107 protein-coding genes and 2 pseudogenes (2 of these 109 only partly in view) are annotated in these 113,739 nt (G+C 70.8%); 45 read left to right on the forward strand and 64 right to left on the reverse strand.

Annotated elements, in window-relative coordinates; genetic code table 11:
- Positions 1–634: the 5' portion of a dimethylargininase gene (gene ddaH / locus ITJ59_RS02855; protein WP_194649614.1), read on the reverse strand. Its footprint begins 260 nt before the window's first position; the window shows 634 of its 894 coding nt (coding positions 1–634); its start codon is at positions 632–634; the stop codon falls past the left edge of the window.
- Between the two features lie 247 nt (positions 635–881).
- Here ddaH and ITJ59_RS02860 point away from each other — a divergent pair, with 247 nt between their 5' ends.
- From ITJ59_RS02860 to ITJ59_RS02885, 6 genes are all read left to right on the forward strand, one after another.
- Positions 882–1,319, forward strand: coding sequence for an Lrp/AsnC family transcriptional regulator (locus ITJ59_RS02860; RefSeq protein WP_111083794.1), 438 nt, complete (start codon positions 882–884; stop codon positions 1,317–1,319).
- A 27-nt stretch (positions 1,320–1,346) separates the two neighbouring features.
- Entirely contained in the window at positions 1,347–2,120 is a 774-nt protein-coding gene (locus ITJ59_RS02865) for a DUF2071 domain-containing protein (protein ID WP_323749380.1), read from the forward strand.
- Positions 2,121–2,201: 81 nt separating this feature from the next.
- Positions 2,202–3,197 (forward strand): SDR family oxidoreductase, encoded by a 996-nt coding sequence (locus tag ITJ59_RS02870; RefSeq protein ID WP_194649615.1) that lies wholly within the window; start codon positions 2,202–2,204, stop codon positions 3,195–3,197.
- Positions 3,194–3,544, forward strand: coding sequence for a hypothetical protein (locus tag ITJ59_RS02875; protein WP_194649616.1), 351 nt, complete (start codon positions 3,194–3,196; stop codon positions 3,542–3,544). The genes ITJ59_RS02870 and ITJ59_RS02875 overlap by 4 nt, the downstream gene beginning before the upstream one ends.
- A gap of 83 nt (positions 3,545–3,627) precedes the next feature.
- Entirely contained in the window at positions 3,628–4,167 is a 540-nt protein-coding gene (locus tag ITJ59_RS02880) for a dihydrofolate reductase family protein (RefSeq protein WP_194649617.1), read from the forward strand.
- A 148-nt stretch (positions 4,168–4,315) separates the two neighbouring features.
- Positions 4,316–4,513 (forward strand): hypothetical protein, encoded by a 198-nt coding sequence (locus ITJ59_RS02885; RefSeq protein WP_194649618.1) that lies wholly within the window; start codon positions 4,316–4,318, stop codon positions 4,511–4,513.
- Positions 4,514–4,607: 94 nt separating this feature from the next.
- On the opposite strand, the gene ITJ59_RS02890 is transcribed toward ITJ59_RS02885, so the two are convergent.
- Positions 4,608–8,180, reverse strand: a complete 3,573-nt coding sequence (locus tag ITJ59_RS02890; protein ID WP_194649619.1) for a proline dehydrogenase family protein — start codon at positions 8,178–8,180, stop codon at positions 4,608–4,610.
- Between the two features lie 127 nt (positions 8,181–8,307).
- Between ITJ59_RS02890 and ITJ59_RS02895 the strand changes: the two genes are divergently transcribed.
- Positions 8,308–8,784 carry a MarR family winged helix-turn-helix transcriptional regulator gene (locus tag ITJ59_RS02895; protein ID WP_194649620.1) on the forward strand — a complete coding sequence of 159 codons (477 nt, stop codon included), beginning with the start codon at positions 8,308–8,310 and terminating at the stop codon, positions 8,782–8,784.
- A gap of 152 nt (positions 8,785–8,936) precedes the next feature.
- Here ITJ59_RS02895 and ITJ59_RS02900 read toward each other — a convergent pair whose 3' ends face one another.
- The 4 genes from ITJ59_RS02900 to ITJ59_RS02915 form a co-directional block, all read right to left on the reverse strand.
- Positions 8,937–9,644: a zf-HC2 domain-containing protein gene (locus tag ITJ59_RS02900; RefSeq protein WP_194649621.1), complete on the reverse strand. Its 708-nt coding sequence runs from the start codon at positions 9,642–9,644 to the stop codon at positions 8,937–8,939.
- A complete protein-coding gene (locus tag ITJ59_RS02905; RefSeq protein WP_194649622.1) occupies positions 9,641–10,156 on the reverse strand; it encodes a sigma-70 family RNA polymerase sigma factor in 516 nt (171 codons plus the stop codon). Before ITJ59_RS02905 ends, ITJ59_RS02900 begins: the two co-directional genes overlap by 4 nt.
- Positions 10,153–10,842, reverse strand: a complete 690-nt coding sequence (locus tag ITJ59_RS02910; protein WP_194649623.1) for a YceI family protein — start codon at positions 10,840–10,842, stop codon at positions 10,153–10,155. Before ITJ59_RS02910 ends, ITJ59_RS02905 begins: the two co-directional genes overlap by 4 nt.
- Before the next feature lie 86 nt (positions 10,843–10,928).
- The gene (locus ITJ59_RS02915) at positions 10,929–12,293 is read right to left on the reverse strand and encodes a hypothetical protein (RefSeq protein ID WP_194649624.1); all 1,365 of its coding nucleotides are present in this window, start codon (positions 12,291–12,293) and stop codon (positions 10,929–10,931) included.
- Positions 12,294–12,423: 130 nt separating this feature from the next.
- Between ITJ59_RS02915 and ITJ59_RS02920 the strand changes: the two genes are divergently transcribed.
- Positions 12,424–13,281: an NAD-dependent epimerase/dehydratase family protein gene (locus tag ITJ59_RS02920; protein ID WP_194649625.1), complete on the forward strand. Its 858-nt coding sequence runs from the start codon at positions 12,424–12,426 to the stop codon at positions 13,279–13,281.
- 98 nt (positions 13,282–13,379) lie between these two features.
- Here ITJ59_RS02920 and ITJ59_RS02925 read toward each other — a convergent pair whose 3' ends face one another.
- Entirely contained in the window at positions 13,380–14,378 is a 999-nt protein-coding gene (locus tag ITJ59_RS02925; protein ID WP_194649626.1) for a DNA-3-methyladenine glycosylase family protein, read from the reverse strand.
- Between the two features lie 87 nt (positions 14,379–14,465).
- Between ITJ59_RS02925 and ITJ59_RS02930 the strand changes: the two genes are divergently transcribed.
- The 4 genes from ITJ59_RS02930 (at position 14,466) to ITJ59_RS02945 (ending at position 18,168) form a co-directional block, all read left to right on the forward strand.
- Complete coding sequence (locus tag ITJ59_RS02930) at positions 14,466–15,494, forward strand: 6-phosphofructokinase (RefSeq protein ID WP_123311084.1); 1,029 nt, start codon at positions 14,466–14,468, stop codon at positions 15,492–15,494.
- A 136-nt stretch (positions 15,495–15,630) separates the two neighbouring features.
- The gene (locus ITJ59_RS02935) at positions 15,631–16,608 is read left to right on the forward strand and encodes an MDR family oxidoreductase (RefSeq protein WP_194649627.1); all 978 of its coding nucleotides are present in this window, start codon (positions 15,631–15,633) and stop codon (positions 16,606–16,608) included.
- Positions 16,609–16,696: 88 nt separating this feature from the next.
- Positions 16,697–17,365, forward strand: coding sequence for a GntR family transcriptional regulator (locus ITJ59_RS02940; protein ID WP_194649628.1), 669 nt, complete (start codon positions 16,697–16,699; stop codon positions 17,363–17,365).
- A 17-nt stretch (positions 17,366–17,382) separates the two neighbouring features.
- Positions 17,383–18,168 carry an ABC transporter ATP-binding protein gene (locus ITJ59_RS02945; protein WP_194649629.1) on the forward strand — a complete coding sequence of 262 codons (786 nt, stop codon included), beginning with the start codon at positions 17,383–17,385 and terminating at the stop codon, positions 18,166–18,168.
- A 380-nt stretch (positions 18,169–18,548) separates the two neighbouring features.
- On the opposite strand, the gene ITJ59_RS02950 is transcribed toward ITJ59_RS02945, so the two are convergent.
- From ITJ59_RS02950 to hemE, 12 genes are all read right to left on the reverse strand, one after another.
- Positions 18,549–19,013 carry a DIP1984 family protein gene (locus tag ITJ59_RS02950; RefSeq protein WP_194649630.1) on the reverse strand — a complete coding sequence of 155 codons (465 nt, stop codon included), beginning with the start codon at positions 19,011–19,013 and terminating at the stop codon, positions 18,549–18,551.
- Positions 19,014–19,113: 100 nt separating this feature from the next.
- Positions 19,114–20,445 carry a glutamate-1-semialdehyde 2,1-aminomutase gene (gene hemL, locus ITJ59_RS02955; RefSeq protein WP_194649631.1) on the reverse strand — a complete coding sequence of 444 codons (1,332 nt, stop codon included), beginning with the start codon at positions 20,443–20,445 and terminating at the stop codon, positions 19,114–19,116.
- Entirely contained in the window at positions 20,442–21,497 is a 1,056-nt protein-coding gene (hemB, locus tag ITJ59_RS02960; RefSeq protein ID WP_323749381.1) for a porphobilinogen synthase, read from the reverse strand. Before hemB ends, hemL begins: the two co-directional genes overlap by 4 nt.
- Positions 21,494–22,390, reverse strand: coding sequence for a uroporphyrinogen-III synthase (locus ITJ59_RS02965; protein WP_323749390.1), 897 nt, complete (start codon positions 22,388–22,390; stop codon positions 21,494–21,496). The genes hemB and ITJ59_RS02965 overlap by 4 nt, the downstream gene beginning before the upstream one ends.
- A gap of 35 nt (positions 22,391–22,425) precedes the next feature.
- Positions 22,426–23,424 carry a hydroxymethylbilane synthase gene (hemC, locus tag ITJ59_RS02970; protein ID WP_194649633.1) on the reverse strand — a complete coding sequence of 333 codons (999 nt, stop codon included), beginning with the start codon at positions 23,422–23,424 and terminating at the stop codon, positions 22,426–22,428.
- Positions 23,421–24,653: a ferrochelatase gene (locus ITJ59_RS02975; protein ID WP_194649634.1), complete on the reverse strand. Its 1,233-nt coding sequence runs from the start codon at positions 24,651–24,653 to the stop codon at positions 23,421–23,423. Before ITJ59_RS02975 ends, hemC begins: the two co-directional genes overlap by 4 nt.
- Positions 24,650–25,393, reverse strand: coding sequence for a hydrogen peroxide-dependent heme synthase (gene hemQ, locus ITJ59_RS02980; RefSeq protein ID WP_194649635.1), 744 nt, complete (start codon positions 25,391–25,393; stop codon positions 24,650–24,652). Before hemQ ends, ITJ59_RS02975 begins: the two co-directional genes overlap by 4 nt.
- A 67-nt stretch (positions 25,394–25,460) precedes the next feature.
- Positions 25,461–25,691 carry a DUF3618 domain-containing protein gene (locus tag ITJ59_RS02985; protein WP_111083767.1) on the reverse strand — a complete coding sequence of 77 codons (231 nt, stop codon included), beginning with the start codon at positions 25,689–25,691 and terminating at the stop codon, positions 25,461–25,463.
- A 32-nt stretch (positions 25,692–25,723) separates the two neighbouring features.
- Positions 25,724–26,182, reverse strand: a complete 459-nt coding sequence (locus ITJ59_RS02990) for a phage holin family protein (protein WP_194649636.1) — start codon at positions 26,180–26,182, stop codon at positions 25,724–25,726.
- Positions 26,179–26,433 carry a hypothetical protein gene (locus ITJ59_RS02995; protein WP_017887727.1) on the reverse strand — a complete coding sequence of 85 codons (255 nt, stop codon included), beginning with the start codon at positions 26,431–26,433 and terminating at the stop codon, positions 26,179–26,181. The genes ITJ59_RS02990 and ITJ59_RS02995 overlap by 4 nt, the downstream gene beginning before the upstream one ends.
- A gap of 100 nt (positions 26,434–26,533) precedes the next feature.
- On the reverse strand, positions 26,534–27,850 hold the full coding sequence (locus ITJ59_RS03000) for a protoporphyrinogen/coproporphyrinogen oxidase (RefSeq protein WP_194649637.1): 1,317 nt from the start codon (positions 27,848–27,850) through the stop codon (positions 26,534–26,536).
- Entirely contained in the window at positions 27,847–28,962 is a 1,116-nt protein-coding gene (gene hemE, locus ITJ59_RS03005; RefSeq protein ID WP_194649638.1) for a uroporphyrinogen decarboxylase, read from the reverse strand. Before hemE ends, ITJ59_RS03000 begins: the two co-directional genes overlap by 4 nt.
- 38 nt (positions 28,963–29,000) lie before the next feature.
- Here hemE and ITJ59_RS03010 point away from each other — a divergent pair, with 38 nt between their 5' ends.
- Together ITJ59_RS03010 and ITJ59_RS03015 are read left to right on the forward strand one after the other, a co-directional pair.
- Positions 29,001–30,323 (forward strand): glutamyl-tRNA reductase, encoded by a 1,323-nt coding sequence (locus tag ITJ59_RS03010; protein ID WP_194649639.1) that lies wholly within the window; start codon positions 29,001–29,003, stop codon positions 30,321–30,323.
- 29 nt (positions 30,324–30,352) lie between these two features.
- Positions 30,353–30,757, forward strand: coding sequence for an NUDIX hydrolase (locus tag ITJ59_RS03015; protein WP_267238349.1), 405 nt, complete (start codon positions 30,353–30,355; stop codon positions 30,755–30,757).
- A 3-nt stretch (positions 30,758–30,760) separates the two neighbouring features.
- On the opposite strand, the gene ITJ59_RS03020 is transcribed toward ITJ59_RS03015, so the two are convergent.
- Positions 30,761–31,036, reverse strand: coding sequence for a hypothetical protein (locus tag ITJ59_RS03020; protein WP_194649641.1), 276 nt, complete (start codon positions 31,034–31,036; stop codon positions 30,761–30,763).
- A 99-nt stretch (positions 31,037–31,135) separates the two neighbouring features.
- Between ITJ59_RS03020 and ITJ59_RS03025 the strand changes: the two genes are divergently transcribed.
- Positions 31,136–31,828: a DUF4232 domain-containing protein gene (locus ITJ59_RS03025; RefSeq protein ID WP_194649642.1), complete on the forward strand. Its 693-nt coding sequence runs from the start codon at positions 31,136–31,138 to the stop codon at positions 31,826–31,828.
- 363 nt (positions 31,829–32,191) lie between these two features.
- Here ITJ59_RS03025 and ITJ59_RS03030 read toward each other — a convergent pair whose 3' ends face one another.
- The 3 genes from ITJ59_RS03030 to ITJ59_RS03040 are packed head-to-tail and all read right to left on the reverse strand — an operon-like array spanning position 32,192 to position 36,570.
- The gene (locus tag ITJ59_RS03030; RefSeq protein ID WP_194649643.1) at positions 32,192–33,130 is read right to left on the reverse strand and encodes a serine hydrolase; all 939 of its coding nucleotides are present in this window, start codon (positions 33,128–33,130) and stop codon (positions 32,192–32,194) included.
- On the reverse strand, positions 33,130–35,094 hold the full coding sequence (locus ITJ59_RS03035) for a M13 family metallopeptidase (RefSeq protein ID WP_194649644.1): 1,965 nt from the start codon (positions 35,092–35,094) through the stop codon (positions 33,130–33,132). The genes ITJ59_RS03030 and ITJ59_RS03035 overlap by 1 nt, the downstream gene beginning before the upstream one ends.
- A 39-nt stretch (positions 35,095–35,133) precedes the next feature.
- The gene (locus ITJ59_RS03040; protein ID WP_194649645.1) at positions 35,134–36,570 is read right to left on the reverse strand and encodes a hypothetical protein; all 1,437 of its coding nucleotides are present in this window, start codon (positions 36,568–36,570) and stop codon (positions 35,134–35,136) included.
- 98 nt (positions 36,571–36,668) lie between these two features.
- Here ITJ59_RS03040 and ITJ59_RS03045 point away from each other — a divergent pair, with 98 nt between their 5' ends.
- From ITJ59_RS03045 to ITJ59_RS03065, 5 genes are all read left to right on the forward strand, one after another.
- The gene (locus tag ITJ59_RS03045; protein ID WP_194649646.1) at positions 36,669–38,006 is read left to right on the forward strand and encodes a uracil-xanthine permease family protein; all 1,338 of its coding nucleotides are present in this window, start codon (positions 36,669–36,671) and stop codon (positions 38,004–38,006) included.
- Between the two features lie 140 nt (positions 38,007–38,146).
- Positions 38,147–38,959: an isocitrate lyase/PEP mutase family protein gene (locus tag ITJ59_RS03050; protein WP_194649647.1), complete on the forward strand. Its 813-nt coding sequence runs from the start codon at positions 38,147–38,149 to the stop codon at positions 38,957–38,959.
- A gap of 176 nt (positions 38,960–39,135) precedes the next feature.
- Entirely contained in the window at positions 39,136–39,939 is an 804-nt protein-coding gene (locus tag ITJ59_RS03055) for a hypothetical protein (RefSeq protein WP_194649648.1), read from the forward strand.
- On the forward strand, positions 39,939–41,117 hold the full coding sequence (locus ITJ59_RS03060; protein ID WP_194649649.1) for a sensor histidine kinase: 1,179 nt from the start codon (positions 39,939–39,941) through the stop codon (positions 41,115–41,117). Before ITJ59_RS03055 ends, ITJ59_RS03060 begins: the two co-directional genes overlap by 1 nt.
- Positions 41,114–41,770, forward strand: coding sequence for a response regulator (locus ITJ59_RS03065; protein ID WP_194649650.1), 657 nt, complete (start codon positions 41,114–41,116; stop codon positions 41,768–41,770). Before ITJ59_RS03060 ends, ITJ59_RS03065 begins: the two co-directional genes overlap by 4 nt.
- Positions 41,771–41,832: 62 nt before the next feature.
- Here the strand turns inward: ITJ59_RS03065 and ITJ59_RS03070 are convergent, their stop codons facing one another.
- Positions 41,833–42,654 carry an ornithine carbamoyltransferase gene (locus ITJ59_RS03070; RefSeq protein ID WP_194649651.1) on the reverse strand — a complete coding sequence of 274 codons (822 nt, stop codon included), beginning with the start codon at positions 42,652–42,654 and terminating at the stop codon, positions 41,833–41,835.
- Between the two features lie 142 nt (positions 42,655–42,796).
- On the opposite strand from ITJ59_RS03070, the gene ITJ59_RS03075 reads away from it, so the two are divergent.
- From ITJ59_RS03075 to ITJ59_RS03090, 4 genes are all read left to right on the forward strand, one after another.
- The gene (locus ITJ59_RS03075) at positions 42,797–44,107 is read left to right on the forward strand and encodes an MATE family efflux transporter (protein ID WP_416354849.1); all 1,311 of its coding nucleotides are present in this window, start codon (positions 42,797–42,799) and stop codon (positions 44,105–44,107) included.
- A gap of 174 nt (positions 44,108–44,281) precedes the next feature.
- A complete protein-coding gene (locus ITJ59_RS03080; protein WP_228510770.1) occupies positions 44,282–45,349 on the forward strand; it encodes a hypothetical protein in 1,068 nt (355 codons plus the stop codon).
- Positions 45,350–45,352: 3 nt separating this feature from the next.
- Positions 45,353–47,080 carry a glycosyltransferase gene (locus ITJ59_RS03085; RefSeq protein ID WP_194649653.1) on the forward strand — a complete coding sequence of 576 codons (1,728 nt, stop codon included), beginning with the start codon at positions 45,353–45,355 and terminating at the stop codon, positions 47,078–47,080.
- An 11-nt stretch (positions 47,081–47,091) separates the two neighbouring features.
- Entirely contained in the window at positions 47,092–48,357 is a 1,266-nt protein-coding gene (locus tag ITJ59_RS03090; protein ID WP_194649654.1) for a lipopolysaccharide biosynthesis protein, read from the forward strand.
- 19 nt (positions 48,358–48,376) lie between these two features.
- On the opposite strand, the gene ITJ59_RS03095 is transcribed toward ITJ59_RS03090, so the two are convergent.
- The gene (locus ITJ59_RS03095; RefSeq protein WP_194649655.1) at positions 48,377–48,790 is read right to left on the reverse strand and encodes a MarR family winged helix-turn-helix transcriptional regulator; all 414 of its coding nucleotides are present in this window, start codon (positions 48,788–48,790) and stop codon (positions 48,377–48,379) included.
- A 126-nt stretch (positions 48,791–48,916) separates the two neighbouring features.
- On the opposite strand from ITJ59_RS03095, the gene ITJ59_RS03100 reads away from it, so the two are divergent.
- Positions 48,917–49,852 carry an alpha/beta hydrolase gene (locus ITJ59_RS03100; protein ID WP_194649656.1) on the forward strand — a complete coding sequence of 312 codons (936 nt, stop codon included), beginning with the start codon at positions 48,917–48,919 and terminating at the stop codon, positions 49,850–49,852.
- Positions 49,853–49,901: 49 nt separating this feature from the next.
- Here the strand turns inward: ITJ59_RS03100 and ITJ59_RS03105 are convergent, their stop codons facing one another.
- Positions 49,902–50,297, reverse strand: coding sequence for a winged helix-turn-helix transcriptional regulator (locus ITJ59_RS03105; protein ID WP_194649657.1), 396 nt, complete (start codon positions 50,295–50,297; stop codon positions 49,902–49,904).
- A gap of 91 nt (positions 50,298–50,388) precedes the next feature.
- Here ITJ59_RS03105 and ITJ59_RS03110 point away from each other — a divergent pair, with 91 nt between their 5' ends.
- Positions 50,389–51,249, forward strand: coding sequence for an NmrA family NAD(P)-binding protein (locus tag ITJ59_RS03110; protein WP_194649658.1), 861 nt, complete (start codon positions 50,389–50,391; stop codon positions 51,247–51,249).
- A gap of 44 nt (positions 51,250–51,293) precedes the next feature.
- A complete protein-coding gene (locus ITJ59_RS03115; protein WP_194649659.1) occupies positions 51,294–52,247 on the forward strand; it encodes a nuclear transport factor 2 family protein in 954 nt (317 codons plus the stop codon).
- A 46-nt stretch (positions 52,248–52,293) separates the two neighbouring features.
- Here ITJ59_RS03115 and ITJ59_RS03120 read toward each other — a convergent pair whose 3' ends face one another.
- From ITJ59_RS03120 to ITJ59_RS03135, 4 genes are all read right to left on the reverse strand, one after another.
- On the reverse strand, positions 52,294–53,346 hold the full coding sequence (locus tag ITJ59_RS03120; RefSeq protein ID WP_194649660.1) for a BLUF domain-containing protein: 1,053 nt from the start codon (positions 53,344–53,346) through the stop codon (positions 52,294–52,296).
- Between the two features lie 67 nt (positions 53,347–53,413).
- Positions 53,414–54,664, reverse strand: a complete 1,251-nt coding sequence (locus tag ITJ59_RS03125) for a PP2C family protein-serine/threonine phosphatase (RefSeq protein ID WP_194649661.1) — start codon at positions 54,662–54,664, stop codon at positions 53,414–53,416.
- Positions 54,665–54,873: 209 nt separating this feature from the next.
- Positions 54,874–55,683 carry an isocitrate lyase/PEP mutase family protein gene (locus ITJ59_RS03130; RefSeq protein WP_194649662.1) on the reverse strand — a complete coding sequence of 270 codons (810 nt, stop codon included), beginning with the start codon at positions 55,681–55,683 and terminating at the stop codon, positions 54,874–54,876.
- Between the two features lie 57 nt (positions 55,684–55,740).
- Entirely contained in the window at positions 55,741–55,974 is a 234-nt protein-coding gene (locus ITJ59_RS03135; RefSeq protein WP_323749382.1) for a substrate-binding domain-containing protein, read from the reverse strand.
- A gap of 104 nt (positions 55,975–56,078) precedes the next feature.
- On the opposite strand from ITJ59_RS03135, the pseudogene ITJ59_RS03140 reads away from it, so the two are divergent.
- Positions 56,079–56,600, forward strand: a pseudogene (locus ITJ59_RS03140) (MATE family efflux transporter); the annotation flags it as partial.
- Positions 56,601–56,799: 199 nt separating this feature from the next.
- Here the strand turns inward: ITJ59_RS03140 and ITJ59_RS03145 are convergent.
- Positions 56,800–57,309 carry a Pycsar system effector family protein gene (locus ITJ59_RS03145; RefSeq protein WP_194649663.1) on the reverse strand — a complete coding sequence of 170 codons (510 nt, stop codon included), beginning with the start codon at positions 57,307–57,309 and terminating at the stop codon, positions 56,800–56,802.
- Positions 57,306–58,370 carry a hypothetical protein gene (locus ITJ59_RS03150; protein WP_194649664.1) on the reverse strand — a complete coding sequence of 355 codons (1,065 nt, stop codon included), beginning with the start codon at positions 58,368–58,370 and terminating at the stop codon, positions 57,306–57,308. The genes ITJ59_RS03145 and ITJ59_RS03150 overlap by 4 nt, the downstream gene beginning before the upstream one ends.
- Positions 58,371–58,519: 149 nt before the next feature.
- Between ITJ59_RS03150 and ITJ59_RS03155 the strand changes: the two genes are divergently transcribed.
- Together ITJ59_RS03155 and ITJ59_RS03160 are read left to right on the forward strand one after the other, a co-directional pair.
- Positions 58,520–58,804 carry a hypothetical protein gene (locus ITJ59_RS03155; protein ID WP_194649665.1) on the forward strand — a complete coding sequence of 95 codons (285 nt, stop codon included), beginning with the start codon at positions 58,520–58,522 and terminating at the stop codon, positions 58,802–58,804.
- Between the two features lie 46 nt (positions 58,805–58,850).
- Positions 58,851–59,705, forward strand: coding sequence for a PIN domain-containing protein (locus ITJ59_RS03160; RefSeq protein ID WP_194649666.1), 855 nt, complete (start codon positions 58,851–58,853; stop codon positions 59,703–59,705).
- A gap of 459 nt (positions 59,706–60,164) precedes the next feature.
- On the opposite strand, the gene ITJ59_RS03165 is transcribed toward ITJ59_RS03160, so the two are convergent.
- Positions 60,165–60,869 (reverse strand): hypothetical protein, encoded by a 705-nt coding sequence (locus ITJ59_RS03165; RefSeq protein ID WP_194649667.1) that lies wholly within the window; start codon positions 60,867–60,869, stop codon positions 60,165–60,167.
- A 264-nt stretch (positions 60,870–61,133) separates the two neighbouring features.
- Between ITJ59_RS03165 and ITJ59_RS03170 the strand changes: the two genes are divergently transcribed.
- Both ITJ59_RS03170 and ITJ59_RS03175 read left to right on the forward strand, forming a co-directional pair.
- Positions 61,134–62,303: a hypothetical protein gene (locus ITJ59_RS03170; RefSeq protein WP_194649668.1), complete on the forward strand. Its 1,170-nt coding sequence runs from the start codon at positions 61,134–61,136 to the stop codon at positions 62,301–62,303.
- Between the two features lie 419 nt (positions 62,304–62,722).
- Positions 62,723–62,863 (forward strand): hypothetical protein, encoded by a 141-nt coding sequence (locus ITJ59_RS03175; RefSeq protein WP_194649669.1) that lies wholly within the window; start codon positions 62,723–62,725, stop codon positions 62,861–62,863.
- A 67-nt stretch (positions 62,864–62,930) separates the two neighbouring features.
- On the opposite strand, the gene ITJ59_RS03180 is transcribed toward ITJ59_RS03175, so the two are convergent.
- The gene (locus ITJ59_RS03180) at positions 62,931–64,058 is read right to left on the reverse strand and encodes a substrate-binding domain-containing protein (protein WP_194649670.1); all 1,128 of its coding nucleotides are present in this window, start codon (positions 64,056–64,058) and stop codon (positions 62,931–62,933) included.
- A gap of 105 nt (positions 64,059–64,163) precedes the next feature.
- On the opposite strand from ITJ59_RS03180, the gene ITJ59_RS03185 reads away from it, so the two are divergent.
- Complete coding sequence (locus ITJ59_RS03185) at positions 64,164–65,477, forward strand: MFS transporter (RefSeq protein ID WP_228510771.1); 1,314 nt, start codon at positions 64,164–64,166, stop codon at positions 65,475–65,477.
- A 12-nt stretch (positions 65,478–65,489) separates the two neighbouring features.
- Here ITJ59_RS03185 and ITJ59_RS19540 read toward each other — a convergent pair whose 3' ends face one another.
- The 6 genes from ITJ59_RS19540 to ITJ59_RS03215 form a co-directional block, all read right to left on the reverse strand.
- The gene (locus ITJ59_RS19540) at positions 65,490–67,013 is read right to left on the reverse strand and encodes a helix-turn-helix domain-containing protein (protein ID WP_194649671.1); all 1,524 of its coding nucleotides are present in this window, start codon (positions 67,011–67,013) and stop codon (positions 65,490–65,492) included.
- A complete protein-coding gene (locus ITJ59_RS03195) occupies positions 67,010–68,104 on the reverse strand; it encodes a DUF917 domain-containing protein (protein WP_194649672.1) in 1,095 nt (364 codons plus the stop codon). Before ITJ59_RS03195 ends, ITJ59_RS19540 begins: the two co-directional genes overlap by 4 nt.
- 52 nt (positions 68,105–68,156) lie before the next feature.
- Positions 68,157–69,281, reverse strand: a complete 1,125-nt coding sequence (locus ITJ59_RS03200) for a DUF917 domain-containing protein (protein WP_194649673.1) — start codon at positions 69,279–69,281, stop codon at positions 68,157–68,159.
- Complete coding sequence (locus ITJ59_RS03205) at positions 69,278–70,432, reverse strand: DUF917 domain-containing protein (protein ID WP_228510772.1); 1,155 nt, start codon at positions 70,430–70,432, stop codon at positions 69,278–69,280. The genes ITJ59_RS03200 and ITJ59_RS03205 overlap by 4 nt, the downstream gene beginning before the upstream one ends.
- Positions 70,429–71,985, reverse strand: coding sequence for a hydantoinase/oxoprolinase N-terminal domain-containing protein (locus ITJ59_RS03210; protein WP_194649674.1), 1,557 nt, complete (start codon positions 71,983–71,985; stop codon positions 70,429–70,431). The genes ITJ59_RS03205 and ITJ59_RS03210 overlap by 4 nt, the downstream gene beginning before the upstream one ends.
- 149 nt (positions 71,986–72,134) lie before the next feature.
- Positions 72,135–73,526 (reverse strand): purine-cytosine permease family protein, encoded by a 1,392-nt coding sequence (locus ITJ59_RS03215; RefSeq protein WP_194649675.1) that lies wholly within the window; start codon positions 73,524–73,526, stop codon positions 72,135–72,137.
- A gap of 175 nt (positions 73,527–73,701) precedes the next feature.
- On the opposite strand from ITJ59_RS03215, the gene nucS reads away from it, so the two are divergent.
- The 4 genes and pseudogenes from nucS to ITJ59_RS18965 all read left to right on the forward strand — a co-directional run.
- Positions 73,702–74,397 carry an endonuclease NucS gene (nucS, locus tag ITJ59_RS03220; RefSeq protein ID WP_194649676.1) on the forward strand — a complete coding sequence of 232 codons (696 nt, stop codon included), beginning with the start codon at positions 73,702–73,704 and terminating at the stop codon, positions 74,395–74,397.
- A 112-nt stretch (positions 74,398–74,509) separates the two neighbouring features.
- Positions 74,510–75,166 carry an HAD hydrolase-like protein gene (locus tag ITJ59_RS03225; protein WP_194649677.1) on the forward strand — a complete coding sequence of 219 codons (657 nt, stop codon included), beginning with the start codon at positions 74,510–74,512 and terminating at the stop codon, positions 75,164–75,166.
- Positions 75,163–76,470: a CynX/NimT family MFS transporter gene (locus tag ITJ59_RS03230; RefSeq protein WP_194649678.1), complete on the forward strand. Its 1,308-nt coding sequence runs from the start codon at positions 75,163–75,165 to the stop codon at positions 76,468–76,470. The genes ITJ59_RS03225 and ITJ59_RS03230 overlap by 4 nt, the downstream gene beginning before the upstream one ends.
- Positions 76,471–76,784: 314 nt before the next feature.
- A pseudogene (locus ITJ59_RS18965) lies at positions 76,785–77,330 on the forward strand (ArnT family glycosyltransferase); the annotation flags it as partial.
- Between the two features lie 1,383 nt (positions 77,331–78,713).
- On the opposite strand, the gene ITJ59_RS03235 reads toward ITJ59_RS18965, so the two are convergent.
- Together ITJ59_RS03235 and ITJ59_RS03240 are read right to left on the reverse strand one after the other, a co-directional pair.
- Positions 78,714–79,547, reverse strand: a complete 834-nt coding sequence (locus tag ITJ59_RS03235; RefSeq protein WP_194649679.1) for an SDR family oxidoreductase — start codon at positions 79,545–79,547, stop codon at positions 78,714–78,716.
- 43 nt (positions 79,548–79,590) lie between these two features.
- Positions 79,591–80,232 carry a nucleoside/nucleotide kinase family protein gene (locus tag ITJ59_RS03240; RefSeq protein WP_194649680.1) on the reverse strand — a complete coding sequence of 214 codons (642 nt, stop codon included), beginning with the start codon at positions 80,230–80,232 and terminating at the stop codon, positions 79,591–79,593.
- A 54-nt stretch (positions 80,233–80,286) separates the two neighbouring features.
- On the opposite strand from ITJ59_RS03240, the gene ITJ59_RS03245 reads away from it, so the two are divergent.
- Complete coding sequence (locus ITJ59_RS03245) at positions 80,287–80,655, forward strand: VOC family protein (RefSeq protein WP_194649681.1); 369 nt, start codon at positions 80,287–80,289, stop codon at positions 80,653–80,655.
- A gap of 9 nt (positions 80,656–80,664) precedes the next feature.
- On the opposite strand, the gene ITJ59_RS03250 is transcribed toward ITJ59_RS03245, so the two are convergent.
- The 4 genes from ITJ59_RS03250 to ITJ59_RS03265 all read right to left on the reverse strand — a co-directional run bounded on the left by ITJ59_RS03250 (position 80,665) and on the right by ITJ59_RS03265 (position 84,391).
- Entirely contained in the window at positions 80,665–81,105 is a 441-nt protein-coding gene (locus ITJ59_RS03250; RefSeq protein WP_194649682.1) for an NUDIX hydrolase, read from the reverse strand.
- 67 nt (positions 81,106–81,172) lie between these two features.
- Positions 81,173–81,763 (reverse strand): TetR/AcrR family transcriptional regulator, encoded by a 591-nt coding sequence (locus tag ITJ59_RS03255; protein ID WP_194649683.1) that lies wholly within the window; start codon positions 81,761–81,763, stop codon positions 81,173–81,175.
- Between the two features lie 62 nt (positions 81,764–81,825).
- Positions 81,826–83,148, reverse strand: a complete 1,323-nt coding sequence (locus ITJ59_RS03260) for a carboxylesterase family protein (protein ID WP_194649684.1) — start codon at positions 83,146–83,148, stop codon at positions 81,826–81,828.
- A 10-nt stretch (positions 83,149–83,158) separates the two neighbouring features.
- A complete protein-coding gene (locus ITJ59_RS03265; protein WP_194649685.1) occupies positions 83,159–84,391 on the reverse strand; it encodes an MFS transporter in 1,233 nt (410 codons plus the stop codon).
- Between the two features lie 200 nt (positions 84,392–84,591).
- Between ITJ59_RS03265 and ITJ59_RS03270 the strand changes: the two genes are divergently transcribed.
- On the forward strand, positions 84,592–85,392 hold the full coding sequence (locus ITJ59_RS03270) for a sugar phosphate isomerase/epimerase family protein (protein WP_194649686.1): 801 nt from the start codon (positions 84,592–84,594) through the stop codon (positions 85,390–85,392).
- The gene (locus tag ITJ59_RS03275; RefSeq protein ID WP_194649687.1) at positions 85,389–86,492 is read left to right on the forward strand and encodes a Gfo/Idh/MocA family protein; all 1,104 of its coding nucleotides are present in this window, start codon (positions 85,389–85,391) and stop codon (positions 86,490–86,492) included. The genes ITJ59_RS03270 and ITJ59_RS03275 overlap by 4 nt, the downstream gene beginning before the upstream one ends.
- 83 nt (positions 86,493–86,575) lie before the next feature.
- Here the strand turns inward: ITJ59_RS03275 and ITJ59_RS03280 are convergent, their stop codons facing one another.
- From ITJ59_RS03280 to ITJ59_RS03315, 8 genes are all read right to left on the reverse strand, one after another.
- Positions 86,576–87,049 (reverse strand): hypothetical protein, encoded by a 474-nt coding sequence (locus tag ITJ59_RS03280; RefSeq protein ID WP_194649688.1) that lies wholly within the window; start codon positions 87,047–87,049, stop codon positions 86,576–86,578.
- Between the two features lie 11 nt (positions 87,050–87,060).
- Positions 87,061–88,239 carry a hypothetical protein gene (locus ITJ59_RS03285; protein WP_194649689.1) on the reverse strand — a complete coding sequence of 393 codons (1,179 nt, stop codon included), beginning with the start codon at positions 88,237–88,239 and terminating at the stop codon, positions 87,061–87,063.
- A 121-nt stretch (positions 88,240–88,360) separates the two neighbouring features.
- Complete coding sequence (locus ITJ59_RS03290; RefSeq protein WP_194649690.1) at positions 88,361–88,975, reverse strand: TetR/AcrR family transcriptional regulator; 615 nt, start codon at positions 88,973–88,975, stop codon at positions 88,361–88,363.
- A gap of 127 nt (positions 88,976–89,102) precedes the next feature.
- Positions 89,103–89,639, reverse strand: a complete 537-nt coding sequence (locus ITJ59_RS03295) for a MarR family winged helix-turn-helix transcriptional regulator (protein ID WP_194649691.1) — start codon at positions 89,637–89,639, stop codon at positions 89,103–89,105.
- An 18-nt stretch (positions 89,640–89,657) separates the two neighbouring features.
- Positions 89,658–89,840: a hypothetical protein gene (locus ITJ59_RS03300; RefSeq protein ID WP_194649692.1), complete on the reverse strand. Its 183-nt coding sequence runs from the start codon at positions 89,838–89,840 to the stop codon at positions 89,658–89,660.
- Between the two features lie 151 nt (positions 89,841–89,991).
- Positions 89,992–90,591: a hypothetical protein gene (locus ITJ59_RS03305; RefSeq protein ID WP_194649693.1), complete on the reverse strand. Its 600-nt coding sequence runs from the start codon at positions 90,589–90,591 to the stop codon at positions 89,992–89,994.
- A gap of 1 nt (position 90,592) precedes the next feature.
- Positions 90,593–92,626 (reverse strand): primary-amine oxidase, encoded by a 2,034-nt coding sequence (locus ITJ59_RS03310; RefSeq protein WP_194649694.1) that lies wholly within the window; start codon positions 92,624–92,626, stop codon positions 90,593–90,595.
- 80 nt (positions 92,627–92,706) lie between these two features.
- A complete protein-coding gene (locus ITJ59_RS03315) occupies positions 92,707–94,200 on the reverse strand; it encodes an APC family permease (RefSeq protein ID WP_194649695.1) in 1,494 nt (497 codons plus the stop codon).
- Between the two features lie 220 nt (positions 94,201–94,420).
- Between ITJ59_RS03315 and ITJ59_RS03320 the strand changes: the two genes are divergently transcribed.
- Together ITJ59_RS03320 and ITJ59_RS03325 are read left to right on the forward strand one after the other, a co-directional pair.
- On the forward strand, positions 94,421–95,938 hold the full coding sequence (locus ITJ59_RS03320; RefSeq protein WP_194649696.1) for an APC family permease: 1,518 nt from the start codon (positions 94,421–94,423) through the stop codon (positions 95,936–95,938).
- Positions 95,935–96,585, forward strand: coding sequence for a helix-turn-helix domain-containing protein (locus ITJ59_RS03325; protein WP_323749383.1), 651 nt, complete (start codon positions 95,935–95,937; stop codon positions 96,583–96,585). The genes ITJ59_RS03320 and ITJ59_RS03325 overlap by 4 nt, the downstream gene beginning before the upstream one ends.
- A gap of 13 nt (positions 96,586–96,598) precedes the next feature.
- On the opposite strand, the gene ITJ59_RS03330 is transcribed toward ITJ59_RS03325, so the two are convergent.
- Positions 96,599–97,441 carry a hypothetical protein gene (locus ITJ59_RS03330; RefSeq protein WP_228510774.1) on the reverse strand — a complete coding sequence of 281 codons (843 nt, stop codon included), beginning with the start codon at positions 97,439–97,441 and terminating at the stop codon, positions 96,599–96,601.
- The gene (locus ITJ59_RS03335) at positions 97,438–98,190 is read right to left on the reverse strand and encodes a hypothetical protein (RefSeq protein WP_194649698.1); all 753 of its coding nucleotides are present in this window, start codon (positions 98,188–98,190) and stop codon (positions 97,438–97,440) included. Before ITJ59_RS03335 ends, ITJ59_RS03330 begins: the two co-directional genes overlap by 4 nt.
- A 108-nt stretch (positions 98,191–98,298) precedes the next feature.
- Between ITJ59_RS03335 and ITJ59_RS03340 the strand changes: the two genes are divergently transcribed.
- The 3 genes from ITJ59_RS03340 (at position 98,299) to ITJ59_RS03350 (ending at position 101,067) form a co-directional block, all read left to right on the forward strand.
- Positions 98,299–98,985, forward strand: coding sequence for an SDR family NAD(P)-dependent oxidoreductase (locus ITJ59_RS03340; protein WP_194649699.1), 687 nt, complete (start codon positions 98,299–98,301; stop codon positions 98,983–98,985).
- A 202-nt stretch (positions 98,986–99,187) separates the two neighbouring features.
- Positions 99,188–100,399, forward strand: coding sequence for a sensor histidine kinase (locus ITJ59_RS19545; protein ID WP_194649700.1), 1,212 nt, complete (start codon positions 99,188–99,190; stop codon positions 100,397–100,399).
- Complete coding sequence (locus tag ITJ59_RS03350; protein ID WP_194649701.1) at positions 100,396–101,067, forward strand: response regulator; 672 nt, start codon at positions 100,396–100,398, stop codon at positions 101,065–101,067. Before ITJ59_RS19545 ends, ITJ59_RS03350 begins: the two co-directional genes overlap by 4 nt.
- 9 nt (positions 101,068–101,076) lie before the next feature.
- Here the strand turns inward: ITJ59_RS03350 and ITJ59_RS03355 are convergent, their stop codons facing one another.
- The 8 genes from ITJ59_RS03355 to ITJ59_RS03390 form a co-directional block, all read right to left on the reverse strand.
- Complete coding sequence (locus ITJ59_RS03355) at positions 101,077–101,928, reverse strand: triose-phosphate isomerase family protein (RefSeq protein WP_194649702.1); 852 nt, start codon at positions 101,926–101,928, stop codon at positions 101,077–101,079.
- Positions 101,925–103,640: a dihydroxyacetone kinase family protein gene (locus ITJ59_RS03360; RefSeq protein ID WP_194649703.1), complete on the reverse strand. Its 1,716-nt coding sequence runs from the start codon at positions 103,638–103,640 to the stop codon at positions 101,925–101,927. The genes ITJ59_RS03355 and ITJ59_RS03360 overlap by 4 nt, the downstream gene beginning before the upstream one ends.
- A complete protein-coding gene (locus ITJ59_RS03365; protein WP_194649704.1) occupies positions 103,637–105,028 on the reverse strand; it encodes an MFS transporter in 1,392 nt (463 codons plus the stop codon). Before ITJ59_RS03365 ends, ITJ59_RS03360 begins: the two co-directional genes overlap by 4 nt.
- A 120-nt stretch (positions 105,029–105,148) precedes the next feature.
- Positions 105,149–105,910 carry an SDR family NAD(P)-dependent oxidoreductase gene (locus ITJ59_RS03370; protein WP_194649705.1) on the reverse strand — a complete coding sequence of 254 codons (762 nt, stop codon included), beginning with the start codon at positions 105,908–105,910 and terminating at the stop codon, positions 105,149–105,151.
- An 11-nt stretch (positions 105,911–105,921) separates the two neighbouring features.
- Positions 105,922–106,875 carry a 3-hydroxyacyl-CoA dehydrogenase family protein gene (locus ITJ59_RS03375; protein ID WP_131878002.1) on the reverse strand — a complete coding sequence of 318 codons (954 nt, stop codon included), beginning with the start codon at positions 106,873–106,875 and terminating at the stop codon, positions 105,922–105,924.
- Positions 106,872–107,894: a sugar phosphate isomerase/epimerase family protein gene (locus ITJ59_RS03380; RefSeq protein ID WP_194649706.1), complete on the reverse strand. Its 1,023-nt coding sequence runs from the start codon at positions 107,892–107,894 to the stop codon at positions 106,872–106,874. The genes ITJ59_RS03375 and ITJ59_RS03380 overlap by 4 nt, the downstream gene beginning before the upstream one ends.
- Positions 107,895–107,985: 91 nt before the next feature.
- Complete coding sequence (locus ITJ59_RS03385; protein ID WP_194649707.1) at positions 107,986–108,702, reverse strand: GntR family transcriptional regulator; 717 nt, start codon at positions 108,700–108,702, stop codon at positions 107,986–107,988.
- 1,122 nt (positions 108,703–109,824) lie between these two features.
- Positions 109,825–113,739, reverse strand: the 3' portion of a protein-coding gene (locus ITJ59_RS03390) for an RHS repeat-associated core domain-containing protein (RefSeq protein ID WP_194649708.1). The gene runs 522 nt beyond the window's last position; the window shows 3,915 of its 4,437 coding nt (coding positions 523–4,437); its start codon lies beyond the right edge, outside the window; its stop codon occupies positions 109,825–109,827.

Consider the following 113,739-nt stretch of genomic DNA (forward strand, 5'->3'; position numbering starts at 1 on the left):
TCGCCAGCGACGGTTCGTCGAAGGCGCTCTCGAGGTACGCGATGTTCGACCGGCCGGAAGCGTCGGGCTCGGGGTCGAGCACGGCGATGGCGGTGTCCAGGTGGTAGAAGCTCGGGTTGATGAGCTTCAGGGTGACGACCTCGCGGCCGTAGATCGCCGCGAGCTCGTCGTGCGAGGTGCTGTCCGAGCGGAAGCCGGTGCCGGCGAAGATCGTGTTCCCGATGAGCAGGAAGTCGCCCTCGCCCTCGTTCGTCTGCTCGGGCTCCGCGACGGTCAGACCGGCCTGGCGGAACCAGTCCATGTACGCCGGGCCCTCGGGCTGGCGCTCCGGGTACTGGAACTTCGCGCCGTAGGCGATGCCGTCGAGGACGAACCCGCCGTTGGCCGCGTAGACCATGTCCGGCAGGCCGTCGATGGGGTCGATGTACGAGATGTCGAAGCCGAGCTGCTCGTACACGTCGACGAGCGTCTGCCACTGGGCGACGGCCTTCGACGTGTCGGTCGGCTCCTCCGGGTGCATCCACGGGTTGATCCGGTAGCTCACCGTGTAGAAGTCCGGCTTGCACATCAGGATCGTCCGCTTGGTGGCGGTACGGGCCGGTGCATCGGTGGTCGAGGGTGCGGTGTTCGACATCAGTCCTCCTGAGAAGGGACCGGGGCCCGAGCCTGCCAGGAACCGAAACGGAACGAAGGAGAGGTGCTCCGGCGAGATGCAGGCTCACTCGCCGTAGCGGACCAGGTCGACGCCAGTCGAAAGTCTGGCATGAACCGTCCGAAGAGTGCAGTCCCCCATGCGCCCGACCGTGACACCCGTTCGGGTGACGCACGTTTCGTGCGTCCGACCCGCCGGTCTCGCAACAAGTCCGCGTACGATGGGTGCAATGGATTCGCTCGACCACCGCATCCTGGATCAACTCCGGGACAACGCCCGCGCCGGCTACGGCGACATCGGGTCGGTGGTCGGACTCTCGGCATCGGCTGTCAAGCGCCGCGTCGACCGCCTCGTCGGTGACGGCGTGATCCAGGGCTTCACCATCAAGGTCGACCCCGCGGTCGAGGACCGCGGCACCGAGGCCTGGGTCGAGCTGTACTGCCGCGGCACCGTCTCGCCCGACGAGCTCCGCGCCCTGCTCGACACCGTGCCCGAGGTCATCGACGCTGGCACGGTCACCGGCAGCGCGGACGCCGTCGTGCACATGCGCTCGAAGGACCTGTCAGCGCTGGAGGAGGCGCTCGACAAGGTCCGCCTCGCACCGCAGGTGGACCACACGCGCTCTGCGATCGTGCTCTCCAAGCTCGTGAGCCGCGACACCGCGTAACGTCCGGCAGGTGGAAGCGACCATCCCGTGACCGACAGCCGACCCACCCACAGCGCCCCGGGCCTCCCGTCAGCCGCCCCCGGCCTGCCGGGCCGTCCCTGGATCTCGCAGGACTGGCTCGACGTCGTCTTCGTGCACTGGCGCGTCGACGTGTCGGCGGTCGCCCCGTTGCTGCCGGCCGGCACACGACCCGACACGATGGCGCTCGACGGCACCGACGACGGGGTGACCACCTGGGTGGGCCTGATCGGGTTCCGGTTCGCGGACACCCGCTTCCCGCCTCTCGGGGCGCTCGGCCGGACCGGATCGGTTGGTGACTTCGTCGAGGTGAACGTGCGCGTCTACACGGTCGACGAACACGGGCAGCACGGTGTCGTGTTCCTGTCGCTCGACGCGGGCAAGCTGCTGCCGACGATCGGCGCGCGCGTGGCCACGGGGCTGCCGTACTGGTGGGCGGATGCCGAGTCGCGGAGCGACGACGGCCGCGTCGGGTACGCGATGCGGCGGCACGGAACACACCTGCGATCGCTCGTCGACGTGCGGATCGGCGACGTCGTGGACGACCCGACACCACTCGACACCTTCCTGACCGCGCGCTGGGGCATGCACGTGCACCGCGCCGGGCAGACGCGGTTCTGGCCGAACGAACACGAGGCCTGGCCGCTGCACCGGGCGTCCGTGGTGACGCTGCGGGACGACTTGATCGGTGCCGCGGGGTTGCCGTTCGGGCTGAGCGAACTGGAGCCGGACTCGGTGCTGTACTCGCCGGGGGTCACGACGCGGTTCGGCCGGGGGCGGTGAAGCCCGGGGTCCGGGGACTCGACGCGTCCTCGGGGGACACCGGCTGAGTGGTGCGCGGTCGCCCGCAGGTACAAGGGAGCCATGACTCGAGTAGCAGTGGTGACCGGTGGATCCGCAGGGCTGGGGCGTGCGACCGTCCGGGAGCTCGCAGCACGGGGGTGGGACGTCGCCGTCCTCGCTCGCGGACGGGACGGCGTCGAGGCCGCGGTCGCCGAGGTCGAGGCCGCCGGGCGTCGCGGGCTGGCGCTGGTCGCCGACGTGTCCGACCGTGCGGCCGTCGAGGCCGCGGCCGACCGCGTCGAGCACGAGCTCGGGCCGATCGACCTGTGGGTCAACGGCGTGATGGTCGGGGTGTTCGGCAAGTTCCTGGACACCGCCCCCGAGGACTTCGAGCGGGCGCTGCACGTGACCTACCTCGGCGTCGTCAACGGGACCCGTGCCGCGCTCTCGCGGATGGTGCCCCGCGGGCAGGGGCACGTCGTCCAGGTCGGCTCGGCACTCGGCTTCCGGGGCATCCCGCTGCAGGCCGCGTACTGCGGCGCGAAACACGCGATCGTCGGGTTCACCGAGTCAGTCGTCTCGGAGCTGCTCGAACAGGGCAGCAAGGTGAAAGTGTCGCGGGTCGACATGCCCGCCCTGAACACGATCCAGTTCGGGTGGGTGAAGTCGAAGCTGCCGCACCACCCGCAGCCGGTCGCACCGATCTTCCAACCGGAGGTCGGCGCCCGCGCGATCGCCACCGTGGCCGAGCACCCGCGCCGTCGCACCTGGGTCGGGGAGTCGACCGTCTACACGATCCTGGGCAACCGGATCAGCGGACGCTTCGCCGACTGGTACGCCGCCAAGACACTCGTCTCCGGGCAGCAGGCGCCGGACAAGGACGGGCTCCAGCTGCAGGACAACCTGTACGAGCCGGTGCCGGGCGACCACGGTGCGCACGGTGTGTTCGACGAAACTGCACACTCCTGGTCACCGCAGACCTGGTGGGTGGAGCACCGCCGGGTGGGCAACGGTCTGATCGGCGCGGTGCTCGGTGCCGCCGGGGCCGTTGCACTCGTCGCGGGACGCCGACGATGAGCCGCGGTCGGGGTCGGGCGTCGGCGTCGGCGGTCGAGCTGGGCCGGACTGCGCTCGGTGTCTGGCACCTCGGGTGCTCGCTGCGCGGCCGCGACCAGGCCCTCCTGCACGGCGTACTCGGTGTCCGACAGCTCGTGCAGGCCGCCCTCGTCGCACGCGCCGCCACCGGGAACGCACACACCCTGAGCGCTGCCGTCGACGCGGTGCACGGTGCGACGATGGTGCCGCTCGTCCTCGACCCGCGCCGCCGCGGGTTCGCCCTGCAGCAGGTGGTGATCGCCACGGCCCTCACCGTTGCCGAAGTGGCCGTCGTCGGACGGGGCGCGCGCGGGGACCGGCGTCGCTGAGAGGTGTCGCGGTCGGCGCGGCTGAGGCATGTCGCGGCCGGCGCCGCTGAGGCGTGTCGGCGGTGCTCGGTAGCGTCCTGGGCATGAGCACGATCTACTCCGTAGCGTCCTCGTTGGACGGCTTCGTGGCCGCGCCGGACGACAACCTCGACTGGCTGCTGCAGTTCGGCTTCGACCCGTTCCAAGAGCACCACGACCGGTTCTTCGCGGGGATCGGCGCGATCGCGATGGGGTCGGCCACGTACGAGTGGTTGCTCGCGCACGACGACACGTGGGCGTACCCGGACCTGGCGACGTGGGTGTTCACCACGCGCGAGCTGCCGGTGCCGTCCGGCGCCGAGGTGCACTTCGTGTCCGGCTCCGTCGCCGACCACCAGGCCGACCTCGAACGGGCAGCCGGCGAGCGGGACATCTGGGTCGTGGGCGGCGGGCTGCTCGCGGCGCAGTACCAGCAGGCTGGGCTGCTCGACGACCTCCGGGTCACCGTGATGCCGGTCGCGCTCGGTGCCGGGGCGCCACTCCTGCCGGTGGCTGCACCGACGCCGGTGTTCGAACTGGTCGGGACGACGCCGTTCGCTGGCGGTGCCGTCGAGCTGCACTACCGCGCGGGGACTCCGCTCTGAGTAGTCGAAGCACGGAACAGTCGGAGCAGGGCGCAGTCGGCGCAGGGCGCAGGGCGCAGTCGTAACACGGCGCAGTCGGAGCAGGGCGCAGTCCGCTTCGCGATGATCCGAGGCGGGAATCCCACCACCGCGGCGTAGCGTCCGCGCCATGAGCGACAACGAGCAGACCGAACCCGTCATGGACGGTGCCACCGAGGCCACGAACCACGAGAAGCTGCACGGCCTGATCGAACAGGTCGACCACGACCACCACGGCGAGGGCGCCGGGGCGATGGCCGATCACCTGCGCGACCGCATGGACGAGACCGGTGTCGAGGACGAAGCGGGCGGCGACACCGAGGACTGACCCGGTTCGGGGCAACGCCGCACACTTCGGGAGCAGGGATGGTCGAGTCCGCCTCAGCGCACTCGACCACTTCTGCTCACCACGGGGTTGCCCGTCAGACGCGCAGTTCCGAGAAGTCCGCGTCGACGTCGCCGAACCGGTGTGCGGTGATCGAGACCGACTGCTCACGGATGAACGGCAGCATCTCGATCAACCCGGCCTCGACCACCGGCGCATCGTGGATCGCGACGTCGATGCTGGCCCCGAGCGCCTCCTCGAGCGCGAGCGGGTCGCCGCCGATCAGACGGATGCGTGCCCCCGGGCCGCCGAACGCCGTGTGCACGGGTCGGTCCTGCCCCTGCGCGAGCATGTCACCCAGCGCGTCGACGGGTTCGTCGTCCGCACCGCTCGTCCAGTTCGCCCGGAACACGTCGCCGGACGATGCACGTGCGTGGAAGTCCTGGTCGGACTCGACCAAGTGGTCGACGACGTCCAGCGGTGAACGGCTCGAGGCGAGCAGTTGGGTGAGCGGGCCCGGCAACGGTCGAGCGGTGCTGAGCAGGATGTGGGCGCGGGCAGCGGTGGCGGCCACGAGTGCGCGGACGAGGTCACCCGCCGTGGCGTCCTCGGCCTGCCGCACGATGACGGACTGCGGTCGGTGGCGCAGCACGTTCCGCTGCACCACGAGCCCGGACAGGTCGTGCGACCCGCCGTACAGCTCCTCGCGCGCCCGGACGTCGCTGAGTGCACCGGCGCGCACCTGGTCGAACTCCTCGAACGACAGCCCACTGCGCGCGGCCTCGATCACCGCGGTCACGCGCGGCGGCAGGCCGTGCAGCTGGATGCTCTTGTGCACCGTGCGCGGGACGGGCTCCCAGCGGCCGAGCGTCGCGACGTACATCGGTCCGCCCGCCTTCGTACCGGTGCCGACCGACGACCGCTTCCAGCCGCCGAACGGCTGCCGACCGACGACCGCGCCGGTGATGCCGCGGTTGACGTACAGGTTGCCGGCGCGCACGCTCGCCAGCCAGTCCGCGACCTCGTCGACGTCGAGCGAGTGGATCCCCGCGGTCAGGCCGTAGTCGGTGCCGTTCTGGATCGCGATCGCCTGCTCGAGGGTCTCGGCGCGCATGATGCCCAGTACCGGCCCGAAGTACTCGGTCTGGTGGAAGTCGCTGCCCGGGCGGACGCCGTCGCGGATGCCCGGTGACCAGAGCCGACCGGAGTCGTCGAGGGGTGCCGGCTGCACGAGCCAGGACTCCCCCGGCCCGAGCTCGGTGAGCCCTTGCCGCAGCTTGCCCTCGGGCTCGGCGATGACCGGCCCGACCTGGGCGGTGGGGTCGTCGGGCCACGCGACCCGGAGGGTGCGGGTGGCGTCGACGAGCTGGCGGCGGAAGCGTTCGCTCTCGCCGACCGTGCCGACCAGCACGACCAGGGACGCCGCGGAGCACTTCTGGCCGGCGTGGCCGAAGGCCGACTGGACGATGTCCTGCACGGCGAGGTCGATGTCGGCGCTCGGCGTGACGACGATCGCGTTCTTGCCGCTCGTCTCGGCGCTGAGGGGCAGACCGGCTCGCCACCAGCGGAACGACCGCGCGGTGTCGGCCGAACCGGTGAGGATGATGCGGTCGACCGCCGGGTGCCCGACCAGGTCGCGGCCGAGTTCGTCCTCGGCCAGGTCGACGAGCTGCAGCAACGAGTGCGGCACCCCGGCGTCCCAGAGCACGTCGGCCAGCAGCGCACCGCTGCGCTTCGCCTCGGGCGCCGGCTTGAGCACCACCCCACTGCCCGCGGCGAGCGCCGCCAGCACTCCGCCGGCGGGGATCGCGATGGGGAAGTTCCACGGCGGGACGACGACGGTCAGACGCGGCGGGACGTACCGGGCACCCTCGATGTCGCCGAGACGACGGGCGCGCTCGGCGTAGTAGTGGGCGGCGTCGACGGCTCCGGTGACCTCGGTGTCGGCCTCGGAGAACGTCTTGCCGGTCTCCGCCGCCATCACCTCGATCAGGTCGACGCGGCGGGTCTCGAGCTCATGCCCGATCAGGTCGAGGAGTTCGGCGCGGTCGGACGGGTCCTGCCGCCCCCAGTTGACGCCGGCCTGCGCGGTGCGGGCCATGATCCGTTCGAGCTTGGAGCGGTCGGCGACCTTGGCTCCGCGGATGGTCTGCGCGCCGAGCTGCGAGCGCGGCACCCGGCGCAGGACGTCGAGCGCCCACGCACGGTTGGCGGGGACCGACGGGTCGGTGTCCGGTGCGTTCCGGAACGCATCGCGCAGCACTGGTTCGCCGAGTGCCCGATGGCGGTCCTGGGTGCGGTGCGTCGCGTGGACCGGCTCGTCGAGCGCTGCGACCGAGGCGAGGTACCGGCCGTGCTCGCGGTCGAACACGCTGGCGTCGTGGTCGATGTCGCTCGCGGCGGCGATGAAGTTCTCGGGACTCGCGCTCTCCTGCAGCCGGCGGGCCAGGTACGCGATCGCGGAGTCGAATTCGTCCGGCTGCACGACGGGCGTGTAGAGCAAGATCTGGCCGACGTCGGCGCGGACGGCGTCGGCGTGCGTGGACGCCATGCCGAGCAGCATCTCGACGTCGACCGCGTCGGTCACCCCGCGACGCTGGGCGAGCACCCACGCGGTCGCCAGGTCGAACAGGTTGTGTCCGGCGACCCCGATGCGGACGGCGTCGGTGCGTTCCGGGGTCAGGGCGGCGTCGAGCATCCGCAGGTACGCGGTGTCGGTTTCGCGCTTGCTGCCCCAGGTGGCGAGTGGCCAGTCGTGCACGATCGCGTCGACGTGCTCCATCGCGAGGTTCGCGCCCTTGACCAGGCGCACCGTGATCGGCGCGCCACCTCGGGCACGGCGTTCCTGCGCCCACGTCGTCAGGGACTCGAGCGCACCGGCGGCGTCGGGCAGGTACGCCTGCAGCACGATGCCGGCCTGCAGCCCCGCGAACTCGTCGCGGTCGAGCATGGTCCGGAACACCGCGAGGGTGACGTCGAGGTCGCCGTACTCCTCCACGTCCAGGTTGATGAACTTCGCCTGACCACCGGACGCCAGCGGACCCGCTGCCAACCGGTACAGCGGTACGAGCCGGTCGACGACCCGCTCGACCGTCTGGTCGAACGCCCACAGCGACATCTGCGGCACGACCGAGCTCACCTTGATCGACACGTGGTCGACGTCGTCGCGGGCGAGCAGGTCCATCGTCGCCTGCAGCCGACGGTCGCTCTCGGCGCTGCCGAGCACGGCTTCGCCGAGCAGGTTCACGTTGAGCCGGGTGCCCGGTCCGCCCACCTTGGCGAGCGCGGGGCCGAGCTTCGCCGTGCTCGCGTCGATGACCAGGTGGCCGGTCATCCGGCGCAGGATCCGGCGAGCGGTCGGGATGACGGCCCACGGCGCCATGGTCGCGAAGCCTCCGCCGAGCGTCACCGCGCCGCGGAGGTACCAGGCGAGGAAATCGGGGACGTCGCGGCTGACCTGCTCGAGGTTGCGGGCGGCGACCCGGGGGTCGTCGGGGCGGATGACCTTGTCGACGAAGCTGCGCGTGAAGTCGAGGCCCCGCTCGTCACGCAGGGCTTCGGCGAGGCGGGCGGCACCGGCGTCCGGCTTCGCCCCGGCGGACGCCGCCAGCCACCGGCGGACCAGCGCAACGGCATCGTCGGTGCAGTCCTGGAGGCGGGCGCTCGGCATGCTCCGATCGTATGCCGCACCTCCGACCTCACCTTGGAGCGCGCCGCACGTCGGCCAGGAGTCATCCGGATGGATGAAAGACGCGGCACCGGGGTCGGTGGGTCCCCGTGGTCGATACGCTGACGGCATGTCGAAGCAGGGCAACGATGGCCACGACTGGGCGACGTGGGACGCCTACCACGATGTCTGGCGACGCCTCGACCGAGCGCTCGACCAGGCAGTCCAAGCGGGTGCCGGCATCTCGATCCCCGAGTTCGAGATCCTGATCGGCCTGCAGCGTGAGCCGGACCACCGGCTGCGCGTCCGCGACATCGCCGCCGGCATCGGCTGGGAGAAGTCGCGCGTCAGCCACCAGGTCACGCGCATGGTCTCCCGCGGCCTGGTCAGCCGCGCCGACTGCCCGACCGACGGCCGCGGCAGCTGGGTGGAGATGACCCCCGACGGCCGCCGCGCGGTGCTCGCCGGCATCCGTGCGCACACCGGTGCGTTGGAAGACCTGTTCTGGAGGCCCGTGGGGACCGATGCGGACACGCTCCGGTCCGTCAGTGCGCGCGTCCAGGACGCGATCGGCCCCGACGTGTCGGACGAGGCCGCCTCCGAGTAGCGGCCCGCTCACCTCCGCCGAGGTTCCACGACACGCCGCCCGAGCAGCGCCGAGGTTCCACGGACGCCCCTGAGCCGCGCCCAGATGCCGAGATTTCGGAACCTCGGGGGCTGGGAGCGGGGGCGGGGCGGGCGGGAGCGCGGGCGGGCGGGTCAGAGGTCGACTACTGCGAGGGCGCCCTGCTCGCCGCGGAGCCGCACCTGCACGCTCGCGATGTCGTCGCGCGGGATGTCCGTCGACGCCGACAGCCCCTTCGCGTCCGCGCCGGCGGCCGTCCACGAGCCGACGATCTGCGCGGTGCCGTCGGACCGGACGACGACCAGGTCGTACATGACCGAGCCGTCCGCCGCCCACTCCTTGCCACCGTACGAGCAGCCCCAGTCGAACCGGGTGCCCCACTGTTCGCCGCTGACGGCCAGGTCGACGTCGAGGCCCTGGGCCCCGGTCAGGTCGTAGCGGTCCGCCGCGGCCGATGTCGAGGGGCTCCCCCCGGCCTGCACCGATCCACGGTCCCCCGCGGTGCCGACGGCGAGCCCGCCCAGGACCGCGGCGACCACCGCGAGCCCCGCGGTGGCGGCGACCCAGACCCGGCGACGACGGCGACGGTGTCGAACGCGGTGCGCGACGGAGGCGAGGGTGCTCTCGGAACCGGTGTCGGGCCTCCCGTCCGGCTCGGCGATCTCGATCGCCTGGTCGGCCGGCAGCTTGGCGAGCAGCCCTGGTAGGCCGACCAGCTCGGCGACGGCGGCCGTGCAGCGGTCGCACGACTCCAGGTGCCGCTCGTACTCGAGCCGCTCGTCCGGGCTCAGGGACCCGAGCACGTACGCCGCATCCCACTCTGCGTAGCGGTCGTCGCTCATCGGGTCACTCCTCGTTCCTGCAGTGCGAGCCGCAGGGCTCGCAGCCCGTAGTGCAGCCGCGACTTCGCGGTGCCCTCGGGGACGTCGTGTCGTCGTGCGATCTCCGGCACCGTGTGGCCGAGCCAGTAGGCGTCCACCACCACGCGGCGGTGGTCCGGGGAGAGCGACGCGAGCGCGTCGGCCACGACGATGCGGTCGAGCACGGCGTCGGTGCGGTCCGACTCGGCGCGGTCGACCGGGTGTTCGGTGCCGAGCTCTCGGCGGTTCCGGGCCGACCGGGCGTCGTCGACGACCAGGTTCCGCGCGACCGTGAACAGCCAGGCGCGGGCGCTGTCCGGCGCGCGTTCCAGCACCGCCGGACGCTGCCAGGCGCGGACCATGGTCTCCTGCACGACGTCCTCGACCGCCGAGCCGTCCCGCGTCAGGTGCCGGACGTACCGGGTGAGCGCGTCACCGTGCTCGCGGTAGAGCGTCGCGAGCAGCTCGTCAGCGGAACGACTCGTCACGGTCACTTCTGCAGGTCGAGGGAGAACTCGACGGAGCCCTTCCCGTCCACGGTGACGAAGCCGAGCGAGGGTGCCTTCACGCCGTAGTCGGCGAAGGTGATCGGCACCGAGCCTGCGACCTGCACGGTGCCGCCCTTGCCGACGGCGACCTGCGCGTCGGCCGTGACGGCCTTCGTGACGCCGTGCAGGTCCATCGTGCCGGTCAGGGTGACGTCCTGCGTGCTGCCGTCGAGCGCCTTCGAGACGTCGACGGGCTTGGTGAGCGTGAAGATCGCCGTCGGGAACTTGTCCGTCTCGAGTGCGGTGTCCCGGAAGTAGGCGTCCCGCGCTGACTCGGGGGTGGTGATCTTCGCCACCTGGACCGTGACCGTCGCCTTCGCGAGGGAACCGCCGTCGACCTCGGCGGTGCCCTTGACGTCCTTCGTGCGTCCGACCACGTTCACATCATTCCCCTGCAGGACCTCGTGCACCCGGTAGCCGGCGTACGAACTGCTCTGGCTGGTCCAGGTGCCGTCGGCGCTCGCTGCGTCGAGGCTGGCGGACGACGTCGCCTGCAGCGAGGGGGCTGCGGCGGCCTGCCCGTTGACGGTGTTCGCGTAGATGGACGGGCCGGCGATGACGGCTGCGGCTGCGATGACCACGACGCCGGTGGAGATGCCGATGATGACCTTGGTGCGTGTGCGGAGTCCCATACCCAGACGACGAGGTGGTGAGGTGGATCGTTCAAACGGGTTTCCGTCGGAGGTGCGGGCGCGGGCCGGTCCCGTCGGTCGGTCGGTCAGCGACCGCTGAGGTCGTAGGGGCGCACCGTCGAGTCGACCGTCGTCAGGTACCCACCCCCGGCGAGCGCCGTGGGCAGCGTGATGGTGCGGAGCACGGACGGCGTCTTACCGGCGGTGTCGATCTGGGTGATCTTCCCCTCGTCGCCCCGCGTCACGAATACACTGCGGCCGTCGTCGGTCGCCGCGGAGAACCGCACCGACGCCCCGGTGGCCGGCTGTCCGGCGACCGGGCCGTTCCGCAGCGGCGTGAGCGCGACCGCGGTCGTGCGGCCGTCGTAGACACCGTCGGCCTGCTTCCGCACCAGGACGAGCGAGTCCCCGGTGCCGGACGTCAACGCGACGGCGGCGAACCGAGCGGTCACGGCGACCCGGGTGAAGGAGCCGTCGCCCAGGTCGACGCTGCTGATCTTGCTCGACGACGTGGACGAGGTGGTCAGGAAGGCGGGGACGGCGTTCCACGGGGTGCCGGCCGCCGTGCTCCCGGCCTGGGTACCGACCGCGGTCGTCCCGTCCGGTGCCATGCGAGGCCGGTAGCTCTGCACGCTCGGCTCCGGGTAGGCGACGGACCGGGATCCCGCGAAGCCGGTCCGCGTGACGCGGACGGTCTGCACGCCGGCGGCCAGGTCGGAGCCGATGACGGTCCCGCTCGCGTTGACGATCGGGCCGTGCGGGTAGGCACCGAGGGGCGTGGTCGCGACGGGCCGCGGGTGGGTCGTGCCCCGCATGATCGCGGACACGGAGTAGGCGTCGAGGCGTCCGCCCGCGGTGACGACCAGGCGCAGGGGGTTGCCGACCAGGAAGGTCTCGACCTCTTCGGTGCCGCGCTTGCCCGTCGTCGCGAGCTGCACCGCCGAGGTGTCGATCCGCACGGTGCGCTCGGTGTTCCGTCGCAGGTCGATGACCGTGACCCGCTGGCGTTCGGAGCCGTCGAAGTCGGAGCCGACCGCCAGGTGTCGGTGCGTGGTGTCGGTCGACAGCCAGCCGGCACGCTCCCAGCGGCCGTCACCGTTGGGGATCGCGTAGCGCTGCACGATGCGCGCGGTGCCGCGCGGGCTGATGGCCAGGACGTCCAGCTGCGGCTTCGACTCGTCCACGAACGCGATCCGTCCGTGACCGAGCTGCACGGAGCCGGCGTGCGTGCCGAACTCGATCCCGCTCAGGGTGCCGGTCCGCCGGCCCGTGACGGCGTCGTTGACGTACAGGCGTTCCGCCGCTGGATCAGCCGTGACGAGCCAGATGTGGTGGGCGGTCGGGGTCGCGGCGGGTGCCGCCGAGGCGGGGACGGCGATCGCTGTGGCGGCGAGGGGAAGGATCGCCGTGAGGACGAGGGCGGGGAGGAAACGGGCAGGTCGAGCGGACATGGGGCTCCTGGATCAGGGTCGGATGACGGTCCTCCAAATGATAACCGTTCTCATCTCGACCAGACGATCCGTGCCGTGCGACGCACCGGACTCCCCGCCTTCCACCAACCGTCCGTGCCAGGGTCGAGGCGTGCAGAACTCCACGACAGTCGTCATCGCCGGCTGCGGCGACCTCGGAACCGAGGCCGGCCTGCGGTTCGCCGAACAGGGCCACGAGGTGATCGGCCTCCGCCGCCGCGCCGAGCTGATCCCGGCGCCGATCACCGGACGGAGCGTCGACCTGCGCCACGAGGTCCCCGAGATCCCCGCCGACACCGCCGTGGTCGTCGTGGCCTTCGCCGCCGGCAGCCGCGACGTCGACGAGTACCGCGCCACCTACGTCGACGGCCTGCGGAACGTGCTCGACGGCATCGACGCCTCGGACGCCGATCCCCGCCTGCTCGTGGTGTCCTCGACCGCGGTGTACGACGTCGACGACGGCAGCGCGGTCACCGAGGACACCCCGGCGCACGGCGCGACCCCGACCGCTTCGGTCCTGGTGGAGGCCGAGGTGCTCCTGCGCGAGCGCGCTCCCGGCGCCGTGCTGGTGCGGCTGTCCGGGGTTTACGGTCCGGGCCGTGAACGTCTCATCGACCAGGTCCGCTCCGGTGCCGCACGCCTGGCGCCGGGCACCTCGCCGCACACGAACCGGATCCACCGCGACGACGCCGCCGCGGCGCTCGTGCACCTGGCGACCGTGCCGGACCCGGCGCCGACCTACCTCGGCACCGACGACGAACCGAGCCGGCTTGACGACGTGCTGCGGTTCCTGGCCGCCGAGCTCGACCTGCCCGAACCCGTGACCGGCGACGGCGGTGCCCGGCAGTCCGGTGGTGACAAGCGCTTGTCGAACGCGCTGCTCCGGTCCACCGGCTGGACTCCGCAGTACCCGACCTTCCGCGAGGGCTACCGCGCCGTCCTGGCTGGCGAGGGCACCCGACACCCCTGACCCGTCGAGACACCGGTTCTCCGACAGGACACCACGTGATCACCTGGTGTCCTGTCGCGAAGAGGGTGCGGACGAAAGCGAGCAGCGCGCGCGACCGCTCAGTGCCCGCGGTGGTCCTGGATCGTGATCCGCGGCCCGAACGCCGGCTTCCGGAACCCCGAGCCGCCGATCAGCCGCACGACCCGCTCCCGGTGCCCCCGCCACGGCTCGAGCAGCTCGAGCATCCCGTCGTCGTCGACCGGTCCCCCGGTCAACGCCCACCCGACCAGCGCCGGCACGTGGAAGTCCCCGACGCTCGGCGAATCGGGGTCGCCGTGGGAGCGCTGCGCGGTCTCCGCAGCCGTCCACCTGCCGATGCCCGGGATCGACTGCAGCCGCGCGGACACGACCGCACCGCCACGACCGAGCGTCAGCGTCCGCTCGAGCGCCGGAGCCACCCGCACCGCGCGCATCACCGTCGCCGACCGTCCGGGCTCGATGCCGGCCTTGTGCCACTCCCAGCTCGGGATGCGTGCCCACTCGTCGGCCGTCGGCGGCACCGTCAGACCGTCCGGCGCGGGCCCCGGTGCCCGGGTGCCGTAGCGACGCAACAGGTACCGCCAGGCGCCCCACGCCTGCCGCGAGGTCACCTTCTGCTCCATGATCGCCGGCACGAGCATCGCGACGACGGTGTTCGTGCGGACCAGCCGGAGTCCGGGTTGCCGGTGCCGGGCGGCAGCGAGGAACGCGTGCCCGGAGACGTCGAACCCGTCCCAGTCGTCGCCGCGACCGAGCATCTCCGGCGCGTGCTCGACCGCCCACGGAGCACCGTCGCCCCACGCCGAGACCGCGATGGTGTCGCCCGCCGCCCGGATCGCCACGGAAGCGGGGCCGGTGGGCGTCCGCAGGGCGAGCCACACGACCGACCCGACCACCCTGTAGGCGGGGTCGCCGGAGCCGCGCTGCAGGGGCCGCAGGGTCGACGCGACGTCCACCGGGCCTCCCGGTCGGTACACCGTGTCGACGCGAGCCGCGTCGCCGGACGCACCAGGAGCACCCGACGCGCACGACGCACCGGACGCGTCACCGGACGACGAGGCGGAGGCGAGCAGGGACACACGGGGATGGTAATGCGCAACCACCGTCAGTCATGATGGTCGCAGTCCCCCACGACCCCCACCGCACCACCCGACGACGGAGTTCCCATGCGCATCGGCATCCTCACCTCCGGAGGCGACTGCCCCGGCCTGAACGCGGTCATCCGCGCGATCGTCCTGAAGGGCATCGCGATCCACGGCCACGAGTTCGTCGGGTTCCGCGACGGCTGGCGCGGCGTCGTCGACGGCGACATCGTCCCGCTCGGCCGCAAGGACATCCAGGGCATCGCCAAGCAGGGCGGCACGATCCTCGGCACCAGCCGCACGAACCCCTTCGAGGGCCCGAACGGCGGTGTGGAGAACATCGAGCGCATGCTCGAGCGCCACGGCATCGACGCCATCGTCGCGATCGGTGGCGAGGGCACCCTGGCCGCAGCGAAGCGCCTGACCGATGCGGGGCTGAAGATCGTCGGCGTCCCGAAGACGGTCGACAACGACCTGGGCGCGACCGACTACACCTTCGGTTTCGACACCGCCGTCGCGATCGCGACCGAGGCGATGGACCGCCTGCGCACCACGGGCGAGTCGCACTCCCGCTGCATGGTCGCCGAGGTCATGGGACGGCACGTCGGCTGGATCGCGCTGCACTCCGGCATGGCCGCCGGTGCGCACGCGATCCTGATCCCGGAGCAGAAGACGAGCATGGAGCAGATCGCGAAGTGGGTGCGCGCCGCCTACGACCGTGGTCGTGCACCGCTCGTCGTGGTGGCCGAGGGCTTCGTCCCCGACCACGAGGACAACGCCCACACCGAGCGCGGGCTCGACGCCTTCGGGCGTCCGCGGCTCGGCGGCATCGGCGAGCGCCTCGCGCCGCTGATCGAGGAGATGACGGGCATCGAGACGCGTGCGACGACCCTCGGGCACATCCAGCGCGGTGGGACGCCGACGGCCTACGACCGGGTGCTGTCGACGCGGCTCGGCCTGGCGGCCATCGACTCGGTGGTCGAGGAGCGCTGGGGCCGGATGGTCGCGCTGAAGGGCACGGACATCGTGCACGTCTCGTTCGACGAGGCGCTCGGCGAGCTGAAGACCGTGCCGCAGGCACGCTTCGACGAGGCCGCCATCATGTTCGGATGAGTACTCGTCTGGGCGCTGGCTGGGGGCGTACCTGGCCGTTTCGGGCGTACCTGGTCGTTTCTTTCGACCCGGTACGCCCGGTTCCGCCCGGCATCGTGGCAGGCACAGCCGGGAGGCCCGGGGTAGCGTCCGGCGCATGACCCGCGCCGTCCTCGTCTCCAGTGCAGCCCCGCCCACCGTCGCCGACGTCGACCTGCCCGATCCGACCGAGGGTGAAGTCCTCGTCGACGTCACGTACTCGAGCGTCAACTACAAGGACGGCCTCGCGCTCGCCCGGAACCCCGGCGTCGCCCGTGTCGATCCGCTGGTGCCCGGCATCGACGTCGTCGGGACCGTGTCGGCGCTCGGACCGGGTGTGCACGACGTGGCGATCGGCGACCGCATCGTGCTGAACGGCGCCGGGCTCGGCGAGAACCGACACGGCGGGTGGGCGCAGCACGCCGTCGTGCCGTCCGGTTCGCTCGTGGTCCTGCCGGATGCGATCGAGGACTCGTTCGCGGCGGCGATCGGCACGGCCGGGTTCACGGCGATGTTGAGCGTGCTGGCGCTCGAGCGCTTCGTCGGGCCCGACGACGGGCCGGTGCTCGTGACCGGTGCGTCCGGCGGGGTGGGGACGGTGGCGATCGCCCTGCTCGCCGCGCGGGGGTACGAGGTGACCGCCTCGACGGGGCGGAGCGCCAACGACGCCTCGCTCCGTCGTCTCGGGGCGGCCCACGTCGTCGACCGGAACTCCCTGTCCGAACCCGGCAAGCCGATGCAGCGCGCAGCCTGGGCCGGAGCGGTGGACAGCGTCGGCGGAGCCACCTTGGCGAACGTGCTCGCGGGGATCCGGTGGGGTGGTGCCGTGACGGCGTGCGGACTCGCCCAGGACTCCGCGCTGCCGACGACGGTGCTGCCGTTCATCCTGCGTGCCGTGTCACTGCTCGGCATCAACTCGGTGGACGCCCCGCTCGAGCTCCGGCGTCGGGCGTGGGACCGCTTGGCGACCGATCTCGACCCGGCACTGTTGGCAGGGGTCACGCGGACCGTCACCCCGGAGCAGGCCATCGGGGTCGGGGCCGACGTCGTCGCCGGCACGGTGCACGGTCGGACCGTGGTCGACCTGCGGCGGTGATGTTCTGGGGTTCTGTTATTTTGCAAGCGTCTGCATATTGACACGTTAGGGTTTGGATACCAAACGTCCGTGACACGAGGAGCCCGTGATGCCGGTACCCAAGTCGACCGTGGAGAACTCGCCGCGCAAACTGCTGCGCGACGTCGTGTACGACAAGATGCTCGCAGCACTCCGCGACGGCACGCTCCAGCACGGTGAACGACTGAACGACGACGAGCTGGTCCAGTGGCTCGGAGTCAGTCGCACCCCCATCCGCGAAGCGATCGCGAAGCTCGTCGACATCGGTCTCGTCGAGATGGAGGCGAACCGGTACACCCGCGTCGCCACCCCCACCTTCGACGACTGGGTGACCGCGACCCGCGCGACGGCCGGGTTCTTCGAGCTCAGCCTGCGCTGGGGCGTCCCCGAGTACGACGACACCGACGTCACGGCCCTGCAGAAGCTGCTCGACCGTGCCGACGGACTGCGCAAGGTCCGCGACCTCGGGTTCAGCGGCGCCGTGACCGAGATCATCGAGTTCGCCGTCGCCCACTCCGGCAACCCGCTCGTGCAGGTCGCCGCCGAAGGGGCGCTCGAGCGCGTCCGGTTCACGCTCAACCCCACGCCGGCGTTCGAGCAGTACGGTTCCGAGGCGTTCTTCTCGATCCTCGGCGAGGCCCTCGAGGAGCGCGACGGCGAGACGGCGGCCGAGGCCGGGCGTGCGCTGACGCGGAACTTCGAACAGCACATCGAGTCGGTCCGCGCGACCCGCAGCTGACGGGCCAGGATGGACGGGTGACCGACGTCCTGATCAACGCCACCGGTGTCCGCGTCACGCGGTCCGGGCGCGACCTGCTGCACGACATCGACCTGACCGTCCGGCGCGGCGAGCACTGGGCGCTGCTCGGACCGAACGGTGCCGGCAAGTCGACACTGCTCGCCGTCCTCGGGGCGACCGGGCACCCGACCGCCGGCACGGTCGAGGTGCTCGGTCGACGACTCGGCCGCGTCGACGTAAGGGAGCTCCGCGAGCACATCGGGCACGTCGACCCCCGGCACCGGATGCTCTCCCCGCTCACCGTGCTCGAGACGGTGCTGACCGGGCTCACCGGAACGACCGACCTCATGATGCGGTGGGAGCCCACGACGGCCCAGGTCGAGGCGGCCGAACAACACCTGGCCGACGTCGGACTCACCGCGCGACGGGACGCCCGGTGGCCCGTTCTGTCCCAGGGCGAGCGGGGCCGGACCCTCATCGCCCGCGCGCTGATGTCCGAGCCGCAGTTGCTGCTGCTCGACGAACCGGCGACCGGGCTGGACGTCGCCGCACGCGAACACCTGCTCGAGACGGTCGACGCCCTGCGGCACCGGCATCCCGAACTCGGCAGCGTCATGGTCACGCACCACCTCGAGGACCTGCCGGCGTCGACCTCGCACGCGATGCTGCTGCGCGACGGCGGCGTGGTCGCACAGGGCACCGCGGACGAGGTCATCACGTCGTCGGCGGTGTCGCACGCGTTCGACTTCCCGCTCGCGATCCTGCGGTCCGAGGGGCGCTGGGCCGCGCGCCGTTCCGCCTGAGGCCTGAGCCCGGCCGTCGTGCAGCTCCGCGAGCAGAGCGACCTGCCGATGCAGATCGACTCCGTGACGAGGACGTCGGCCTGCGGTACACCTACGCGTTCGACGGTTCGTCGAAGAAGCTCGACACGACCTTCACCAAGGCCGACTGCTCTTGACCCGCTGGGGCGGGGCGGTGCTGTCCCCTGTCCCACCCTCGTCGGTCCGGTCGGTACGCGGTTGTGCGTGGTGCCGTGTGCACCGTACCTGGTGCGCTGTGCTGGGCTGCGATGTGCACGGCTCTCGCCATGGCGCTGCCCACTGCGCCGACAGGAGACCGGTTTGCCCGCCGGTCGTCGGGTCCGTACCCGCCCCGGTCCGTCTACCGACGCACCGCCCACTGTTCAGTCGACCAGGGTGACCTCCCAGTTGGTGCGCTGCACGACGGCGTCGAGTTCGCGGATCTCCTTCGCCAGGGCGTCGGCACGTGTCCGCAGCTCGGCAGTGGGCAGCGCAGCGAAGGTCCGGAGTTCACTGCGGAGCTGTCGGTAGCCACCGCCGATGCCGGCCGTGGCGTCCGCCGCCCCGGTGACGAGCGAGTGCCGCAGCCGCAGGGCGTCCCGTCGGGCGAGCAGTGCCGTGACCGTCTGCCCGGTCGACACCGTGGTGACGGCGTTCGTCGCGTTGATGCGGGCGAGCAGGACCTCGAGCGCGTCGACAGACCGTTCGGCCTCGGCGAGGAGCTCGCGGGCGTCCTCGTCCGGTTCCTCACCCTCTTGGTAGCGGGCGTTCGCGGCGATGCGCCCGCGCAATTGTTCGATGCGCTTCTGCAGGTCGGCGCGCTCGATGAGGGCCTCGGCGAGTTGCATGCGGCCAGTCAACCAGCCGAGACGCTCGGACGGGCCGCCAGCCGGGTGTGCCGCCGCGGGCCGACCGCCGCCGGCCGGCCGCGGCGGGCGCGGCGGGCGCCTATGCGGTCGCGGCTGCCGCTGCCTTCGCCGCTGCCGGCAGTGCGTCGAGGATCCGTCCGACGGCCCGCTCGTCGTGGGCGGCCGTGACGAACCACGCCTCGAACACGCTCGGCGGCAGGGTGACCCCGGAGTCGAGCATCGCGTGGAAGAACGGCGCGTACCGGAACACGTCCTGCGCTCGGACGTCGTCGTAGTTCCGCGGAGCCGTGTCCGTGAAGGCGAACGAGAACAGGTTGCCGGCGCGCTGGACGGTGTGCGCGACACCCTCGGCCGACAGCGCCTCGGACGTGGCCGCGGAGATCACCGAAGCGGTGCGGTTCAACGACTCGTACACCGACGGCGTCGCGGCCCGGAGCGTGGCGATGCCCGCTGCGACCGCCAGCGGATTGCCGGACAGCGTGCCCGCCTGGTAGACGGGTCCGAGGGGCGCGAGGAAGTCCATCACCTCGCGCCGGCCACCGAGCGCGGCGAGGGGCATGCCGCCACCGATGACCTTGCCGAACGTGATCAGGTCGGGCTTCCACCCGGCGCCGTCGGGGACGACCTTCGACGCCTCGAGGCCCCACCAGCCGGCCGGACCGACGCGGAACCCGGTCAGGACCTCGTCGACGATGAGCAGTGCGCCGTGCGCCTGCACGATCTGCGCGAGGGCCCGGTTGAACCCGCGCTCGGGGGCGAGCACACCCATGTTCGCCGCGGCGGCCTCGACGATGACCCCGGCGATGCGCTCGGAGTGCTCGTCGAACACGCGGCGCACCGCGTCCAGGTCGTTGTACGGCAGCACCAGGGTCTGCGCGGCGGTCTCGGCGGTGATGCCCGCGCTGCCCGGCAGTGCCAGCGTCGCGACCCCTGAGCCGGCCTCGGCGAGCAGGGAGTCGGAGTGCCCGTGGTAGTGCCCGGCGAACTTCACGAGCAGGTCGCGGCCGGTGTACCCGCGGGCCAGCCGGATCGCCGTCATCGTCGCTTCGGTGCCGGTGGACACCATGCGGAGCTTCTCGATGGGGCCGTCGCCGTCGACCGACACCCGCTGCTTCACGAGCTCGGCCAGTTCGGTCTCACCCGGTGTCGAGGCACCGAAGGACAGCCCGCGCGCAGCGGCCTGCTGCACGGCCTCGACCGTGCCGGGGTGCGCGTGCCCGAGGATCGCCGGACCCCACGACGCGACGAGGTCGACGTACTCGCGGCCTTCGGCGTCGGTGACGTACGCGCCCTTCGCGGACACCAGGAAGCGCGGGGTGCCGCCGACGGAGCCGTAGGCGCGGACGGGCGAGTTCACCCCGCCGGGGATCGCGTTCTTGGCACGGCCGAAGAGCTGGTCGTTCGTGGTCATTCGGGGGCCTTCCCGGTCGAGGCGATGCCGGCGACTGCGGCGGTGGTGCCGGAGGTGCGGAGGCCGGCTTCCTCGTTCAGCTTCCGCGCGATGTCGACGGCGAAGTAGGTCAGGATAGCGTCGGCGCCGGCACGCTTGATGCCGACGAGCGACTCCATCGCTGCGGCGTCGCGGTCGATCCAGCCGTTCTGCGCTGCTGCCGTGATCATCGCGTACTCGCCGGAGATCTGGTACGCCCAGACCGGCACGGGCGAGGTGGCCGCGGTCTCGGCGAGCACGTCGAGGTAGCTCATCGCGGGCTTCACCATCACGATGTCCGCACCCTCGTCGACGTCGAGCGCGACCTCGCGCAGCCCCTGCCGACCGTTGGCGGCGTCGATCTGGTAGGTCCGGCGGTCCCCGACGAGCGACGAGGACACGGCCTCGCGGAAGGGCCCGTAGAAGGCGGAGGCGTACTTGGCCGCGTAGGCCAGCAGCGCGGTGCCGGTGTGGCCGGCGACGTCGAGGGCGTCGCGCGCCGCGGCGATCTGGCCGTCCATCATGCCGCTCAGGCACACCAGCTCGGCGCCGGCCTCGGCCTGGGCGACCGCCATGTCGCGGTAGCGCAGCAGGGTGGCGTCGTTGTCGACCGTACCGTCGGCCGCCAGGACCCCGCAGTGCCCGTGGTCGGTGAACTCGTCGAGGCAGAGGTCGGACTGCACGACCAGCGCGTCGCCGACCTCTTCCTTCGCCACGCGGATCGCCACGTTGAGGATGCCGTCGGGGTCGGTCGCCCCGGATCCGGTCGCGTCCTTCGTGGTCGGCACACCGAACAGGTTCACGCCGCCGACCCCGACCTCCGCAGCCGACACCAGCGCACGGCGGAACGAGTCGAGCGAGTGCTGCTGCACGCCGGGCATGCTCGAGATGTCGACGGCGTCGGTCGCGCCTTCGCGGATGAACATCGGCAGCACGAGCTCGGCGGGGTGCAGCCGGGTCTCGGCGACGAGCCGTCGCATCGCGGGGGTGGCGCGGAGTCGACGGGGGCGGACCTGGGGGAAACGGCCGGTCACGGGTGGCCTTCCTGTTCGGGGACGGTGGGGTTCAGGGCTTCGACGACGGCGTCGAGCAGGGCTTCTGCGGACCGGGTGGGTCCGACGACGTGGACCGGCAGTCCGGCTGCGCGCGCGTCGGCGGCGGTTCCGGGGCCGATGCAGGCCACGAGGGTGCGGGGGTCGAGCGGGGTCATCCGCCGGGCGATCTCGCGGGCGACGCTACCGCTCGTCACGAGCACCGCATCGGGCACCGCGTCGAGGGTGATCGGCTCGTCGCCGGTCCCCACGGTACGGTACGCGACCACGTCGTCCACGTCGATGCCGCGGGCGCGCAGGCCGTCGACGAGCGTGGGCGCAGCGATCTCGGAGCGGGGGAAGAGCACGGTGCCGTCGGTGTCCGGCAGCGCCTCGACGAGCGCGGCGGCCGAGGCCTCCTCCGGCACGAGGTCGACGACCCAGCCCGCAGCACGCGCAGCACGTGCGGTCGGCTCGCCGACCGCCGCCACCTGCACACCGGACGGGAGGCCCGCCACGCGTTCTGCGAGCACCGTGACGGCGGTCGCACTGGTCACCACCACCCACGCGTACCCGGCGAGCGGGGTCCGGTCACCGTCCGCGGGTGCACGCTCGCCGTCCAGGTGCGAAGACTCGCCGTCGGTGCGCCGTCGAGGTTCCGAACCGCCTCGGTGGAGCCCGTCGAGATGCCGAGATTTCGGAACCTCGGGCGGGCGGGCGACCGGGTGGGCGGGGAGGTCGGCGACGGGGCGGGCGGCCAGGCGCGCGACGGCACGGTCGATCGGACCGCCGTCCAGCGGCGGCTCGGAACCGATCAGGGGGACGACCCGCGGGTCGAGCCCGCGCTGCCGAGCCGCCGTCGCGACGCGCTCGCCCCACGCGCCACCCCGGGGGATGACGACGACGGGAGCGTGCGTGTCCGTGACGGGCTCTACTTCACCGAGTCGGCGAGGTCTGCGAGGTCGCCGGCGCCGTTCTCGAGCAGCTCGGCGGCGACGCGGCCACCGACCTCGAGCGCCTCGGCCAGACGGTCCTGCGCCGAGCCCTCGAGCACGGCGGCGTGCGACGCGGTGCGGTACTCGCTGCCGTCCGGGCTGTACACGGTCGCGGAGACGAGCAGGAGCTCGGCGTCCACGACCGCGGTCGCACCGATCGGGGCGGAGCATCCGGCCTCGAGCTTCGCCAGGATCTCGCGCTCGGCCGTCACCGTCAGGCGGGTCGGCGCGTGCTCGATCTTGCGGAGCGCGGCCAGCAGGTTCGTGTCGGGTTCACCGGCACGGGTCTCGATCGCCAGCGCGCCCTGTCCCGGTGCACTCGGCCAGAAGCCGAGGTCGAGCAGTTCGGTGGCGGCCGACAGACGGTCGATGCGGGTCAGGCCGGCGGCGGCGAGCACGACGGCGTCGAGGTCGTCGTCCACCCGACCGAGGCGGGTGTCGATGTTGCCGCGGATGTCGACGACGTCGAGGTCCGGACGCTTGGCCTTGAGCTGCGCGACGCGACGCGGCGAACCGGTGCCGACCTTCGCGCCCTCGGGCAGGGTCTCGACGGTGGCGCCGTTCCGGGCGACCAGGACGTCGCGGGCGTCCTCGCGCTTCGGCACCGCGGCGATCGTCAGGCCCGGGTACGGTGCGGTCGGCAGGTCCTTGAGCGAGTGCACCAGGACGTCGACCTCGCCGGCGACCAGGGCCTCGCGCAGGGCGCTGGCGAACACGCCGGTACCGCCGAGCGAGGCGAGCGAGGCACGGTTCGTGTCGCCCTCGCTCGTCACCGTGACGAGCTCGACGGGGCGACCGGACGCCGCCGCCAGGCGGTCGGCGACGTCCTGCGACTGCGCGACCGCGAGGCGGCTGGCACGGGTGCCGAGCCGGATCGGGGCCGGACCGTCGGTCGGGGCGGTGGCGCTGGGGTCGTTCGCCGTCGTGTCGGTCACGGAGCGACGCCGGCCGCTGCGGGCTTGAAGCCGGCGCGGACGTTCTCGCAGCAGCCCGGACGGCACACGTCGTACCAGGGGCCGATGTCGGTCAGGTGCGGACGCTCGGCCTTCGGGGTGCCGTTGACCCGCTCGAGCACCAGGTCAACCAGCCCGGACACGTACGCCGGGTCGACGCCGGGGGTCTGCGTGCGCAGCGACCAGAAGCCGAGTTCGCCGGCGGTCTCGGTGGCTTCTTCGTCGAGGTCCCACATGACCTCCATGTGGTCGCTCACGAAGCCGAGCGGGACGATCAGCACGGCACGGGTCGGGCCGCCCTTGAGGTCCTCGTTCATGTAGTCGTTGATGTCGGGCTCGAGCCACGGCTGCGTCGGGGGACCCGAGCGCGACTGGTACACGAGCTTCCACGGCGGCGTGCTCGTGCCACGGAGGGATTCGTGCTCCGGCTGCTCGAGCAGCTCGGCCCACGCCTGGTCGAGGACGACCTGCGCGACGGCGAGGTGCTGCGCCTCGTAGGCGCCGTGCTCGTCGAAGCCGCGGTAGTCCGGGCCGGACTTGGCGGCGTCGGTCGACGGGATCGAGTGCGTCGAGAAGAGCACGTGCAGCTCCGTCGCGACGTCAAGTCCGTCGTTCTCGGCGATGGCCTTCGCGATGCCGTCACGGACGCCGTCGACGAACGGGCGGACGAATCCGGGGTGGTCGAAGAACTGGCGGACCTTGTCGATCTGGATGGTGTCGATCAGCCCGGTCTCGGTGAGCACGCGGGCGTAGTCCTCGCGGTACTGCCGGCAGCTCGAGAACGACGAGTACGCGCTCGTGGCGATCGCGACGAGCTTGTTGTAGCCCTTGTCGGCCGCCTCGGTGAACGCCTCTTCGAGGTAGGGCGCCCAGTTGCGGTTGCCCCAGAGGACCGGCATGTCGATGCCGCGGGACGCGAGCTCGGCCTCGAGCGCGGCCTTCAGCGCACGGTTCTGCGCGTTGATCGGGCTCACGCCGCCGAAGTGGCGGTAGTGGTGCGCGACCTCTTCCAGACGCTCGTCCGGGATCCCGCGGCCACGCGTGACGTTCCGCAGGAAGGGGATGACGTCGTCCTGGCCCTCGGGGCCACCGAAGCCCGCGAGCAGGATCGCGTCGTACGCGGTCGGGACCTCGACGTGCTCGGGACCGGACGCAGCCGCGGGGGTGGCGGCGAGGACCTGGCCGTTCGTGATCATGCTGGTGTCGGTCATGACAGCACCTCCGGGAGTTCGGCGGTCGTCACGCGACGACCGGTGAAGAAGGGGACCTCTTCGCGCACGTGCAGACGGGCCTCGGTGGCCCGGAGGTCGCGCATGAGGTCGACGAGGTCGACGAGCTCGGGGCTCTCGAGCGGCAGGATCCACTCGTAGTCGCTCAGGGCGAAGGTCGCGATGGTGTTCGTGAGGACGCGACGGTACTTCGCGCCGGCGATCCCGTGGTCGCGGAGCATCTTCGAGCGCTCGTCCTCGGGCAGCAGGTACCATTCGAAGGAACGGACGAACGGGTACACCGTGATCCACGCCTCGGGGTCCTTGCCGCGCAGGAAGGCGGGGGTGTGCCGCTTGTTGAACTCGGCTTCGCGGTGCATGGCCATGACGTGCCAGACCGGCTCGGTGTCCTGGAACAGCCCGGTGCGACGGATCTCACGCAGCACGGCCTGGATGACCTGTGCGTCGTCGCCGTGCAGCCAGATCATGACGTCGGCGTCGGCGCGGAAGCCGGAGACGTCGTAGAAGCCACGGATCGTCACGCCGCGCTCGGCAGCGGCGGCGATCACCGTGTCCAGCTCGGCCACGGCGTCGTCACCGACACGGTGGACGGGACCGAGCGGCCGGCGGAAGACGGCCCAGAGGGCGTACGCCGTCATCAGGTTGGGATCGATCCCGGTCGCGGGGTCGGTCTCGTGCGGGGATTGCGCGGGCGCGGTGTTCGTGGGCGCGTCGGAACTCATGGATCCTTGTCCTATCGGTTGCCAGGGTCGTGGCCGCCCCGCATCCGGTGGACCGCGCTCGGGCGGTCTACCGCCGTCGGAGCACCATCACGACGATACCCCCGACCACCGCTACTCCGGCTGCGAGCCCGGCCAGGTACGGGACCGGCTTCTCGTCGATCCCACGCTTGACCTTCGACGCGGCGATGCCGATCTGCTTCGGGACGTTGAGCTTGTCCTCGATCGCGTCGAGGGTGTCGAACAGCTGGGCGCGGGTCGCGGCGACGCGGTCTGCGAGATCGTCGTGCGGATCGGTCACGGTTCCTCCGTCGGTGGGGCGGGTGTCGGGGCTCAGAACCGGCCGCCGACGTCCGGCTTGCGGCTGCCGTACTGGCTCGGCGGGGTGGGCTTCTTGCCCATCCCCTTCACCGCGTTGATGTCGTTCTTGACGCTGGCGATCGTGCGCTTCGGCGTGATCGGCAGGCCCTTCTGCAGGCGCTTCCAGCCGACCCACCCGAGGATGGCGGCGACGATCAGCATCACCACGGCGATCACGATCGCTGCGAGCCAGGCCGGCATCACGGTGGCCAGGCCCATCACGGCGGCGGTCAGCAGCACGCCGATCGCGTAGAGCACGATGACGAGCGCGCCGACGAGCAGCCCCGCGGCCAGTCCGAAGATCTTGGCCTTCGTGAGCATCTCGGCCTTGAGCAGGTCGAGCTCGCCCTTGACCAGGCCCTTGACGAGCTTCGGGACGTCGCCCACCAGACCGAACAGCGAACGCGACTTGCGGTCGCGGGTGTCGGTCATGAGGTGGTGGTGTCCTTCTTCTGGCCGACCTTGCGGACGGCCTTCTTCGTGGTCTCACCGATGAACTCGGCGACGTCCGGGGTCTTGTCGGCGATGAAGTCCTCGGCGACGTGCACGCCCTTCTGGACGCCGTTGCTGTTCCAGACCTTGCCGCTGACGGTCTTGATCTGCTCGTACCGCGCCCGTCCGGCTCGCGATCCCAGGACGTACCCGAGTGCGGCGCCGGCGACGAACAGGAGCTTTCCGCGCATGTGCGATTCCTCCGTTGGTTCAGTGTGCGGTGGTCATGCGCCGAACGGAATACGTCCGACGGTCTCACCAACAGTAGCCCCCGGCCGCTCCGTGGTCCGCTCAGGAATGCAGGATCTGTCCAGCAGTCTTCCGCGCCGCGGCGATGATGCCGGCCAGGCCGCGTCCGCTGGTGGCCTCGCCGATGCCGGCGACCCCCTCCGCCAGCCCTGGTGCGGTGAGGTCCGGCCCGTACCACCCGACGCGCGCGGCACCGCTGACGCGGTCGGCCGCGATCGGTACGCCGAGCAACGTGGACGCGTCCTGCAGGGCGCGGCTGCCGACGGAGTCGGCCGGGTCGACCGGGAGGCTCGTGGCGGCGCCCGCCGGGTCGGTCGCGGTGGTCGCGTAGCTGAGCCGCAGGACGTGGCGTCCGCCCGCCACGTCGGCCAGCCAGGGCCACTTCACCGTCGCGTGCGTGAGCGCCTTCGCCGACACGGCCTGCGCGTCCGGGTGCACGAGCATCCCGGTCCCGCGAGGGGCTGCGTCGAGCTCGGGCTGGTCGACGACGAGCGTGACGAGTTCGATGCCCGTCCGGTCCGGCGCCGTGGTGCGCTCGGGGTCCGGTACCGAGGACAGCGTGTGCTGCGCCGGCAGACGGTCGACCGTGCCGTCGGCCGAGACGACATCGACCGCGTGCGCCTCGATCCTGGTCGCCCGGGTGTGGAGCCGGACGTCGACGCGGTAGGTCTCCATGTCGGCGACGAGTTCGTCCACGAGTCGGGCGATCCCGCCACGGATGCCCTGCACCGGGGTGCCGGCGGCCGCCCGAGCCCGGAGCGCCAGGACGGCACGGGCGAGCGAGCCCTCGCGGAGCAGCGCCGCACGGAGGCCGGGCGCGACGCGTTCGGGGTCGAGGTGGTCCGGGTGGGTGGAGTGCACCCCGCCGGCGATCGGGACGACCAGGTCGTCGAGGACCCGCTCCCCCATCCGCCGCCGGACGAGTTCGCCCAGGGACTCCGCCTTCGCGCCGACCGGTCCGGGCAGCAGCGAGTCCATCTGCGCGCGGAGCCCGCCCTTCTGCCCGACGACGGCGAGCACGTCGGCGGCCATCGGGGTGCTCGGGATGCCGAGGAGCCCGGTCGCCGGGATCGGTGCGGTCCGACCGTCGCGGGTCATCAGCCAGGCGCCGCGCGGGTCCGGGGCCACGACGTCGTTGCCGAGGCCGAGCTCGATCGCGAGACTGCCGACGGCGTCCGTGCGGGTCGCGAACGAGTCCGCCGCCATGTCCAGGTCGATGCCGCCCACGGTGTGCCGGCGGATCATGCCGCCCAGGACGCCGGACGCCTCGACGAGCACCACGTTCGCGCCGCCCTTCGCCAGGTCGCGGGCGGTGACGAGTCCGGCGATCCCGCCGCCGACCACGACGACGTCGGTCACGCGGCTGCCCCGTCCGTCCCGTCGCCGAGGGAGTGTACGAGCTCGACCACGCGCGTCAGGACGGCCGGGTCGGTCTCCGGCGGGACACCGTGCCCGAGGTTCACGACGTGGGCGCGTGCCACACCACCGCCGCGGACGACGTCGCGCACGTGGGACTCGAGGACCTCCCACGGGGCCGCGAGCATCGCCGGGTCGATGTTGCCCTGCACGCTCACGCCGGTGCCGACGCGGCGCACGGCCTCGTCGAGCGGGAGCCGCCAGTCCACCCCGACCGCGTCGACGCCGACCGTGTCGGTGCCGAGCGTGGTCATGTCGGACAGGACCTCGCCGCTGCCGACGCCGAAGTGGATGCGCGGCACGCCCAGGTCGGCGACGTGCGACAGCGCCTGCGCCGAGTGCGGTGCGACGCGTCGGACGTAGTCGGCGCGCGACAGGGACCCGACCCACGAGTCGAAGAGCTGCGCGGCCGAGGCCCCCGCGAGCACCTGGGCCCGGAGGAACGCCCCTGACACCTCGGCCGCCCAGGCCAGCAGCCGCGACCAGGTCTCCGGCTCGGCGTGCATGAGCGTGCGGGCCCGGATGTGGTCCTTCGACGGGCCGCCCTCGACCAGGTAGGCCGCGAGCGTGAAGGGCGCACCTGCGAATCCGATCAGCGGGGTGTCGCCGAGCTGCTCGACCGTGCGGGCGACCGCCTGCCGGATCGGTTCGAGTGCCGCCGGGTCGAGCGGCTCGAGCGCGTCGACGTCGGCCGCGGTGCGGATCGGCGACCCGAGCACGGGGCCACGACCGGGGACGATCTCGACGTCCACGCCCGCGAGCTTGATCGGCACGACGATGTCGCTGAAGAAGATGCCGGCGTCGACCCCGTGCCGACGGACGGGCTGCAGGGTGATCTCCGACGCCATCTCCGGGTCGAGGCAGGCGTCGAGCATGGCTGTGCCGATCCGCAGTTCGCGGTACTCCGGCAACGACCTGCCGGCCTGCCGCATGAACCACACCGGCAACGTCTCCGGACGGTCACCCCGCAGGGCCCGTACCAGGCGGGAACCACTCGTCCGCCCTGATGCCAGGGGGTGGGAGTCGGGGAGTGATGTGGTCGTCGCTTCGGTCACCGGATGATTGTCCCATCGAGCGCGTTACCATTGGCTACGTGCTCATCTGTCTCACGGCGTCGCATCGCAACGCCAGCTTCGACCTCTTGGAGCGACTGAGCATCGCTGCCCCGGCCGCAGCAGGCCATCTCGTCACGGACTCCGACGTCCTGGACGGCGCAGTGGTCCTGGCCACCTGCAACCGTTTCGAGGCGTACCTCGACATCGCCGGCGACGACCGCGACTCCGCCGTCGCCGCCACCGTGCAGGCCGTGGCCGCCGCGAGCGACCTCGACGCCACCGAACTGCGCGATTCGGTCAACGTGCTCGGCGGCAAGGACGTCGTCCAGCACCTGTTCGCCGTGTCGAGCGGGCTCGAGTCCGTCGTGGTCGGCGAGACCGAGATCTCCGGACAGGTCCGCCGCTCGCTCGAGGACGCCCGGAGCAACGGCACCACCACCTCGGACCTCGAGCGCCTCTTCCAAGAGGCAGCGCACACCTCACGTGGCGTGAAGACCCGCACCCGGATCGGCGCCGCGGGCCGGTCGCTCGTGCGCCTCGGTCTGCAGCTCGCCTCGTCGCGCGTCACCGACTGGGCGCACACCCGTGTCCTGCTGATCGGCACCGGCAGCTACGCCGCCACCACCATCGCGGCCCTGCGCGACCGCGGCGCCCTGCACATCCAGGTCTTCTCCCCCTCGGGCCGTGCCGCCTGGTTCGCCGCCAAGCACGACCTCGTCGCCGCCCGTGACCTGCGCCAGGCCATCGGCACGAGCGACGTCGTGATCACCTGCACGTCGAGCGAGCTGCCGGTCGTCGCACCGGCCGACCTCGACGACGGCATCCGCCGGATCGTCATCGACCTGGGACTCCCGCGCAACGTCGACCCGGCGGCCGCGGGAGTGGACGGCGTCGAGCTGCTCGACCTCGAGACCATCAGCCTGCACGCCCCGATCTCCGAACTGAACGCCGAGTCCGAGGCCCGCGCGATGGTCGACGACGCCGTGTCCCGCTTCCGGGCGCAGGCGCTCGAGCAGTCGACCACCCCAGCCCTGGTCGCCTTCCGCAAGCACGTGTTCGACATCCTCGACGACGAGATCGACCGCGCGAAGCGTCGCGGGGACGCCGACGGCGAGTCCGCCGAGCACACCGAGCGCGCCCTCCGGCACCTGGTCGGCGTCCTGCTGCACCGCCCGTCGGTCCGGGCCCGCGAGCTCGGCCGCGCCGGCCGTGGCGAGGATTTCGTCGGGGCCATCGACGCCCTGTTCGGCGTGCGACCCGAGCCCGAGGCAGAGCTGCCGGCGCCCGTCGTCCCGCTCGCCGACCGCACCGCCCTGGACCCGACCGTCCCGAAGCGCGACGACCAGGCGGACGCGAGCTGAGCCTCCAGACAGGCTCGCAACCACCCACGCTGCGGGTCAGCGCGCTCTTGCTGGTGCGGGACCGACGCGTCCTGATGGTGCGTGCGCGAGCGCGCGACGTGCTCTACCTGCCCGGCGGCAAGGCGGAACCGCAGGAGACCGACCTCGACGCCGCCATCCGCGAAGCACACGAGGAGACCGGCCTGCGGGTGTCCCCCGATGACGTCGACCCGTTCGGCGTCGTCCTCGAGCCGGCCCACGGGCAGGCGCCCGGCACGATGGTCGCGATGACCCTGTTCCTGGTCCGACCAGGAGGCCCGTTGGACTCCGCCACGCCCGTCGCCTCGGCCGAGGTGGACGAGGTCGAGTGGGTCACCTCGGCGGACGCCGGTCGCTGCCCGCCAGCGGGCGTGGAGACGCTCCGCCGCCTGGTGGCGGCGGAGCGCATCGACTAGCCGTCAGGCCTGGTCCTTGTCGACGTAGTGGCCGGTCTCGCCGTCCTGGGTCGGGGTGGCCTCGCCGGGGATGTCCGACTCGACGTACTCGCCGTCGGGTCCGCTCGACTCCGGGCGGGCCTCGCCCGGGATGTCGCTCGCGACGAACTCGCCCACGGGCTCCGTCGTCGTGACGCGCTCCTCGCCGGGGATGTCGCTGTCCGTGAAGGCACCTGCGCGGGTCTCGACCCCGTCCGAGCGACCCTCGTCGCCACGTGCCTGTTCGTGCTTGCCCGTCATGTCCGACCTCCGCTGCTCGGGTTCCTTGCTCCGGAGTGTGCTCGCGGTCCCTGGATGCCGACCGAACCGCGATCTCCCGGTGGTGGTTGCCTGTGCAGCATGCAACGCAGCAGTCGATCGAAGTTCCTGCTCGCCGTCACCGGGCTCGTCGCAGTCGGGGCGCTGGCAGGCTGTGCGTCCGGTGGTGAGCCGACCGCCACCGAGACGGTGACCGCACCCGCGCAGTCGCCGTCCGCGCCGTCGTCCTCGTCCGCGTCGTCGTCCTCCGCGACCCCCTCGTCCGGTTCGTCGGCGTCCGCCGGCACGGGATCCGGGTCCTCCGGGTCCGGATCGTCGGGGTCCGCGGCCGGCAGTCGCTGTGCGGCGTCCTCGCTCGCCGCGAGCATCGAGCCGGGCAGCGGCGGCGCTGCCGGCAGTGTCATCGTGCACCTCGCGCTGCGGAACACCGGGTCCACCACCTGCACGCTGCAGGGGTGGCCGGGCGTCTCGTTCGTCGGCGGCGGCAACGGCACCCAGATCGGGGCCGCGGCCACGCAGGAGAAGAGCTCCCCGCACCCGACCGTCACCCTCGCGCCGGGGAAGACCGCCGTGTCGCCGCTCAAGATCGTCCAGGCCGGGAACTACTCCAAGGCTGACTGCTCGCCGAAGACGCCGGACGGGTTCCGCGTCTACCCGCCCGGGTCGAAGCAGTCGCTGTTCGTGCAGGACACCGACTACCAGGCGTGCTCGTCCGCCGATGCATCGCTGCTGTCGGTGCAGGCGTTGGTGCCGGAGGGGCAGGCGACCTCGTAGCGGGGCACCGCCTGCGGCCCTGAGACCCGTCGGCGCCCCGCGCACAACCAAAGTGTCTCCGCACCGCGCGATCGCGCGGTTCCGGGTGACTTTGGTTGTGCGGCCGCGTCTCCGAGGAGTTCGTGACCGAGAGCGTCGCCGCGGGTCGGGTTCCGGGGTCGCGGACGGTGCCGTCGGTGTCCACGACGGCGCCGTCGGACGCCTCGAGCATGCCGCCGCCGAACACCCATGCGCCAGCCGCCTTGGCCTGCCGGACCACCGCGTGCGTCGCCTCGGAGACGGCGGCCAGTTCGGCGATCGAGAACACCATCGTGCCCTCGTCGAAGGAGATCAGGTACCGGGTCATGCCCAGCATCATGCTCCTCAGCGACGAGCGGGGGCGTGCACGGCTTCGAGCACCTCGGTGCCCATCGTCCGCAGCGCCTCGATCACAGCGAGCCGCCGCTGCAACGTCGCATCGTCGAACGTGACCGTCACGGCGTAGCTGACCGACGACCCCGGACCCCGGAGGATCCCCGCCTCGGCCCGCACGCCCGTGCTCGAACCGGTGACCGCGACGACCTGCAACCCGTGGTCCAACACCCGATGCGCCAGGGGGTCTAGGCCGAACGAGCCGGAGACCAGGTTGAGGTCGCTCGCCAGGGACAACCAGCCGAGCACCCGGTTCGACACGGCTTCGTCGACGACCTCGCCGAGCGCCAGTCCGCGCATCACCCAGGCGAGCTCGCCGGTGGGGGCGACCGAGGCATCCGGGGCGTCGTCGGGTCCGCGACGGTCGCGCACCCGGTCGATCAGGGCGGTCCGCTCGATGCCGAGGGACTCGGCGCGCTCGCGGACGGCGTCGATGCCGACGGTCGACAGCAGCGCGTTCATCGCCCACGTGTCGCCGGTGGCGCCGACCAGGGTCGCCAGGTCGGGCACCTGCATCGTCGGCTCCTGCAGGAACTGCCACAGGCCGGCGCCGGTCGCGGTGTCCCGCGCCATGCGCTGGAGCCGGTCACCGTGCAGGCGGCCGTCCTCGAGCTGGGCAGCGACCTCGATGAGCAGCAGGACCCGTCCGAGGCTGGCGACGGGTTGGACGACGGTGTCGTCGATCGCCAGCAGGGCCTTGCCGGTCGAGGTGTCGATCACCGACGCGCTGACCCCGGCTCCGTCCAACGCGAGGGCGCCGAGGGCCTCCGTCGTGGCGCCGAACCGGTCGTCGGGCCGACCGCTGTGCCGGCCGCGGGCCCGACCGTCACCACCTGAGCGGTCCCCCGGCCGCCGACGGCGTGACGACCGAGCCGCGTCCGGCTCCACCATCACCAGATGGCGACGCGCTCGGCGGGGTCGAGGTACATCGCGTCCCGCTCGGTCACGCCGAAGGCGTCGTAGAACCCGTCGATGTTGCGGACGACCTGGTTGCACCGGAACTCCGTCGGCGAGTGCGGGTCGATCGACAGCAGGCGCGCGGCTTCCTCCGGACGGATCGCCATCTGCCACGCCTGCGCCCAGCTCAGGAAGAACCGCTCGGCGCCGCTCAGGCCGTCGACGACCGGGGGCTCCTGGCCGTCGAGCGACAGCAGGTACGCCTTCCACGCGATCGACAGGCCACCGAGGTCGCCGATGTTCTCGCCGATCGTCAGCGCACCGTTGACGTGACCGTCCGGCACCTCGGTCGGGACGAGGGCGTCGTACTGCGCGATGAGGGCCTTCGTGCGCTCCTCGAACGCCGTGCGGTCGGCCTCGGTCCACCAGTTCTCGAGCTTGCCGTCACCGTCGTACTGCGAGCCCTGGTCGTCGAAGCCGTGCCCGATCTCGTGGCCGATGACGGCACCGATCGCGCCGTAGTTGGCGGCGGCGTCGCGGCCGGCGTCGAAGAACGGGAACTGCAGGATCGCGGCGGGGAACACGATCTCGTTGAAGCCCGGGTTGTAGTACGCGTTGATCGTCTGCGGCGTCATGAACCACTCATCGCGGTCGATCGGCTTGCCGATCTTGCCGAGCTCGCGGTCGACCTGGAACGACGCGACGGCGCGGACGTTCGCGACGAGGTCGTCTGGAACGACCGGCAGTGCCGAGTAGTCGCGCCACTTCACCGGGTAGCCGATCTTCGGCGTGAACTTGTCGAGCTTGTCGAGGGCTCGGGCACGGGTCTCGTCGGTCATCCAGTCGAGCGCGGTGATGCTCTGCCGGTACGCCTCGACCAGGTGGGCGACGAGGTCGTCCATCGTGGCCTTCGAGGTCTCGTCGAAGTGCTCCTGCACGTAGATGCGTCCGACGGCTTCGCCCATCGCGCCCTCGACCAGGGAGACTCCGCGCTTCCACCGCTCGCGCTGCTTCGGCGCGCCGGTCAGTGCGGTGCCGTAGAACGAGAAGTTCGTGGCAGAGAACGCGCTCGTCAGGTACGCAGCCGAGCCGCGGATGACCTGCCAGCGCAGCCAGTCCTTCCAGACCTCGAGCGGCTGGTCGCGCAGGAGCTCGGCCAGGCCGGTGATGAACGAGGGCTCACGGACCACGACGGTTTCGAAGGCCCCTGCCGGTGCGTCGATCGCCTGCCACCAGGCCTGCAGGTCGATGCCCTCGGCGAGCGCCGCGACCTCGGCCCACGGCAGCTTGTTGTAGGTCTTCTGGCTGTCACGCGTGGCGACGTTGTCCCAGTGCTTCGAGGCCAGAGCGGTCTCGAGCGCGATGACGTGCTCGGTCCGGTCGCCGCCGTCCTCGAACCCGGCGAGCGGGAACATCGCCGCGACGAACTCGCGGTACTTCGTGCGGATGTCGGCGAAGCGCTCTTCGCGGTAGTACGACTCGTCGGGCAGCCCGAGACCGGACTGCTCGAGGAACACGACGTAGGACTCGGGGTCGCCCGGGTCGTTGTCGACGAAGAGCTGCAGGAAGCTCGGCAGCCCGAGGCGCTCGAAGCGGCCGACGGTGGCGATGAGTCCGGGCACGGACTCGATGGCCGTGATCTCGGCGAGCAGCGGCTCGATCGGCGCGGTCGCGAGTTCTTCCAGCCGGGCTTCGTCGGTGAAGGACGTGAAGAGGTCGCCGACCTTGCGCTCCTCGGTACCCGGCGCGGCCTGCTGCGAGCGCTCAATGATCTCGCGGACGGCGAGCTCGGCGGCCTCGGCCAGCACGGTGAAGGAGCCGTAGCGGGCCTTGTCGTCGGGGATCGGCGTCTCGGCGATCCAGGTGCCGTTCACGTGGCGGTACAGGTCGTCCTGGGGGCGCACCGCGGGGTCGAGTTCGTCAGTGTGGATGCCGGAGGCACGTGCGACGTCGGTCATGCGGTCCACGATAGCCACCGACACCATGTTCGAGCGGGGTCAGTCGCGGTGGGCACCACGACGACGCGTCCGACGGGCGACGACGAGCGCACCGAGGCCCGATGCCAGGAGCGCGCCGGCGATCCCGACGGGCACGCTGGGGTCGGTCCCCGTGTAGGCCAGCTGCTTCGTCGAGGCGACGGTGATCCGCCCCGCTGCCGCGTGCTGCGCGGTCGGGTGGGTGCCCGTGGACACCCCGGGTCCGGAACCGTCACCCGGGTGGGGCTCGGGGCGCGGTCCGGGTCGGACCGGGAGCTTCGGCAGCACCAGGCGGAGCGCGCCCTGTTCGACGCCGTCCACCCGCTGTCGCGCGACCACGACGTCGTCCGGAAGCAGCATGCGCGGGACGGTGAGTTCCCAGCCGCGGCCGATCGACGTGGCGATCGGGTGACCGTCCGGACTCTCGAGCGGGGTGCCGTCCTCGGACTCGAGGGACACCACCCCGCCGATCTCTCCGGTGCCCGCGAGTCGGACGGATCCGTCGGCGAGGACGTCGACCGTGCCGGTGAGGGCGAGCGGGACGGTGACACGTGCTTCGGTCGTACCGAGCTCGGTCGTGCCGTCGAAGGTCGTCACGGTGACGGTGGAGAACCGAGCCGCCTCGGGGATGGGGAGCTCGACGGACCACGAGGTGTCCGCGGCCGTCGTGACCGTCACCGGCCGACCGTCCGCGTCGAGCACCGGCCCGTCGTCGTCGGCGAACCGGAGCGTCGTGCCGACCGGCGCGCGTCCGGTGAGCGAGATCCGTTCCGTCTCGCGCGAAGCCGTCGCCGTGGACACGACCGCCGCGCCCGAGACCGTGTAGACGTCGTCGACGCCACCGTTGTGCGTGCCGTCGAAGTACTGCCACGCCTCGACGTGGTGGTCGCCGAAGGCCAGGTCCCGCAGGGTGAAGGACCATGCACCGTCGGCATCCGCGTCGGTCTCGCCGACGGTCTCCCCGTCGTCCTTGATGACGAAGTGCGCCTTCGGGTGGCCGGTGCCGTCGAGGGAGATCGTGCGCGCGAGGCCGTCGACGGTGGCGATCATCCCCGGCGGCTCGAGCACGAGCACGTCCACCGGGACGTCGATCACCTGCCCCGAGACCTGTGACGTCACGCGCAGCACGCGTTCGCCGGACCGGACCCGGACGGTGGTCGTCCAGGCCCCGTCGCGGCCGACCTCGGTCCACGTCGTCTCGACACCGTCGCCCGTGATGCCCACGCTGCCGCCGACCGGTCCGGTCCCGACGAGCGTGACGATGCCCAGCCCGTGGTCGATCGACCGGACGCCGGCAGTGAAGTCGGACCGTGGCGTCGTGCTCGTCCCGCTGTGGCTGCGAGCCGGATCAGCGCTGGCTGCGGTGACGGACAGCGCCGGTGCGAGGGCGATCGCCGCGACGGCGACGGCCACGAGGGCTCGACGTGCTGTGGCGAGGGATGGGGACGACTGCGGCATGGTGCTCCTCCGGTGGTACTCCACACACCATATACATGTTGTCCACAGGTGGGAACTCACGATCGTCATGCGTGCACGGCTGCCGGTACGGTCATCGCATGGGACTTCCTTGGAGGCTGCACGGCGACGGCAAGACCGTCTCCGCGGCGACGATCGTGGCACCGGACGAGCGACTCACCTGGCCCCGGACCATCGGTCTCGGCGTGCAGCACGTCGTCGCGATGTTCGGTGCCACGTTCCTGGTGCCGCTGCTCACCGGGTTCCCGCCGTCGACGACCCTGCTCTTCAGTGGCATCGGCACGATCCTGTTCCTGCTGATCACCGGCAACCGCCTGCCGAGCTACCTCGGGTCGTCGTTCGCCTTCATCGCACCGATCGGTGCTGCCACCAAGATCGGCGGCATCCCGCTCGCCTTGTCCGGCATCATCGTCGTCGGTGCACTGCTCGCGATCGTCGGCCTCGTCGTGCACCTGGCCGGCGCGGGTTGGATCGACCGGCTGATGCCCCCGGTGGTCTCCGGTGCGATCGTGGCCCTGATCGGGTTCAACCTGGCACCCGCGGCGAAGAACAACTTCACCGCCGCCCCGGTCGTCGCGGTGATCACCCTCGCGGCGATCATCCTGGTCACCGTCCTGTTCAAGGGCCTGATCGGGCGGCTGTCCATCGTGATCGGCGTCCTGGTCGGTTACGTCGCCGCACTGATCGGCGGCCAGGTCGACTACTCGAAGGTCGGCGACGCCGCCTGGATCGGCCTGCCCACGTTCACCGCTCCGGCATTCGACCCGTCGCAGCTCGCGATCTACCTGGCGTTCGTGCCGGTCGTCCTGGCGCTCGTCGCCGAGAACGTCGGCCACGTGAAGGGCGTCGGACAGCTCACCGGACGTGACCTCACGCCGCTCACGGGTCGCGCGCTCTTCGCCGACGGCATCTCGACCGTGCTCGCGGGCGTCGGCGGCGGCTCCGCCACCACCACCTACGGCGAGAACATCGGCGTCATGGCCGCCACCCGCGTCTTCTCCACCGCCGCGTACTGGGTCGCCGCGATCGCCGCCGTCCTGCTCGGCCTGTCCCCGAAGATCGGTGCGGTCATCTCCTCGGTTCCCGCCGGCGTGCTCGGCGGCGCCACCACCGCCCTGTACGGCCTGATCGGTGTCATCGGCATCCGGATCTGGGTCGAGAACCGGGTCGACTTCTCGAAGCCGAAGAACCAGCTGACGGCAGGCATCGCGCTCATCATCGGCATCGCGGACTTCACGTTCGCGTTCGGCCAGGCGAGCTTCGGGGGCATCATCCTCGGCACCATCGCCGCGATCGTCGTCTACCACCTGATGGACCTGATCGGACGGGCGCGCGGCACCGACGAGCCCTCGACCGAGGTCGCCGACCCCGCACACGCCGCCACCGGCGCCGTCCCCGCGGAACCGCGCGCCGACTGACGCGAGTGGTCGGCCGGAACGTGCGTCCGGCCTGACGACGTGGGACCACCGGACTGGAGGCCCGTGGCGGACACGGCCACGGGCCTCCCGTCCGTCACGACGCACGTCGACGACGTGGGCCGGTGTGCTGAGATTGCACGATGAGCACGCACCTCGAGCGCACGCGCACCTTCACCGCGATGCACGTCCCCGGCGCACCCGTCGTCCTGCCGAACGTGTGGGACGTCGCGTCCGCACGCATCGTCCTCTCGTCCGGAGCACGTGCGATCGCGACGACGAGCGCCGGCGTCGCCTGGTCACGCGGCCGCCGCGACGGCAACGATCTGACCCGGGACGGCGCGCTGGACGCCGTGCGGCCGATCGCGGCGGCGGTCGACGTCCCGTTCACCGCAGACATCGAGCGCGGGTACGGCGAGACACCGGGCGCCGTCGCCTCGACGGTGTCCGCGTTCCTCGAGCTCGGCGTCTCCGGCGTGAACATCGAGGACTCCCTCCGGCCGGTGGCGGAACAGGCGGACCGCATCCGCGCAGCCCGCCAGGCTGCGGATGACGCCGGCGTCCCCCTCTTCGTCAACGCTCGGATCGACACGCACCTGCTGGGCGTGCCCGGCAGCGACGCCTGGGTGGAGGAGACGCTCTCCCGGGCGACCGCCTACGCCAGGGCCGGCGCGAGTGGCGTCTTCGTGCTCGGAGCACTGTCGGCCGCGACGATCTCGATGCTCGTGGACGCGATCGAGCTGCCCCTCAACGTCGCGTTCGGGCCCGGCACCCTGTCGGTCGGTGACCTCGCACGGGCGGGGGCGAGCCGGGTCAGCGCGGGATCGGCCATCGCCGAAGCCGCGTACAGCGTCGCCGGCGACTGGGCTGCACAGATGTTCGGCGAGCAAGGTGCTGTCGTCTCCGCACCGCCGACGCTCGGCTGGGCCGCGATCAACGAGGTCGTCCGCGACTGAACCCCGGAACCGGTGCCGGGCATCTGGAATGCGCAGGTTCCGTCCGCCGGGTCCTCCTCGAGGAGGAGGTTCGCCGACGTCACATCTCGTGTCCGGGGAGGACGCGGCGGTGTGGTCGCGCTCCCTACCGTTGTCTCGTCGGGATGCGCCTGACGTGGTGGAGGGTGATGATGACGATGACGAACACGCCGGCGACTGTGGATCGCCGCGGGGTGGTGTGGTTCGCGGTGGCGGGAGCGCTGACGATCGCAGTGGTCGTGTGGCCGGCAGCGATCGCCGGTTGGACCTCGGGGACGCACCTGTCCGTCGCGGCGCTCCCCGGCGCTGTGGCATCGGGGTTCGCGCAGTGGGTGGGGTCCGGGCGGACGTCGAGCTCGCCGTTGGCCGCGGCGGTGTCGTACTGGGCCGTGTTCCACGTCGTGAAGGCGATCGTCGCGGTCGCCCTGCTGGTCGTCTTGGTCCCGGTCGGGCAACGTGTCTGGACCGCGTTCGCACGGGCACGATCGCGGGGGCGTCGCATCGTTCTGTTCCTGGTCGGCGTCCTGGGGGCTCCGATCGCCCCGCTCGTGCTGCTGGTCGTGATGGCGAACGTGCAGGGTGCGGTGGCGCCGCTGTCATCGGTGCTGGACTTCCTGCCGATGGACGGCGCCTCGGTGCTGCAGGTCCGCGGTGAGTTCGCGTCCGGGACGATGACCCCGCCGCTGGCGGCGCTCATCGATGACTTCCGCCGCTACCACGCGGCGCTCGTCGTGACCGCGGTCGCTGCGATCGTCGTGGTCGTCGCCGGTACAGCTTCGATCTGGGTGCAGCGTGCCCGCACCCCGAAGGCCGATCGGTGTCTCCGCCGGGTGCTCGCCGGCGGTGGGATCCTGCTCCCCGGGATGCTGGTGTTCCTGGGGATCGTGCTCCTGGCGAACCTGTCGACCGTCGCGGACACCGCACCCGCCCTGGCCGCGTTCTTCGACGGCAGCGGGATGTGATGGTCCTGGGTCACGACCGCACGGTGCGGCAGTGGTGGCGGGCGCACCCGATCGTCGCGGACGCCGTCATGGCCGGTGCCCTCGCCGTCGCGGTGACACCGCAGCTTGCCTTCCACGCCCAGGCCGGTGATCCGCTGCTCGTCGCGTACGTCACGCTGTCGCTGGCGATGATCGCGCCGCTGAGTGTGCGTCGACGATGGCCGATGGCCGTCTTCTTCGGCGTCAGCGTCGTCGCTGCCGTGCAGTGGTCGATCGGGGTCCAGCTCGCTGCGGACGTGAGCGTGCTGGTGGCGCTGGCGACGGTCGCCGCCCACCGTCCGGTGCGGGACACCGCGGTCGCGGTCGCGATCGCCGAGGTGGGTGCGGTGGCCGCGTCCGCCTCGTGGCCGCACGGGCTCCACGTCACCGAGATGCTGACCGTCCTCACCGTGTTCGTCCTCGCGGCGACCGCGTGCGGCGCCTCGGTCCGCAACCACCGCCGCGTCGTCGCGGTCCTGCAGGAGCAGAGCGCTCGGGCACAGCGTGAACGTGCGCAGCAGACACTGCTCGCGGTCGCCGACGAGCGCAACCGGATCGCGCGGGACATGCACGACGTCATCGCCCACGGCCTCGCCGTGATCGTCACCCTCGCGGCGGCCAGCACCGGCAGGGCGGCTCGGCAACCGGAGCGCGTCGACGAGGCCGTCGGGTTGATCGAACGCACCGCCCGCACGGCCCTCGCCGACACCCGTCACGCGGTGGGGACGATCCGAGCGGACGATGGACTGTTGCCCACGCCGAGCATCGACGGGGTACCGGCGCTGCTCGACCTCGTCACCGCAGCCGGCCTGCGCGCCACACTGCAGACCCACGGCGCCGTTGACCGAGTTCCGGCAGCGGTCGGGGTCGCCGTGTACCGGGTGACCCAGGAGGCCATCACGAACACCCTCAAGCACGCGAGCGCGACCACGTTCACCGTGACCATCACGGCATCGCGAGACGACCTCGTCCTCGTCATCGCGGACGACGGCACCGGAGGCACCCACGACACCCGAGCCGGAGGCTCCGGGCTGGTCGGGATGGAGGAACGCATCACCCAGCTCGGCGGCATCCTCGACGTGGGACCCGATGGCCCACGCGGGTGGCGGGTCGCTGCGTCGATCCCCCTCGCCGTCCGGCCCGAAGGAGCACGAACATGACCATCCGCGTGCTCCTCGTCGACGACCAGGCCCTCATCCGGATGGGGTTCCGGCTCATCCTCGACGACACAGAGGACATCACGGTCGTCGGCGAGGCCCCGGACGGGCAGACCGCCGTCCGTCAGGCGAACGCACTCCGCCCGGACGTGATCCTCCTCGACATCCGGATGCCCGGCATGGACGGCCTCGAAGCCACCGGACGACTCCTCACCGATGACCCCGACGCGAAGGTCCTGATCCTCACCACCTTCGACCTCGACGAGTACGCCTACCGGGCGCTCCGTGCCGGTGCCAGTGGATTCCTTTTGAAGGACGCGCCGGTCGCCGAGCTCCTCGCGGGCGTCCGCGCCGTCGCTGCCGGCCATGCCGTGACCGCGCCCCGCATCACGCGGCTGCTGCTCGACCGCTTCGCACCGCAACTCCCCACCGGGCCGCTCCGCACACCGGACGGGCGCGCACTCCCGAACCTCACCCAGCGGGAGAACGAGGTGCTCCTGCTCGTCGCGAAAGGCGAGTCGAACGCCGAGATCGCCGCAACGCTCGGCATCGGCGAAGTCACCGTCAAGACCCACGTCGCCGGAGTCCTCACCAAGCTCGGCCTCCGCAACCGCATCGCCGCAGCGATCTACGCCCACGAACACCACCTCACCTGACTCTGATCGCCGGCGAGGCGGGCATGGTCCGACCCGATCAGTCCGGCGATCGGACCGCCTCCTCAGCCGAGCCCGAGGCAGAACGCCATGACGGCCTGCTGCACCGGCAGGAGTCCGGCCTTGAAGTCGTGTCCGACGAATGCGGCGTGTTCGACAGCGTCGACGCTGACCTCACGGCCGCGCACGAACGGCGGGCACGGGTTGAAGCGGGCCCCCGGTGGAGCGAGCTCGAGGAGCGCCGCCGTGATCCGGTACGGCTCGAGCGCGTCAGCGTGCGCACCGGGACCGTCGGTGAGGACCACGTCTGCTGATCGAACAGCTGCCTCGAGGTCGTCGGTCCACGCAACCCCCGGGGTTGCGAGATCGGCCGGGCAGCACTGGATCAGGTCGAGCTGCAAGACGCGAGCGGCTTCCTGCCACGCCCTGGCGATGTTGCCGTCCGGGCCCACGAAGAGGAAGCGCATCGCAGCGATGTCGCCCCGCTGCTGCAAGGCGTGAAGGTCGGACAGCACCTCGCACGGATGGTTGTCGTCCGTCATCGCGTTCACGACCGGCAGCGCTTGCGCCGCAGCCAAGGCGTCGACCACCGCGAGGTCACGGTGGCGCACCACGACGATGTCGATCCAGTTCTCGAGGTAGCGAGCGACATCTGCCAGCGCCTCCGGCTTGTCGAGTGTCGTGTCCGGGAACACGATCGGTTCGAGCCCCATGAGCGAAGCGCCCCGCTCGAACGTGGCCCTGGTGCGCAGACTCGTCGGCGGGAAGAACATGACCGCCGCGCCCTCCGTCACGGGCCCCCGGCCCGCACGGAATGCGTCGGCCAGGTCGAAGACTGCATCGACGTCAGATGCAGACCAGTCATCGAGCTTGACGAGAGAACGCATCCGAGCAGCGTAGGGGCCGGGACACCGAGCCATCCAGCAAGACCGGCCGAGTCGACGAGGGCGACCATCGCCGGGTGTGCGAACGACGCCCGTGCCGCATCCCCGCCAGAATGGCCCGGTGCCCCGAACGATGACAGCCGCAGTGACCGCCGAACGGCGTGCGGTCGACCGCGACATCGTCCGGCTGGCGGTACCCGCGCTCGGCGCACTCGTGGTCGAGCCGCTCTTCCTGCTCACCGACACCGCGCTCGTCGGGCACCTCGGAGCGACGCCCCTGGCGGCCGTCGGACTCGCGAGTGCCGTGCTGTCGACGGTGACCGGGCTGCTGGTGTTCCTGGCGTACTCGACGACCCCGGCCGTGGCGCGGGCGCTCGGCGGCGGCGACCGTCGCGGAGCCGTGCACGCGGGCATCGACGGGATGTGGCTCGCGCTCGCGCTGGGGGTGGCGCTCGCGCTCGTCGGATGGCCGCTCGCCGGTCCGCTCGTCGACGTCTTCGGCGCCTCGCCGGAGGTGTCGGAGGCAGCGACCGCCTACCTGACGATCTCGCTGATCGGGCTGCCCGGCATCCTGGTCGTCACCGCCTCGACCGGACTGCTGCGCGGGCTGCAGGACACGAAGACACCGCTCGTCGTCGCGACCATCGGGTTCGTCGCGAACGGGCTGCTCAACGCCGTCCTGATCTACGGCGCCGGCTGGGGCGTCGAGGGGTCCGCCGCCGGCACCGTCATCGTGCAGTGGGCGATGGCCGTCGTCTACGCCCGCATCGCCGTGCGTGCCGCGCGGTCGTCGGGAGCGCCGCTGCGGCCCGGCGCCTCGGGCGTCGTCCGGGCGCTGCGGTCCGGGGCCTGGCTGTTCCTGCGGACCGCGTCACTGCGGATCGCGATGCTCGCGACCGTCGGGGCCGCTGCTGGGCTCGGCACGACCGGACTGGCGACGACGCAGGTCGGGCTGACGGTGTTCTCGACGCTGGCGTTCGCGCTCGACGCCCTGGCGATCGCCGGGCAGGCGCTGGTCGGACACGGTCTCGGCAGACGTGACCCGGAGCGGGTGCGGCTGGTGACGCGGCGGCTCGTGCTGCTCGGCATCGCCGGTGGTGTGCTGCTCGGGGTACTGACCCTGGCCGTGAGCGGGGTGCTCGGGCCGGTGTTCTCGGACTCGCAGGCCGTGCGCTCGGCTCTGCCCGTCGTGCTGGTGCTCATCGCCGTTGGGATGCCCGTCGCCGGCTACGTCTTCGTGCTCGACGGGGTGCTGATCGGCGCAGGGGACGCGCGGTACCTGGCCATCGCCGGCGGCGTGAACCTGGTCGTGTACCTGCCACTGCTGTGGTGGGCCGGCGGAACGCTCGCGGGGCTGTGGGCGGCGTTCGCGCTCGGATACATCGGGGTGCGGGCGGTCACGCTCGGGGTGCGGGCGCACCGGCGTGGATGGGTGGCACAGGCGCTGGCGCGGTGAGCGGGTGGATCGGATCTGGTCATCTGGGCCGGGGGATGGCCAGACTGTGCGGTGATGGTCCAGCTCAGCGAAACACGGACCGCAACACTACGGAGTCGTGTCGCGGCTGATCGTGTTGCTGGCAGGACCCGTTCGCAGCTCGAGCCGTTCCCGTCGCGGGCGGGATCCCGGTGGTTGGTCCGCCTGGCGTTCGCCGTCCCGTTCGTCGTGATCGCGCTGGCCAGTGCGGCGCCGGCGGTCACGGCGGCGACGGTCAACGCGTCGTCGGTCGCTCGAGTCGCGGGGGTGCCGTGGGACCGAGCCGACGCGGCCTGGGTCGGGGACCTGTACCCGCCGCTGGGAACGGTGCTGGTGCGACTGATCCCGGGCGGATCCTTCGGCCTCGGGATCGCGGGGGCCCTGGTCGCCGGGCTGCTCCTGCAGCAGCTGCTCGAGGTGATGGTGCACCGTCGCTTCCGCTGGTGGACGATCCTGGTCTTCCTCACCGCCGTCGCGGGGAACCCCCTCTTCGCCTACACCGCCACCGGCAACTTCGAGGCGTTCCTTAGCATCGCGCTCTTCGGCGTCGGCACCGTCAACATGGTCCGGTTCATCACCGGCCGGAACACCAAGGCCGGGTTCGAGTCCGGCATCCTCTTCATGCTCTCCGCGCTCGCGGACGCGTCCGGACTCATCCTCGTGGTCGTCGTCGCGGTGACCGCCCCGCTGCTCGTGGTTGCTCGCCGCGGGCAGGCCGGTGCCCGGTCCTCGAACGTGCTGATCGTGCTGTTCCCGACGATCGCGGTCTTCCTGTCGGTGATGTTCCTGCAGCTGGTGTTCCTCGACGACCCGTTCGCGGTGTTCCGGTCGGTCGTGCACTACGACCCGGCGCGGTGGGCGATCGTGCCGTACCTGTTCACCACTGCCGACGGTCTGCTCCTCGTCGCCCCGGTCGCGAGCGGCGCCGCCCTGGCCCTGCTCGCACGCCGACCCGGGTCCATCCTGATCGGTGTGTTCGTGTTCGCCGCGCTGATCTTCGGGTTCATCGGCGGACTGGTCGCGACGAACTCCGCCGGCAACGTGTACCTCGTGATGTCGATGATGGCGATCGCGATCCTCCCCGCCGCGCGCACGGTCCGCACCAGCGCCTGGATCACCGCCGTCGGCGGGTTCCAGATCGTGATCGCCTGGGCGTCGGCCGGCAACCGCCCGGCCACGCTCGAGTGGATGGGCGCCATCGCACGATCGATCGGATGGAGCTGACGGATGGCCGACGACGGGAGCACCTCCGCACGGCACGCGATCGACGTGCCGTTCGCGGAGCAGTCCGCTCTGGATGAAACGGTCACCGCCGGAGGTCTCCTCCAGCAGGGACTCGGGCAGCGGTACCTCGCCGAGGACTGGCTGCCGGTCCGCCGACTGACGGACGGCAGCGTCCTCGTCGCGAGCGCGGCTCGCACCGAGGACGCCGCCCTGCGGGATGCCCTCCAGGAGGAACTGGGCGGCCCCGTCACGTTCGTCCAGGTCTCGCAGTGGTCCATCCGCCAGGTCGTGCTGCGGCAGTACCGGACGGCGATCGCCGATGCCGCCGCGAACGAGCTCCACGACCGCAACCCGGCACTGTCCGGGCAGACGGTGTTCTCGCGGGGCCAGCGGGTCGGTGGTGTCGTCGTGGTCGCGGCGGTCGTCATCAGCGCGATCCTGTGGCCGCGGGTGACGGCGATCATCGCGCTGGTCACCGCAAGCCTCGTCTTCCTCGCGGGCACCGCCTTCAAGTTCATCGTCTCGATCCAGGGCGCGCGCTACGACGTCGTCGAACGCATCACCGACTCCGAGGTCGCGGCGCTCGACGACGCCGACCTGCCCGTCTACACGGTGCTGGTCCCGGTCTTCCGCGAAGCGAACATCGTCGCGCAGCTGATCGACAACCTCGGCGGTCTGGACTACCCCGTCCACAAGCTCGAGGTGATCATCCTCACCGAGGAAGAGGACCAGGCCACCCGCGACGCCATCACCGCTGCCGGGGCACCCGCGCACTTCCACGTCGTCGTCGTCCCCGCCGGGCAGCCGCAGACCAAGCCCCGCGCCTGCAACGTCGGCCTCTACCTGGCGACAGGCGAGTACCTGGTGATCTACGACGCCGAGGACACCCCCGATCCGGACCAGCTGAAGAAGGCGCTCATCGCCTTCGAGCGCGGCGGCGAGGACACCGTCTGCGTACAGGCGGCGCTCAACTACTTCAACGCCCGCGAGAACTTCCTGACACGGATGTTCACCCTCGAGTACTCGTACTGGTTCGACTACATGCTCGCCGGGCTCGACCACCAGTCGCTCCCGATCCCCCTCGGCGGCACATCGAACCACTTCCGGACCGCTTCGTTGATCGAGCTCGGCGGGTGGGACCCCTACAACGTCACCGAGGACGCCGACCTCGGGATCCGTGCCAGCGCCGTGGGCTACCGCGTCGGGGTGATCAACTCCACCACCATGGAAGAGGCGAACACGTCGATCCCGAACTTCATCCGCCAGCGCTCGCGGTGGATCAAGGGCTACATGCAGACCAGCCTCGTCCACGCCCGCCGTCCGTTCGCGCTGATCGGCGAGGTCGGACTCCGACGCTTCGCCGCGTTCACGCTCCTGATCGCCGGCACCCCGGCCACGTTCCTGTGCGTGCTGCCGTTCTACGCCGTCACCGCAGTGACCTTGATCCTGCCCGCTGACGCGGTCTCGTCGGTGTTCCCGGCGTGGGTGCTGTGGATCTGCCTGTTCAACTTCTTGATCGGCAACGCCGTGATGATCTACCTGTCGATGATGGGTCCCTTCAAGCGCGGCACGTTCCACCTGATGCTGTGGTCACTGCTGAACCCGGTCTACTGGACGCTGCACTCGATCGCCGCCTACAAGGGGCTGTGGCAGCTCCTGACCAAGCCGCACTACTGGGAGAAGACCAACCACGGGCTCACGAACCAGAGTGCTCCCGGCGGTCCGGCGTGAGTGTTCCGGTCGTGAGCGGCCGTCCGACCACAGGCGGTGTCGCGTCGTCGGCCGTCCTCGCCACCGCGGGCATCGGGGTGCAGGGCGTCGCGAAGCTGCTCGTGACCGTCGTCGTCGGTCGGGTGTTCGGCACCGAGGCCCTCGGGCAGACCACGGCGCTGCTGTCGCTCTCGGTCTTCGTCGCCCTGCTCTGGCCGAACGCCGCCGGCAACACCGCGTCGCGGTACCTGGCGATCGCGTTGCGGGGCCGGCGGTCGGACGCCGCGGTGAACCGGCTGCTCGGGCTGTCGATGCTGGTGTCGACCGCGGTGCTCGCGGCGGTCACCGTGCCGGTCGCGCTGGCCTGGGGCAACGGCCCCGGGATGGTGCTCGGCGGGGCCGCGGTCGTCGTCGGCTACGGCCTGTACTGCTACGCCCGCGGCGCGCAGCTCGGGTACGGCAGGGCGCCACGGGTCGCGCTCTGGGACTCGGTGACGAGCGTGCTGGCGCTCGGGTTGCTCGTGGTGGCCTGCGTCGCCCGGCTCGAGCCCTTCGTGCTGCTGCCGCTCGCGATCGGGTACACGGTGTTCGCGATCGCGTGTTGGCCGCGGGGGAACGCGCTCCCAGGCGAGTCGGAACCGACGGCCGGGGTGCTCGGGTTCGCGGCGTGGAACGTCCTGGCGGTGGTGACCTCGAACGGGCTGCTGCAGTTGACGATGATCTCGGCGCAGGTGACGTCCTCGGCCCAAGAAGCCGGTGTGTACGCCGCTGCCTTCACCCTGGCGACTCCGGCGTCGATGCTCGGACAGGCGCTGGGGCAGGTGCTCGTGCCGGCGTTCGCGCACCGGAGCGACGGCGGATCGCTGCGATCGCGTGGGGCGCTGCTGCTCGTGGTCGGGTTCGCCGCTGGGTCCGCGGTCGTGTTCGGCCTGGTGGCGCTGCTCGCCGGGTGGTTCCTGCCGATCGTCTACCCAGCCGAGGGCACCGCTGCCGTCGCCGACCTGCGGTACCTGATGGTCGGCGTCTGGGTGTTCACCGTCGGGCTCGTCCCCGCGGCGCTGCTGCTCGCGTCGGGGCGGTCACGGCAGGTCGCGCTGGCGTCGGTCGCCGGGTTCGTCGTCGGGGCGGTGCTCATGGCCGTGCTCGGGCCCGTTGCGGGAGTCGCTGGTGGGACGACGGGGTTCTTGGTGGGGAGTGCGGTGAACCTGATCGCCGTGATCGGTCTCGGGGTGCAACGGCGGGGCGGGCCGTCTTCCGCGACCACCCGCACGTCATCCCACGCTTCGACGGGGTGGTGACATCGCCGGGCGGCGTCCTTCACTCACTGAGGAGCTTCGCGAGCAGTCGCTGGAGCTCTGCTTGCTCGTCCGTGTCGAGACGCACGAGCCATTCGTCGAACTTCGCGGAGAGGACCTCGAGCGCCTTGTCGAGGGTCTGCACGCCTTGGGGGGTGACGGCCAAGCGGTGCCGCCTGAGGTCGGTGGGATCGATGTCCCGGCGGACGAAGCCCTTCGCCTCGAGGTTCTTCACGTACACGGTCACGCTGGGCTTGGGCAGGACGAGCCGAACGGCGAGCTCGGCGGGGTAGGGGCAGCCGTCGATCTCGCCGAGGACGAAGAACTCCTTCGCCTCCAGCCCGAGCGCCTCGATCTCCGGAGCACAGTCGTTCATCACCCGGGTCAGTACCCGGTGGTTCAACGACCAGATCCGGGCCGCGCTCGAGTCGTGCATGGAGCCTCCGATCAGCAGTGGTACATTTCTGTACTAGTTCCAAACGGAACGTTCGTAATTTCGGACAACCTTGTTCGGCGAACAGTCTACTGCAGGGCGTTCGACCCCTCGGAAGGATCGACCTCCATGTCCACCACGCGCGACACCGTCTTCTCCAACGACACCTTCGACCTCGCCGGGCAGCTGCACCTGCCGGATGGCTTCAGCGAGGACCACACCTACCCGGCGGTCGTCATCGCAACTCCCGGCAGCAGCGTGAAGGAGCAGATCGGCGCGAACTACGGCCGCCGCCTCGCCGACCGCGGCTACGTCACCATCGCCTTCGACCCGGGTTTCCAGGGCCAGAGCGGTGGCCAGCCGCGCGACCTCGAGAACCCGGCTGCGCGGATCGACGACATCCGGTTCGCCGTCGACCACCTCACGACGCTGTCGTACGTCGACGACTCCCGCATCGGCGCGCTCGGCATCTGTGCCGGCGGCGGCTACGCGGTCGGTGCGTCCATGACCGATCACCGCATCAAGGCGCTCGGCACGGTCGTGCCCGTCAACATCGGTCGAGCGTTCCGCCAGGCCGACACCTCGTCGAAGGGCTCCGCGATCGCCATGATCGACGCTGTCGGCCGCAAGCGCACCGCCGCAGCCGCTGGCGAGGACATCGACCGCAACACCTGGCTCCCCGACACCGAGGAACAAGCCGCGGCGTTCGGCATCACGGACGTCGACACGCTCCAGGCGGTGCGGTTCTACCGGACTCCGCGCGGCCACGACGAGCACTCCACCAACCGCCGCTCCTTCACCAGCGACGCCATGATCCTCGGCTACGACGCCTTCAACCTCGTCGACGAACTCCTCACCCAGCCCCTGCAGGTCATCGTCGGCGGCCGCCTCGGGACCACGTTCTCGTACTCAGACGGTCTCACCCTGTGGGAGAAGGCACCGAATGCCGTCGGGCTCCACGTCATCGACGGCGCCGGCCACTACGAGCTGTACGACGAGCCGGAGTACGTCGACGAAGCAGTCGGCACGTTGGATGTCTTCTTCCAGCAACACCTCGCCGGCTGAACCGTTCGTGAGCCGCCACGAGTCGCAGCTCACGCAGGACCGACGGTCGTCAGTCGTCCTCGGTGGGGCCACCGACGATGCTGTCGGCATGCTCCACGATCCAGTCCATGAGGGGAACGAGTCGAGTGGCCAGTTCGGCGCCACTGTCGGTGAGTGAGTAGTCGACTCGTGGCGGGATCGTCGGCTGAGCGACTCGTCGCACGATGCCGTCGTGCTCGAGCGTCCGGAGGGTGGAGGCGAGCATCTTCTCGCTGATCCCCTCGATGGTGCGCCGGAGTTCGCCCCAGCGCTTGCCGCCCGGTTCGAGCGCGAGGAGCACGAGCACTCCCCAACGGCTCGTGACGTGCGTGAGCACGACTCGGCTAGGACACGCCGCAGGGAACTGCGGCGCGGTGCCCGTGTTCCCAGCAGGAGGTGCAGGCGGTTCCACGATTCCGACGTCCATGTGAGTACCTTACAAAAAGGTGCGTACCTGCGCTCAGGACGGTTCGTTGCGATGCTGCCTTCATCCGCTGAACCCTGCTGAAGGAGCCCACGTGTCCATCATCGTCACCGCAGCCTCAGGCCACCTCGGCCGTCTCGTGGTCGAGTCCCTCATCGAACGCGGCGCCGCTCCGGGATCCGTGGTCGCCACCTCGCGCGACGTCGGGAGGATCGCGGACCTCGCAGCGTCGGGCGTGCGGACCGCCGTGCTCGACTACTCCCGTCCGAACACGATCGCCGACGTCATCGGTGCCGGCGACGTCGTCGTCCTGATCTCGAGTGATGCCGTCGGGCAGCGCGTGGCCCAGCACGCCGCGGTGATCGACGCCGCGGCACGGGCCGGCGCAGGTCGGATCATCTACACGAGCGTCCTGGACGCCAGTCGCTCGACGTTGGTCCTCGCCCCTGAGCACAAGGCCACGGAAGAGGCCATCGCCGCATCCGGTGTCCCCGCCACGATCCTCCGGAACGGTTGGTACACGGAGAACTACGCGACCGCCCTCGACATCGCACGGCAGAGCGGCATGCTCGTGGCGAGTGTCGGGGAGGGCCGAGTCGCCAGCGCGAGTCGCCGTGACTTCGCGGAAGCCGCGGCGGTCGTGGCGCTCGACGACACGACCGCCGGGCGCGTGTTCGAACTCTCCGGCGACACCGCCTGGACCCACGCTGAACTCGCGAGCGTCCTCACCGACCTCATCGGGTCGCCGGTGCGCTACCGAGCGCTCAGCCCGGACGAACACGCCGAGTTCCTCCGAGGCGCAGGGCTCGACGAGGACACGGTCGGCTTCTTGGTGGCGCTCGATGCGGGCATCCGGGACGACCTGCTCGCCCACACCAGCGGGGAACTCAGGGCGCTCATCGGCCGGCCGACCACCACGCTCGCCGCAGGCCTCGCCGCCACCGCGGCGCGTTGACCCCCATCCAGTTCCGTCAGACCACACACGAACAGGAGAACACCATGCACACCGACCTGATCACACGAGCACGGTCCAGCCGCATCGCCCGCGGCACGGCCGTCTTGGCCGGAGCCGCCCTGCTCAGCGGACTCGTCGTCTCCGCACCGGCAGCCGCTGCTCCGGCGGTACGACAGCAGTCGAGCGCGACCACCGCAGCGGACCGGCAGGACACCGCCACCGAACAACACAATGCCTGCATCGTCCGGACGCTCTTGACCCAGACCTTCACCGACCCCGCCAGCAGGTCTTCCCGGCAGCTCGCGGCCCGCCTCGTCTCCTCGACCGCGGTCACGCACGGCGCGGGCACCGCCACCGGCCCGAAGGGACTCCTGAGCCAGTTCTCGGCGGACCGGACCCGCGTTCCCGGGGCTCAGGCAGTGATCAAGCACCTCGCAGCCGACGGCGACCTCGTCGCGGTGCACTGGCAGATCGCTCCCGATCCGCGCGATGAACGTCGCGGCGATGCCGCCGTCGACCTGTTCCGCCTCCAGCACGGCAGGGTCGTCGAGCACTGGTCGCTCGAGCAGTCCATCCCCACCGGCACACCGGCGAGCGGGAACACGAACACCATGTTCAGCGACCTCTACCGGCCGGCCCGTCCGACCTCTGCGCCGACGGAACGTCGAGAAGAACGCAATCGGATCCTCGCGGTGTCGGCGTACGACACGTTGTTCCGCGACCACGACGCATCGATCCTCGACCGTGCCTTCGACCCCGCGTACCTGCAGCACAACTCCGTTGCGCCGAACGGGACGGCGGCGCTGAAGCAGCTGTTCGGGAGCGGTGCGCAGTTCCCGGCACAACAGTCCGTCATCTCGCTCTCCGACGGCGACATCGTCTGGACCTTCTCCCAGGCGGTCGGAGCGAAGCCCGGAGACCCGCTGCTCGCTGCTGACCTGTTCCGCGTCGACGGTGGCCTGATCCGCGAGCACTGGGACGTGGTCCCCACCAACTAGTCATGCAGGGCGCGCCGGGGTCGGGGTCGGCGAGACAGCTGGTCGTTCAGTACCCCTGGGCGACCGGGATGTCCCAGTACGAGGGCTGTTCGTACTGCTCCGACCAACCCCGGCGCATCCGTGCAGCTGCGCGGTCGAAGGCGTCGACGACGTCGGTGTCCGGGGTGAGGAGCGACTGCAGGCGCAGCCCGTCGTAGAGCGCGAGCAGCTGCTGGGCGCCCCGGATCGGGTCCATCGTGATCGGTTCCCGACCGGCCTGCACATCCCCGGTCAGCGCCGTGCGGATCGTCTCGCGGAACTGCAGGTACGCCGACCGGTAGTAGTCCGCTCCGTCCGCGGTCGGGTCGGTCGCGGTGACCAGGCTCGACGCGACCAGGCGCATCAGAGCAGGTTCTTCGGCGTGCGCGACGAGGAGCGCATGCAGGTACGCCACGGTGCCCTTCTCGGCCGCGAGCGGGGCGAGCGGCGCCGAGACGGCCCGTGTCCACCGCATGACCGCGGCCGCCAGCAGGGCCTGCTCCGACGGGAACAGCGCCGAGATGTCCTCGACACGCATCCCGCAGTGCGCGGCGACCGCATCGAGCGAGAACCGGGAAACACCCCCGTCGTGGATCGCCGTGATCGCACCGTTGATCGCGCGCGTCCGCGGCGCGTCGTCGTCGATGGTCTGCTGGTTCGTCAGCGGACTCAGCGGGTGCTTCCGGAACCACTCCAACAGGGCTCGCGCCCGCGAAGCGCCGAACGACGGATCCGACGGTCGACCGGCGGCGAACAGGTCGCTGAACCCCGGGACCTCCTGCATCAGCGGATCGAGCGCCTGGAACGCCATCGACCAGTCCGGGAACGACCGTCGCTCGATCGGTTCGTCGAGCAGCACCCGCACGTTCGTGTGGCGCGGGTCGGCCTGGACCTGTCCGAACCGGGCGTGCACGACGTCGTCGTCGCCCTCGATGATCCCGATGCAGTTGTCACCCTTGTGGGCGAGCATGCCGGTCACCCCGAGGAGGGTGTTCTTCTCCCGCCCGACCGCGAGGATCTGCGCGAGTTCCGAGTCGGTGATCGGACGGGTCTGCGTACTGGTGTAGACGAGCGAACGCATCGTGTCTCCCCTGTGCCTTCGAGCGGTGTGTTCTCCACCGAGTGAACGCCCTCCCGCACGGTCACGGCTACCCCACCTTCGGGACCCCGCCCTCGTCGGCAGATGCTGCCGTGCGGTACGTGACCACCAGGACGGTGACGTCGTCGGGGTGGTCGCTCGTGGCCGCGAGCGCCGCGATCTCGTCGACGATCGCGGCAGCGGCGGTCTGCTCCCCGAGGAGGGCGGCGAAGCGGTCGAACGTGTCCGTACCGGTACCGAAGAGGTCGAGGACACCGTCGCTGATGGACACGATCGCGTCTCCCTCGGCCAGGGTCGTGGTGGCACTCGTCCACGACGTCCCGATGCCCAGTGGCAGATCAGCCGATCGGAGTGGTTCCTGTGTTCCGTCGGCGCGGCGGAGGATGGTGAGTCCGTGGCCGGCGTCGGCCCACTGCGCGGTGCCGTCCCGGTCGACGCGGAGGTGGAAGCAGGTGGTGAACCGCGCGCTGAGTAGGTCGCTGCCGCCGGTCGCGATCCCGGCTGCCGCGCGGCGGAGCCCGTGGGCCGCGTCGGTGTCGTCGACGGTGCTCCGGATCACCGACCGCACGGCGGCCGCGATCATGCCGGCAGCGACCCCCTTCCCCATCACGTCGCCCAGGGTGAACGCTGCTCCGGTCTTCGTCGGGAACCAGTCGTAGAAGTCACCGCCGACCCGCTTCGCCGGAAGGCACATGCCCACCGCTTCGAGTTGCGCGGGCAACGACGCGACATCGCTCGGCAGCAGGGCCTGCTGCATGAGCTCGGCCTGCACGATCTCCGACTCCATGACCCGTCGCTGCCGTTGGGAGACGTCGAGGCGGAGCGTGGCTCGACGGGCGAGCTCGTTGGTCACCGTCGCGGCCGCGGCGTACACCAGCACCGCCACTAACAGCCTGACGGCCTCGCTCCCCGGTACCGGGCCGGGTGCCACGACGAACGGCAGCAGCAACGTGACGCTCGTGCCGATGAGCGGGTAGACGATGTGCCGGCGCCCGGGGTTGGCAGCGATCCAGATGACCGGCAACACCACGATCGCCAGGAACACCGACCGGCTCTCCCCCGTGCCGTAGCGCAGCAGCCCGACCGCGATGAAGTCCACCGCCGGCAGGAGCAACTCCCAACGGATGAGCAGCGGCCACCGCGTCATCAAGCCCGCGCACACGAGCGCCAGGAGCGCACACACGACACCGGTCCACATGCTGACGGGTTCCGTCACCGGCAGCCACGGCGTCAGCGTGCTGGCGACGGCGGCGGACGAGATCAGCCCCGCCACGACGGCCTGCTTCACCAGCGGAGCCACCACCGGCTCCCCGATGGGCAGGGTGACCGGGCCGGTGTCGACGTCGTCCCGGATCCGAACGAGTCGCCCTCCGATAGTCGACCGAGGCACGATCGGAGCTGGACCCGACGCCGCATCTCGTTCCACGAGCCCAGTCAACAGGACTCCGAGCGCACGAGCATCCCCGCGTTCGGGGCCGTCCCCGAGATGTCGGGCGACGCCCGCACCCGTCAGAACAGTGCGTTCACCTCGCCGTACCCGACTGCCTGCGCCGTCGAGTCGCACGTCCCCGCGGTCAGCAGCTCGATGGCTGCGTGCCGCGCCACGGCGTACGCGGCTTGCGCGACCCCGGAGCCGAGGCTCACGCGCGCGACGCCGACGGCGGCGAGCTCCGCGACGCTCGGCGAGCCCGGCCCGGCCATCACGTTCAGCGGCGCGCTGATGGCCTCGACGAGCGCGCTGATCGTGCTGAGGTCGCCGATCCCCGGGACGAACACGCCATCTGCCCCTGCGTCGAGGTACCGGTTCGCGCGGTCGATCGACTCTGTGAGCAAGAGCTCCGGTGCGACGAGCCCAGCGAGGTGCACGTCGGTCCGCGCGTTGACGAACAGCCGCACTCCGGCGCGCTCGCCTGCGCGGCGGGCCGCAGCGATCCGATCGACGAGTTCGCTCGGTGCCGACGCGCCGTCCTCGATGTTGATCCCGACCGCACCCGCTTCGAGAACCGCGTCCACCGTGCGCTCCACGCCGTCGGCATCGTCCGCGTAACCGCCCTCGATGTCCACGGTGACGGGCACGGAGACGGCGGCGGTGATCCGGGTGATCGCGCCGAGCGCTTCCTCACGTGAGAGGACGTTGCCGTCCGGGCGCCCCAGCGACCACGCGACACCCGCGCTGGTCGTGGCGATGGCCGGGGCGCCGGCGGCCTCGATCAGTCGGGCGCTCGCGACGTCCCACGCGTTCGCGAGGACGAGCGGCTGCTCGGGGTCCCGATGGAGCGAGTGGAAGCGGGTGGCTGCTGCTGTCGTCGTGTGGTTCACGGAGCCAGTCCAGCGTGCGAGGCGGTCTTGGTCTGGCGGATTCCGGACGGGGTGGGATCAGCGAACAGCCGGCGGCGGACCCGTCGTGTCCCCCACCCGCAACTCCGAGGTGAACGTCGCCGGCTGCGGCTCCGCCCCCTCGAGCATGGCCAGGGCAGCACGCGCGGCGGCCTGGCCCTTCTGCACGAACGGCTGCACCAGGGTGGTCAGGTGCCGGATCGGGGTTCGGTGCAACAGGCTGTCGTCCACCGTGATGCCGTCGAACCCGACGACACTGACGTCCTCGGGCACCCGGAGTCCGGCATCGGACGACCGTGCCGCCGAGCACCTCGGTGACCGCCGTGACGGGGTCCGCGTTCTCGCTGCGTGCGCGCACCAGGATGTCGCCGAGCCGGATGCTCAGCGACAGGGCCGCAGTGACTGCCGAACGGCGTGCGGTCGACCGCGACATCGTCCGGCTGGCGGTACCCGCGCTCGGCGCACTCGTGGTCGAGCCGCTCTTCCTGCTCACCGACACCGCGCTCGTCGGGCACCTCGGAGCGACGCCCCTGGCGGCCGTCGGACTCGCGAGTGCCGTGCTGTCGACGGTGACCGGGCTGCTGGTGTTCCTGGCGTACTCGACGACCCCGGCCGTGGCGCGGGCGCTCGGCGGCGGCGACCGTCGCGGAGCCGTGCACGCGGGCATCGACGGGATGTGGCTCGCGCTCGCGCTGGGGGTGGCGCTCGCGCTCGTCGGATGGCCGCTCGCCGGTCCGCTCGTCGACGTCTTCGGCGCCTCGCCGGAGGTGTCGGAGGCAGCGGCCGCCTACCTGACGATCTCGCTGATCGGGCTGCCCGGCATCCTGATCGTCACCGCCTCGACCGGACTGCTGCGCGGGCTGCAGGACACGAAGACACCGCTCGTCGTCGCGACCATCGTCGTCTCCGCAATGAGAATCAATGCGGACGAGCTATTCGAGAATCCCCTGGTCGGGAAGTGAGGGACGGGGGGAACTGGACCACCCGAGAGAAGATCGCGGCGGACGACCGACCATCAGGCACCGTTGCTTCACCGCGTCTGACCTAGCTCATCGGTGCCCAGGCCCCACACGCTCACTTCGGGACGGCTTCGCCCGGTTACGCGAGAACGCTCATTGTCGCACCGGTAACAAGTGCGGCTAAGGCGAGGGCGAGCAGGACTGTCGACCAGATCGTCAAGACGAACTTCCTGTCAGCGATAGCTGCGTTGATGGCGACCTGGCGGAGGAGGTTTGCGCTCAACTCGCCGCGAGCTTGGGCAGCTGCGAATGCTGCGGCGTAGTCGGTAGGCGCTGGGTAGAGGGAGGCGACTGCCCGATAGAACACCACCTCGGCCTGGTCCGATGCGAGGAAGCGACGTCTCGGTATCAACCCGAGAACCACGCATATGGCCGCACTGGCAAGCAGCGCCCCGGCAACTGCGGCCGTGGCGAGGATGGAAGGTCGCCCACATGCGTTCTGCGCCACCGCGTACACCCCGCCGCCAGCGATGCCTACCAGTGCGAGCAACGCAGTGAGCTTCGCATCGCTGTGTCGAATCCACCCATTCACCAGCTCGAGCTGCTGCCAGGCGGCACCTTCGAGCCGTTCCGACTTCTTCTTGCTCATCGGTTAGACAACCCGGTGCGACGGTTCCGCGCTGCGGCCTTCTTGTCGGCCATTACTTTCTCAAGATTGCCAGCGCGTGCCGCTCGCATCGACTCGTCGCGCGCCTCCTCAGACTCCGTCCTTGTCGTCTCGCCCTGAAGGATTGCGTCGCAGAACGTCTCGCCACAGCTCGTGCACCACGACGAGGTGAGCACCCGGCCATAGCGGCTGTCGTCTTCCTCCGGAACGTTGTCGATGGTCTTGTTTCGCCAGAGAGCGACAGGCTTCGTTCCGGGTTCGTGGGCACAAGTCGTAGTCAGGTAGTCGTTGTCCTCGATACTCGCCCAGACGTCGGCCGACACAATCAGTTCCCCAAGGCCAGCAGTCTGAGCGGCCTTCGCCGCGTAGTTCACAGGCTTCCCCGACCAGATGGGCTCTTGTTCGTTGGGGTTGCGAGGCGTGCCGATCCTCTTAGCCAGCACCCGCCCACTTGCGATGCCAACTTTGTAACCGGTTTCTGGAGCGTCAGGCCACCTCTTGCGGATCTTCTCGGACAGGCCGACACTGAAGGTTTTGACTGTGATCCCGGCGCAGACTGCCTTCTCGTAGCGGTTGTCTCCCCAGAAGAGCCCGAACGCTCCATCGCCTTGGATCTGAATGAAGTCAGCACCGAAATGCTTGAGCACCCCCACAGCGTTGTCGGTAGATGCCTCGTAGATGCTTGCAGTCGAAGACGCATGCTTGCCCGTCCCCAAGCGGGAGGAGCCCTTGAGGTCGACGACAACAGCAACCACGTCATCGAGCTGGTGCCACTCGCGCTTCTCAATCGCCAGCTTCTTCACATCAAAGGAGGCAGGGTCCTTCTTAACGACGCTGGGCATCGTGGCCAATTCTGCTGCGATGTCACCCTGTATCTCATCCAGGAGTTGCGACAAACCGGTCGCTTCCATGCGGCCCCTCTCATCGAGTTCAGTAGTGGATCGATTCTCATCTCTGCCACCGACATTCGCGAAGTCGGGCTCGCCCCCGCCTGTCGCTTCGCCGAAGCGACCCAAGGGCAGGACCTCAGCCGCCACGTTCACGCCGGCCGGCGTATTGACCATTCCGGCCGAAACACACGTCTGCCCCCTTCGCAGCTCAATGGAAGCGCCGCCCTCCACATCGTGTTCCTCACTCCAAGCCAGTCATGAGGTCGCCTCAAAATGTCCTGGATTGTCGGTAGGGTGACGGGATGGACGATGTACTGCACTACTTCGCCGGACGCGACGGGCATGAGGAGCCGGCGAAGGTTTCCATCTACGACGTGTGGGTGCACGCACAGCGTGTGCGGCTCGAAGTGACCGACCGCGGCGAAGCAGCGGGCATCACTCGATTCTCGGTCGTTGCGTTCGCCGTCGACGTGCCGGAAGCCGACCGGGAAAACAACCGGTACGGAGTCTCCGTCGGGAACCCCGACGCCACCGTCGACGGTGCGCTGTCAATGGTGCACTGGAACATCTTCGAGCAAGAGCGATGACGAGGATGGTACTGCCGCGGCAGCAGCGGACCGGAAGCGTCACGGCATGATCAAACTGCGAGCGGGTGTCGACGTACAGCAGGTCATTGAGACGCTCCGCGACCTGAGTCGGAGCCTCTCGAACATCCGCGGCAGGGGTGGTGTGACGCCGCGACGCATGTACGAATGGCGTGTGTGGAGTGCCGACGCTATCCGGCGCGCCAGCCTGTTGCTTCCCGAACGGGAGCTGGAGCGAGTCGTCCTGGGAAGTCGATTCACGATGCTGCACTCGACCGATCCGAACAACGCGCTGATCGACGCGGAGCTCGACTTTCGCGCCCGTGGCCTTGCAGACGCTGCCGATGAGCTGGAGCTCGAGTGGTCGAAGTGGCACTCCGGGCAGGGGACAGCAATCATCCTCGACACGAACGTGTTCATGGAGTACGGCACGCGGGTGCGGCTGGTGGACTGGCACGACCTGGCGGATCTGACCTACCGTCCGCCCGTGGTGGTGCTTATCCCGATTCAGGTGGTCGAGGAACTGGATGTGTTGAAAGACCGCGGCAGCGACAACCAGAAGCGGGCGACGGCGCGCGCGGTGCTGCGATGGCTGGACAGGTCCTTCCCGCTTGGGCAGGACAGCATCCACATGACCGGCGCCGGCGTCCCGGACGGTGAGGGTGCCACGTTACGAGTGTGGGTGGACGACGTCGACCGAGTGCCGATGCCACGCGCAGACGCCGACATCATCGACCGAGTACTGGGTTTGCGTGGCTTCACCGCACGCACCCTGCTGATCAGCCAAGACCGCAGCATGCAATTGCGGGCCCGATCGTCGGGCATCGACGCCCGACACCTCCAGCGGGCTCGGGTACCGGAAGAGCCGACGACCGAGAAGCCAGCGACCGCGGGGTCACGCTGACTGACGACTCCCTCGCAGGCCCATCCCCTCAACAGGCGGCGACCGATGGGGTCCAGCGTCCGTCCTGGGCCCGAGCGTCGTTCCCGTCGCTCACCTGAACCATCCACCAACGCGCGCGGTGAAGCGATGCCACCGACACGCTCCAACACGTCGAGCACCACCGGCACGACGCCACCACCGAAGGTGAAGCTCTCACCGAACGATCCCCACGAGGTGGTCGACTTCCAGCGACACGTCAGCGATGATCCGTCCCAGGCCGTACCCGGGAAGCAGGGGCTGCGCTCCTGGCCGACTAGCGTGCGATCGAAACGCAGCGCGGCGCTGGTCTCCGTCGCGAGCGCCCCGCCGATGCGCTTCTCCGGCGGCGGCTACCGGGAAGCCATGAAGGGCGACCTGAAGGGGTGGTTCGGGTGGACGGTCCGAACCGCGAGCATGCAAGACGCCCCCACGCGAAGGTGTTCAGTCCGCTGGCGTTTTCTCGCTCTGCGCACCGTCGGTTCCGGCGAAATCGCCGGGCACATTTGGCAGTTTCCAGTTGTGGCTATCCAGGTACCGATGCAGCAGCTTCAAAGAGGATGTTCGGTTCAGATGCCCGGTTACTGCGGATGCAGGAGCCCCGCTGGCGAGGAGTCCGAGAACCAAGAGCCGAATGAGGATCGGATCGTGGGCGCTATCGATGCGGCCACGGATTGTTCGTCGCGTCGGCTGCGGTTCGATGCTGGCGAGCCGCTGCACTGCGACGGCGAGCTTCTGCGCGTTCTGTGAGTGCGCTAGCCATGAGCGGAGCACCCTGACGGCGTCATTGCTCATCGCGTCGGCGGCGATCGCGGTCGCGTGCTGAGCGGCGACCCAGTCCGTGTGCGGCCAGTCCGACGTGTGCTCACCGACGAACCATTCGTTGAGTCTGTCAAGCGACACGGCACCCGCGCTCCCCGCCTCGCGGAGGTAGCGACTGAGGTGGTCGGCCCCGTGGAGTATCCACCGCGAGGCATCCATCCATTCGGCGCTACGGCCGAATCGCCTCGATTTCCAGAGACTCCTGAGGACGAGACCGAGTTCGGTGCGGCTCTGTTCCCTCGGGTTCTGAAGCGCGGCGTCTTCTGCGGTGAGGAGCTCGCCGTCGGAGATGACTGTCAGCGTCAAGTCGGGGTAATCGTCGTCCACGATGTCTGTTTCGGTGCGGATGACGCGTTGGTCTGCGCGTTCGAACTCCAGAGCCTTCTGCTAGATACTCATTACGCATCTGCCGGCGGCCGCGATGAGTCGGCCGAGCGTGTCAAGCATCTGCACTTCAGCGGGGGAGTACTGGTCAACCATACCAACACTCTAAGCACGACTCCCGACATGCATTCGCGCACAACGGCCCGTCTCGATGCCGATCGTTCAACGGCACGCCGGCGGCTGCAACTTCGCTGGCAAGCTCATCGTGTGACGACCGACTCCCCCTCTCACCGGGTACACCGCTTCGAGGTGGTATCGGCGAACGAGCTGCCTGAAATGAACCGTTTACAGAGATCGTTCTTTTCGAAGCACTACCGGCCAGGGTTCCTTCGGGGCGATGCGATCGACGTCGACGGGCAGTTCGGCTACCCCGTCGTCATGCTGCACGAGCTCCTAGCTGAGTGGGACCTTGAACCCAAGACGGCGATGGAGGGGGTGGCTCGCATCATCGACGCGTACCCGAAATCCGTGGCTCAAAGTGAAGCACGACAGTGCCTGGCCGACATGCACTACCTCCGGGAGGAGTGGGCCGATGCGTTGAAGCTGACGTACGGTTTCCGACGGCTCGTTGCCTTCGTCGGTCTCAGCGACCTGTTGCAGCCACGTGCGGAAGCGTGGGAGATCATGCGGTGGGGATCCTCAAACATCACCAAGGCGGGCTGGCAAAACCTCGACGCGGCGCTTGATGACCTTCAGGAGACGCTCGACAGCTTCCACGACGCGCACGGAATCAGCATCGTCGGGCATTTTTGGAGGCGACTGCATGCCAACGAAACCACACAAGCGATAGCGCAGAGCCTTTACGACCTGATCGGTTCCGACTACTCGGTGGAACAGATCGTTCAGCTCATCGATCACGGCCGTGCAGTCGGCCCGTACCCCCTGACCGCGTTCGAGGGCTTCGCAGGCTACGAGCGTCCCATCCCAGCAGCTTGGAACCGCAGTAATCCGTACGCCTTCGAGGGCGTGATCCGAGCGCTCTGCAGGCCCCTGTTCCGCGAATCGGAGAACCGTGCGCGTGAGGCCGCTGGACTCCCGCGCGTCGGCGAGGGCCTGGTGTCGGAGACACGTCTGCTGCATCAACTACGCGCTGCGTTCCCCGACGAGCGAATCGACCACCAGGTACGGCCATCTTGGCTGGCGCCACAGTCTCTCGACATGGTGCTCCGCGGGCGAAACGTCGCAATCGAGTACCAGGGAGCCCAACACTCGCGCCCGGTGGAGTTCTTCGGCGGACGGGAGGCTTTCGAGCGGCAGCAGCAGCGCGACGCTACGAAGCGTTGCTTGTGCGCTGCGCACGGGATGACCCTGGTCGAGGTCCACCCCGATTACCTGCTAGATGACATCGTTGGAAAGGTACGCCACGCTCTCGAGTAGCCACACCACTCAGGGCAGCCGCCCAATCCGCATTTCCAACACATCGCTATGTAAACGGACTCAGCCACGGTGCGGTAGCTGATCCCCATGCGGGCGCCTCTCGTCGATCGCCTTAGCGCCCCATGAGCAACGCGACCGCCGTCCAGCCGACCATCGACACCCAGACCGCAATGAGCAGCGGTGAGGTAAGAACCGAGCGTCGCACTGGTTTACGGTGCCGTGCGTGCAAGATGCTAAGCACGGCACAGAGCAACAGCCTCGCGATAGCGACACTTCAGACGGCCCACCAGCAGCCGCCGAGGGAGAGCACGAACGCTAGCCGACCTCCCTGTGCTGGCAGGAGGAGACCCGCACCCACCCGGTCCGCCACTTCTTCAATGCTGAGGCGGGCGCCTCGGTGGTTCCCGAGGTCGCCGTCCATGCTCGACCGCGCTGCTGCCGAAGTCCTCTCGCTTGCCCGCATCAAGGAAGCGATGTTGGCGGTCGGTCATACCCGGAACGCGCTGCACCAGCTCGACAGCTGGGAGTCCAGACGCACCACCGGCAAGTTCGGGCGATGAAGGCGCACACGGAACCGGTCCACCGTGCGCCGGATCCTCGGTCTGGCGGAATCCGGACGGCGTGGGATCAGCGCGCAGCCGGCGGCGGCCCCGTCGTGTCCCCCACTCGCAACTCCGAGGTGAACGACGCCGGCTGCGGCTCCGCCCCCTCGAGCATGGCCAGAGCGGCACGGGCAGCAGCTTGGCCCTTCTGCACGAACGGCTGCACGAGCGTGGTCAGGTGCCGGATCGGGGTGCGGTGGAGCAGGCTGTCGTCCACCGTGATGCCGTCGAACCCGACGACACTGACGTCCTCGGGCACCCGGAGTCCGGCATCGAGTGCGGCCGAGATCACCCCGACGGCGATCAGGTCGCTCTGCGCGATCACCGCGGTGGGGTGGGGGCCGTCAGGTGCGAACAGCTCGACGCCGGCCAGGCGCCCCTCTTCCACCGAACTCCCCGCCGTCTCGACCGCTACTGCGGAGGGGTAGACCTGGCGCACACCCCGCAGGCGTTCGAGCGTCGTGAAGGCGATGCCCGAAGCGAACCGGGCGTCGTCGATGGGGCCCCGCCGACGAGCAGCGTCGAGCGGTAGCGTCACCACCGTGACCGCAGTGTGCCCGAGGTCCTGCAGGTACGCGGCAGCACGGCGTGAGGCATCTCGGTTGTCGAGTTGGACGGGCACGGCACCCTCGATCTCGTCCGCCTCGATCGCGACCACAGGGATCTGCCGACGCCGTAGCACCGCGACGGCGGGGTCGATCCGGACGTTGCACCCGACGAGCACGACGGCGTCCATCGGGGCGTCGACCAGCGGGCCAGCACCTTGCTCGTCGTCGAGCGGACTCCGCACCAGCAACAGGGACACCCCCGCGGCACCCGCGACCTCGGCGATGCCGTCGAGCGTCAGGACGTTGACCGGATCACGGAAGGCATCGCTCAGACGCTCGTCCATCACGACGCCGATGACACCGGAACGACCGCGGCGCAGCGAACGGGCGCGGGGATCCGGGCCGCCGTAGCCGAGGTCGGCGGCAGCGGCGAGTACGCGGGCCTTGGCGTCCTCGGACACCGGGCCGAGACCACTGAAGGCGAGCGACGCCGTCGACGGCGCGACACCGGCGGCACGGGCCACCGCTGCCAGCGTCGGGCGCGACGGACGTGCAGCGCCGCCGCGGGAACGCGACGCGCCGGGTCCTGTTGCCGGTTCGTCCATCGCCCGTTAGCGTAGCGGGAACGAGCGGTCGAATCGATTCGACAACCGCAATGCCAACACCAGAACGCGCACCACCACGCGAGCCGCAGCACGATGGGAAGCACCATGACGACGCCGTCCACCCGCACCGTCCCGACCACCAGGGCCTGGATCATCGCGGTGTTCGTGGTGTTCACCCTGTCCGGGCTCGACATCGCGACGTGGCTGGGCCGGATCCCGAGCGTCCGCGACTCCCTGGGGGCGAGCACCTTCGAGATGGGCCTGCTCGTGCTCGGCATGGCGGTCGGCTCGATCGGCGGGCTGACCTTCGCCGGGCACATCGTCGCGAAGCTCGGAGCACGGCGGGGCGTGCAGGTGGCTGCGGCGTGCCTGGCGCTCGGCATGATCTTCGCCGGGGTGGCGGTCACGCTCGGGTGGGGCTTCGCCGCCATCTGGATCGCGCTCATCGCCTTCGGGTTCGGCAACGGCCTGTGCGATGTGTCGATGAACGTCTCCGGTGCCGCCGCCGAGAAGGCCGGCGGGCGCACGATCATGCCGCTGTTCCACGCCGCGTTCAGCCTCGGCACGCTCGCCGGCGCCGGGCTCGGTGCGCTGGCCGAGCGGCTCGAGATCCCGGTCTCTGTGCACTTCATCGTCCTGGTCGTCGTCACGAGCGCCGCGATGCTCGTCGCCGTCACGAAGTTCCAGGACGAGCACCTCGTCGAGCAGCCGGTCTCCACCGACACCAGCCCCGTCGCGACGCCGCTCACCCGCATGCAGGTCTGGGCGCAGCCGTCGACGATCCTCATCGGCGTGATCGTGCTCGGCATGGCCCTGGCCGAGGGCTCCGCGAACGACTGGCTGCCCCTCGCGATGATCGACGGCCACGGGCTCGACAACGCCGCGGGCGCCGGCGTCCTCACGGTGTTCCTCGCCGCGATGACCGTCGGCCGCGTCGCCGGCAGCCCGCTGATCGACAAGTTCGGCCGTGTGCCGATCCTGCGCATCAGCGCCGCCGTCGCGGTGGTCGGCCTCGGCATGCTCATCTTCATCGAGAACGTGCCGCTCGCGATCGTGGGTGTCGTGCTCTGGGGCCTCGGTGCCAGCCTCGGCTTCCCGATGGGCATGTCCGCAGCCGCCGACGATCCCCGCACCGCGGCCGCCAAGGTCAGCGCCGTGGCGACGATCGGCTACGTGGCGTTCCTGGCCGGGCCTCCCCTGATCGGGTTCCTCGGGGAGCACGTCGGACTGCTCGGTGCGCTCCTGGTCGTCTTCGTGTTCATCATCGCGGCCGGGCTGGCCTCGGGTGCAGCACGTGAGACCGGCGCCGCAGCCCGACCCACCCGCGGAACCGACAAGACGAGCGGGACCACGAAGACGGCCAAGACCGACACGACCAGTGAGACCGACAAGACGAGCGAGCACAGCAACCGCAGCTGACGCAGCGAGCCCTCAGCCGCCGTCCCCGGCCCGCGCCCGCGTCGCCAGGTGCAGCGCGAGCCGGGTCTCCGGGTCGGACAGGTCGACCCCGAGCAGCCGTTCCACCCGCGCGATGCGGTCGGACACCGTGTTCCGGTGCACGCCGAGCACCGCGGCGGTCTCGGCGATCGACGACTCCGCGTCCAGGTAGGCGGCGAGCGTCGTCAGGAGCGCGCCGCCACCGCGCTCGAGCGGTGCGAGCAACTGCCGCGACGCCGGCAGGAACGTGTCCGTCTGCGTCCACGCGAGCAGCAGTTGCGCGAGCCCGAGCCGGTCGACGTGCACGAAGTGCCCCGACTCCGGACGGCTGGCGGCCAGGCGGGCGGCGTCGCCGGCCTCGCCGAGCGTCCGGACCAGCCCGGCAGGGCCCGCCTGCAGACTGCCGACACCCACGTTGGTCTCCACGGTGGTGCGGAGCGTGTTCTGCGCGCGCCGCAGCCGACCCGCGATGTCGGCCACTGCCTCCCGGCCGGGCTCGTCGGGTTCCGACAGCCACAGCACCCAGCCGTCCGCCTGTTCGACGACGACCGCGTCGAGTCCCTCGGCGCGCACCGCGGCGTCCACCTGCTGGCGGTGCGCGACCAGGTCGACGCCCTGCCGCGCGACGACGCGCGCTCCGACGTGCCAGGCGTCCAGCCGCCACCCGGCGGCGATGGTGCGCTGCACGAGCTGCGGGGCGGGCGCCCCGTCGGCCGCGCGGAGTTCGTCGAGCATCGCCATCCGGTAGCGGGCGTCGCGCTCGTCGTCGAGCCGGGTGAGCAGCAGCCGGTGGCCGACGGCGACGGCCGCGACCCGCAGGGCACTCGCCACCACCTGCTGTTCGGCGGCGATCGGGACGGACAGACCGACGGCCACCCAGGCGCGCGGTCCGATGCCGGTGCCGACCGGGATCGCCACGAGCGTCTCGTCGACGCCCTCGGCGATCAGCACGTCGCTCGTGCCGCCGCGCCGGACGAGCACGGCGCGGGCCGCGTCGTCGACGGCGGCTCCGCGGAGTGCCAGGCCGGAGGCGTCGAGGAACCGCACCGGGTGGCCGAGCGACCGGTCGAGCCGGGTGAACAGGTCGTCGAGTTCGGGGCCGGCGTCGAGCGCGACGCGGGCGGCGTCGAGAGCGGCCCGGGCCGCCGGACCCATCCCGGTGCCGATGAGTTCGTGCAGACGGACCGAGGTCGCCCACGGGTCCGGGGTGGCGAGCACGGCGACGCCGAGCCGGTCGGCGAGCGTCGTGGTGCCGGGGCCGAGCTCCAGCGATCCGTCGACGACGAGCATGGTGGTGCCGGCCGCGGAGGCCCGGCGCAGCAGCACGTCGAAGCGCGCGTCCGCGCGGTCGACGGGGGTGAGCAGCACGACGACGTCGTCGCCCTGCGACAGGGACCGGCCGACCTGGTCGGGGGTCCCCACCACACCGCGGACGCTCCGGACCACGGTGCCGCCGGGGCCGACGAGCAGGCGGGTACCGGACGGCAGCAGCGGCAGCAGGTCGCCGACGGCGTTCACGCGACGGCCCCGCCCACGGCCTCGGGCACGACGTCGGCGTCGATGCCGAACGCCCGCGGCCCCATGCGCGCGGTGCGGTCGGGGTCCGCCCACCACCACGGCGCCGACGGCAGCACGAGCACGGCGAGTTCGTTGCCGACCCGCGTGCGGTCGGTCGCCACCGGCGCGAGCGAGCGCGCGTCGACGACCGTGATGACGCTCGGGGTGCTGGCGACCGGCAGGCCGTCGACCAGGCAGTGCACGTACTCGCTGCCCGCCTCGACCCGGGCGACCGCGCCGGAGCCGGCGTCGCGGATGGCCAGGCTGCTGCGCACGAACGCGAGCGCGTCCCCCTCGCGCTGCACGTCGATGACCCGGCCCTGGGCGACGACACGGCCGCCGATGAGCGCGGCGAGTTCCGCAGCGTCGCGTGCGCCGCCCGCGGCGCGTCCGATCCGGATCGCGCGCTGCACGCTGCCGACCACGGCGCGCTCGCGCAGCAGCGCCACCGGGACGGGGCCGATCGCGAAGGCCGCCCAGCCGCCGCTGTGCGAGACCGCCTCGCGCCAGACGGTCTCGACGTCGTGCGGGTGCCGGGCGTCGACGACGATCCGCAGACCGCTCGTCGTGGCCGCGGCGGCCGAGACCGTCGTGGTCGGGCCGACGAAGACCGACAGCTGGTCGATGCGCGGGACCGCTCGGCCGACCAGGTCCGCGTCGACGAGCGGCAGTCCGGCAGCGTGCGCGGTGAGGGCTGCGGCCGGTCCGGTCACGCCGCCGATCTGCGCGGCGACGACGGCGTCGGCACGGACACCCGTCCAGCGTTCGACCGCCGCGAGCGCGGCCGGCAGCTCCTCGCCGCTCGGCATCTTCTCCTCGAGCACCGTGGTCGACCCGATCAGCCCGACGGCCACCACTGATTCGAGCGCCGGGTCGTCGAGGTCGACGACCGGAACGCTCCGGTTGCCGAGTGCGAGTCGGAGGGCGCTGACCATGTGGTCGACGCGGCCGCCACCGCCGCAGCCGAGCAGGGCGGTGCCGCGTCCGAAGACGGTCGCGTCGTCGGCCTGGAGGCCCGCCACACCGCCGCCCCGCCGCTCACCCTGGTCCATGGGTCCATTCTGCTGCCGCGGTCGGTTGCCCGGGTCGGCGCGCGGCCGTCGGTCAGCCGGCCGCCGGGGCGGCCGGTCGGACGTGCTCGTGCAGGTCCTCGACCGGGACGAACGGTTCGTCGAGCCCGAAGCACGACGGGCCGAACACGGCGAGCGCTTCCGGGGTCCGCATCAGGTCGGGCGTCGAGATGCCGATCACCCGGACGCGCTGCCCGAACCGCAGCCGTTCGGTGGTGATCGGCTCGGCGGTCTCGGCGTCGAGGACGCAGATCAGGTCGGGCACGACGGCGACGAGGCGGCCGTCCCGCCGGGCGACGAGGTTCTCGTTCTGGAACCGGAGTTCGAGCTCGGAGCCGTCGGTCCCCTGCACGGTGGCGCGACCGCGGGCGAACCCGTCGACGGTGCGGCGCTCGACGTCGACGACCTTGCCGTCGAACAGCTCGCGCAGGTGCGTGTAGATCGTCGTGCCGAGGGCCTCGGCGAGCGCGTCGATCGGGTCACGGTGGGCTTCGCGGGCGACCCGGATGGCCCGACCGACGGCGAGCGCCAGGGAGAGCGTGCGCGGGACGGCGGTCTCGCGCACCTGACGGCCGGACATGGCGTACTCGGCGATGTACGCGACGCCGCCGAGCCGGATGGTGACCCCGCGGGCGAGCCACTCCATCTTCTTGTTGTCCGAGCCGGTCTCGATGATGACGCCGTGACCGTTCTCGTCGCTGATCGCCAGCGGACTGCCCGGCACGCCGTAGACCGAGAACGTCTCCATCTGCAGCTCCGGGAACGCGCGGCCCATACCGTCCGCGTCGACCACGGGCAGGCCGCCGGTGGCGCCGACGAGCAGCGGGATCATCGAGTTGATGCCGCCGCACTCGATCGGCATCGTGGCGGTCGCCGTCCGGCCGAGGTGGGCTTCGAGCCGGCGGAGGGCGCCGAGGGGTTCCGGCCCGGCTGGGATGCGTTCGAGCACCACGGTCGGTGCGCCCATCTGCGCGGTGGGGATCACGAGGGCGTCGTCGGGCACCTCGGACGGGTCGAGGATCGTGACGGGGCCGTGCTGTTCGATCGCGGCGCGCACCAGGAGCATCCCGATGGTGGGGTCGCCCCCGCCGCCGGTGCCGAGCAGCGCGGCGCCGCGGGCCAGGTCGGGCAGGTCGTCGACGTCGAGGATCCAGCTCATCGGGCGCCCTCCTTGCTCGTCTCGCCCGTGCTCTCGCCGGGGCTCGTGGTGCCGTCGTGGCGGACCGCGGGGGTGTCGTAGCCGAAGTACCGCGGGCCGGCCAGGCGCAGGCCGTCCGGGGAGTGCCAGCGTTCGTCGGCCGGTGCGGTGACGATCCGGATGCGGGCGCCGAAGCGCAGGGCCTCGGTGGTGATCGGCTCGCCGGTCTCGGCGTCCAGGGTGATGATGAGGTCGGGAGCCGTGGTGCGGACCTGGCCGGCCACCTCGACCAGCAGGTGCTCGTTCTGGAACCGGAGCACCGCCTCCAGGCCGGTGTCGCTGCCGGAACCGGCGATGCGGGCCGTACCGCGCGCGAACCCGGTCACGGTCTTGCGCTCGATGTCGGCGACCTTGCCCTCGAAGACGACCGTGCCGCCGAGCACCTCGGTGACCGCCGTGACGGGGTCCGCGTTCTCGCTGCGTGCGCGCACCAGGGTCTCGCCGAGCCGGATGCTCAGCGACAGGCTGCCGCGGACGAACGACTCCTTCACCTGCGCGCCGGACATGGCGTACTGGGCGGTGATCGCGGAGCAGCCCATCTCGACCGTCGCCGTGCGGGCGAGCCGTTCCGCCCACCGGTTGTCGACCGTGTCGAAGACGACGGTGTTGCCCTTCTCGTCCGCCAGGGCCATCGGTGTCGCACTGATGCCGGACAGGGTCGGCAGCACCATCTGCACCTCGGGGAAGGCACGGCCCATGCCGTCGCCGTCGACCAGGGGCAGGCCGAGCTCGGCCGCGGCGACGATCGGGGTCGTCGAGTTCACGCCGCCGACCTCGATGCAGGCCAGGTGGGTCGGGGTGACGCCGAGGAACGCCGACAGGCTGCGGATGGCCTCGGCGAACTGGCCGGCGGACGGGAGCTTCTCGACCATCACCGTGGGGGCGCCGATCATCGCGACCGACAGCACCACGGCGTCGTCGGGCAGGTCCTCGACCTGGACGATCTCGACCGGACCGTGGGCGCGGACGGCGGCCTCGGCGAGCAGGCGACCGATGTAGGGGTCGCCGCCGCCGCCGGTGCCGAGGATCGCGGCGCCGCGGGCGAGGGCGGAGCAGTCGGCGCCGATGGAGGTGAGCGGGGGTGCTGTGGGCGCAGCTTGCGTCGCGCTCATCGGACCAGCGCCCCGAGTGCCAGGTCGCCGACGGCCTTCGCGCGGATCCGCGTCGCATTGCCCGGCAGGTACGGGATAGGGACCTCGTCGAAGTCCACGATGTCCACCGAGCCGGGGTCGGCGCCGGCAGCGATGGCACGGTCGACCGCCTCTTGCCGGGCCTCGTCGACCACCGCGGACCGGCGGCCGTCGCTGATCGCGTAGACCTTGTCGACCTCGCCGCTGACCTGCGCGATCGCGGCACCGATGGCGTTGGCGACCGAGTAGTGCTCCGGGCGGTGCACGGTGCCGAGTCCGGGCAGGGTGTCGGGCAGCAGCACCGAACCGCCGCCGACCGCCACGACCGGCAGCGGGTCGGACGAGGTGCGCATCCGCTCGACGATGTCGGCGACGCGCTCCGCGATGACGTCGAGCGCACGGGCGGCGACATCGGCGGGCACCCCGGCGACGAGCGACGGGTCCCCGATCGCGCCACGGCCACCGCGGACGGCCACGTCGGTCGCGGTCAGGGTCGTGCCGCCGAAGACCAGGCCCTCCTCGGTCAGGCGGTAGCCGACGGAGTCCGGACCGACGACGCTGCCGTCCTCGCGGATGCGGGAACCACCGCCGATGCCGACGGACAGCACGTCGGGCATCCGGAAGTTCGTGCGGATGCCGGCGACGGCGACCTCGCCCGTGGCCTCGCGCGGGAAGCCCGCGGTCAGGACGCCGACGTCGCTCGTGGTCCCGCCGACGTCGACGACCGCGCAGGTGTCGAAGCCGGACAGCACCGCCGCACCCCGCATCGAGTTGGTCGGGCCGGAGGCGAACGTCGCGACCGGGTAGCGGCGGGCGTACTCGACGTCCATCAGGGTGCCGTCGTTCTGGCTCAGGAAGAGGGGTGCGTCGATGCCGCTGCCCGTGACCGACCCGGACAGGCCGTCGACGATCCGGTCGGCGAGCTCGCGGAGCGCCGCGTTGATGATCGTCGCGTTCTCGCGCTCGAGCAGACCGATGCGACCGATCTCGGACGACAGCGAGAACGCCACGTCCGGCCCGAGCTCGGCGGCCATGATCTCCTGCGCGCGCTGCTCGAACTCGTCGTTGATCGGGGAGAACACCGACGAGATCGCGACCGAACGGATGCCCGCGGCGGCGATGGCTCCGGCATGCCGCTTGAGTTCCTCGGGGTCGAGCTCCGAGATGACCCGGCCGTCGAACTCGTGGCCGCCGTGGGCCAGGAACGGCTGCGCGTGCACGGCGGACACCAGGTGGGCGGGCCAGTCCGTGAACGGCGGCAGGGACGCGGTCGCCGGCAGGCCCAGGCGGACCGCGGCGGTCGGGGCGAGGCCGCGTGCCTCGACCAGGGCGTTGATGAAGTGGGTGGTGCCGATCATCACGCCGTCGATGTCCGTGGGGCCGAAGGCGTGCTGCTCGCGCAGGCCGTCGAGCGCGGCGACGATGCCCGAGGTCACGTCGGGAGTGGTGGACCGCTTGACCGCCGCACGGACGGTGCTGCCGTCCATCAGGACAGCGTCCGTGTTGGTGCCGCCGACGTCGATGCCGATGCGCATGGGGTTCCCTTCGGTGGTGCGGGTGGAGCGGGTGCGGGGTGGAGCCGTGTGGGGGTGGGTCTGGTGGGGATGCGGTGGTGGGGACCGGCCGCGCCGTCACGCGGATCAGGGACGCGACGCCGCGACCGGCCGTTCGGGGAACGCCCGGGTCAGGCGCCGGGGGTGGGCGCGGCAGTTCCGGTGGGCGCGGCCGCCGCGGCGGTCGGCACGGCTTCGGTCCGACTGACCCCGACTCCGCGGATCAGCCCGGCCTTGCCGGCGACCACGTAGAGCACGAAGGCGATGACCACCGAGTTGATCGAGGGGATGCCGAGGACCACGAAGTACCCGATGAGCGAGGCGATCGCCCAGATCACCAGGGTGGCCGGCACCCACGTGGGCGACGTCGCCGGGATGTTCTCGGCATCGCTCAACTCGCGGCGCCACCGCTTCACGACGAAGTACTCGGCAACCATGATCCCGGCGATGGGCGGGAAGACGACCCCGAGCACGGACAGGAACGGGGTGAAGGCCCCGAGGAACCCGACCGCCGCGAGCACCGACCCGATGACGCCCATCACGAGCGTCACGAGCCCGCGGTTCACCTGCTTGCCGAACACCGCGTCGATGAAGTTCGTCACGCCGAGGCTCGAGCTGTAGATGTTCCAGTCGTTGATCTTGAACGTACCGAGCAGGATCACCAGGATGCCGACCCACCCGACGCTCGACGTGATCACGCGGGTGATGTCCGCTGAGCCCACGGCGTGCGCGAGCAGGACGCCGGCCAGGCCGATGACGTACTCGCCGAGCGTCACACCGAGCAGCGTCTGCTTCACGACGTCGCCGACCGACCGGTTGAAGCGCGTCATGTCCGGAGTGATCACGGCCCCGACGATGAACCCGCCGGCGACGAGGGTCGTTCCCGCGACGAAGCTCAGCTCGGGACCGGCGGGAGCCCGGGCCGCGAGCTCGGCGATGGAGTGCCGACTCAGCTCGACGATGACCGCCCAGCCGACGAGCACCAGGAACAGCGGCACGGTCACGTTCGCCAGCCACTGCATCGAGTGGAACCCGCGCAGCACGATCGCGGTGACGAGCAGCCCGAACACCAGCGACCACGCCCAGGCGGGCAGGATCGGCAGGATCGACACGAGGCCGGCCGCCGAGACGCCCGACTGGATGCCGAACCACCCGATCAGGCTCAACCCGATCGCGAGCCCGACCAGTGCCGAGCCGGCCTTGCCGAACCCGGTCCAGCGGGCGATCACCGAGGTGTTCAAGCCCTCACGGACACCGATGACACCGACGAGCACCGAGACGATCTCGAGGATGACGGCACCGAGGGTGATCGCCCAGAAGGCGTCCCAGAAGCTCATGCCGAAACCGAGCGTCGCACCGAGCAGGAACTGGGACAGCGCCGAGATCTGTCCGAAGCGCTGCACGGCGACCTGGAACCAGCCGTAGCGCGCGGACATCGGGACTCGGCTGAGCGAGTAGTCGTCGACGACGACCGACTCGGAACGGGGGGTTCGTGGTGCTGACACTGCGGTCTCGCTGGCCATCGTGGCTCCTCGGGGAGGGGTGTCGGCGTGGGCCGATCGGGGTGTCAGCCACGGTAGGACGGCATCGAACCGCGGTACATGTGCAGAACGTTGTTACGAGCATGTGAATCCGTGCGCGGTGCACAGCCAGCGCGCCCGGTCCGGCCGACGACACCACGCCCGTTAGGCTTCCGGGGTGCGTCTCGTCATCGCCCGGTGCTCCGTCGACTACGCGGGCCGGCTCTCAGCCCACCTGCCGCTCGCGACCCGCCTGCTCATGCTCAAGGCGGACGGTTCCCTGCTCGTGCACTCCGACGGTGGCAGCTACAAGCCGCTGAACTGGATGAGCCCGCCCTGCTCGATCGAGATCACCGAGCCGGACGACGAGCAGTCGGTCGCCGGCATCACGCAGGTGTGGACGGTGACGCAGAAGAAGACGCAGGACAAGCTCATCGTCTCCCTGTACGAGGTGGTGTCCGACGAGACCCACGACCTGGGCGTCGACCCTGGCCTGGTGAAGGACGGGGTCGAGGCGCACCTGCAGCAGCTCCTGGCCGAGCAGATCGAACTGCTCGGTGACGGCCACACCCTGGTCCGTCGCGAGTACATGACGGCTATCGGGCCGGTCGACATCCTTGCTCGTGACGACGCGGGAGCGAGCGTCGCGGTCGAGATGAAGCGCAACGCCAACATCGACGCGGTCGAGCAGCTCACCCGGTACCTCGAGCTCATGAACCGCGACCCGCACCTGCGCCCGGTGCAGGGCGTGCTGGCGGCGCAGACGGTGGCACCGCAGGCGCGCACCCTCGCCGAGGACCGCGGCATCCGCGTCCTCGTGCTCGACTACGACGCGATGCGCGGCATCGAGGGCGGCCACACCCGCCTGTTCTGAGCGCGCTTGCGTCGCTGCTGGTCGCCCGACCGGGAGGCGCGGTGCACGTCCGCCCCGCCGCCGACGGATCGCGGATGGGCCGGTTCCACGGCCCGGCTAGGGTGGACAGGACATGACCAGCCCGTTCTCCGCCATCCTGTTCGACCTCGACGGCACCATCAGCGACTCCGCGCCGGGCATCCTCGAGAGCCTGACGCACACCTTCCGCACCGTGGGCGTCCCGGTGCCCGACCACGACACCCTGATGTCGTTCGTGGGTCCGCCGATCATGGACACGTTCCGGGTCGCGATGGGCATGGACGAGGCGCAGGCGGAGCACACCCTCGCCGTGTACCGCGAGCACTACTTCTCGCACGGCGCCCTCGACTCGACGATGTTCCCCGGCATCGACGTCGTGCTCCGCACCCTGCACCAGGCCGGACTGCCGATCTCCACCGCGACGAGCAAGCCCGAGACGCCGGCGACGTACATCCTCGAGCACTACGGGCTGACCGGCGACATCGACATCATCACGGGTGCGAGCGACGACGAGGTCCGGTCGAGCAAGGCCGACGTCGTCGAGGAAGCACTGCGACGCCTCGACGCCCGCGGGTTCGACACCAGCCGCCCGGTGCTCATCGGCGACCGGGTGCACGACGTCGAGGGCGCCACGGTGCACGGCGTCCCGGTGGTCTTCGCCGAGTGGGGGTACGGCTCCCCCGCCGAGGCCGAGGGCACCATCGCCACGGCCGCCACCCCGCTCGACCTGCTCCCGATCCTGCTGCCGTGACGGGCGGAACCGGCCGGGCCGGCGCGACGCGGCAGGGGCTGCGTGCCGCGGCGTGGGTGCTGCCCGCCGCCATCGTCCTCATCGCCCTGAACTTCCGCGGGCCGATCGTCGCGACGGCCCCGGTCATCGGTGACGTCCGGCTCGACCTCGGCCTGACGTCCACGATCGCCGGACTGCTGACGACGATCCCGGTGCTCTGCTTCGCCCTGGCGACCCCGTTCGCCAGCTGGGTCATCGCGAAGGCCGACCCCGAGCGTGCGGTGTCCCTGTCGCTCGTCATCGTGCTCGCCGGCACCGTGGTGCGCTCGATGCCGTCGTCCGCCGCACTGCTCATCGGCACCGCCGTGATCGGCATCGGCATCACGATCGGCAACGTGGTGATCCCGGTCGTGATCCGGCGGGACACCTCGCCGGAACGCGTCGGCCTGGTCACCGGTGTGTACACGTCGGCGCTCAACGTCGGGTCGATGATCACGTCGCTCGGCACCGCTCCCCTGGCGGCGCTCTGGGGCTGGCCGGTCGCCATCGCGGTCTGGGCCGTCTTCGCGGTCATCGCCGGGTTCGCGTGGACGTACGCGGTCGGTGCGCGGGCCGCGTGGCGCCGCCCGGTGCGGTCCGACGACGACGAGCCCCTGCCGATCACCGGCCCGATCGACCAGGTGCTCGACACCGGGGCGATCCGGACGATGCGAGCCGACCGGGCCGCCGCGGCCGCCGCTGCTGCCACCGCCGCAGAACCCGTCCGCCCCGCGAAGCGGCTCATCACCTGGGGCCTGACGCTGGCGTTCGGCGGTCAGGCGTTCTCGTACTACGCCCTGACCGCCTGGATCCCGACCCTGCTGCACGACGAGATCGGCTTCTCGAAGGCGTCGTCGGGTGCGAGCTCGTCGGTGTTCCAGATCCTGGCCGTCGTCGGAGCGCTCGGGGTCCCGCTGCTCGCGACCCGGTGGCGTCCGGCGGCGATCATCGCCCTGGTCGGCACCCTGTGGCTGGCGATGCCGCTCGGGCTGCTGTTCGCCCCGCAGCTCTGGTTGCTGTGGTCGGTGCTCGGCGGCGCAGCCCAGGGCGGCGGCATCACCGTGATCTTCATCGTGATCGTGCGGATCGTGTCGAGCGACGCCGATGCCCGCCGGATGTCCGCGTTCGTGCAGGGCGGCGGGTACCTGCTCGGATCTGCGGGGCCGCTCGTCGCCGGGGCGCTGCACGGTGCGACCGGGGACTGGACGGCACCGCTGCTCGTCGTGCTCGTGTCGGTGCTGACGCTCGGCATCGTCGGCACGTTCGCCGCGCGACGGGTGTCCTGACCCCGAACCCGGACGCCGGCTGAGACCCCGCTCCGGCTCGACCCGGGAACCGCTGAGCGACGAGGCCCACGGCCGCGAGTCGTCACAGCGCAGCGCCCGGCTTCGCGGCGTTCCGGCGGCGGGGTCCCGGCCCACCGTCATGCCGGACGGCCACTGTCCAGAGAGTGGACACCCAACGACCCGCACGGTGGCGGGACCAACCCGTCGCGGCACAGCTCACCCTGCTCGCCATCGCCGCCGGGATGACCGTGCTGCTCGGCTGGAACCTGGGCCGGGGCGGCGACTTCGGCTTCTACCAGGCGTCGGCGCGCTCGATGTCCGAGTCGTGGCCGGCGCTGCTGTCCGGGTCATTCGACCCCTCGGCGACGGTGACGCTCGACAAGCTGAGCGGCTTCGCCGTGCCGCAGGCGCTGAGCCTCCGGCTGTTCGGGCACTCGACCGCCGCGCTCGCGTTCCCCCAGGTCGTCGAGGGGCTCGTCGCGCTGTGGGCCTGCTCGCTCGTCGGGCTCCGGTGGGCCGGGGTCGGCACCGGACTCGTCGCGGCGGCAGCGGCTGCCTCGACGCCGATCTTCGTGTCGGTGTTCGCGCACCCGATGGAGGACGGCATGGTCACCGCCGCACTCGCCGTCGCCCTGCTGTGCTGGCAACACGCCGCGCTGACCGGGCGCTGGTGGCCGCTCGTCACCGCGGGTCTGGCGGTCGGTGTCGGGTTCCAGGCGAAGATGGTGCAGGCCTGGTTCGTCCTGCCGGCACTGCTGCTCGGCACGCTGCTGGCCTCGGCCCGGTACGACGGCCGTTCCTTCCGCCTCGGCACCCGGGTGGCGCGCGCCGGGGTGCTCGGGATCGTCGCAGTCGTGGCGTCCCTGTCGTGGGTGACGGCGCTGGCGCTCACCCCGACGGGCTCGCGACCGTGGGCGGACGGCTCCACCGACGACAGTCCGCTCGCGATGGTGTTCGGGTACAACGGCATCGACCGGTTCCTGCCCGGTGCGGTGCCCGGGTCCGTCCGGTCGTTCGCCGTCCCGTTCGGCCCGCACACCTGGCGCGGCGGTGCGGCCGGGTTCGGCAAGCTGCTCGGACCGCACCTGGCGTCGCAGGTGTCCTGGCTCCTGCCCGCGGCGGTGTTCGGCGTGGTGGTCGCGGCCGTGGTGCTCGTCCGACGGCGAGCACGGACGGTCGACCGCTCGTCGACCAGCCCGTCGCGAGCCACCGCCGGCACCCCCTTCGGGCACGCCTTCGACACCCGCGCCGGATCCGCCACCCTGGTCGTGCTGGTCGTCTGGCTCGGCACCGCGGCGGCCGTGCTCTCGGTGGCCGCGGTGCCGCACACCGCCTACGTCGCCGCGATCGGCGTGCAGCTCGCCCTGCTCGCCGCACTCGGGTGGCGCGGAGCGGTCGGCCTCGTCCGGGCGCAGTCGTGGCGGCTCCGGGCGCTCCCCGTCGTCCTCGCCGTGGCACAACTCGGCTGGGTCGTCTTCCTCGCGCGGGGCACCGCGATGCCGAGCGTGCTCACCGGCCCCGCGGTCACGGTCGCGACGGTCGCCGTCGTCGCGACCGTGGTGGCGTTCGGGTGGCGACCCCGCTGGGAGGCGACGCGCGGACCGGGCCGGCACCGGGCCTCCCGGACGGTCATCGCATTCGCAGCCGGGCTCGCGCTGATCGCCGGACCGGCGGCCTTCTCACTGCAGGCACTCGACGCGACGCGCGACGGCAGCGGCGTCGACGCCTCGGTCGGACCGTGGCCGGCGCGCTGGCCGATCCCGGTCGGCAGCCCGGACGTCTTCCACGTGTCGCGACCGGACCCGTGGGGCGGGTCGACGCCGTACCCGCGTGCGCTCCGCCGGCTCGTCGCGACCGCACGCCGCCTGGAGGGGTACCGGCACGACGAACCGCTGTTCCTGACGGACACGTGGCACATCTCCGCACCCGTGATCGACGCGACCGGGCTCCCGGTGCTGACGGACGGCGGCTTCTCGGGCACCGTGCCGGTCTTCACGACGCACCAGATCCGCCGGAGGATCGCCGACGGCCTGCGCGTCCTCGTCGTCGAGGCCAACGCGCCCCGAACCGACCCGGTCCTGCGCGCCGCCCTGGCCGGCGGCTGCCGCGCCGTCACCCACGGCACCCGCCACGCACGCCTGCCGATGCAGCCGCGCCGGGCGGGCGGCATCACGTGGACCGTGTGGCACTGCGGGCTGCCCGGTCCGTCCGTCGGACCCGGTGCCCACCACCGCCACCGCGTGTCAGCCCGCGGCGAGCACCTCGCGCAGGGACATCGGCGCGCGGCCGGTGATGCGCTCGACGTCACCGGACACGTGCGCGAGCGCCCCCTCGGCGATGGCCGTGTAGGTGCTCACCCACGCGTCGGCCTGCCACGGCTCCGGGCTCCACTGCGCACGTGACGCGTAGGCCTCGTCCAGGGTCTCCGGGTGGTACGTGACCGTGCGGCCGCGGACCTCGGCCACGGTCGCCGCGGCCTGTGCGAGGGTGATCGCCTGCGGGCCGGTCAGTTCGTACGTCTGGTCGCGGTGGCCATCCGGGTCGTGCAGCACCGCGGTCGCGACGCGGGCGACGTCGGCACGGGCGACCGCGGCCATGGCGCCGTCACCGGCCGGACCGCGGATCACGCCGTCCTCGCCGACCAGGTCCTCGACGAAGTCCAGGTAGAAGCTGTCGCGCAGGAACGTGAACGCCATCCCGCTCTCGCGGATCGCCTGCTCGGTCGCCCAGTGGTCGCGCCCGAGCGTGAAGGTCGCGTCCGCCGCCGCGCCGAGGAACGACGTGTAGACGACGTGCCGCACCCCGGCTGCCGCCGCTGCCGCGACGAAGGTCCGGTGCTGGTCCAGGCGGTCTTCGGCCTCGGCTGCCGACACCATCAGCAGCACGTCGACCCCCTCGAGCGCCGCGCGACCCGCGTCGGCATCGGCGAACGTCGCGACCGCGAACTCGGCGCCGGGCAGCTCCGGTGCACGGGCGGCGTCGCGCACGATCATGCGGAACGGCAGGCCGTCCGCGGCGAGCGCGCGGGCGACCGCGCCCCCGATGTTGCCGGTCGCTCCGGTGATGGCGATGGTCATGGTCGCTCCTTCGGTCGGTCTGCTGGTCACGTCGGTCGGCTGGTCACGTCCGCACCGTCCGGGAGGCACGGATCACCGTGGGCGCGACCCTCGCCGCGTTCACGCCGTCGACCTCCACCGCCCATGCGCGCGCAGCGTCGTGGTCGCGTCCGTGTCGCATGTGGCGACCGACCAGGCGGTCGACGCGCACCCCGTCGTCGACGGCGCAGAACCAGGTCTCGGTGAACAGGCCGCCGAGCGCTGCCCACGGTCCGGAGTCGTCGAGCAGGTAGTTGCCCTCGGAGACGACGAGTGTCGTCGCCCGGGGGACGGCGATGCTGCCGGCGACCGGTTCGTCGGTGCGGCGGTCGAAGTCCGGCGCCCAGACGACGTCCTCGTCCGCCGCGACGAGCCGCCGGACCAGGGCCACGTAGCCGTCGGCGTCGAACGTGTCGACGGCACCCTTGCGGTCGTGGCGGCCGAGGGCGTCGAGTGCCGCGTTCGACAGGTGGAAGCCGTCCATCGGCACCTGCACCGCCGTGCCGGACCCGAGCCGTTCGTCGACGGCGGTGACCACGCGGCGGGCCAGGGTCGACTTGCCCGCGCCGGGAGCCCCGGCGATGCCGAGCACCACCCGACGGCCCACCGAAGCCAGCTCGACCGCACGCTCGACGGCCTGGTCGACGCTGCTGTCCGGGTGGTTCACGGCCCCATCCTGGCAGAGTGCACCGACACCGGACCGGGGTGGTTCACTGGCGGCATGGTCGATGCGACGAAGGCGTTCAGCGGGTTCTCGGTGCGCGACGTGCCGGAGGCGAAGGCGTTCTACCAGGACGTCCTGGGGGTCGAGGTCACCGAGGACCACGGCATGCTCTTCCTGCAGCTCGGCGACGGCCACGGCGTGCTGGTCTACCCGAAGGGCCCGGCCCACGAGCCGGCGGACTTCACGGTGCTGAACTTCCCGGTGCCGGACGTCGACGCCGCGGTCGACGAGCTCACCGCGAAGGGCATCACGTTCCTGCAGTACGAGGGCATGACCGACGAGAAGGGCGTGAACCGCAGGGGCGGCCCGCTCATCGCGTGGTTCACGGACCCGTCGGGCAACGTGCTGAGCGTCCTCGCCGAGTAGCCGCCGGCGTCAGCGGGTCAGTGCGCCCGCCCAGGCCAGGGCGACGGGCACCAGCAGTCCGTGCCGGTGGTGCGGGAGCTCGGCGATGGGCAGCCAGCGCGACTCGTCCGTCGACCCGTCGACCTCGTCGCGCAGGGCACCGCCGACGACCTTCGCGCGGAACACGACCTGCACGGCCTTCATCGGGCGTCCGTTGGCGTGGATCCGACGTTCGGCGGGGACGACGTGGTGCCGCACGCCGAGCAGCTCGCCGACCTCGGACTCGTACCCGGTCTCCTCGCGGACCTCACGCACGACGGCCTGCTCGACGGTCTCGTCGAACTCGACGCCGCCGCCGGGCAGCGTCCACGTGCCCGCCTCGGGGAACCGCAGCTTCGCCAGGAGCACCCGGTCACCGTCCGTGATCACGCCGTACGCGGCGAGCCGGGTGTCGTAGTCGGTGTACTCCATGGGCCGACCCTGCCAGGTGCGCGAGCCGACGCACGCAAGCCGCGCCGCGCCTGCTGGCCGTCCGGGCTCAGACCAGGGTCTCGACGGCGGCCCAGCCGACCCGCATCCGCGCGACGGCGCGGTCGAAGCCGCTCAGCGGCTCGGCGTCGTCGCGGACCATCGCCTGCAGCTGGAGCCCTTCGTACAGCGCCATGAGCTGTTCGGCGGCGTGCCGCGGCGAGGCACCACGGGGTTCGCGCCCGGCCACGACGTCGCGCACCAGGGCGAGGGTGAGGTCCTCGAACGCCCGGGTGTACTGCGCACGGAACCAGCCCGCTGCGGGGTGGTCGGGGTCGGACGCCGCGCTGAGGAGCGCGACACGCAACCGGATGAGCGCCGGGTCGTCGATGCCCGCCTGCAACCGTGCGCGCAGGAACGCGGCGGCACCCTCGCGTTCGGCGACGACCCAGAGCGCGCGGCGGCTGCCGTTGTTCCAGCGGTCGATGACGGCGACGACGAGCAGCTCCCACGACGGGTACACGCGGTGGACCTCGGCGACCGCGACCTCGGCGTGCTCCGCGACCTCGTCCGGCCCGACGCTGTGGAAGTCCCTCGCCCGGTACGCACGGATCGCGCCGGACACGATGCGGGCGCGGAGATCGGCGTCGGACGTGGACATGCAGACGATTGTCCGGTCCCGACGTACGGCTCGCGACCGCCAGTTCAGGGGTCGTGCGGCGGTCAGCGCCGGTCGAACGTCAGTGTCTCGTCGTCCGGGGCGGTGACGGCGCCGGTGCGGGCGAACTCTGCCCAGATCGCGCGGAAGGCCCGGCCGCGCCGCTCGACCTCCGGCCAGTCGTGCTCGGGGACGAAGCGGGTGCCGGCCCAGGCCTCCCGGCCGCCCAGCAGCAGGGGCAGGTCGCTCATGTGGACCGCACCGGTCGGGGCCGTCGTGACCCCGCGCACGAGTCGGTACGACGTCACCCGCCCACCGGCACGACGGTGCCGCGCGGTGAAGCGTCGGACGTCGCGACCGTAGATGACGTCGGAGAGCGGACGGACCACCCACCAACGGAGCGCCGGGCGGAGCACCCGCGACCGGGCAACCCGCGACAGGCCGCGGACCAACGGCACGTACATGCCCGTCTCGTCCGTGGCGGAGCCGATCAGGACGTCGACGTCGCGGGCGACCCGGCTCCAGGCCGCGTCGAGGTCGCGCTCGGCCGGCAGCGGGGCGAAGCCGTACTGGGTGCCGAACGGCATGCCGCCGGCCAGTCCGTACGGTGCAGCGGCGCGGGTGCCGAGCGCCTGCCGTTCGAGCAGGTCGTCGAGCGGGGTGTCGGCGTGCACCGTACCGACGGCACGGATCATCGCGCGGTTCATCCGGGACCGCCCGCGTGACAACCCGAGCGGTGCGCTCTGGATGATCGCCCGGCGGAACAACCCGGCCGCACCCTCGCTGATCATGAGGTGGGCGGCCGCGTCCCCGCCAGCGGACTGGCCGAACACGGTCACCAGGTCGGGGTCGCCCCCGAAGGCCGCGATGTTCGCCTGCACCCAGCGGAGCGACTCGAGCAGGTCGAGCAGTCCGAGGTTCGCCGGGATCGTCTCGCCGTCGCCGAGGAACCCGAGGACCCCGAGCCGGAACGTCACCGACACCACGATGACGCGCTGCTCGGTCACCAGGTCGTGGGCGTCGTAGATGGGCAGGTCCCCGCCGCCGATGACGTACGAGCCGCCGTGGATCCAGACCATCACGGGCAGGCGCTCGTCCGGTGCGACGTCGGCCGGCAGGGTGATCGACAGGCGCTGGCAGTGTTCGTCGATCGTCAGGTCGGGGACCGGGTTGAGGAGCTGGTCGACGAACTGCGCGTGCGGCTGCGGTGCCACGGGCGACGGGGTCGACGCGTGCAGCTCCCCCACGACGGGCGGCATCGGCTCCGGTTCCGCGAACCGCTCGGCCCGCGCGTAGGGGATCCCGAGCACGCGGACGACGTCGCCGTCGACCGTCCCGACGATGCGGCCGGCCGGGGTGTCGAAGGGGGCTGGGGTCGCGTCGAGCATGGGTGCCACGCTACCGAGGGTCGCTGACCCGATCACGGGCCGGGTCCGCGACCGGACGCAACGAACCCGATGCGGCGAACGCGGCCACGAACAGCACGGCGATGAGCCAGAGGGCACTGAGCGCCCCGACCCGTTCGGCGATCGCTCCGATCACCGGCGGCCCGGCGAAGTTCGCGAAGTACCCGATGGACGCCACGACGCTGACCCGCGCCGCCGGGTTCGGGCCGCTCTGCGCCGCAGCCGACATGCCGAGCGGGAACCCCATCGAGACGCCGACGGCCCACAGGACGACGCCGATGAGCGTGAGCCACCAGGTCGTGCCGACGATGAACAGCACGGCGCCGAGGATGCCGAGCGCGGTCGTCCAACGGACCGTGCGCACCCGACCGAGCCGGTCGACGACGGGGCCGGCGAAGACACGGGTCGCCGCCTCGGACACCGCGAACACGGTGAAGAAGAGCGCGCCGATCGTGGCCGTCTGGCCGTGACCGTCCGTGGTCGCGAGGGCCAGCCAGTTGTTCGCCGACCCCTCACCGAGCTCGACGCCGAGCATCACGACGCCGATGAGCAGCAGTCGGACGTCGGCCCAACCACGCGCCCACTGCCGCAGTCGCTGCCGCGGGGTGAGCGTCGTGTCGTGCTCCTCGGCGCGCGTGCCGTCCGGGATCGCCCGCATGGCGACGACGCCGACCACGAGGATGACGACGGCCTCACCGATCAGCTGGGCCGAGGGGGTGATGCCCAGCCACGCGCAGAGTGCGGCGATCCCGGCACCGAGGGCCGCGCCTCCCGACCAGGCAGCGTGCATCAACGGGAGCAGCGTGCGCCCGGCGAGCGCCTCGATCGCCGTGCCCTCGACGTTCGCCATCACGTCGAGCGAGCCGATCCCGGCGCCGGCGACGACGAACCCGACGCTCGCGAGCGGCACGGAGTGCAGCGCGGCGGCGATGCCGATGACCGCCAGCGCGGCGGGGACCAGGACGGCGACGGCCGTCAGGGCACGCCGTCCGCCCAGGCGACGGAGCAGCGGGGCGGCGCTCAGCAGGCCGCCGATCGAGCCGATCGTGACCCCGCCGAGCATCAGCCCGATGGTGCCGATGTCGACACCGAGTTCGACGCGGAGCTCCGGCAGGCGTGGACCCCAGCCGGCGAGGCTGATTCCACCGATGGCGAAGGCGACGATGATCGCGTTCCGCCACCCGGCGAGCTGGCTGCGGTCGACGTCGACCCCGGAGGTGTGCATCCGGCCATCGAAGCGGGTTCACGGGATCACCACAAGCGAGGACGACACGGAGGGACGCAAAAACTACACACCGGGTGGTTTTTGGGGTAGCGTCGTCATCGATCTCGCCGTGGAGCATCGCTCCTCGACGGACTGCGACACCCGGTGCTGCGACGCCTCGGTGTCGCGACACCCAGACAGGACCGAAGGAGCCTTGAGCAATGCCCACCACTTCTGTGCAGCTGTACTCGCTGCGTGACGCCATCGCCGAAGACCTCGACAAGGCCATCGCCCGCGTCGCCGAGATCGGGTACGAGAACGTCGAGCCCTACGCGTTCGTCGAGCGCGCCACGGACCTCGAGCGCGCCTTCGCCGCGACCGGCCTCAAGGCACCGTCCGGCCACGTCGCCGTGATCGACGCCGAGGACACCGCCCCGATCTGGGACGCCGCCGAGCGCCTCGGCATCCGGACGGTCATCGACCCGTTCATCCCGACCGACCGCTGGCAGACCGCCGACGACGTCGCGAAGATCGCCGAGCGCGTCAACGTCCTGACCGCCGAGGCAGCCTCGCGCGGCCTGCAGTTCGGGTACCACAACCACCAGTGGGAGTTCACGAACAAGGTCGACGGCCGCACGGTCTACGACCACTTCGTCTCGCAGATCAGCCCGGAGACCGTCCTCGAGCTCGACACCTTCTGGGCCACCGTCGGCGGCGCCGACGCCCCCGCCGTCCTGAAGGCACTCGGCGACCGCGTCGTCGCCATCCACGTCAAGGACGGCAAGGTCGACGGCGACATCCTCACCGCACTGCCCTCGTCGGAGAGCGCGCTCGTCGTGCCCGAGGCGCTGCAGCGTGCGTTCGAGAACCAGACCCCCGCGGGCCAGGGCGACGTGAACGTGGCGGGCATCCTCGCCGCGGCACCGCAGGCGATCCGCGTCGTCGAGTTCGACGCCTACTCGGGCGACGTCTTCGAGGGCATCACCGAGTCCCTCGCCTGGCTGAAGGACAACGACAAGTGAGCCGTGTCGGTCTCGGCATCATCGGTGCCGGCAACATCTCCACGCAGTACCTGGAGAACCTGACCAAGTTCGCCGACGTCGAGGTCCGCTTCGTCGCCGACGTGCTGCTCGACCGCGCAGCCGCCCAGGCCGCGGAGTACGGCGTCGCGGCATCCGGCACGGTCGAGGAGCTCCTCGCCCGTGACGACGTCAGCATCGTGATCAACCTGACGATCCCGGCGGCGCACGCCGAGGTCGACCAGCAGATCATCGACGCCGGCAAGCACGTGTGGAGCGAGAAGCCGATCGCGACCGACCACGCGTCGGCCGCCGCGGTCCTCGAGTCCGCCAAGGCCAAGGGCCTGCGCGTCGCGACCGCTCCGGACACCGTGCTCGGCGCGGGCATCCAGACGGCCCTGCGTGCCATCGCCCGCGGAGACATCGGCGAGCCGCTCTCCGCGACGACGCTGTTCCACGTCCCCGGCCCGGAGGCATGGCACCCGAACCCGGACTTCCTGTTCGCCACCGGGGCCGGCCCGCTGTTCGACATGGGTCCGTACTACGTGACGACCCTCGTGCACGCGTTCGGCACCGCTTCGCGCGTGCAGGCCGTGTCCTCGAAGTCGCTCGACCGACGCACGATCGCGTCAGGCCCCCGCGCCGGCGAGACGTTCCCGGTCGAGGTCCCCACGCACCACGCAGCACTGATCGAGTTCGCCGGCGGGCAGTCCGCCCAGTCGACGTTCTCGTTCCAGCACGCGCTGCCCCGCATGGGCTTCGTCGAGATCAACGGCACGCTCGGCACCATCTCGCTGCCCGACCCGAACACGTTCGAGGGTTCGTCGCAGCTGTGGCGCTACGGTCAGGACGAGCCCGAGACGCTCGAGGCCGTGGGCTCCACCTGGGGTCGCGGCACCGGTGTCGTCGAGCTCGCCCGCGCAATCGCCGAGGACCGCCCCGAGCGTGCCTCGGGTGCGGTCGCGCTGCACGTCCTCGACGTGCTGCTCGGCATCCGTGACGCCGCCGAGTCGGGTTCGGCCGTCGACATCACCTCGACCGTCGACGCCGTCCCGCCGCTGCCCGAGGACTTCGACCCCGCGGCCGCGGTCCTGACGGCGTAGGCGCGCACGACGCGCACCACTTGGTGAGCAGAAATGGTCGGGTACCCGTACGGGACCCGACCATTTCTGCTCACGAAGTGACTTCAGCAGCGCCGCTTCATCCGGACAGTCGTGTAGGTGTCGGCGATGTACTGCCGTCCACCCTGGGTGTACTCGATCGTCACCGCCCCCGCCGTACCCCCCGACGGGCCACTGGACTCTGCATGGACGACCAGGTCGTACTGCTCATCCGAGGGGATGGCTGTGCCATCGGCAACGACCGCACCACCGTACGACTCCGGCACGGGCCAGGAGGTCGTTCCGATCCGGTTCTCCCGTACCTTCACGACCACCGCGCCAACGATACGGACACCGTCTGACTCACTCGATGAGATCCGGCCGATGGTGATCGGGGTCCCGGCCTCGTGGTCGAGCGGGATGCCGACACCGAAGCCTTCACCACCATCATCGGTACTGGCGCAGTAGTCGAGGCCGTGGTCCTCGAACCGCAGCGGACCGTCGGTCGCAGTGGCGCACCCTGAAGCCGAGAGCGTCAGCGCAAGACAGCCGCCGACCACAGCCCTTCGTTTCACTTCGTCACGGCGCGCTCCGGGGTACCGCCCCAGTAGCCCTTCGTTCCACACACCCGCTTCGTGCTCCCCGACTTGTTCGTGTAGGACATGGCCGCGTTGGAGCTCCATCCCGTCTTTGCTGTCAGCGTCACACCGAGTGGGCCGATGAAGTTGACCGCCTGCTCCCAGGTGTTTGACGATGTCGAACTCCTGGTGATCGTCGTGTTGTTGCTGAAGTTCGTGCACTTCGTGGCCGTGGGCACGGGTGCGGACGCAACCTGCGAGCCGCCCGCATAACCCGTCGCGCGCACGACGTGGTTGTAGACCGAGTTCTTGGTCGAGCCGACTGGGCGGCACCACTGCGCGTACTGCCCGTACGTGAAGTAGGTGTAGTACGCGGTTCCCCCGTACCGGTTTCCGTAGTCGACTCCGGCGTCCGACGACCGGCTGACTGTACCGGCCTTCGACCAGCTCCCCTTCTTGGCGTTCGCCGAGTACACCACCCCCAGGTTCGAGGATGCGCCGTTCTTGTAGACGAATCTCCCGTTCGTGTAGGACGCGAGTGCGTAGGTGGCCCCGACGAGCACCCGTCGCACACCGAGGTTCTTCGTCTTCGTCTCTCCACAGACCTGCGTGAACGGGGTTGCACTCGATGTGCGAGCGGACGTCGGCTGCATACCGACCTCAGCCGACGAGACAGCGGTACCGGTCGCCCGCATCGCGATCGACTCAGAACCTGCGTCTCGAGTCTTGACGTTCCGCTCAGCATCAACGCTCGGGTCCGCGAAGGACAGCGCGTCGCCGCTCCTGGTGAGCTTCCTGCTCAGGGCGAACGGTGCGAATTCAGCGCCGTCGAGCGCGCGTACCTCGAGGTCGACGACGCCGTTTGCGTCAGCGAATTCTTCGACAGTGGCCACGTCGTCGATGCGCAGGTCGAAACGACCACCGCTTCCCACAGTTCCGGCCGCGACGGGAACAGATCGGACCTCCGAGCCGATGCTCGTGGCCCGGTCATCGCGTTCGACAGCGAAGACTCCGACCGACGCGCCAGCCGAGAATGGGGCGCCGTCGGCCCGAGTCGCGGCTCCGGAGATCACCGGGGGCCCTTCTTCAACAGCGTTGGCCACGCCGGGTCCCGCCGAGACCAACGTCGCAACGAGACCCGCCCCCGCCACGATTGCACAGAACTTCTGCATGCTCTTCCTCCTCTGGGTGGTCGTCAGCGTCCACCCAGCGAGCATATTGGCGATCAATACCGCACTTCAATCCATACTGACATATGGAGATATTTTGGGACGAGGGCGGCGCCCACCGGCTTCAGGTCGGCGGCGCGGGCACGATCTGCTCGAGCAACCGCAGCACCTTCTCGCCGTCGACGGCCTCGGGGTCGAGCAACCACTGCACCTGCAGCCCGTCGGACGCCGCGATGCTCAGCGAGGCGAGGTCAACCGGGTCCAGGTCGGCACGGATCCGCCCCGCCGCCTGGTCCGCCTCGATCAGCGCGGCCAGGTCGGCCCGGAGCCGCGTGAAGCGTTCGCGCATGAAGTCGCGCGTGGCCGGGTGCCCCTCTTGCACGGCATCGGCCGCGAGCGTCGTGTACAGCTGCACGAGCCCGGGCACCGCACGGTTGCGCGAGGCGCTGTCGCGCATGTCCCCGATCGCCGACTGCAACCGATCCGGCGCCCCCTGCTCGCGCACCTCGTGCTCGCGGTAGACGGCGAGCAGCAGTTCGTCACGGCTCGGGAAGTAGTGGCGCAGTGCTGCGTGCGTGATCCCGAGGGCCTCGGCCACGGATCGCAACGACGACGCGTCGACGCCCTGCTCCGCGACCATGCGGATCATCTCGTCGAGGATCTGCGTCCGGCGCTCGGTGCCCTTGCGGTACCCGCCCCGTCGCGGCGGGGCCGCGGCGTCGTCGGCGGGGTGCGTCATGCACCCAACTTACCGCTGGAAGGTTTTAGCGCCACCCCCGGACGGGAGGCCCGTGGCGGGGCCGAGCCGCGCCTCCCGTCATCCGGTGGTCGCGACCACCGCGCCGGGTCGCGTCAGCCCGGTCGCGTCAGCGCTGCTCGTCGACCGTGTACTCGTCGACCGGCGCGGGCTCGCCGTCGGCGAGCGCCGCGACGATCCGGGTCAGCGACTCCGCGAGGACGGCGTTGTCCGCATCGGACAGGTCGTCGAGCACCTCGACGACGGCTTCGTGGAACCGGGCGTACGAGGCGTCGATCTTCTCGGCAGCCAGGTCGGTCGGCTCCAGGAGCTGTGCACGACGGTCGGTGGGGTGTGCCGCACGGACGAGGAGCTCCTTGTCGACGAGCGCGTCGACGAGCTTCGTGACCGAGGCGTTCGACACCGTGAGCATCACGGCGAGGTCCTTCGGCCCCATTGTGCGCCCGTCGCGGTGGGCCTGGAGCATGTACCGGATCGCCAGCGACTCGTTCTTGCTCAGGCCGCTGTCGATGCGCGCGGACTCGATCTGCTGCTCTTCGGCGTGCTGCAGGCGCAACAGCGCCTCCACAGCGGTCTTCGCGGCCTGGGAGCGGGGCTCGCGGGTGTAGAGGTGGTTGTGCTCTCGACGGACGACGGTCAACGGCATGTGGTCATGCGCTCCTGGCTACGCGGCGGGGACGGTGAAGAAGTCGGCGTACGCCGGCTCGGGGCGGCGTGCCAGCAGCGACGGGTCCTCGATGCGGCGCGCGACGAAGGCGTCGATGACGGCGGGGTCGGTCAGGCCGATGCGCGTGTGGCTGCCACCGATCCGTGCCGCCCGAGGCATCCCGGAGTACGTGCTGTGCATGTCGATCCCGCCCTTCTGCGGCCGTGCGTCCCGTGTGGACAGCTGAACTATTTCACGACGTGAACGTTCTCTGCAACGAACGATTCGCAAATCGTACGTTTTGCGCACCGAACCGTTCGCTTCGCGAATCAGCCCTGTCTGCCGACGGCCTTCAGAGCATCGCGGCCGACATCACCGCGACCGCGATCCCCATCGCGAGCGTCTCGACGACGGGGAGCGCCCGAGCCCGGCGCCGGACGCCGTCCCGCACCATGTGGGCAGTGAGCAGCAGGTAGCCGATGGTCAGGCCTCCGAGGACGAGCTGCCAGGTGACGGCGACCACCCCACCGTGCCCGTGCATGCCGGCACCGGACATCCCGGTCATGCCGGGGCCGTGCGCCATGCCGACTCCCATCGCCCCCATCACCAGCAGACCGAGCGCCGCGTGCAGTCGCCCGAACCGGCCGTGCGCCGACGCGACCCGGACCGCCGGAGCCGACCCGGGCCTCCCGTCCGAACCGGACGCACCGGACGCACCAGACGCGCTCTGCACCCGGTGCACCGCCGCGACCGCCACGGCGAGCAGCGCGAGCACCACGAACCAGAGCACCCCGGGCAGCACGCGCGGCCCGAAGGCTCCGTCCACCATCGCGGCCACCATCACGACGGCTGCCACCACGTCGACCGCACGGCCGGGGCGCCAGGCCCCGACCGTGCAGCAGGCCCCGGCGGACGCCGGCACGATCGCGGCGAGCCCGAGCAGGTCGGTCACGTCAGTGTCCGTGCCCGTGGTCGTGCGTGACGGCGTCGTGCGCCGCGTCGACGCCGCCGGACGCGTGGTGCGAGCAGTGCGACGCCGCGGTCGCTCCGATGGCGGCCGGCACGTTGAGCGCCGGGTTCCGCGGGAAGAACCCGTACGGCTTGAGCGTGAACTTGGCGTAGTCGACCGGCATGACGGGCCAGTCCTCGGGCCGCGGGAAGTGCGTCGGGCCGAAGGTGTGCCAGAGCACGATGTCCTCGCCGTCGAGCGACCGGTCCCCCTCGACGTAGCGGGCCACCCCGTCACCACCGGGGTTCTGGTGCACGAAGTCGCCCGCGGCGAAGCGCTCCGCCGGGTCGTACTGCGTGACGTACAGGTGCTTGCGGGCGAACTCGGCACGGGCGGCGACGGAGGACGAGTCGTCGGCGAGCAGCACGGGGGCGTCCTGCGGGTACAGCACGTACCCGGTGGGGCGGTCGAGGTGGTTGCGCTCCTCGGTGTTCGAGACGAACCACGTGCGTGCCTTCGAGGCATCGGCGAGACGACCCGACGTCGACTCCGACGCGATCCGGGTCACCGACTTCGTGAACGCGTTGCCGTGCTCGTTGCCCGGTCCGACCGGCACCCGCACGGCGTCGACCTCGTCCACGGCATTCGACAGCCCGTCGACCATCATGTCGAGCCGCGCCGAGAACAGGTGCTGGTGGTACGGGGCGCCGAGGCCGGGGGCGACCTCGGAGGCGTACGGGTAGTCCGCGCCGTCGTCCGAGCGACCCGGGTACGACGACGTGAAGAGCACGCCGGTGAGCTTCGCCTCGCACTCGATCGTGCCGTCCAGGTACAGGTACCAGTAGAAGCCGTAGTCGTAGTTGCCGACGGTCGTGAAGAACGAGATCACCAGGCGGCGGGACCGACGGATCTCCTGCGACCCGGTGTAGATGTCGCCGTGCTTCCAGAGCGTGCCGAAGTCCTCCTCGTGCATGCAGATGCCGTTGCGGATGGTCTGCGGGTTGCCGAGTTCGTCGGCCAGCACGGCGTCGAAGTACTGGATCTCGCCGACGCAGTCGCAGCCGAGCTCGAGCGAGTTCGTGAAGCGACCGAACAGGTACTCGCCGGTGTCGAAGTAGTTCTGCCAGAACCGCACCGGCGACGGGTCGCCGTACGGCACGAGCATCTCGTCGATCGACGCCCGGTACACGATCGGGCGCAGCCGCTCGCCGTCCTGCCACGACAGCTGGCGGAGCACGAGCCCCTCGCGGGCGTCGAAGCCGACCTGGAACCGCCAGTTCGCCCACTCGACGAACTCGCCGTCGACGCGGAACGACGGGCCCTCGGGCTGGGTGATGACGATCGGCTTGAGGTCGAGCGGTTCGCCCTGCACCGCGGGGTCGTCGAAGTTGCCCGAGGTCGTCGGCACGGGCATGTCCGCCACGTCCACGATCCTCGTCACGGTGCGGTTCGCCGCGTCGACGTACGCCGACAGGCCGTCGACGGGGTGCGCCCACACGTGGTCGGCCGGGTGGTCCTGCTTGAACGCGAGCACGCGCAGGATGCGCCGCCCGACCTCTTCCGGGTAGTCGTAGTACCCGGCGGACAGCGGCACGCACTTCACCTCGTCGGCGGACAGGCCGCGCTTCGCCAGGGCGGCGACCCAGCGCTCGTCGGCGTTCGCGATCTCGCCGACGGCGTCGAACTCCTCGATCAGCACGGGCAGCTGGCCACGGGACCCGTCGAGCACGTCGGTCCGCAGCACGGTGCCGGTGGTGATCGACACGACGCGGTCGGTGGAGCGACCGGTCGCCATGTCGAGCAGCATCACCCGGGCCGTGCGGTCCGGCAGGGGGCCGTCGCCGGCCTGCCACGCCAGGACCTCCTGCTTGTGCGGCTCCTCGAGGCCGACGTAGGCGAAGCGGGTGGTGTCGGTCCAGTCCGGCTGCGCCGTGACGAGGTCGCGCACGGCGGTGAACTCGTCGGGGGTCAGGCTGCCGAGCGGGTGCGTGGTGGTGGCTGCGTCGGTGGTCGCGGTGGTCGGGTCGGTGATCGTCATGTGCGTGGTGCTCCTTGCGCGTTGCGTCGTGCGTGGGGTCAGGTCGGTTCGGCCGGGAGGCGCGTGGGGCGCCCGGCGGGTCAGCTCTCGGTGGCGAGACGGTCGAGCATCAGCTCGTAGCGGCTCCGACTGCGGCGTCGCAGTACCACCGCCTGCACCACGCCGATGACGGGGACGACCACGACCAGGCCGGTGAGCACGATGCTCACGACACCGAAGACGCTCGCGCCGGAACCGTCCACGTCGCCGACGAGCGTCGGGAAGTTCACCCAGATCAGGACGGCCGCGGCGACGAGCCCGAGGAACCCGAGGACGGGCGCGACGATGGTGTTCCAGACCCGCCGGTCACCGGGGTTGCGGCGGAAGTACACGATGACGGCGAGGCTCGTCGCGGCCATCAGGATCGCGACGCCCAGGGTGGCGACGCCGGCGAACCAGCTGAACACCTGCAGCACCGGGTCGAGGCCGAGCACTGCGAACAGCACCATCAGGACGGCCGCGGTGACGGTCTGCACCAGGCTCGAGGTGTGCGGCGACGCGTGCTTCCGGTGCACGTCGCCGAGGCGGGCGGGCAGCAGCGACGCGTTCGCCATCGAGTGCTGGTAGCGGGTGATGACGTTGTGGAACGACAGGACGCAGGCGAACATGCTCGTCAGCAGCAGCACGTTGAGCACGGCCTCGCCGGCGCTGCCGATGTACTGCGCGGCGGTGGTGAGGATGAGCGATCCCGGGTCCTTCGCGACCTCGGCGAGGATGCCGTCGGGGCCCCAGGCCATCACGAGCCCCCACGACGCGAGCGTGTAGAAGACGCCGATGCCGATCACGGCCGTGTAGGTCGCACGCGGGATGGTCCGCTCCGGGTCCTTCGCCTCGTCACGGAAGATCGCGGTGGCCTCGAACCCGATGAACGCGGCGATGGCGAACATCAGGCCGACACCGGGCGACCCGGACATGATCTGGGTCGGCTCGAACGGGGCGAGGGACAGGCCGTCGGCCCCACCGCGGAACACGATCGCGGCGACCAGGACGAGCACGATGCCGACCTCGCCGACGAGCATCACGCCGAGCACCTTGCTCGACAGGTCGATGTGCCGGTAGCCGAGCATCCCGACCAGGGCCACGACGACGAGCGACCAGACGTACCAGGGGATGTCCGGCCCGCCGAGGCCCGTGACAGTGACCCCGAGCAGGTACCCGATGTAGCCGTGCACGCTGACCTGGATGGTCGTGTACGTCAGGAGCGCCAACGTGGCAGCACCCGCTCCGGCCGGACGGCCGAGCCCGTGCCCGACGAACGTGAAGAACGCGCCGGGCCGCGGCACGTGCCGGGTCATCGCCGCCAGGCCCACCGAGAAGAGCAGCAGCACGACGGCTGACGCGGCGTACAGCGACGGGAACCCGACCCCGTTGCCGAGCAGCATGCCGAGCGGGGCGGCGCCGCCGACGACGGTGAGCGGGGCGGCGGCCGCGACGACCATGAACACGATCGCGGTGACGCCGAGCGAGCCGCGCATGGTCCGCTGCGGCGCGGGTGCGGCTCCGAGTGACGCGGGGTCCTTCGTGATGCTGGACATCGTGGCCTTCCGGTTCGGGTGGGTGGGGCGGGGCGGTGCGGGACACCGGTGGTGCTGGGTGTGACCACGGTCCCGTGCCGCCGTTGCGGTGCCGTTCCGCCGGCGTGAAGCCCTGTCGCCGCCGAATGGGACGTGCCCGTCGGACGCGTCTCATTTGCGCGAGACGCCGCCGAAACACCACCGAGACACGGGCGCAACGGCGCAGCCCTACGGTTGCCGCATGACCGCGCTCGACCGAGCCATCGCCGACCCGCCCCGGGTACCGGGCGTCGGCACGCGCTCCCCCGTCGACGGGTTGTCCCGGCGCAGCATCGGCCCGGTCGACGTCCTCGCCCAGTCGGTGTCCGCCGTGGCGCCGTCCGCCGCCGCGACCACGATCCCGGTGCTCGTCGCGACGGTCGCGGGGCAGGGCGCCACCTGGTCGCTCCTGGCGGCGATGGCGCTGTCGTTCCTGGTCGGGCGCACGGTGAACCAGTTCGTCCGACGGGTCGCCGGCACCGGGTCGCTCTACACCTACGTCTCGCTCGGGCTCGGCCCGGTCGCCGGGGTCGTCGCGGGCGCAGCGCTGCTGCTCGGGTACGGCTTCATCGCGATGTTCTCGCTCACCGGCAGCGGGTACTACCTCGACTACCTGCTGTCCCGGTTCGTGCCGGCGGCCGGTGACGACGCCCTGGTCACGATCGTCGTCGTGCTGGTGATGGGCGCCGCGGTCTTCGCGGTGATCGCCCTCGGGGTCCGGTTGTCGACGCGGCTGACGCTGCTCGTGGAGTCGCTGTCGGTCGCCGTCATCGTGGTCCTCATCGTCGCGCTCGTCGCGCGGTTGCACCCCGTCGACGCCTCCGCGGTCGCCCTCGGGCCGACGCAGCCGGCGTCGTTCGCGGTCGGCACCGCCCTCGCGGTGACCGCGTTCGTCGGGTTCGAGAGCGCGTCGGTGCTCGGTGTGGAGGCCCGGCGCCCGTTCCAGGCGATCCCCCGCGCGATCTCGTGGACCGTCCTGGTCGCCGGCGTCCTCTACGTGGTCAGCGCTGCGGCCCAGCAGATGGGGTTCGCCGCCATGGGCGCCGACCTCGCGGCGAGCGCCTCGCCCGTCAACGAGCTGGCGAACGCCTTCGGCATGCAGTGGATCGGGTGGGCGCTCGACCTCGGGATCGCGGCGTCGTTCGCGGCGTGCGCGATCGCCTCGACCACGGCGCTCGTGCGGGTCCTGTTCGCGATGGGCCGCGAGGGCGTCCTGCCCCGGGTGCTCGGTCGGGCGTCGCCGCGGTTCCGGACGCCGTTCGTGGCCGGCGCGGTCGCGTGCGGGGTGCTCACGGTGCTGCCGGTCCTGGGCCTGGCGAGCGGGATCCCGACGTGGACGCTGATGGAGGCCGAGCTCGTCGTCGCCGCCCTCGGCTACATCGCCTCCTACGCCCTGACGTGCTTCGCGGCCCCGGTGTTCCTGCGGCGCATCGGTGAGCTGACGGCGGGGGTCGCGGTCGTCGCCGTCACGACCGGGGGCCTGCTCACCGCCGTCCTGCTCACCTACCTCGGGGTCGAGGCCGCGTCGTCCCGTTGGCCGGCCGTCGCCCTCGCCGTGGGGACGGTCGCCGCGGTGGTGGTCGCGTTCTTGGTAGCCACGCGTCGGCGACCATGGCGACGGGGTCGGAGCCGCGCCGTGTACGACGTGCCGGTCGAGGCGGACCTGCTGGGGGCCTCCCGTCCGTCCGCCGGAACCGGCCACCAGGCGGAGGTGCGGTGAGCGAACCCGGACTCCGTGCACGGCAGCCGAAGGCGATCCAGAACGCCCTCGCGGTGCTGGAGGCGGCCGCGCACGCGGGACCGGGCGTCACCGCCCAGCAGATCTCGGAGGCCCTCGGGATGCCGCGGGCCACCACCTACCGGCTCATCACCCTGCTCGTCGAGGACGAGTACCTGGTGCGACTGCCGGACCTGCGCGGCTTCGCCCTCGGCCACAAGGTCGCCGACCTGGCCGGTGTGTCGCCCGCTCCGGCGCTCGCACCGCTGCCCCGGGCCGTACGGTCGGTGCTCGCCGACGTCCGCTCCGCGGTGCGGGCCGGCGTGCACCTGGCGCGCTACGACGTCGGCGGCGTCCGTGACATCGACGTCGACCCGGACTTCCCGCTGCTCGACGAGGCCGCGCTGCGGGCGACGCCCGGGTCGAGCGCGATGGGGCGGCTGCACGCCGAGGGCGGCCTCGGTCCGGTGCACCAGGTGGGGGCGTTCACGGCGGGGTTCGGGTGCCTGGCGTTCCCGGTCCGCGGCGAGCGCGGAGAGCTCGTGGCGGGGCTGACCCTGTCGGCACCGGCTGCACGGGTGTCGTCGCCGGGGGACGCACTGGTGCACCTGCGCCGGGCGGTGACGCGGCTCGAGCCGCTGCTCGGGTGAGGGATGACCTCGCTCAGGACGCAGCGCAGTCGGCGACGAACGCCATCAGCGGGGTCGCATCGTCCCGCGTGAAGAGGATGTCCAACGCCTGGTTGAACTCGAACTGGCGCACGAACGGGATGCTCACCGCGTCGTACCCCTCTGACATGAGCAGACCCGTCATCATCAGGCGAGCCGTGCGCTTGTTGCCGTCGAAGTAGAACTGGGATCGCGTCGCCGCTGCGAAGTAGGCCAGCGCACGTTCCCGGGGGTCCTCCAGCGCTCCGACGAACGCACAGATCGATGCGAACCGTTCTTCGAGCTCGTCCTGGGGCACGCCGTCGACCACGCCGCCTGACGCCAACCGGACGGCTCCACCGCCACCGACGTCCCCTTCCCCGCGGAAGGCGCCGGACTCGATGGCCTCGTGCACCGCGACGCGACCGTGCAGGTCGTCCGAGACGACCTTCGACAGCACGAATCCCTGTGACGCGACGAGCGCATCGAGATGCGTGTAGCCGTCGACGAGCGCGAACACCTGACGCTCGTCCTCGATGGGGTGCCCGCCGACGGTGACACCGTCCAGGAGCGTCCGGACCTCGGGCAGGGTGAACGTGTTCCCCTCGAGCGCTGCGGCGTTCCACACGAGATCGGGGAGCACGGCGCTGAAGCGGTGGCGAGCACGCGAGGACGACGACCGTCCGATGCGGCCGAGGTCGATCCGTGCTGCGTCCCACGACACCCCGGTCGCGGCGAGGGCCTCGTCCGGTGACGTCCGGACCGATCCGGCGCGCTCCCCGGGCGGGACGGGCGTCGGCCGCCCCGGCCGTTTGACGTACGAGCCGGGGCCGAGCTCCCACGGCTGCCGCGGGCTCAACGGTCACCCCGCGCGTACTGCGCCACCGCACTCCGGGCCGGCCCCCCGAGGCCCGCGGCGTCGATGAGTCCCTGGAGCGGGTCGACCAGGTGGACCGCCTCGATCTCGGTCGCGCCGATGAACACCGACGGGTGCGCGGGCACGACGGCGACGTCCACGGCCTCGCCCCGTCCGCGGCGGAACGTGTCCCCGACGAGCTGGGCGAAGGCGCGGGGGTCCTCGGTCCAGACGATCGTCGGTGCGACGATGCCGTCACCGATGCCGAGTGCGTCGAGCGCCGCCCAGCCGGACAGCGCCCACGGCGTGTTCGATGCGCGTCCGGCGGACACGAGGCGGTCGATGTCCCACGTGTCGGCGGTGAGCAGGACGGCTCCGTCCCGTTCGAGTGGAGCGGTCGCGGTCCCCGCCTCCGCGATCACGGCGGCAGCGTCCGCGGGCTCTGCCGTCCCGACGAACCGTTCGAGACGTGCGGCCCACTCGGACGCGGCATCAGCCCATTCGGCCAGGCGGTCGTCGCCGAGACGTGCACGCGCCGCCACCGCTGCGAGCGGATCACTCAGGACGGAGAGCGTGACGTCGAGGTCGAAGCCCGCCGCGATGGCGAGCTCGCGGAGGTCGTCGATCCGCGGCGACGCGCCACCGAGCATGCGGTAGACCGTCGGCCGGCTCACTCCGGAACGGGCGGCGATCCGGGTCGCACCGAAGGCAGCGGTGCCGCGGAGCTCGGGGATGACCTGGTCGATCTGCACCGAACGATCGTATCAAGAATGAGACAATCGCGGATGACCGTCTCGAATTCGAGAATGATCGCGCAGAGCCGCATGACCTCGGCCGGGCAATCGGCATAGCGTGGGCGCGTGGACCTCGAACTCAAGAACCGTGTCGCACTCGTCGTCGGAGGCAAGGGGTACATCGGTGCCGCCGTCGCCGACCGCCTCCGAGCCGAGGGGGCGACCGTCGTCGTCGCGTCCCGCAGCGCCGACGACTCCGACGGCAGCGTGTCGATCGACACCGCCTCGCAGGAGTCGGTGGACGCGGGCATCGCCACCGTCCTCGAGCGGCACGGGCGCATCGACGTGCTCGTCGTGACCGCCGCACCGAGTGCGAGCACGCTCGACCCGGCCCGGAAGTCCGACCCGGAGCAGGTCCTCGACGCGATCGACGGCAAGGCCCTCGGGTTCCTCCGGATCGCGAACGCCGTGCTCCCCGCGCAGCGCGAGGCCGGGTTCGGCCGCGTGGTCGTGGTGAGCGGCCAGAACGCCTACTTCTCCGGCAACATCACGGCGTCGCTCCGGAACACGGCGGTGAGCGTCATCGCGAAGAACCTGGCCGACGACGTGGCGGGGACCGGGGTCACGGTGAACGTCGTCAACCCCGGGATGGTGACGGACACCCCGTCCGCCGAGGTCCGTCCAGGAGGCCCCGGCGACTCGACGCCGCAGCAGATCGCCGACCTCATCGCGTTCCTGTCGTCGCCACTGAACGCGGTGTCCGGCGAGTCCGTCTCGATCGCGCACCGTCAGCTCGGGTCCGTCGTCGTCTGATCCCCGAGTACCGGGTGGTCGCCCCGCGCTTCACCCGCAGGGACGAAGCGCTTCGCCCCTGCGCCCGATGCCCCCGTGGCGCCGGGCCGCGAGTCTGGTGGCATGGAGTCCTCGACGAAACACACGATCGCCACGCTGCTGGTCTGCGCCGCCATCGTCGCCATCACCGTCATCGCCCTCGCCGCCATGCGATGATCGAGCCGTGACGGACCGGCGCACGTTCATCCGGCCGCTCGCCGCCCGTTCGATCGCCGTGGACGTGGCGTGGGCGGTCCTCGCGGCGTTCGTCTTCCTGCTGCCGATCGAGGTCGAACTCGAGCACGCGAGCTTCCTCGCGGTGCTCGCCGCCGCCGGTGCGATCGCGCTCCGTCGGGTCTCCCCGTCGGCCGCGATGCTGCTGGTCGTGGTCCTCGGGATCGTCCAGGTCGGCGGCGGTGAGCGCCCGTCACTCGTCGACCTCGCCATCTTCGTCGTCATCGGCACCACGGCCGTCGTCGGCACCCGGACCGAGGTCATCGTCTCGGGCGTGCTCGCGTTCGTCGCCGGGGTCGGTGCGACGCTCTACCTCGCCGTCACCGGCTTCCGGTACCTCGTGCTGCTCAACGGCCCGCGCGACCAGGCCTTCCTCGCGATGGCCGCACCGGTCGCCGCACTGCTCGGGGTGTGGGCCGGCGGGGTCGCCGTCCGGGCCTTCCGCTCGCGCGACCGCGAGTCGGTCCGCCGCGCCGACGCCGAGGCGGCAGCGTCGCGCGCCGAGGCCGTCGCCACCGAGGCCGAGGCGACCGCCACCCGGGCCATCGACGTCGCGGAGTCCGAGCGCATCCGCGCGGACATCGCCCGCGACGTGCACGACGTCGTCGGCCACTCGCTCGCGGTGATCATCGCGCAGGCGGACTCGGTGCCGTTCCTGGCCGACGAGGCCCGCATCCGCGAGGTCAGCGCCACCATCGCCAGCACCGCCCGCAGCTCCCTGGTCGAGGTCCGCCAGGTGCTCGGGCACATCGACGGCTCCGGGGAGACGACCGACCCGGGCTCGCTCGAGGAGATCGTGCAGGGCATCCGCGAGGCCGGCGTCGACGTCGACCGCACCGTCCGCGGGGTCCCGATCACACTCCGACCCGACACCGGCACCGCTGCCCGTCGCGTGCTGCAGGAGATGCTGACGAACGCGCTCCGGCACGGTGCTCCGGGGCTGCCCGTCGTGGTCCGTGAGACCTGGCGGAGCGCCGACGTCGTGCTCGAGGTCGAGAACGTCGTCGGTGACGGCACAACCGGGGGCTCCGGCCGGGGGATCGACGGCATGCACACCCGCCTCACCGCACTCGGCGGGTCGTTCGACGCCGCCGCGCTGGACGACGTGTTCGCCGCACGCGCCCGCATCCCGTTCGACGTCCAAGGGGGACCCGTCCGATGACCGACCCGATCAGGATCCTGCTCACCGACGACCAGGCGCTGTTCCGCGCCGGTCTGCGCGTGGTGCTCGACGCGCAGGACGACATGCAGGTGGTGGGCGAGGCCGCGGACGGTGCCGAGGCGCTCGCCCGCATCCAGGAGCTCCGACCCGACGTGATGCTGCTCGACATGCGCATGGCCGGCATGGACGGCGTCGAGACCGTCCGTCAGCTGTTCTCCGGCGCCGTCGAGGGCCCGCTCCCCCGCGTCGTGGTGCTCACCACGTTCGGGCTCGACCCCGCCGCCGCGACCGCGATCCGGCTCGGCGCGAGCGGCTTCCTGCTCAAGGACGCCACGCCGACGTTCCTGTTCGCCGCGGTCCGCGCCGTGCACGAGGGCAGCTCGGTGATCGCTCCGAACGACCTCGCGCAGCTCTTCGGCGCCGACGTCGCGAAGGCACCCGCCCCGCAACCGCCGGAGTTCCAGGCGCTGACCGAACGCGAGCGGGTGGTGTTCGGCTGGGCGTCCCGCGGGCTCTCGAACGCCGAGATCGCGACGAAGGAGTACGTCACCGAGTCGACCGTGAAGACGCAGATCTCGAGCATCCTCGGCAAGCTCTCGCTGCGGGACCGCGTGCAGCTCGTGGTCTACGCGCACGACCACGGGCTGGCGGGTACCCGCGACGCTTGAAAGGTATGCCTATTCAAGGCCGCCGAGGTCGAGCGCTGCGACCTCGTCCAGGACGGTCTCGACCGCAGCCGGATCGTGCGCGAACCGACCGAGGAACAGCCCGCTGATCCGCCCCTGCCCGCGGGTGAGCAACCCCGGACCTGCGCTGCCCCCGTACAGCACGGTGCTCCCGCGCAGCTCGGGTCGCGTGGCGAGGTGCTGCTCGATCCCCGCGAGCACCGCCACGATGTGGTCGTCCGGCGCCGGCGCGGGCGCACCGATCGCCCACACCGGCTCGTAGGCGACGGTCAGCGCCCCGGCCAGACCGTCCGCGACGGCGGACGAGACGGCACGGTCGAGCTGCGCGGTCACCTCCGCCACGGCTTCCGCTGCACCCGGCCTGGGCCCACGCGAGCCGGTTCCGGCACGCTGCGGAGCTTGCGGAGCGGCGTGACGGCCGAGCTCGTGGGGAGAGGCCCGGGTCGTCTCCCCGACACAGAGGAGCGGGTGCAGGTCGTTGCGGAAGGCCGCGTGCACCTTCGCGGTGACGGTCGCGTCGTCCTCGTGGAACAGGGAGCGTCGTTCGGCGTGCCCGATCTCGACCAGGTCGACCCCGATCTCCCGCAGTTCGGCGCCCGAGACCTCACCGGTGAACGCCCCTTCGTCGGCCCACGACAGGTCCTGCGCGGCCAGGAGCACCCCGGACCCGGCCAGCACGTCACGCACGGTGACGAGCGCCGGGAACGTCGGCGCCACGAACAGCGAGGCCGCTCCCGACCGGGTCGCGGGGTGCCGCCGGGCGATCTCGGCGACGGCCCCCGACCACTGCAGGGTCCGGGCGTGCGAGAAGTACGTCTTCAACGACACCCCGATGGTGATCACGGTGCGAGCGTCTCCACGATGAGCGCGAACGACACCGCACCCGGGTCCGGTGTGCCGACGGCCTGCTCGGCGTGGGTGCGTGCACGGCCCATCTTCGGCACGAGCGACGCGGTGGCGTCGGCGGCCTCGCGGGCGGCGCTGACGGCGTCCGCCCAGGCGTCCGCGAGCGACGCCCCCGCGTCGATCCGGGTGCGGAGCACCTCGTCGAAGGGCACCAGCGCGTCGACCATGGTCTTGTCACCGGTGGTCGCGCCGAACGCGAGGACCGCCTCGGTGGCGGCGTGCACCGCGCTCTGGACCGTGGCGGCCGACGGACGCTCGTCGTCCCCGAGGACGCGACCCAGTGCCTCCAGGCCGGCTCCCCAGATCGCACCGGACGTGCCGCCGGCCTTGTCCGACCAGGCGTCGCCGGCGATCCGCAGGACGGTACCGACACCTGCGCGGGCGGTTACTGCATCCGTGGCCGCTGCCGCTGCGGCGTGCGCGCCGCGCTGCATGCCGATGCCGTGGTCGCCGTCACCGGCGACGGCGTCGATGCGCCCGAGCTCGTCGGCGTGCTCGTCGAGGAGCGCGCGGACGGCGGCGAAGCCGGCCGCGACCCGCTCGCCGACCGCCCGTGAGTCGTCGCTCGCCGCGCCGATGGCGACACCCTCGGCGTCCGCTTCGACGGTGGAGGGGTCGACGCGTTCCTGCGGGACGGCGCCACCCTTGCGGTAGGCGGGGGTGTCCGCGGGCGCTGCCCAGAGTTCCTCGAGTTCGGCGTCGAGCCAGAACAGGGTGAGCGAGACGCCGGCCATGTCGAAGCTCGTGACGAGTTCGCCGACCTCGGGTTCGACGATGACGACCCCTGCGTCGGCGAGCCGCTGCTGCACGGAGCGGTAGACGACGAAGAGCTCCTCGTACTTGACGCTGCCCAGCCCGTTCAGGATCGGGACGACGCGCGCGCCGTTCTCTCCGTCGAGCGTCACCCCGTCGGGCAGTTCGTCGAGCAGACGGGACACCAGCAGCTCGGCCAGGCCGTCCGCGGTGGGCACGTCCGTCTCGTCGATGCCCCGCTCGCCGTGGATGCCCATGCCGATGGCCATCCGCCCCTCGGGCACCGTGAACAGGGGTTCGTCGGCACCGGGCAGGGAGCAGCCGGAGAACGCGACGCCGAACGATCGCGTGCGGTCGTTGGCGCGCTCGGCGACGGCCGTGACCTCGTCGAGGCGACGGCCCTGCTCGGCGGCGGCACCGGCGACCTTGAAGACGCAGAGGTCGCCCGCGATGCCACGCCGTTCCTGCGCGCGGTCCGCCGGCGCACTCACCACGTCGTCGGTGACCCGGACCGTCCGGACCGGGATGCCGTCGGTCTCGAGCGTGCGCGCCGCGGCGTCGAAGTTCAGGACGTCGCCGGCGTAGTTGCCGTAGCTCAGCAGCACCCCGCCGCCGTGCTCGGCGGCCCGGGCGACGCCGGCCACCTGCTGGGCGCTGGGACTGGCGAACAGGTTGCCCATCGCGGCACCGGCTGCCAGGCCGGGCCCGACGAGTCCACCGAACGCCGGGTAGTGGCCGGAGCCGCCACCGATCACGACGGCGACCGTGCCCTCGGGGCTGGTGGTGGCGCGGGCGACGCCGCCGTGCACCTTCCGCACCCAACGTTCGTTCGCGGCGACGAAGCCGTCGGTCGCCTCGTCGGCGAAGTCCGCCGGGTCGTTGAACAGTCTGGTCACGCGTTCGTCTCCTTCGACGTCGTGGTGCGGACATGCGAGGTGTCGAGGAGATCGTCCGCCTTCGACCCCCGGAAGAACTTCGTGCAGAAGATCATCACGGCCGCGACGAACGCCAGGACCCCGAGCGAGACGATCCCGAACGCGCCGCTGTCGGTCGGCACCACCTCGTTGATCGCCGTGCGCATGATCGGGGCGACGAACCCGCCCAGGTTGCCGAGCGAGTTGATCAGGCCGATGCCCGCCGCGGCGGCTGCCCCGGTGAGGAACGCCGTCGGGTACGCCCACGTGATCGGGCCGACGGCCAGGAAGCTCGCGACCGCCAGCGTGATGAACACGATGCCCAGGATCGGCTGCCCGTTCGCGCCGGCCCAGGCCGAGCCGAGGATCGAGAGCCCGGTCGTGATGTAGAACATCGTGCCCCAGCGACGGCGACGACCGACCGAGTCCGCCTTCGAGCCGACCAGGTAGCAGGCCACCAACCCGACGAGCCACGGGATCGCGGTGACCAGGCCGACCTGCCACCCGACGTCCTGCCCGAGCAGCGAGGACACCTGCTGCGGCAGGTAGAACGTCGTGCCGTACACGGCGACCTGCAGGCAGAAGTAGATGATCGTGAAGTACCAGACCCGGCCGCTCGCCATGGCCTTCCAGATGCCGGTCGGACCGTCGGCGCTGCGGGCGGTGTCCTCGCGTGCCATCGCCGCCGTGAGCGACTGCTTCTCGCCCGGCTCGAGCCACTTCGCCTGCTGCGGACTGTTCGTCAGGAACACCAGGGCCGCGATGCCGGCGAGCACCGCCAGGATCCCCTCGCCGAAGAACATGACCTGCCAGCCGTGGAACGGGGTCGCCTGATCGCCGAAGCTCAGCAGTCCGCCGGACAACGGGGCGCCGATCATCTGCGAGAACGGCTGCGCCAGGTAGAAGATTGCGAACATCCGCACACGCACCTTGTTCGGGAACCACTCCGACAGGTACATGATCACACCCGGGAACAGCCCCGCCTCGGTCACACCGAGGATGAAGCGCAGGACGATGAACATCGTGTCGTTCGTCGTGAAGGCGAACAGCGCGGCGACGATGCCCCACGTGACCGCGATGCGGGCGAGCCAGAACCGGGCGCCGAAGCGCTTGAGCAGCAGGTTCGACGGGATCTCGAAGATCGCGTAGCCGATGAAGAAGATGCCGGCGCCGAGGGCGAAAGCCGCGTCCGAGATGCCGCGGTCGACGCTCAGTGCTTCTTCGGCGAAGCCGACGTTGGTGCGGTCGAGGAACGCGACGAAGTACAGGATGACGAGCATCGGCATCAGGTGCGTCGTCGCCTTGCGGATGGCGGACTGCAGGCCGGGGTCGTTCGTCGACCCGAGCGCGGGGGCAGGGGGAAGGGACACGGGTTCGCTCCTTTGCGAGCACGGTGCGGTCGTTCTGGCGTCCGGCGGTCGGTTCGGTCGTCCGGACGGGAGGCACGGATCGCGTCGCGTGGTCGGCGCGCGTTCCGTGGGCGGCTGGCCCTAGTGCATGTACAGGCCGCCGTCGACGTTGAGCGTCTGGCCCGTGACGAACCCGGCGTCCTCGCTGATCAGGTACGCGATGGCCGCAGCGATGTCCCGCGGGGTGCCGATACGCGGCAGCACGCCGTCGGCGGCCATCTCGGCCTTCCGTTCCTCGGTCAGGGTGCCGCCCATGATGTCGGTGTCGATCGGACCGGGGGCGATCGCGTTGACCGTGACGCCGCGCGGGCCGAGCTCGCGCGCCAGGCCACGGGTCAGGCCGATCACGCCGGCCTTCGCCACCGTGTACGGGGTCTTGCTGAAGGTGCCGCCGCCGCGCTGGGCGGAAACCGACGACAGGTTCACGATGCGGCCGTAGCCGTGCTGCACCATCGACTCCGCTGCCCGCAGGCTGGCGAAGTGCACGCCGTCGAGGTTGATCGACAGCACGCGGTGCCACTCCCCCTCGGGCAGGTCGAGGTAGGCGTGCGCGGACGAGACGCCGGCCAGGTTGACGAGGGCGACGACGGGGTCGAGTTCCGCCTCGATCGTGTCGAACGCTGCCCGGACCGCGGTCTCGTCGGCGACGTTCGCGCCGACGCCGACCGCACGGACGCCGTGCTGCTCACGGATCTCGGTGGCGACCTGTTCGCTGGCGGTCTGGTCGAGGTCGATGATGCCGATGTCCCAGCCGGCCTCGGCCAGGTGGTGGGCGGTGGCGCGACCGATGCCGCGCGGTGACGCCGCTCCGGTCAGGACGGCGGTTTGCTGTTCGTTGCGCATCGTCGTGCCGCTCAGTGGATCGGCGCCGGGCCGAGGTCGTCGAGCAGCTTCTGCATCGCGACGTAGGCCTTGTTGCGGTAGGCGACGAGCTCCGGCGTCCGGTCGGCCGGCACCTCGAGGTACCCGGCGCCGGACTTCGTGCCGAGCTCGCCCGCGTCGACGTGCTGCTGCAGCGACGGCGGGGTGGCGAAGCGCTCGGGCCAGCGGGTCTGCAGCGACTCGAAGCAGAACGCGTAGACGTCGAGCCCGGCCATGTCGGCGATCGCGAACGGGCCGAAGAACGGCAGGCGGAACCCGAACGTGGTCCGCACGATGGTGTCGATGTCGTCGGGGGTGGCGATGCCCTCGTCGGCGATCTTCGTCGCTTCCTCGAACAGCGCGTACTGCAGGCGGTTCAGGACGAACCCGGTCGAGTCCTTCACCCGCGCCGACTGCTTGCCGGTCGCGGCGACGACGGTCTCGCCGACCGCGATCGCGTGCTCGTTCGTGGTCGGGTGCGGGATGAGCTCGACGCCGGGGATGAACGGTGCCGGGTTCGAGAAGTGCACGCCGAGGAACCGCTCCGGACCGACAACGGCCTCGGCGAGCGACTCGATCAGGATCGTCGAGGTGTTCGAGCCGATGATCGCGTCGGGGCGGGCGGCTTCGCTGATGCGGCGGAGGGTCGCGTGCTTGATCTCGATCTTCTCGGGGACGGCCTCCTCGATGAAGTCGGCCTCCGCGACCGCTTCCTCGATGGAGGCGGCTGCGCTGAGGTGGGCGTCGACGCGCGCCACGGCGTCCGCGGGGAACAGGCCGTCCGCGACGAACTGCTCGGTCTCCGCGATGAGCCGGGCGCGGTTGGACGCGGCGATCTCGGCCGAGACGTCGGCGATCCGGACGGTGTGGCCGGCGAGGGCGAGGACCTGGGCGATCCCGCCGCCCATGTAGCCGGACCCGACGACGGCGATGTCGAGGGTGCTCATCGGATTGCTCCTTCGGTGCTGGTTGCTGCAGTCGGGGTCGCCGTCGCGTCGAGCTTCGTCGTCGCGAGGACGGATCGGATGTACTGCTGGTTGGTGGCGCAGACACCGAGGCTGTCCCCGCCGTACTGCTCGGTCATGACGATCCCGCGGAACCCGTCGGCGACCGCGTCGCGCAGGACCTGGCGGTAGTTGATGAGGCCCGTCTCCATGGTGCTCGGCGCGCTCGTCGCCCAGCTGCCGTCGCCGGCCTCGTCACGCGTGTAGTTCTTCACGTGCAGGTAGTTCGTGTGCGGCATGGTCTTCGCGAAGAGCTCCCGCCAGTCCTCGATCGGCCGGTGCAGGCGGATCAGGTTCGCGACGTCCGCATTCAGCCCGACGTTGTCGAGCCCGATGTCCTCGACCAGGCGCACGGCGCTGTCGGCGCTGCCGAGGTACGTGTTTTCGTACAGCTCCAGGGCCATCGGCAGCCCGACGCTCGCAGCGTGCTCGCCGAGCTCACGCAGTCGCTTGACCGCGGCGGCCCAGACCTCGGGGTCGTCCGGGTCCTTCGGGCCCTGCGCGGTCCAGAACCACAGCGCGCGCTTCTGGGCCTCGGTGAACGGCTGGTGCAGGCCGGTCGAGAACACCTGCATGCCCCACTCGGCCGCCGCGTCGATGGTGCGGTGGGCGTAGGCGAGGTTGTCCTCCTCGTGCCCGGGCTGGATGACGCTCTTGCGCTGCAAGTGCACGGACGGGATCCCGATGCCGTGCGCCTTCGCAACGGCGAACAGCTCGTCGCGGCGGGAGGCTTCGAGGTCTGCGGGGCGGATGTGGCTGTCGGCGAGCTCGGCGAGCGAGAACCCGGCGGCTGCGATCTGTGCGAACACGTCGTCCCAGACCTCGGCCGGAGCATCGTGGAACGCGGTGCCGTCGCGCGTCACCTGGGCGAATCCGTGCAGACAGGCGGCGATCGGCCAGGTCTTCGACGTCCAGGTGGTGGGGTCCCAATCCTGGTCGACCCAGTCCTGCGGTGTGCTCACGGAATGCTCCTTCGCATGTCGAGGCTCATCGATGAACCTCTTTCCTATAGGAAAGATACTCGCACCTCGACAGAGCGCAACCCCTGCGGGATCAGCTCGTGTGCGAAGCGTCCTCGCGCGACCGGAGCCGGACGGCGTCGATGTGGTGCCGCATCGCCGCGACCGCTTCGGCCGGCCCGACCGCGAGGGCATCGATCACCGCTCGGTGCTCGTGCACGGCGCGGTCGGTGTCGTCCCCGCCACCCTCGACGATCTGCCGCATCCGGTGCACGCGGGTCGTGATGATCTCGGACATCTCCTCGAGGAACGGGTTCCGCGTGGCATCGAAGATCAGCTGGTGGAACTGCCAGTCGCTGCGGAAGAACCGGGCCATGAGTTCTTCCGGTGCCTGCGCAGCACCGACCGCCGCGACCTCGTCTGCGATCGCAGCCTGCTCGTCGAGCGCCGTACCGAGCCGCACCCGCAGGGCGTCGACGTCACCGCGGGCGGCGAGCTCGACGGCGCCGCTCTCCACGATGAGCCGGGCGTCGAACAGGGCCTCGAGCTGGTCGCCGGCCAGGGGTGGGGAGACCCGGTAGCCCTTGTTGGCCTGTCGGGTGACGAGGCCGGTGCGTTCGAGTTGCACCAGGGCTTCGCGCACCGGGGTCGGGGAGACGCCGAGGGTGCGGGCGAGGCCGTCGATCGAAAGCCGCATGCCCGGTTCGGCGTCGTGGCCCATCAGGACCTCGAGCACCCGGTCGTAGACGCGGTCGCGCAGGCCGAGCTGTGCGATGCGCTCCGTCCCGAAGCCGGGCATGGTCGTGGACATGGGTCGATCCTAGAGAATCCACGACTCGGGCTCGTTGGGAGGGCCCCGGGCCGGGCTGCACCATCACGAGCTGTCGCCTTCTTCGACGTCGCCTCGGGCCTTGCGCTCGTGCCGCCCGCGGGCTTGCTCGCTCGCCCCTCCACAGGCGCACCGATATGGCGCTCTTATGTCAATCGCAGCGCGTGAGCGGCTCACTTTCACCAGAAAAGCGATATGTTGGGAATGTCGCTTGCCACCTTGCAGGGACTCAGGGCTGCCAGCGACGTGGCCGCCGTGTAGCGTTTCGCGCCCCTTCACTGGGCACTTTTACGGGACAGACCTTCGGCAATACTTCTCGTCGGATAGCAGACGGCGAGGGGGCCATCTTGGAGGACGGCTGTCGCGCAGCGGTGAACGACCGGCTATCGGACGTGAAATCGAGCACCATTCGGTCCGCTCCCGACGCGATCACGGCGACCTGGTCATCGTCGGTAACCACTCGGCTCGCTACCGCGAACGAGACGGCCCTGCCGCGGAATCCGAACGTGTGCAGACTGCGGAGGCCTGCGGATTCACCAGCGCGGAACGGCTCCCTCCGCTCGTCGTTTCGCAACATCGTCGTGCATCCGGCGACGCAGTCACAGCAATGGCAGCGCCTCACCCGTTCGGCGACCGATCGGCTGTCCGTCCGTGGACAAAGCGCAGGAGGCCGGTGGAAGGCGGCGGCATGGAGCTGTGGTACTCCGATTGACAGTGCGGTTGGCTGCGATCAGCCGAACCCAACAATCCCTCTGGCGCCCTCACCACTCAAGTAGGAGCAACAGCGGGGAGCGGCGGTTCGAGCCACCACTCCCCGTTGTTAACGGTAGCTAAATGTTCGAATTAGACGGAAACGACTCGTCTTCTGTCGTCTGATTTAAGCAGTCGTCAACGGCCTCACCACACGCCTGTGAAGTTCAAAATCACAGTCAGCAGGAAGAACGCAATCACGACTGCTACCACGACCCAAGCACCTCTGGTTAGCGGCTGCCGCGGCTCATTTCGATCGCGCGCACCAAGGGCACGCACCCATCGACCAGTAAGAAGAGCCCCCGCGCCGACCATAAGAACTACTGCAAGAATTATTCCAGGAACGTTACCCACTTACAAGGCCTTTCCAATTTGCCCGATGGCCAACAGGAATGAAAGGTAGCCGGTTCCTCTACCTACGCCTGCTTTTTGATCCTCCGGCACCAGGTCAGTTGCAAGCTGCGCTCCGACACCAAAAGCACAGCCACCGACTGCCTCCGCAGCTAGACCCATAGGAGTGTAGGACGTACCAATTCCCAATCCGATACCCACGCTGGTCAAAGCGCCGGTTGCGCACTGCGTCGCGTAGGTTCCAAAGGACGAAAGCTGTCCCGTCGGGTCCATGCTGTTGAGTGGATCATTACCAGCATACGCGTAGCGATTTGCGTTCGTTGGACTGAGGGGTGCGTCGAGGGTGTCGCGTTCGATCCACGCGCCGGTGACGCTCGATTGCCAGCGGTACCCGAACTTGGTGAGCCCGTTGTCGTTGCTGCTCGAGCGGAGCCCGCTCTTGAACCCGTAGGGGTTCTGCTGCCACTGCGCACTGTCGCCGCCAACCTTCACGGTTTCGACGCCGTACGGGTCGTAGGAGACGGTGTAAGCGGTCTTGCCGGTGTCGGCGATAGCGGCGGCCGGGCTGCCAGTGCCGTCGATGACCCACATGCTCGTGGTGCCGTCGGTGGTCTGCAGGTCCAGCGGCTGTCCCGCGCCCGGGTCGGAGATCACCGACGCGGTTCCGGAGCCGGCGATGGTGCGACTGGCGATCACAGGGACACCGTTGGAGTCGGAAGTGCCATACGTGTAGTCGTACTCGGCTCCTCCGTCGGTGGCCTGCGAGAGCAGCTTGTTCATGTCTCCACCGGCGTACTCGTAGCGGGTGGCGACGCCGTCCTTCGTGGAGGACGTCATCTGTTGCGCACCGTTGTACGTGAACGTCTGACCGGGCGCCTTCACCATGTTGCCGACACCGTCGTACGCGTAACCATCGGTCGTGATCTGCCCGACGGTGTTGTAGGTCAGCGTCTGCGAGCTGGTGACGTCTCCGCCGCGCTTGGCGGTGAGCCGGTTCCCGGCGGCGTCGTACGTGTACGCCCACGTGATGTTTGTCGCACCGCCGGCCTGCGTGGCCTTGGTGAGGCGGCTGTTCGAGTCATACGTGTACGTGGTCGTCTGCTGGGTGATGTTGTCCTTCACCCACTGGATCTTGTCCGTGGCGTTCGCGCTGTTCGTCGCCGAGCAGTCACCCCCGGCGTCGATCCCGGTGATGTAGCAGTACGTCAGGCTCACGACGGGTTTGGACGGGTTGTCAGCGTTCACGGCCCGAACACCGGTGACGTGGTCGGACACCCCGTAGGTGATCGTCTGGTGCGCCTGCCACGACGTCGGGTCCTTTGTCGGGTCCGTGTTCTCGACGGCGCCGAGCCAGGCGTCGGTGCGGCGGCCGTGGTCGTCGTTCTTGTAGACCTGCTTCGCCGTGCCGCCGTTCGCGGTCGGGTAGGTGGTGCGGGTCAGGACGTTGGCGACGTCGTAGTCGTGCGTGACGGTGCCGTGGTCGTCGGTGACCTTGGCCGTGTTGCCGGCGAGGTCGTAACCGTAGGACACGGTGCCGCCGCCGGCGGTGTTCACCGTCGAGGTGAGCCGGTTCCGCTGGTCGTAGGTGTTGGTGATGGTGCCGGTCGCGGACTGCTCGGACACCTGGTTGCCGTTGCCGTCGTAGGTGTTCGTCACCGTTGCGGTGCCGTCATCGAATGCGGTCGTCAGCAGCCGGTCGTCGTTGTCGTACGTGTACGTCGTGACACCGCCGTCACCGTCGGTGTGGTTCTTCACCCGGCCGAAGTCGTCGTAGGAGTACTTCTGCTCCCCGACCGTGTTCGCCGGCGCCGTGATCGCCAGCAGCTGGTCGTGGGTGTCGTACGAATAGGTCGTCTTCCGGTCACGGTCGCTGTCGCCGGGAGCAGTCGCGGACTTCACCGCACCCCACGCGTACGGGTCAGTGCCCTTCTTGTTGTACTCGAGCTCTGCCTTTGCCGCCTCCGGACCGGCGCCGCCCGTGGCGGTCGAGGTCTGGTTACCCGGGCCGTCGTAGCCGTACGACGTGTCGTTGCCCGAACTGTCCGTGACCTTCGACGGCAGGTACGCGGCCGATCCGGAACCGTACGTCGCCGAGTTCTTCGTACCCGCGCCGGACTCCGACTGCGTCAGAGACTGCTCGTTGTTCGCCCCGTAGGTGTTCTTCGACGTCGATGCGCTTGCGCCCGCGCCGACACTCGAGTTCTCGACGCCGTTGTTCGTGGACTTGTAGGAGCGGGACTGTTCCCGCTTCGCGGCGTCGACGACGTTCGTGACGAGGTCGTTCCCGTCGAGGGTGTAGTTGGTGTACTTGGTGTCCGCCACAGCGACCGACTGATCGGACCGCGGGTCGGCAACCAATGTCGTGGTGTCGTCCTTGAAGAAGAACCGCGTCACAGCGGTCCCCGGGGAGCCCGCGGTGGTGTTGCGCTGCTCGACCTTGGTGATCCGGTCAGACGAGTCGTAAGTGAACGCCGTCACGCCACCCTCGGGCGCCGTGATCGAGGTGAGGTCACCGCTGGTGTACCCGAACGTCGTCTTCTTGCCGAGCGCGTCCTTGTACGTGGTGATGTCACCGGTGCTGTTCTTCGTCCACGACACGCTCCGTGTGCTCGAGCCTGAGGTCTGGGAGAACGTCTGCACGCCGTTCGCGTAGGACGAGTTCGCTGTCCGCGCCCCCGTCACACCAGCGGTGGAGACGATGGACTTCAGAGTGAAGCCGGGCTCGTCGGAGTTGAAGCTGATCTGGTTCTTGTTCCGGTCCACGATCGAGGTGGGCTGGCCGGCGAGGTTGAAGTGCGTCGTCGAGTTCGACGTCCACCCCTTCAGCGTGTACTCGTGCGTCGTGCTGTTGTCGATGCGGGTCAGGGTCTGCTGCAGACCGGCCGGGCTGATGAACGCACCCTGCGCCCCCGACGGACGGAACTGCCACGCCGTACCGACAGCGTCCGTGTAGATGACACCGTCGGCATTCGCAGTCAGGTCACCGGCTCCGGCGAGGGCGTACTGCCACCGGTTCGCATCCATCGTGTTGGCGTCACCAATGGTCGTGCTGCGCGAGTTGTACGCGGCACCGATCGTGGTGTTCTGCGTCACACCCGGCAGGCTCATCGCCGTCGTGGTCACCAGCAGATTGCCGGTGCCGACGTCGACGGAGGCATTGGTCTGGTCCGTGATCGGGAACGGCAGCGTCGTCGCCGACGTCCGCTGACCCGTCCGGTTCGTGTTGCCAGGGCCGCCGGGGAGCGAGTTGTACGCACCCTGCAGGTCGATGAGGTAGTTCATCGACGCCGTGCCCATGTTCTTGATCCGGATCTTGCCGTTCGCACCCACCGGCGCGACGACCGTGTTGGTGACCTTCGACGTCGCGTCGGAGCTGATCGCCGACGACTCCGGCTCAGCCGCACCATCGGCCCACATCTTCGCGTACGAGTCGGCACCGCTGTCGTTCACAGCGGTGAACGTCACCGCCACCGCCGACAGGCCGCCCTCGACGGTCGGGGCACCCTGGACACCGCCGACCTGCAGCGTGAACGACGCACCCGAGGCGATGCTGGAGCTGTTACGGGTGTCGATGAGGCGGCCCTGCAGCGGGGTGAAGCCACCACCGGGGTTCGACTTCAGGAAGTAGCCCTGGATGTCAACGACGAGGTCGATCTTCCCGCCACCCTCGGCGGTGTCGATGCTGAACTTCCCATCGGCGTTCAACGCGACCTGCGCGTTCATCGCCGTCGTCTGACCCTCGTTCGAGTTGTAGTTCAACACGCCTGTGCTGCGAGTCTCGCCGGTCGGCGTGGGGCGGACCCAGCCGGCCTTCGCCTCACGGTTGATCACGATGATGTTCACCGCAACCGCCGCAGCGCCAGCCGGAATGCCGTTCGAGCCGGTCGCCTGGATGGTGCGCTGCGACCCAGCAGGAAT

This window comes from Curtobacterium sp. VKM Ac-1393 (assembly GCF_015350995.1).
In the GTDB taxonomy this organism is placed as follows: Bacteria; Actinomycetota; Actinomycetes; order Actinomycetales; family Microbacteriaceae; genus Curtobacterium.

Coding starts and splice junctions, on each gene's coding strand:
- ITJ59_RS03195 (WP_194649672.1), bottom strand. CDS start 68,104: ATGGACCAGGGTGAGCGGCGGGGCGGCGGTGTGGCGGGCCTCCAGGCC.
- ITJ59_RS03185 (WP_228510771.1), top strand. CDS start 64,164: ATGACGACGCCGTCCACCCGCACCGTCCCGACCACCAGGGCCTGGATC.
- ITJ59_RS03105 (WP_194649657.1), bottom strand. CDS start 50,297: ATGGACGTCGGAATCGTGGAACCGCCTGCACCTCCTGCTGGGAACACG.
- ITJ59_RS03155 (WP_194649665.1), top strand. CDS start 58,520: ATGGACGATGTACTGCACTACTTCGCCGGACGCGACGGGCATGAGGAG.
- ITJ59_RS03040 (WP_194649645.1), bottom strand. CDS start 36,570: ATGCCGCAGTCGTCCCCATCCCTCGCCACAGCACGTCGAGCCCTCGTG.
- ITJ59_RS03175 (WP_194649669.1), top strand. CDS start 62,723: ATGCTCGACCGCGCTGCTGCCGAAGTCCTCTCGCTTGCCCGCATCAAG.
- ITJ59_RS03120 (WP_194649660.1), bottom strand. CDS start 53,346: ATGCGTTCGCTCGTCTACACCAGTACGCAGACCCGTCCGATCACCGAC.
- ITJ59_RS03350 (WP_194649701.1), top strand. CDS start 100,396: ATGACCGACCCGATCAGGATCCTGCTCACCGACGACCAGGCGCTGTTC.
- ITJ59_RS02900 (WP_194649621.1), bottom strand. CDS start 9,644: ATGAGCGACGACCGCTACGCAGAGTGGGATGCGGCGTACGTGCTCGGG.
- ITJ59_RS03245 (WP_194649681.1), top strand. CDS start 80,287: ATGGTCGATGCGACGAAGGCGTTCAGCGGGTTCTCGGTGCGCGACGTG.
- ITJ59_RS03260 (WP_194649684.1), bottom strand. CDS start 83,148: ATGCTCGACGCGACCCCAGCCCCCTTCGACACCCCGGCCGGCCGCATC.
- ITJ59_RS03215 (WP_194649675.1), bottom strand. CDS start 73,526: ATGGCCAGCGAGACCGCAGTGTCAGCACCACGAACCCCCCGTTCCGAG.
- ITJ59_RS03070 (WP_194649651.1), bottom strand. CDS start 42,654: ATGCGTTCTCTCGTCAAGCTCGATGACTGGTCTGCATCTGACGTCGAT.
- ITJ59_RS03300 (WP_194649692.1), bottom strand. CDS start 89,840: ATGCACAGCACGTACTCCGGGATGCCTCGGGCGGCACGGATCGGTGGC.
- ITJ59_RS02860 (WP_111083794.1), top strand. CDS start 882: ATGGATTCGCTCGACCACCGCATCCTGGATCAACTCCGGGACAACGCC.
- ITJ59_RS03180 (WP_194649670.1), bottom strand. CDS start 64,058: ATGGACGAACCGGCAACAGGACCCGGCGCGTCGCGTTCCCGCGGCGGC.
- ITJ59_RS02880 (WP_194649617.1), top strand. CDS start 3,628: ATGAGCACGATCTACTCCGTAGCGTCCTCGTTGGACGGCTTCGTGGCC.
- ITJ59_RS02885 (WP_194649618.1), top strand. CDS start 4,316: ATGAGCGACAACGAGCAGACCGAACCCGTCATGGACGGTGCCACCGAG.
- ITJ59_RS02910 (WP_194649623.1), bottom strand. CDS start 10,842: ATGGGACTCCGCACACGCACCAAGGTCATCATCGGCATCTCCACCGGC.
- ITJ59_RS02915 (WP_194649624.1), bottom strand. CDS start 12,293: ATGTCCGCTCGACCTGCCCGTTTCCTCCCCGCCCTCGTCCTCACGGCG.
- ITJ59_RS03295 (WP_194649691.1), bottom strand. CDS start 89,639: ATGCCGTTGACCGTCGTCCGTCGAGAGCACAACCACCTCTACACCCGC.
- ITJ59_RS03030 (WP_194649643.1), bottom strand. CDS start 33,130: ATGGTGGAGCCGGACGCGGCTCGGTCGTCACGCCGTCGGCGGCCGGGG.
- ITJ59_RS03210 (WP_194649674.1), bottom strand. CDS start 71,985: ATGCGCATCGGCATCGACGTCGGCGGCACCAACACGGACGCTGTCCTG.
- ITJ59_RS03035 (WP_194649644.1), bottom strand. CDS start 35,094: ATGACCGACGTCGCACGTGCCTCCGGCATCCACACTGACGAACTCGAC.
- ITJ59_RS03020 (WP_194649641.1), bottom strand. CDS start 31,036: ATGACGGGCAAGCACGAACAGGCACGTGGCGACGAGGGTCGCTCGGAC.
- ITJ59_RS03370 (WP_194649705.1), bottom strand. CDS start 105,910: ATGCGCAACGAACAGCAAACCGCCGTCCTGACCGGAGCGGCGTCACCG.
- ITJ59_RS03320 (WP_194649696.1), top strand. CDS start 94,421: ATGACCGCGCTCGACCGAGCCATCGCCGACCCGCCCCGGGTACCGGGC.
- ITJ59_RS03200 (WP_194649673.1), bottom strand. CDS start 69,281: ATGAGCTGGATCCTCGACGTCGACGACCTGCCCGACCTGGCCCGCGGC.
- ITJ59_RS03250 (WP_194649682.1), bottom strand. CDS start 81,105: ATGGAGTACACCGACTACGACACCCGGCTCGCCGCGTACGGCGTGATC.
- ITJ59_RS03265 (WP_194649685.1), bottom strand. CDS start 84,391: ATGCACACCTCCGGGGTCGACGTCGACCGCAGCCAGCTCGCCGGGTGG.
- ITJ59_RS03095 (WP_194649655.1), bottom strand. CDS start 48,790: ATGCACGACTCGAGCGCGGCCCGGATCTGGTCGTTGAACCACCGGGTA.
- ITJ59_RS03045 (WP_194649646.1), top strand. CDS start 36,669: ATGGGACTTCCTTGGAGGCTGCACGGCGACGGCAAGACCGTCTCCGCG.
- ITJ59_RS03255 (WP_194649683.1), bottom strand. CDS start 81,763: ATGTCCACGTCCGACGCCGATCTCCGCGCCCGCATCGTGTCCGGCGCG.
- ITJ59_RS02995 (WP_017887727.1), bottom strand. CDS start 26,433: ATGCGCGGAAAGCTCCTGTTCGTCGCCGGCGCCGCACTCGGGTACGTC.
- hemQ (WP_194649635.1), bottom strand. CDS start 25,393: ATGAGTTCCGACGCGCCCACGAACACCGCGCCCGCGCAATCCCCGCAC.
- ITJ59_RS02975 (WP_194649634.1), bottom strand. CDS start 24,653: ATGACCGACACCAGCATGATCACGAACGGCCAGGTCCTCGCCGCCACC.
- ITJ59_RS03065 (WP_194649650.1), top strand. CDS start 41,114: ATGACCATCCGCGTGCTCCTCGTCGACGACCAGGCCCTCATCCGGATG.
- ITJ59_RS03385 (WP_194649707.1), bottom strand. CDS start 108,702: ATGTCCACGACCATGCCCGGCTTCGGGACGGAGCGCATCGCACAGCTC.
- ITJ59_RS03145 (WP_194649663.1), bottom strand. CDS start 57,309: ATGAGCAAGAAGAAGTCGGAACGGCTCGAAGGTGCCGCCTGGCAGCAG.
- ITJ59_RS03100 (WP_194649656.1), top strand. CDS start 48,917: ATGTCCACCACGCGCGACACCGTCTTCTCCAACGACACCTTCGACCTC.
- ITJ59_RS03050 (WP_194649647.1), top strand. CDS start 38,147: ATGAGCACGCACCTCGAGCGCACGCGCACCTTCACCGCGATGCACGTC.
- ITJ59_RS02990 (WP_194649636.1), bottom strand. CDS start 26,182: ATGACCGACACCCGCGACCGCAAGTCGCGTTCGCTGTTCGGTCTGGTG.
- ITJ59_RS03160 (WP_194649666.1), top strand. CDS start 58,851: ATGATCAAACTGCGAGCGGGTGTCGACGTACAGCAGGTCATTGAGACG.
- ITJ59_RS02950 (WP_194649630.1), bottom strand. CDS start 19,013: ATGCAACTCGCCGAGGCCCTCATCGAGCGCGCCGACCTGCAGAAGCGC.
- ITJ59_RS03290 (WP_194649690.1), bottom strand. CDS start 88,975: ATGACGCACCCCGCCGACGACGCCGCGGCCCCGCCGCGACGGGGCGGG.
- ITJ59_RS03270 (WP_194649686.1), top strand. CDS start 84,592: ATGCCCACCACTTCTGTGCAGCTGTACTCGCTGCGTGACGCCATCGCC.
- ITJ59_RS03055 (WP_194649648.1), top strand. CDS start 39,136: ATGACGAACACGCCGGCGACTGTGGATCGCCGCGGGGTGGTGTGGTTC.
- ITJ59_RS02890 (WP_194649619.1), bottom strand. CDS start 8,180: ATGCCGAGCGCCCGCCTCCAGGACTGCACCGACGATGCCGTTGCGCTG.
- ITJ59_RS03375 (WP_131878002.1), bottom strand. CDS start 106,875: ATGAGCACCCTCGACATCGCCGTCGTCGGGTCCGGCTACATGGGCGGC.
- ITJ59_RS02895 (WP_194649620.1), top strand. CDS start 8,308: ATGTCGAAGCAGGGCAACGATGGCCACGACTGGGCGACGTGGGACGCC.
- ITJ59_RS03225 (WP_194649677.1), top strand. CDS start 74,510: ATGACCAGCCCGTTCTCCGCCATCCTGTTCGACCTCGACGGCACCATC.
- ITJ59_RS03085 (WP_194649653.1), top strand. CDS start 45,353: ATGGCCGACGACGGGAGCACCTCCGCACGGCACGCGATCGACGTGCCG.
- ITJ59_RS03205 (WP_228510772.1), bottom strand. CDS start 70,432: ATGAGCGCGACGCAAGCTGCGCCCACAGCACCCCCGCTCACCTCCATC.
- ITJ59_RS03025 (WP_194649642.1), top strand. CDS start 31,136: ATGCAACGCAGCAGTCGATCGAAGTTCCTGCTCGCCGTCACCGGGCTC.
- ITJ59_RS02870 (WP_194649615.1), top strand. CDS start 2,202: ATGACTCGAGTAGCAGTGGTGACCGGTGGATCCGCAGGGCTGGGGCGT.
- hemL (WP_194649631.1), bottom strand. CDS start 20,445: ATGACCACGAACGACCAGCTCTTCGGCCGTGCCAAGAACGCGATCCCC.
- ITJ59_RS03315 (WP_194649695.1), bottom strand. CDS start 94,200: ATGTCCAGCATCACGAAGGACCCCGCGTCACTCGGAGCCGCACCCGCG.
- ITJ59_RS03115 (WP_194649659.1), top strand. CDS start 51,294: ATGCACACCGACCTGATCACACGAGCACGGTCCAGCCGCATCGCCCGC.
- ITJ59_RS03235 (WP_194649679.1), bottom strand. CDS start 79,547: ATGACCATCGCCATCACCGGAGCGACCGGCAACATCGGGGGCGCGGTC.
- ITJ59_RS02940 (WP_194649628.1), top strand. CDS start 16,697: ATGCCGGTACCCAAGTCGACCGTGGAGAACTCGCCGCGCAAACTGCTG.
- ITJ59_RS03285 (WP_194649689.1), bottom strand. CDS start 88,239: ATGCAGAAGTTCTGTGCAATCGTGGCGGGGGCGGGTCTCGTTGCGACG.
- ITJ59_RS02930 (WP_123311084.1), top strand. CDS start 14,466: ATGCGCATCGGCATCCTCACCTCCGGAGGCGACTGCCCCGGCCTGAAC.
- ITJ59_RS02875 (WP_194649616.1), top strand. CDS start 3,194: ATGAGCCGCGGTCGGGGTCGGGCGTCGGCGTCGGCGGTCGAGCTGGGC.
- ITJ59_RS03060 (WP_194649649.1), top strand. CDS start 39,939: ATGGTCCTGGGTCACGACCGCACGGTGCGGCAGTGGTGGCGGGCGCAC.
- ITJ59_RS03310 (WP_194649694.1), bottom strand. CDS start 92,626: ATGACGATCACCGACCCGACCACCGCGACCACCGACGCAGCCACCACC.
- ITJ59_RS02935 (WP_194649627.1), top strand. CDS start 15,631: ATGACCCGCGCCGTCCTCGTCTCCAGTGCAGCCCCGCCCACCGTCGCC.